The organism is Enterococcus plantarum, from assembly GCF_001730295.1.
GTDB lineage: Bacteria > Bacillota > Bacilli > Lactobacillales > Enterococcaceae > Enterococcus_L > Enterococcus_L plantarum.
In genome coordinates this window covers 1-113,548 of the sequence record NZ_MIKA01000003.1, presented here as the reverse complement: position 1 = coordinate 113,548, position 113,548 = coordinate 1, and the positions used below count along the sequence as shown (strand labels likewise).

105 protein-coding genes, 1 tRNA gene, 1 rRNA gene, 1 pseudogene and 1 riboswitch are annotated in these 113,548 nt (G+C 36.2%); of the genes and pseudogenes, 11 read left to right on the top strand and 97 right to left on the bottom strand.

Translation table 11 applies throughout. The annotated features are described in order from the left end of the window. A partial coding sequence (locus BCR22_RS02390; RefSeq protein ID WP_069653400.1) for a TIGR04197 family type VII secretion effector occupies positions 1 to 269 on the bottom strand: 269 nt, incomplete at its 3' end. A gap of 1,291 nt (positions 270 to 1,560) precedes the next feature. On the opposite strand from BCR22_RS02390, the gene BCR22_RS02385 reads away from it, so the two are divergent. Then, positions 1,561 to 1,854 (top strand): hypothetical protein, encoded by a 294-nt coding sequence (locus BCR22_RS02385; protein WP_069653399.1) that lies wholly within the window; start codon positions 1,561 to 1,563, stop codon positions 1,852 to 1,854. A 193-nt stretch (positions 1,855 to 2,047) separates the two neighbouring features. Here the strand turns inward: BCR22_RS02385 and BCR22_RS02380 are convergent, their stop codons facing one another. Next, positions 2,048 to 3,247: a chloride channel protein gene (locus tag BCR22_RS02380; protein ID WP_141706524.1), complete on the bottom strand. Its 1,200-nt coding sequence runs from the start codon at positions 3,245 to 3,247 to the stop codon at positions 2,048 to 2,050. A 217-nt stretch (positions 3,248 to 3,464) separates the two neighbouring features. Here BCR22_RS02380 and BCR22_RS02375 point away from each other — a divergent pair, with 217 nt between their 5' ends. Together BCR22_RS02375 and BCR22_RS02370 are read left to right on the top strand one after the other, a co-directional pair. Next, positions 3,465 to 4,223, top strand: coding sequence for an exodeoxyribonuclease III (locus tag BCR22_RS02375; RefSeq protein WP_069653398.1), 759 nt, complete (start codon positions 3,465 to 3,467; stop codon positions 4,221 to 4,223). Between the two features lie 326 nt (positions 4,224 to 4,549). Then, a complete protein-coding gene (locus BCR22_RS02370; RefSeq protein WP_069653397.1) occupies positions 4,550 to 5,083 on the top strand; it encodes a 3'-5' exonuclease in 534 nt (177 codons plus the stop codon). A gap of 47 nt (positions 5,084 to 5,130) precedes the next feature. On the opposite strand, the gene BCR22_RS02365 is transcribed toward BCR22_RS02370, so the two are convergent. The 18 genes from BCR22_RS02365 to BCR22_RS02280 form a co-directional block, all read right to left on the bottom strand. Further along, complete coding sequence (locus BCR22_RS02365; protein ID WP_069653396.1) at positions 5,131 to 6,819, bottom strand: FAD-dependent oxidoreductase; 1,689 nt, start codon at positions 6,817 to 6,819, stop codon at positions 5,131 to 5,133. 95 nt (positions 6,820 to 6,914) lie between these two features. Further along, the gene (gene ahpC / locus BCR22_RS02360) at positions 6,915 to 7,478 is read right to left on the bottom strand and encodes an alkyl hydroperoxide reductase subunit C (RefSeq protein WP_069653395.1); all 564 of its coding nucleotides are present in this window, start codon (positions 7,476 to 7,478) and stop codon (positions 6,915 to 6,917) included. 273 nt (positions 7,479 to 7,751) lie between these two features. Then, a complete protein-coding gene (locus BCR22_RS02355) occupies positions 7,752 to 8,597 on the bottom strand; it encodes an alpha/beta hydrolase (RefSeq protein WP_069653394.1) in 846 nt (281 codons plus the stop codon). A gap of 83 nt (positions 8,598 to 8,680) precedes the next feature. Next, on the bottom strand, positions 8,681 to 9,307 hold the full coding sequence (locus BCR22_RS02350) for an endonuclease III domain-containing protein (protein WP_069653393.1): 627 nt from the start codon (positions 9,305 to 9,307) through the stop codon (positions 8,681 to 8,683). Positions 9,308 to 9,383: 76 nt separating this feature from the next. Continuing rightward, positions 9,384 to 10,064, bottom strand: a complete 681-nt coding sequence (locus BCR22_RS02345) for an O-methyltransferase (protein ID WP_069653392.1) — start codon at positions 10,062 to 10,064, stop codon at positions 9,384 to 9,386. A gap of 210 nt (positions 10,065 to 10,274) precedes the next feature. Then, positions 10,275 to 11,153 carry a phytoene/squalene synthase family protein gene (locus BCR22_RS02340; protein ID WP_069653391.1) on the bottom strand — a complete coding sequence of 293 codons (879 nt, stop codon included), beginning with the start codon at positions 11,151 to 11,153 and terminating at the stop codon, positions 10,275 to 10,277. Next, the gene (locus tag BCR22_RS02335) at positions 11,134 to 12,630 is read right to left on the bottom strand and encodes a phytoene desaturase family protein (RefSeq protein WP_069653390.1); all 1,497 of its coding nucleotides are present in this window, start codon (positions 12,628 to 12,630) and stop codon (positions 11,134 to 11,136) included. Before BCR22_RS02335 ends, BCR22_RS02340 begins: the two co-directional genes overlap by 20 nt. Before the next feature lie 215 nt (positions 12,631 to 12,845). Further along, complete coding sequence (locus BCR22_RS02330) at positions 12,846 to 13,850, bottom strand: lipoate--protein ligase (protein WP_069653389.1); 1,005 nt, start codon at positions 13,848 to 13,850, stop codon at positions 12,846 to 12,848. Positions 13,851 to 13,863: 13 nt separating this feature from the next. Next, positions 13,864 to 14,604, bottom strand: coding sequence for an MBL fold metallo-hydrolase (locus BCR22_RS02325; protein ID WP_069653402.1), 741 nt, complete (start codon positions 14,602 to 14,604; stop codon positions 13,864 to 13,866). Between the two features lie 272 nt (positions 14,605 to 14,876). Continuing rightward, a complete protein-coding gene (locus tag BCR22_RS02320; protein ID WP_069653388.1) occupies positions 14,877 to 15,674 on the bottom strand; it encodes a DUF975 family protein in 798 nt (265 codons plus the stop codon). 16 nt (positions 15,675 to 15,690) lie between these two features. Further along, on the bottom strand, positions 15,691 to 16,773 hold the full coding sequence (locus BCR22_RS02315; protein ID WP_069653387.1) for a M42 family metallopeptidase: 1,083 nt from the start codon (positions 16,771 to 16,773) through the stop codon (positions 15,691 to 15,693). Positions 16,774 to 16,944: 171 nt separating this feature from the next. After that, positions 16,945 to 18,216, bottom strand: a complete 1,272-nt coding sequence (gene dltD, locus BCR22_RS02310) for a D-alanyl-lipoteichoic acid biosynthesis protein DltD (protein ID WP_205634345.1) — start codon at positions 18,214 to 18,216, stop codon at positions 16,945 to 16,947. Continuing rightward, positions 18,216 to 18,452 (bottom strand): D-alanine--poly(phosphoribitol) ligase subunit DltC, encoded by a 237-nt coding sequence (dltC, locus tag BCR22_RS02305; protein ID WP_069640965.1) that lies wholly within the window; start codon positions 18,450 to 18,452, stop codon positions 18,216 to 18,218. Before dltC ends, dltD begins: the two co-directional genes overlap by 1 nt. 48 nt (positions 18,453 to 18,500) lie before the next feature. Continuing rightward, a complete protein-coding gene (gene dltB / locus BCR22_RS02300; protein WP_069653386.1) occupies positions 18,501 to 19,706 on the bottom strand; it encodes a D-alanyl-lipoteichoic acid biosynthesis protein DltB in 1,206 nt (401 codons plus the stop codon). After that, a complete protein-coding gene (gene dltA / locus BCR22_RS02295) occupies positions 19,703 to 21,220 on the bottom strand; it encodes a D-alanine--poly(phosphoribitol) ligase subunit DltA (protein WP_069653385.1) in 1,518 nt (505 codons plus the stop codon). Before dltA ends, dltB begins: the two co-directional genes overlap by 4 nt. Before the next feature lie 13 nt (positions 21,221 to 21,233). Continuing rightward, entirely contained in the window at positions 21,234 to 21,383 is a 150-nt protein-coding gene (locus BCR22_RS02290) for a teichoic acid D-Ala incorporation-associated protein DltX (RefSeq protein ID WP_069645430.1), read from the bottom strand. 249 nt (positions 21,384 to 21,632) lie between these two features. Continuing rightward, positions 21,633 to 23,717, bottom strand: coding sequence for an ABC transporter permease (locus tag BCR22_RS02285; RefSeq protein WP_069653384.1), 2,085 nt, complete (start codon positions 23,715 to 23,717; stop codon positions 21,633 to 21,635). Next, positions 23,707 to 24,474, bottom strand: a complete 768-nt coding sequence (locus BCR22_RS02280) for an ABC transporter ATP-binding protein (protein WP_069653383.1) — start codon at positions 24,472 to 24,474, stop codon at positions 23,707 to 23,709. The genes BCR22_RS02285 and BCR22_RS02280 overlap by 11 nt, the downstream gene beginning before the upstream one ends. A 306-nt stretch (positions 24,475 to 24,780) precedes the next feature. Here BCR22_RS02280 and nrdD point away from each other — a divergent pair, with 306 nt between their 5' ends. The 3 genes from nrdD to BCR22_RS02265 all read left to right on the top strand — a co-directional run bounded on the left by nrdD (position 24,781) and on the right by BCR22_RS02265 (position 28,801). Continuing rightward, a complete protein-coding gene (gene nrdD / locus BCR22_RS02275; protein WP_069653382.1) occupies positions 24,781 to 26,973 on the top strand; it encodes an anaerobic ribonucleoside-triphosphate reductase in 2,193 nt (730 codons plus the stop codon). A gap of 202 nt (positions 26,974 to 27,175) precedes the next feature. Further along, positions 27,176 to 27,778, top strand: coding sequence for an anaerobic ribonucleoside-triphosphate reductase activating protein (nrdG, locus tag BCR22_RS02270; protein WP_069653381.1), 603 nt, complete (start codon positions 27,176 to 27,178; stop codon positions 27,776 to 27,778). A 234-nt stretch (positions 27,779 to 28,012) separates the two neighbouring features. Then, positions 28,013 to 28,801, top strand: coding sequence for an SDR family oxidoreductase (locus tag BCR22_RS02265; RefSeq protein WP_069653380.1), 789 nt, complete (start codon positions 28,013 to 28,015; stop codon positions 28,799 to 28,801). A gap of 126 nt (positions 28,802 to 28,927) precedes the next feature. Here the strand turns inward: BCR22_RS02265 and BCR22_RS02260 are convergent, their stop codons facing one another. The 11 genes from BCR22_RS02260 to recR form a co-directional block, all read right to left on the bottom strand. Continuing rightward, positions 28,928 to 30,346: a cryptochrome/photolyase family protein gene (locus tag BCR22_RS02260; protein WP_069653379.1), complete on the bottom strand. Its 1,419-nt coding sequence runs from the start codon at positions 30,344 to 30,346 to the stop codon at positions 28,928 to 28,930. 119 nt (positions 30,347 to 30,465) lie between these two features. After that, a complete protein-coding gene (dinB, locus tag BCR22_RS02255; RefSeq protein WP_069653378.1) occupies positions 30,466 to 31,605 on the bottom strand; it encodes a DNA polymerase IV in 1,140 nt (379 codons plus the stop codon). Between the two features lie 853 nt (positions 31,606 to 32,458). Further along, on the bottom strand, positions 32,459 to 32,800 hold the full coding sequence (locus BCR22_RS02250; RefSeq protein ID WP_069653377.1) for a P-II family nitrogen regulator: 342 nt from the start codon (positions 32,798 to 32,800) through the stop codon (positions 32,459 to 32,461). An 11-nt stretch (positions 32,801 to 32,811) separates the two neighbouring features. Then, complete coding sequence (locus BCR22_RS02245; RefSeq protein WP_069653376.1) at positions 32,812 to 34,029, bottom strand: ammonium transporter; 1,218 nt, start codon at positions 34,027 to 34,029, stop codon at positions 32,812 to 32,814. A gap of 247 nt (positions 34,030 to 34,276) precedes the next feature. After that, a complete protein-coding gene (rsmI, locus tag BCR22_RS02240) occupies positions 34,277 to 35,143 on the bottom strand; it encodes a 16S rRNA (cytidine(1402)-2'-O)-methyltransferase (RefSeq protein ID WP_069653375.1) in 867 nt (288 codons plus the stop codon). A gap of 221 nt (positions 35,144 to 35,364) precedes the next feature. Then, positions 35,365 to 35,712 carry a DNA replication initiation control protein YabA gene (locus BCR22_RS02235; RefSeq protein WP_010773302.1) on the bottom strand — a complete coding sequence of 116 codons (348 nt, stop codon included), beginning with the start codon at positions 35,710 to 35,712 and terminating at the stop codon, positions 35,365 to 35,367. Then, entirely contained in the window at positions 35,705 to 36,544 is an 840-nt protein-coding gene (locus BCR22_RS02230; protein WP_069653374.1) for a PSP1 domain-containing protein, read from the bottom strand. The genes BCR22_RS02235 and BCR22_RS02230 overlap by 8 nt, the downstream gene beginning before the upstream one ends. 14 nt (positions 36,545 to 36,558) lie before the next feature. After that, positions 36,559 to 37,509: a DNA polymerase III subunit delta' gene (gene holB, locus BCR22_RS02225; protein ID WP_069653373.1), complete on the bottom strand. Its 951-nt coding sequence runs from the start codon at positions 37,507 to 37,509 to the stop codon at positions 36,559 to 36,561. 1 nt (position 37,510) lies between these two features. Next, on the bottom strand, positions 37,511 to 37,840 hold the full coding sequence (locus tag BCR22_RS02220; RefSeq protein ID WP_069653372.1) for a cyclic-di-AMP receptor: 330 nt from the start codon (positions 37,838 to 37,840) through the stop codon (positions 37,511 to 37,513). Between the two features lie 14 nt (positions 37,841 to 37,854). Beyond that, positions 37,855 to 38,499, bottom strand: a complete 645-nt coding sequence (gene tmk, locus BCR22_RS02215) for a dTMP kinase (RefSeq protein ID WP_069653371.1) — start codon at positions 38,497 to 38,499, stop codon at positions 37,855 to 37,857. A 365-nt stretch (positions 38,500 to 38,864) separates the two neighbouring features. Continuing rightward, positions 38,865 to 39,461 carry a recombination mediator RecR gene (gene recR, locus BCR22_RS02210; RefSeq protein WP_069653370.1) on the bottom strand — a complete coding sequence of 199 codons (597 nt, stop codon included), beginning with the start codon at positions 39,459 to 39,461 and terminating at the stop codon, positions 38,865 to 38,867. Positions 39,462 to 39,812: 351 nt separating this feature from the next. Here recR and BCR22_RS15340 point away from each other — a divergent pair, with 351 nt between their 5' ends. Next, the gene (locus tag BCR22_RS15340; RefSeq protein ID WP_069653369.1) at positions 39,813 to 40,916 is read left to right on the top strand and encodes an LPXTG cell wall anchor domain-containing protein; all 1,104 of its coding nucleotides are present in this window, start codon (positions 39,813 to 39,815) and stop codon (positions 40,914 to 40,916) included. Between the two features lie 209 nt (positions 40,917 to 41,125). Here the strand turns inward: BCR22_RS15340 and BCR22_RS02195 are convergent, their stop codons facing one another. The 4 genes from BCR22_RS02195 to BCR22_RS02180 all read right to left on the bottom strand — a co-directional run bounded on the left by BCR22_RS02195 (position 41,126) and on the right by BCR22_RS02180 (position 45,261). Further along, positions 41,126 to 41,440 carry a YbaB/EbfC family nucleoid-associated protein gene (locus BCR22_RS02195; RefSeq protein ID WP_069653367.1) on the bottom strand — a complete coding sequence of 105 codons (315 nt, stop codon included), beginning with the start codon at positions 41,438 to 41,440 and terminating at the stop codon, positions 41,126 to 41,128. Between the two features lie 15 nt (positions 41,441 to 41,455). Beyond that, the gene (dnaX, locus tag BCR22_RS02190; RefSeq protein ID WP_069653366.1) at positions 41,456 to 43,216 is read right to left on the bottom strand and encodes a DNA polymerase III subunit gamma/tau; all 1,761 of its coding nucleotides are present in this window, start codon (positions 43,214 to 43,216) and stop codon (positions 41,456 to 41,458) included. 151 nt (positions 43,217 to 43,367) lie between these two features. Next, entirely contained in the window at positions 43,368 to 43,646 is a 279-nt protein-coding gene (locus tag BCR22_RS02185; protein ID WP_069653365.1) for a YiaA/YiaB family inner membrane protein, read from the bottom strand. Positions 43,647 to 43,767: 121 nt separating this feature from the next. Continuing rightward, positions 43,768 to 45,261 (bottom strand): AcpB/EbpR/MafR family transcriptional regulator, encoded by a 1,494-nt coding sequence (locus BCR22_RS02180; RefSeq protein WP_069653364.1) that lies wholly within the window; start codon positions 45,259 to 45,261, stop codon positions 43,768 to 43,770. Positions 45,262 to 45,502: 241 nt separating this feature from the next. Here BCR22_RS02180 and BCR22_RS02175 point away from each other — a divergent pair, with 241 nt between their 5' ends. Then, positions 45,503 to 46,516, top strand: coding sequence for an immunoglobulin-like domain-containing protein (locus BCR22_RS02175; RefSeq protein WP_069653363.1), 1,014 nt, complete (start codon positions 45,503 to 45,505; stop codon positions 46,514 to 46,516). Positions 46,517 to 46,727: 211 nt separating this feature from the next. Here the strand turns inward: BCR22_RS02175 and BCR22_RS02170 are convergent, their stop codons facing one another. Together BCR22_RS02170 and galE are read right to left on the bottom strand one after the other, a co-directional pair. After that, a complete protein-coding gene (locus BCR22_RS02170) occupies positions 46,728 to 48,194 on the bottom strand; it encodes a UDP-glucose--hexose-1-phosphate uridylyltransferase (RefSeq protein ID WP_069653362.1) in 1,467 nt (488 codons plus the stop codon). 47 nt (positions 48,195 to 48,241) lie between these two features. Then, positions 48,242 to 49,228, bottom strand: coding sequence for a UDP-glucose 4-epimerase GalE (gene galE, locus BCR22_RS02165; protein ID WP_069653361.1), 987 nt, complete (start codon positions 49,226 to 49,228; stop codon positions 48,242 to 48,244). A gap of 430 nt (positions 49,229 to 49,658) precedes the next feature. Between galE and BCR22_RS02160 the strand changes: the two genes are divergently transcribed. Continuing rightward, on the top strand, positions 49,659 to 49,826 hold the full coding sequence (locus BCR22_RS02160) for a DUF3042 family protein (RefSeq protein ID WP_010760505.1): 168 nt from the start codon (positions 49,659 to 49,661) through the stop codon (positions 49,824 to 49,826). Positions 49,827 to 50,003: 177 nt separating this feature from the next. On the opposite strand, the gene BCR22_RS02155 is transcribed toward BCR22_RS02160, so the two are convergent. The 15 genes from BCR22_RS02155 to BCR22_RS02085 form a co-directional block, all read right to left on the bottom strand. After that, on the bottom strand, positions 50,004 to 51,875 hold the full coding sequence (locus tag BCR22_RS02155) for an FAD/NAD(P)-binding protein (RefSeq protein WP_069653360.1): 1,872 nt from the start codon (positions 51,873 to 51,875) through the stop codon (positions 50,004 to 50,006). 18 nt (positions 51,876 to 51,893) lie between these two features. After that, the gene (locus BCR22_RS02150) at positions 51,894 to 52,268 is read right to left on the bottom strand and encodes a DUF488 domain-containing protein (protein ID WP_069653359.1); all 375 of its coding nucleotides are present in this window, start codon (positions 52,266 to 52,268) and stop codon (positions 51,894 to 51,896) included. Positions 52,269 to 52,401: 133 nt separating this feature from the next. Beyond that, the gene (locus BCR22_RS02145; RefSeq protein WP_069653358.1) at positions 52,402 to 52,800 is read right to left on the bottom strand and encodes a rhodanese-like domain-containing protein; all 399 of its coding nucleotides are present in this window, start codon (positions 52,798 to 52,800) and stop codon (positions 52,402 to 52,404) included. A 15-nt stretch (positions 52,801 to 52,815) separates the two neighbouring features. After that, positions 52,816 to 53,787 (bottom strand): ROK family glucokinase, encoded by a 972-nt coding sequence (locus BCR22_RS02140; RefSeq protein ID WP_069653357.1) that lies wholly within the window; start codon positions 53,785 to 53,787, stop codon positions 52,816 to 52,818. Continuing rightward, positions 53,788 to 54,006: a YqgQ family protein gene (locus tag BCR22_RS02135; protein ID WP_010760500.1), complete on the bottom strand. Its 219-nt coding sequence runs from the start codon at positions 54,004 to 54,006 to the stop codon at positions 53,788 to 53,790. A 16-nt stretch (positions 54,007 to 54,022) separates the two neighbouring features. Beyond that, positions 54,023 to 54,733, bottom strand: coding sequence for a rhomboid family intramembrane serine protease (locus BCR22_RS02130; protein ID WP_069653356.1), 711 nt, complete (start codon positions 54,731 to 54,733; stop codon positions 54,023 to 54,025). 9 nt (positions 54,734 to 54,742) lie between these two features. Then, positions 54,743 to 55,288: a 5-formyltetrahydrofolate cyclo-ligase gene (locus BCR22_RS02125; RefSeq protein WP_240485840.1), complete on the bottom strand. Its 546-nt coding sequence runs from the start codon at positions 55,286 to 55,288 to the stop codon at positions 54,743 to 54,745. 97 nt (positions 55,289 to 55,385) lie between these two features. Next, complete coding sequence (locus tag BCR22_RS02120) at positions 55,386 to 56,318, bottom strand: alpha/beta fold hydrolase (RefSeq protein ID WP_069653354.1); 933 nt, start codon at positions 56,316 to 56,318, stop codon at positions 55,386 to 55,388. 189 nt (positions 56,319 to 56,507) lie between these two features. After that, on the bottom strand, positions 56,508 to 58,235 hold the full coding sequence (locus BCR22_RS02115) for a Na/Pi cotransporter family protein (RefSeq protein ID WP_069653353.1): 1,728 nt from the start codon (positions 58,233 to 58,235) through the stop codon (positions 56,508 to 56,510). Positions 58,236 to 58,549: 314 nt separating this feature from the next. Further along, the gene (locus BCR22_RS02110) at positions 58,550 to 59,269 is read right to left on the bottom strand and encodes an MIP/aquaporin family protein (RefSeq protein ID WP_069653352.1); all 720 of its coding nucleotides are present in this window, start codon (positions 59,267 to 59,269) and stop codon (positions 58,550 to 58,552) included. A 1-nt stretch (position 59,270) separates the two neighbouring features. After that, on the bottom strand, positions 59,271 to 61,106 hold the full coding sequence (gene glpO, locus BCR22_RS02105; RefSeq protein ID WP_069653351.1) for a type 1 glycerol-3-phosphate oxidase: 1,836 nt from the start codon (positions 61,104 to 61,106) through the stop codon (positions 59,271 to 59,273). A 17-nt stretch (positions 61,107 to 61,123) separates the two neighbouring features. Then, the gene (glpK, locus tag BCR22_RS02100) at positions 61,124 to 62,632 is read right to left on the bottom strand and encodes a glycerol kinase GlpK (RefSeq protein ID WP_069653350.1); all 1,509 of its coding nucleotides are present in this window, start codon (positions 62,630 to 62,632) and stop codon (positions 61,124 to 61,126) included. A 242-nt stretch (positions 62,633 to 62,874) separates the two neighbouring features. Beyond that, entirely contained in the window at positions 62,875 to 64,347 is a 1,473-nt protein-coding gene (locus tag BCR22_RS02095; protein WP_069653349.1) for an AcpB/EbpR/MafR family transcriptional regulator, read from the bottom strand. Further along, the gene (locus BCR22_RS02090) at positions 64,337 to 65,671 is read right to left on the bottom strand and encodes an FAD-dependent oxidoreductase (RefSeq protein ID WP_069653348.1); all 1,335 of its coding nucleotides are present in this window, start codon (positions 65,669 to 65,671) and stop codon (positions 64,337 to 64,339) included. The genes BCR22_RS02095 and BCR22_RS02090 overlap by 11 nt, the downstream gene beginning before the upstream one ends. 148 nt (positions 65,672 to 65,819) lie before the next feature. Then, positions 65,820 to 66,737, bottom strand: a complete 918-nt coding sequence (locus BCR22_RS02085; protein ID WP_069653347.1) for an LCP family protein — start codon at positions 66,735 to 66,737, stop codon at positions 65,820 to 65,822. 131 nt (positions 66,738 to 66,868) lie between these two features. Beyond that, positions 66,869 to 67,037: riboswitch (M-box (ykoK) riboswitch) on the bottom strand. Between the two features lie 266 nt (positions 67,038 to 67,303). Here BCR22_RS02085 and BCR22_RS02080 point away from each other — a divergent pair. Then, positions 67,304 to 67,801 (top strand): DUF4303 domain-containing protein, encoded by a 498-nt coding sequence (locus BCR22_RS02080; protein WP_069653346.1) that lies wholly within the window; start codon positions 67,304 to 67,306, stop codon positions 67,799 to 67,801. An 88-nt stretch (positions 67,802 to 67,889) separates the two neighbouring features. Here BCR22_RS02080 and BCR22_RS02075 read toward each other — a convergent pair whose 3' ends face one another. From BCR22_RS02075 to BCR22_RS02015, 13 genes and pseudogenes are all read right to left on the bottom strand, one after another. Further along, positions 67,890 to 68,291, bottom strand: coding sequence for a DUF4809 family protein (locus BCR22_RS02075; protein ID WP_069653345.1), 402 nt, complete (start codon positions 68,289 to 68,291; stop codon positions 67,890 to 67,892). A gap of 196 nt (positions 68,292 to 68,487) precedes the next feature. Continuing rightward, positions 68,488 to 69,528, bottom strand: a complete 1,041-nt coding sequence (locus tag BCR22_RS02070; protein ID WP_069653344.1) for a WxLIP family cell surface protein — start codon at positions 69,526 to 69,528, stop codon at positions 68,488 to 68,490. A gap of 85 nt (positions 69,529 to 69,613) precedes the next feature. Further along, entirely contained in the window at positions 69,614 to 70,195 is a 582-nt protein-coding gene (locus BCR22_RS02065) for a WxL domain-containing protein (protein ID WP_069653343.1), read from the bottom strand. Positions 70,196 to 70,229: 34 nt separating this feature from the next. Continuing rightward, on the bottom strand, positions 70,230 to 72,428 hold the full coding sequence (locus BCR22_RS02060; protein WP_069653342.1) for an adhesive domain-containing protein: 2,199 nt from the start codon (positions 72,426 to 72,428) through the stop codon (positions 70,230 to 70,232). A gap of 837 nt (positions 72,429 to 73,265) precedes the next feature. Further along, positions 73,266 to 74,024 carry an alpha/beta fold hydrolase gene (locus tag BCR22_RS02055; protein WP_069653341.1) on the bottom strand — a complete coding sequence of 253 codons (759 nt, stop codon included), beginning with the start codon at positions 74,022 to 74,024 and terminating at the stop codon, positions 73,266 to 73,268. Between the two features lie 108 nt (positions 74,025 to 74,132). Further along, positions 74,133 to 75,068 (bottom strand): hypothetical protein, encoded by a 936-nt coding sequence (locus BCR22_RS02050; protein ID WP_069653340.1) that lies wholly within the window; start codon positions 75,066 to 75,068, stop codon positions 74,133 to 74,135. A gap of 235 nt (positions 75,069 to 75,303) precedes the next feature. After that, positions 75,304 to 75,453, bottom strand: coding sequence for a 50S ribosomal protein L33 (gene rpmG, locus BCR22_RS02045; RefSeq protein ID WP_002296119.1), 150 nt, complete (start codon positions 75,451 to 75,453; stop codon positions 75,304 to 75,306). Positions 75,454 to 75,580: 127 nt separating this feature from the next. Continuing rightward, on the bottom strand, positions 75,581 to 77,698 hold the full coding sequence (locus tag BCR22_RS02040) for a penicillin-binding transpeptidase domain-containing protein (protein WP_069653339.1): 2,118 nt from the start codon (positions 77,696 to 77,698) through the stop codon (positions 75,581 to 75,583). A gap of 148 nt (positions 77,699 to 77,846) precedes the next feature. Continuing rightward, a pseudogene (locus BCR22_RS15905) lies at positions 77,847 to 78,032 on the bottom strand (hypothetical protein). Between the two features lie 13 nt (positions 78,033 to 78,045). Then, positions 78,046 to 79,986 carry a threonine--tRNA ligase gene (gene thrS / locus BCR22_RS02035; RefSeq protein WP_069653338.1) on the bottom strand — a complete coding sequence of 647 codons (1,941 nt, stop codon included), beginning with the start codon at positions 79,984 to 79,986 and terminating at the stop codon, positions 78,046 to 78,048. 373 nt (positions 79,987 to 80,359) lie between these two features. Beyond that, positions 80,360 to 80,539 (bottom strand): 2-hydroxymuconate tautomerase, encoded by a 180-nt coding sequence (locus BCR22_RS02030; protein WP_069653337.1) that lies wholly within the window; start codon positions 80,537 to 80,539, stop codon positions 80,360 to 80,362. 501 nt (positions 80,540 to 81,040) lie between these two features. Then, positions 81,041 to 82,513 (bottom strand): L,D-transpeptidase family protein, encoded by a 1,473-nt coding sequence (locus BCR22_RS02020; RefSeq protein ID WP_069653335.1) that lies wholly within the window; start codon positions 82,511 to 82,513, stop codon positions 81,041 to 81,043. A gap of 409 nt (positions 82,514 to 82,922) precedes the next feature. Beyond that, positions 82,923 to 83,774 (bottom strand): aminoglycoside 6-adenylyltransferase, encoded by an 852-nt coding sequence (locus BCR22_RS02015; protein WP_069653334.1) that lies wholly within the window; start codon positions 83,772 to 83,774, stop codon positions 82,923 to 82,925. 157 nt (positions 83,775 to 83,931) lie between these two features. Between BCR22_RS02015 and BCR22_RS02010 the strand changes: the two genes are divergently transcribed. After that, positions 83,932 to 84,513 (top strand): YdcF family protein, encoded by a 582-nt coding sequence (locus tag BCR22_RS02010; protein WP_069653333.1) that lies wholly within the window; start codon positions 83,932 to 83,934, stop codon positions 84,511 to 84,513. Positions 84,514 to 85,392: 879 nt separating this feature from the next. On the opposite strand, the gene BCR22_RS02005 is transcribed toward BCR22_RS02010, so the two are convergent. The 32 genes from BCR22_RS02005 to rrf form a co-directional block, all read right to left on the bottom strand. After that, on the bottom strand, positions 85,393 to 86,868 hold the full coding sequence (locus BCR22_RS02005) for a glycoside hydrolase family 32 protein (RefSeq protein ID WP_069653332.1): 1,476 nt from the start codon (positions 86,866 to 86,868) through the stop codon (positions 85,393 to 85,395). 10 nt (positions 86,869 to 86,878) lie between these two features. Further along, a complete protein-coding gene (locus BCR22_RS02000) occupies positions 86,879 to 87,727 on the bottom strand; it encodes a carbohydrate ABC transporter permease (RefSeq protein WP_069653331.1) in 849 nt (282 codons plus the stop codon). Then, complete coding sequence (locus BCR22_RS01995; protein ID WP_069653330.1) at positions 87,724 to 88,608, bottom strand: carbohydrate ABC transporter permease; 885 nt, start codon at positions 88,606 to 88,608, stop codon at positions 87,724 to 87,726. The genes BCR22_RS02000 and BCR22_RS01995 overlap by 4 nt, the downstream gene beginning before the upstream one ends. A 13-nt stretch (positions 88,609 to 88,621) precedes the next feature. Further along, positions 88,622 to 89,944: an ABC transporter substrate-binding protein gene (locus tag BCR22_RS01990; RefSeq protein WP_069653329.1), complete on the bottom strand. Its 1,323-nt coding sequence runs from the start codon at positions 89,942 to 89,944 to the stop codon at positions 88,622 to 88,624. A gap of 214 nt (positions 89,945 to 90,158) precedes the next feature. Continuing rightward, positions 90,159 to 91,136 carry a LacI family DNA-binding transcriptional regulator gene (locus BCR22_RS01985; protein ID WP_069653328.1) on the bottom strand — a complete coding sequence of 326 codons (978 nt, stop codon included), beginning with the start codon at positions 91,134 to 91,136 and terminating at the stop codon, positions 90,159 to 90,161. Between the two features lie 179 nt (positions 91,137 to 91,315). Further along, positions 91,316 to 92,032, bottom strand: coding sequence for a YebC/PmpR family DNA-binding transcriptional regulator (locus tag BCR22_RS01980; RefSeq protein WP_069653327.1), 717 nt, complete (start codon positions 92,030 to 92,032; stop codon positions 91,316 to 91,318). Between the two features lie 94 nt (positions 92,033 to 92,126). Next, on the bottom strand, positions 92,127 to 93,296 hold the full coding sequence (locus BCR22_RS01975; protein WP_069653326.1) for a nucleotidyltransferase: 1,170 nt from the start codon (positions 93,294 to 93,296) through the stop codon (positions 92,127 to 92,129). Positions 93,297 to 93,421: 125 nt separating this feature from the next. Next, entirely contained in the window at positions 93,422 to 94,159 is a 738-nt protein-coding gene (locus tag BCR22_RS01970) for a class I SAM-dependent DNA methyltransferase (protein WP_069653325.1), read from the bottom strand. 1 nt (position 94,160) lies between these two features. Continuing rightward, the gene (rsfS, locus tag BCR22_RS01965; protein WP_034682970.1) at positions 94,161 to 94,499 is read right to left on the bottom strand and encodes a ribosome silencing factor; all 339 of its coding nucleotides are present in this window, start codon (positions 94,497 to 94,499) and stop codon (positions 94,161 to 94,163) included. Positions 94,500 to 94,607: 108 nt separating this feature from the next. Beyond that, positions 94,608 to 95,210 carry a bis(5'-nucleosyl)-tetraphosphatase (symmetrical) YqeK gene (yqeK, locus tag BCR22_RS01960; protein WP_069653324.1) on the bottom strand — a complete coding sequence of 201 codons (603 nt, stop codon included), beginning with the start codon at positions 95,208 to 95,210 and terminating at the stop codon, positions 94,608 to 94,610. Beyond that, on the bottom strand, positions 95,200 to 95,844 hold the full coding sequence (locus BCR22_RS01955) for a nicotinate-nucleotide adenylyltransferase (protein ID WP_069653323.1): 645 nt from the start codon (positions 95,842 to 95,844) through the stop codon (positions 95,200 to 95,202). The genes yqeK and BCR22_RS01955 overlap by 11 nt, the downstream gene beginning before the upstream one ends. Positions 95,845 to 95,863: 19 nt before the next feature. Beyond that, complete coding sequence (yhbY, locus tag BCR22_RS01950) at positions 95,864 to 96,175, bottom strand: ribosome assembly RNA-binding protein YhbY (protein WP_010773359.1); 312 nt, start codon at positions 96,173 to 96,175, stop codon at positions 95,864 to 95,866. A 31-nt stretch (positions 96,176 to 96,206) separates the two neighbouring features. Then, positions 96,207 to 97,322: a ribosome biogenesis GTPase YqeH gene (gene yqeH / locus BCR22_RS01945; RefSeq protein ID WP_069653322.1), complete on the bottom strand. Its 1,116-nt coding sequence runs from the start codon at positions 97,320 to 97,322 to the stop codon at positions 96,207 to 96,209. Continuing rightward, entirely contained in the window at positions 97,319 to 97,846 is a 528-nt protein-coding gene (locus tag BCR22_RS01940; protein WP_069653321.1) for a YqeG family HAD IIIA-type phosphatase, read from the bottom strand. The genes yqeH and BCR22_RS01940 overlap by 4 nt, the downstream gene beginning before the upstream one ends. A gap of 745 nt (positions 97,847 to 98,591) precedes the next feature. Next, positions 98,592 to 99,377 carry an acetyl-CoA carboxylase carboxyl transferase subunit alpha gene (locus tag BCR22_RS01935; protein ID WP_069653320.1) on the bottom strand — a complete coding sequence of 262 codons (786 nt, stop codon included), beginning with the start codon at positions 99,375 to 99,377 and terminating at the stop codon, positions 98,592 to 98,594. Positions 99,378 to 99,379: 2 nt separating this feature from the next. Next, positions 99,380 to 100,246: an acetyl-CoA carboxylase, carboxyltransferase subunit beta gene (gene accD, locus BCR22_RS01930; RefSeq protein WP_069653319.1), complete on the bottom strand. Its 867-nt coding sequence runs from the start codon at positions 100,244 to 100,246 to the stop codon at positions 99,380 to 99,382. 14 nt (positions 100,247 to 100,260) lie between these two features. Beyond that, positions 100,261 to 101,631: an acetyl-CoA carboxylase biotin carboxylase subunit gene (locus BCR22_RS01925; RefSeq protein ID WP_069653318.1), complete on the bottom strand. Its 1,371-nt coding sequence runs from the start codon at positions 101,629 to 101,631 to the stop codon at positions 100,261 to 100,263. Between the two features lie 7 nt (positions 101,632 to 101,638). Continuing rightward, the gene (fabZ, locus tag BCR22_RS01920; RefSeq protein WP_069653317.1) at positions 101,639 to 102,058 is read right to left on the bottom strand and encodes a 3-hydroxyacyl-ACP dehydratase FabZ; all 420 of its coding nucleotides are present in this window, start codon (positions 102,056 to 102,058) and stop codon (positions 101,639 to 101,641) included. A gap of 49 nt (positions 102,059 to 102,107) precedes the next feature. After that, positions 102,108 to 102,602: an acetyl-CoA carboxylase biotin carboxyl carrier protein gene (gene accB, locus BCR22_RS01915; protein ID WP_069653316.1), complete on the bottom strand. Its 495-nt coding sequence runs from the start codon at positions 102,600 to 102,602 to the stop codon at positions 102,108 to 102,110. A gap of 1 nt (position 102,603) precedes the next feature. After that, positions 102,604 to 103,839 (bottom strand): beta-ketoacyl-ACP synthase II, encoded by a 1,236-nt coding sequence (fabF, locus tag BCR22_RS01910; RefSeq protein WP_069653315.1) that lies wholly within the window; start codon positions 103,837 to 103,839, stop codon positions 102,604 to 102,606. 26 nt (positions 103,840 to 103,865) lie between these two features. After that, a complete protein-coding gene (fabG, locus tag BCR22_RS01905; protein WP_069653314.1) occupies positions 103,866 to 104,603 on the bottom strand; it encodes a 3-oxoacyl-[acyl-carrier-protein] reductase in 738 nt (245 codons plus the stop codon). A 3-nt stretch (positions 104,604 to 104,606) separates the two neighbouring features. Further along, positions 104,607 to 105,536 (bottom strand): ACP S-malonyltransferase, encoded by a 930-nt coding sequence (gene fabD, locus BCR22_RS01900; RefSeq protein WP_069653313.1) that lies wholly within the window; start codon positions 105,534 to 105,536, stop codon positions 104,607 to 104,609. Positions 105,537 to 106,239: 703 nt separating this feature from the next. Next, complete coding sequence (gene fabK / locus BCR22_RS01895) at positions 106,240 to 107,196, bottom strand: enoyl-[acyl-carrier-protein] reductase FabK (protein WP_069653312.1); 957 nt, start codon at positions 107,194 to 107,196, stop codon at positions 106,240 to 106,242. A 187-nt stretch (positions 107,197 to 107,383) separates the two neighbouring features. Further along, a complete protein-coding gene (locus BCR22_RS01890; protein WP_010760445.1) occupies positions 107,384 to 107,608 on the bottom strand; it encodes an acyl carrier protein in 225 nt (74 codons plus the stop codon). A gap of 49 nt (positions 107,609 to 107,657) precedes the next feature. Then, the gene (locus tag BCR22_RS01885; protein WP_069653311.1) at positions 107,658 to 108,617 is read right to left on the bottom strand and encodes a beta-ketoacyl-ACP synthase III; all 960 of its coding nucleotides are present in this window, start codon (positions 108,615 to 108,617) and stop codon (positions 107,658 to 107,660) included. Positions 108,618 to 108,631: 14 nt separating this feature from the next. After that, entirely contained in the window at positions 108,632 to 109,072 is a 441-nt protein-coding gene (fabT, locus tag BCR22_RS01880) for a fatty acid biosynthesis transcriptional regulator FabT (RefSeq protein ID WP_069653310.1), read from the bottom strand. A gap of 385 nt (positions 109,073 to 109,457) precedes the next feature. Next, on the bottom strand, positions 109,458 to 109,688 hold the full coding sequence (locus BCR22_RS01875; protein WP_010760442.1) for a YkuJ family protein: 231 nt from the start codon (positions 109,686 to 109,688) through the stop codon (positions 109,458 to 109,460). A gap of 99 nt (positions 109,689 to 109,787) precedes the next feature. Beyond that, positions 109,788 to 110,678, bottom strand: coding sequence for an NAD(P)-dependent oxidoreductase (locus BCR22_RS01870; RefSeq protein WP_069653309.1), 891 nt, complete (start codon positions 110,676 to 110,678; stop codon positions 109,788 to 109,790). Positions 110,679 to 110,796: 118 nt separating this feature from the next. Then, positions 110,797 to 112,020, bottom strand: a complete 1,224-nt coding sequence (locus BCR22_RS01865; protein WP_069653308.1) for a glycosyltransferase family 4 protein — start codon at positions 112,018 to 112,020, stop codon at positions 110,797 to 110,799. A 14-nt stretch (positions 112,021 to 112,034) separates the two neighbouring features. Beyond that, entirely contained in the window at positions 112,035 to 113,087 is a 1,053-nt protein-coding gene (locus BCR22_RS01860) for an LTA glycolipid anchor biosynthesis glycosyltransferase, IagA/BgsA family (RefSeq protein WP_069653307.1), read from the bottom strand. A 286-nt stretch (positions 113,088 to 113,373) separates the two neighbouring features. Then, positions 113,374 to 113,447, bottom strand: a tRNA-Asn gene (locus BCR22_RS01855). A gap of 7 nt (positions 113,448 to 113,454) precedes the next feature. Continuing rightward, positions 113,455 to 113,548: ribosomal RNA gene (gene rrf / locus BCR22_RS01850) — 5S ribosomal RNA — on the bottom strand; the annotation flags it as partial.

Genomic DNA, 113,548 nt, shown 5'->3' with positions numbered 1-113,548 from the left:
GCTTGAAATTGATGTGATGCTTTTAAGTCGATTTCGGAAAAATCCTTTGCAACAGAGTGTATATTTTTCCCAGTAGCTACAATACTAGCTGAGAGTTGTTTGATATCGTTTCCAAAATTTGTCGCTGTTTCTTTCGCCTTCGCATTGCCCATCACGTTCGTTCTCGTCGCGATATTGGTTGGTCCTTTTATGTTGTTTAAGGCATTGGCTGATTGGCTAAAAGAAGCGGATACATTTCCTGCTATAGATAGACTGCTTTTTATCCCCATATTTTCACTCCTTGTTAAATTTATAAAAGATAAGTATAACAAACCAAACACATAGACACAATTGTATTTTTAGATACTTTCTACATGAATTTCACGATAAAACGTAAATATATAAACTGATAGCTTACCATTCTCTAGCACTTACATAATAAAAATATTTTTTTGTTATTTATCTTATATATAAGGAAACGATTTTTCGTGTTATTTAATGGTGTTTAAGAGGAAAATTAGGTTGCGTGTTCGCCTTCTTTTCGTATATACTTAGGAGGTAGAATAGAACAAAGAAAACAGCCCATTTGTAAACGAGCTGTTAAAATCAGAATATAAAATAAATTGGCACTTCAATATTTGGCGACAACCAAATAATTGAAGCCTTGTAAAGACAGAGCAAACTGCCCAAACAAGTTGCCAATAGTGCTAGCAACATGTACTAGCTTCTTTCTTGTACCTAAAGTTTACCTATTTTGCCATAGGTTTGTTAACTTTTGGGCTATTTTAGAAGAAGTGGTAGATGATTTTTAGAGACTATTGTTGACGATATTGGGAAATTTCCTGATATCGTTTTTTCTATTCTACAAATTCAAGTAAAGGAGGTTCACTTCAAATTAAAACAAATGATCAATTATAGATATAAGACAAGGAGACAACGTTCACTTCGTTCACCTTGTACTTTGCATCATCCACTCTGCCCTTTGGTCAGTCGTGGTCCTTCAATTCTTAGAGCTTTAGCTCTTAGAAATTGATGAGATCGAAGTGGAATGTAGTGGTGCAAAGCAAAAAGGCACTTCATCATTTGGCGACAACCAACTGATGAAGCCTTGCATAGACAGAGCAAACTATCTATACAAGTTGCCAATTGCTAGCACAAAGTCCTAGCATTCTTTATTGTACCTAATTTTACTGGAATTTTCTAGTCTGTCTGGAAACTTTTTGTTAAAATCATGTACTTAATAAAGTCTGCATACTCTTTCTAGATAATTGATGGCGGTATTGGTAGTTTTAGGATGATAAAAAGTCGTTAAGTTTTGAACAACTGGACTAAAAAGGAATCAATGCACTTTTCGGATTGAGGTATTTTTAGAACGTTGTTGAAAAAATAGCTTTTTCTCACTGACTGCTCCAATAGCGTTTTTTGTTTTATCCCAAAAAAGGCGATAGAAATTCTACCAGACTGACAATGATCATCCACAAGTCATTTCTACCGCTAATATAATAAGTTGCCTAAGTCAATGCGTACATTAAGAAGCGCTGAAGTACGAAATTCAGTGCTTCAAAAAAGGAGAGAACCATTATGAAAAACGAGCTACATACCCTAAAAGAAATCCCCTATCAAGATATTACTGATTTACAAGATTTACTAGATCATTTTGACCCATGGCAAGAACCTCTTGCCGTATTGGATCATTTCTTTCAATTCCGAACGGGTCCAATCAACAAGAAAAAAGTTATCAAAGAATATTATGCTTGTGGTCATTTGTTCCACGCTTTTTTCACAGAATTTATCCGTTTGGTGGAAGCTGAACAAATCAAAATTAAGAAGTTAGATCGTGAAAGAAAAGTAACTACTCATTTTGTTAAGAAGTAAAAATGAGGAGGTGTCCTTTTAGTGGCATCTCCCTTAATAATAAGTAAGGTATGCTTGGATAAGGGTACACAAGTAAATATGCTTTTTGTGCGATATTTATAAAATCGATAACGCCTATTTACATAAAAATATTCCTAGTCCGATACATGATATTTTATTCTATTTTTTGATTCACTGTTTTCTTTTGGATGAATTAACTTGACCCTTTTTTGGCGAAAAATAAAATAGTTGCTACCGCTAAAATGATTGGGCTTAGATTTAGTGGGAAAAACAGCATCATAAACACACCTACTGGAAACGGCGAATTTATGATTGCAATTGCAATACTGGTACTCACGATTGCAACAATCAACAAACGATCTGTTTGAGGAAATAATTGCGATACAGCAAAGCCTTGAATGATTGCCGCAAATACGATAGGAAAAATATCGCCACCGATCCAGCCTGTATTAAGGCATAGTTGCAAGAATACTAATTTGATCAACGCAATCATCGTTAACACTAAAAATGAAGCTTGACTTCCAACAAATGGTGCCAATGAAAGCGATAGTTGCCCTGAAAAAAGTAAATTAGGTAGAAAAACACCTATTAGAAAAATTGCGATAGATCCAATCAATGCTTTGCGAATCGGAAACTCTTGCCAAAAATCTAATCGTTTCTTTAGAAAGGTTTTAAACAGAAGATAACATTTTCCAACTATTACCCCAAAAAGCATCAACGGCAAGCCTATCCACAGCTCTTTTCCTATCCAATTTGATTCGCCCATTTTAGAAACAAAAGAAGGTTGTCCTGTCAGTTTCATTAAAAGGAAAAAAGTGATCAAGCCATTAATAATAAATAGTAGATAAAAAAACTTTTTCTTCGACTTCTGGCCTGCAGCAGCAGCTCTTTTTTCATCATACGTCAACAAATAGTTTTTAGGATGAATCAGACGTGCAGTCTGCTCTTTTAGAGACAACTCTTTCAATTTGTTAAAGTGAAAGTAGTAATAGCGCAGTTTATCCGCCTGCCATACAGATAAATAAATAACCGCACTTAGTAACCCCGCTTCTGGTCCTACGCCTGCACCAAAAATCAATACGACAAGAGCTATCAACAAACTACGGAAAACACTACTATGATCGAGTGTTTTTGTTTGCTTTAATTCTGTTACAGAATCATGAACTGTATGAGGTAAATTCCCCCATCTTGCTCGTAAAAACCCTAGTAAAACGCCACCTGTTAACGTAAGCCCTAAAATATAGAACACACGTAAAGGAGTATCCGGCGAAACTAAATTCCAAAGCAGTTCAGAACCTATTCCTTCCACTCTTAAAAAGATAAACGATATAACCCCAATCATACTGCTTAGTACCACGCCATAAACCAGCAACCCAATTTCTTTTGTATTCAATTTGATAGTTCCTTTCAGTTCAAAATATTTATAGTTTCCATGACTTCCCTTTCACTTTATCATAAATCTAAATACCTGAATACAAAAATGATACTTGTTGATTTCAATCAGAAAGTCGACACAGAATACCAAAATCTGGATTATGTATGTTAAACTAATCTAAAGTCTTACTTACAAAAATCAATAAATCGCGTCAATTTTGAAGGAGGTCCTCAAGATGAAATGTATTTCGTGGAATGTTAACGGCTTACGTGCTGTTGTTAAAAAGAACTTTATGGAAGTTTTCAACGAATTAGATGCAGATTTTTTCTGTCTGCAAGAAACTAAATTACAAGAAGGTCAAATTGACTTAGAGTTGCCAGGTTACCATCAATACTGGAATTATGCTGAGAAAAAAGGGTATTCAGGGACTGCCATTTTTGCCAAAGAAGAAGCACTCAGCGTACGATACGGCATGGGAATTGAAGAACATGATCAAGAAGGTCGTTTGATCACATTGGAATATCCAAACTTCTTTATGATTACTTGTTATACACCTAATTCGCAAAATGAGCTGAAACGATTGGATTATCGTATGACATGGGAAGATGCTTTTCGTGCCTACTTAAATGAGTTGAGCAAAGAAAAACCAGTGATTTTATGTGGTGATTTGAATGTTGCTCATCAAAATATCGATTTGAAAAACTGGAAAACCAATCAAAAAAATGCTGGCTTTACACCAGAAGAACGTGGAAAATTTACAGAATTATTGGATAGTGGCTTTATTGATACTTATCGCTATTTCTATCCTGACCAAGAAGGCGTTTATTCTTGGTGGAGTTATCGTTTTAATGCACGGAAAAATAATGCTGGGTGGAGAATCGATTACTTTGTTGTTTCTGATGGATTGAAAGAAGCTTTAACAAGTGCGAAAATTCATACGGAAATTACTGGCAGTGATCATTGTCCAGTAGAGGTTGATTTAACGATTGCTTAGTGAGTGGGACATAACTCTTCGAGTCATATCCCGCTCACGTGGAATCCGGATAAACGGTGGGAGCAGAAGCAACCCCTTCGGAAATAAGCTGAAATTGCTGTAAAACACAACAAAGAACGAGTTGATGTTGCACAGTACCTACTTGGTCACAAAAATTTGAAGAACAATTTTCGTGAATTCCTTCTTATTTCTCGGGGTTTAACACTTCTTTCCCATCCTCTTTTTATTTAATTTCTGTTAATATTACTGAATTGGACTTACCATGTATCTATTATTTTGTTATACTGCATGTATGAATTAATTTTGAACCGAAAGGGATAATGACTATGAATTTTTATTCCATAGACTTTGAAACAGCCAGTTACGCTAAACATAGCGCTTGTTCTGTTGCTTTAATAAAAGTAGAGAATAGCCGCATCGTTGATGAATATTACTCACTAATTAAACCAGAAACCGACTTTTTCTGGAAAAATATCCAAATTCATGGGATCAAACCAGAAGATGTGGCGGATGCCCCTAAATTTCCTGATGTTTGGAAGCAGATCCAAGCCTGTTTTAAACCCAATAGTTTAGTGGTTGCTCATAATGCTCCTTTTGACTGTGGTGTTTTAGCTGGGTCCTTGGATTATTATGGGATCGAACAACCGAATTATCTTTCATTATGTACAGTCAAAACGAGTCGCAAGTTATTTCCAGAGTTGCCGAATCATAAATTAAACACGATTTGTGATAATCTAGATATCCAGCTGAACAATCATCATGATGCACTAGAAGATAGCCGAGCTTGCGCTGAAATTTTACTGTATCAGGAAAAACATTTTGGTGTTGAACCGTTGAAAAAACTTGTTACAATCAAATAAAAAAAGCCGAATCAAGAACAGTTCGTTCTTTTGATTCGGCTTTTTCTTTATTTTTCTAAAATCTCAATGATCTCATCCATATTTTTAGAACCAAAAACAATGTCTTTATCATCAATGATCATCGCAGGAACACTCATGATTTTCTTCTCTGTTTTCAATTCTGGGAAAACACCAATATCGATCATTTCTGCTTCAACATTATGATTAATAGAAGCAATTCGTTGACACGCTGCCACGACATCTGGACAGTAATGACAGGTTAATGAAACGAAAATCTGAACTTTCTTTTTCGGTAATTCTTTTATTTTATTCACTACTGGCTCTTCAATTGGCTGTCCAGCACTTCCTACATTATAGACAGCTAAAACGATTGAATTGACTTCATGCCCACTTGGAATACCGCTAAATTTGATTCCTGTGTACTCGCCTTGATCATTTAAGACAACAACACTTGGTAATTTATCAATGCCATATTTCGCTTCTACATCAGAGTCCGCACCTTTTTGAACAGTTTCCAACAAAATTTTATCACTTAATGAGGCAAATTCCGTTAGGAAAGAATTCAATTCTAGCGATTTTTCTTCGCTGCTATCCATCACTTGTAATAAGGTTACATTTTTCGTTAATTTACCAAAAATACCACCCAATTGTTCTCTCATTGCATCTGGGAACCATGTGTTATTTCCACTTGTTGCTTTAGCAGGTTTCTTTTCTGCTTTTGGTTGCGTTTCTTTCGTTTCGGCATGTTGCTTCGCTAAACGTTTTTCCATCCGTTCATTGACGATTGATAGGCCTGCTTTTGTTTTTTCTTCAGTGATGTATTTTTGCGCATTCGTTGCAGCGATTGCACCATCTGCAACTGCTGTAACGATTTGACGTAATTCTTTGATACGTAGGTCTCCGGCAGCATAAACACCAGGAACATTGGTTTCCATGTTTTCATTGGTTGGGACATAACCACGATCTAATTCGACTTTTCCTTCAAAAATTTCTGTGCTTGGTTTATTTCCAGCAAACACAAACATCCCAAATGTGCTGTCAGTTGGTGCTTCGTAAGTCGTTTCTTCGCCTGTTTCATTATTGACAAAGACCGCTTTACGAACAAAGTCATCACCTGTAATTTCTTTGACTTCTGTATTGTAGACGATTTTGATATCTGGATGTTTTTTGGCTGCTTCTGCTGTTAATTTGGCACAAGTAAAATCTGGTTCACGAATAATCATTGTGACTGATTTACCGTAACGAGTTAAATAAACCGCTTCTTCTGCCGCCGCATAGCCACCACCAAGTACAAAAATATCTAAACCTTGGAAGAATTCACCGTCACAAGTTGAACAGTATGCAATGCCACGTCCTGTAAATTCAACTTCCCCTGGAAAGCCGATTTTACGTGCTGATGCACCTGTTGCGATGATCACCGCATACGCTTGATAGGTTTTAGTCGCGGATTTGACTGTTTTGACCGTTTGGCTTAAATCGACATCAATGATTTCATCAGTTGTAAATTCAACCCCAAAATCTAGCGCTTGTAAACGCATATCTTCCATTAATTCAGGACCGGTAGTTGCTCGAATCGCTGGGTAATTCACGATTTCAGAAGTTGTGGTTACTTGTCCGCCGATCTTGTCTTTTTCAATGATCAATGTATCTAACATCGCACGACCTGCATAAATCCCTGCTGATAAAGCAGCTGATCCGCCGCCGATTACGATCAAATCATAAATTTCTTGACTCATGTGTGTTCTCCTTTTTGTCTATCTCATTATTTTGATCTACAAATTTTAAGAAAGACTTCCCAGAAAGGAAGTCTTAAGGTTGTCTATTCAAACGTTTAGATTTTACCAACTAAGTCTAAACTTGGTGCAATTGTTTCTTCGCCTGGTTTCCAGTTTGCTGGACAAACTTTATCGCCATGTTTTGCTACGAATTGAGATGCTTCTAATTTACGAACTAGCTCATCTGCATTACGGCCGATTCCCATATCATTGATTTCGTATGATTTGATTTCGCCTTCTGGGCTAATGATAAATGTTCCACGGTATGCTTGACCTAATTCTTCATTTAAAACGCCGAAGAAACGAGCAATTTTTCCATTTGGATCAGCTAACATTGGGTATTTGATTTTACCGATTGTTTCTGTCGCATCTGCCCAAGCTTTATGAACAAAATGGCTATCTTCTGATACTGAGTATACTTCACAGTTCAACTCTTTTAGGTGATCATAATGATCTTGCATGTCGCCAAGTTCTGTTGGACAAACAAATGAAAAGTCAGCTGGATAGAAGAAGAAAATACTCCATTTACCTAATACATCTGCTGTTGATACTTTGATAAAATCTCCATCTTGATAGGCGTCACATTCGAAATCTAATAGTTTTGTGTTAATTAAGTTCATCTACATATTCCTCCTAATTTTTAAAAGCTAGCCTGTGTAGCTAGACATTTTTCTACACTCTTAGCGTATCAATTTAAAATTATTATGTCAATAGAATTATTATAGTTTAGTTATTTTATTTTTGCTATTTTCGGCTTTTCTTTGAGAAAATAGCTCTTTCATTCTCATTAAGCAAAAAAACAATCGTTTTTTACTTGTCTGATTATACTTACATCATAAAATGAAAACAGAACAAAGACAAGAGTCTTTATCCTATTTCATTTTCATTCTATTCTACCAAAAAAAATCTTTCAATAATTGAACGACTTTCTGATTTTCAACTAACTCGCTGTGACTTGTATTTTCTCCTTCGATCAACACTTCCTGATACTCCGCTACTTGATCCTGATAAATGTACCTTCCAGAAAAGACGCTTTGCACAGGAACGGTATTATCAGATGCCGTATCATCAACCTCTCCAGCAATATTCAACATCTCAATTGTATCAGGGATATTTTCTAGATTCGTTAAATAGCCTTTAAGCAGGTCGCTAGTTTCTTTTAGTTGGGTAAATGAAGTCACCGCTTCATTATATTTTTTTGACGTATCATTATAAGGCGTTCCTAGTGTGATTAGTTTGGCTAATTCAGGGTCACCAGTTTGTTGAAATTCTTCCAGATAAGAGGTAATGACTAATCCGCCATTGGAGTGCCCTAAGTAATTGTATGTTTCAAATGAGTATTTTTCTTGGATATAATGTAATGCTAATTGATACCATTTTCCTTGAACGGGTAGTGTCTCATCACTACTGTCTTCAAACGCGATCACGATGATAGGATGTTCTGCGGTACTTGTTAATTTTCCTTTAGAGGAAACCGTTCCGTCTGTTGCTACGGTCACTTTTAACACGTCAGCTTTTGAATCTAAGGCTTTGATCAAGCCATTGAATCGATTCACTGTCCCATTTGTGCCTGGAACAAAAATCGTTGGCGTTTGAATTGCCACGGGGGCACTTGTTGATGTAAATTTTTCGGCGAATGCCGTTAGGCTTTTTTGAAATAAAAGAAAGAGCATTAGAATAACACCTACAATCAAAAATATTTTAGAAATCCTTCTTTTTATGTTTTTAGTAGTATTCATGACGTTTCCCTCCTCTGATAGAGAAAGTGTACGCCTTGAAACTTAAACGAACATTAAACACAATCGAAAGAAGGAAACTAAGCTTAGGAGATTAAAAATGATTCATCCATATTCTTGTCTTTGCCAAAATGCTTACCATGAACATCAATTGCTGCATGCCATTCTTTACATAAATCATGAGGAATTCCATCCGTCAAATGATTGAAGTCTTTCCGCATTTCTTCGTACGTCTTATAGGGACCAAACCCCAAACGATTAAACAAACGAATGGCATATTGATCCGCGATAAAAACATTTCGTTCAAAAATATAAAGGAGCATCGCATCTGCTGTTTCTGATCCAACACCTTTGATCGTTAACAGCTCTTTTCTTAACGCTTCAGTAGAGTAAGCACGAAATTTATCAAAATCACTATCATGGGAAATAAACCAACTGATCAATGCTTTGATATAGTTACTTTTTTGAGTGAAAAATCCTGCTGGACGGATCAGTTCTTGAAGTGTTTCTAATTCCATTTCATGAAGATTTTCTACTGTTAGATAAGGTTCCAAATTAGCCAATGCTTTATGCGCATTTTTTTCAGTCGTCTGCTGGATCAAGATCATCGAAACCCAATCAGAAATCCGATTTTCATCTTCCCACCAATATTGAAAACCGTAATGTGCGACCAAATTATTTAACACTTGAAGCTTTTCTTTATCTGATTTCAACTTTATCTACTCCTTTATCGTCACATAAAAAAACTCAGATCAAAATAATTAAATCCTGACCCAAGTTGTCTATTCGTTATTCAGTTAGTTCTCTTTCTTTTGTGATCATGATCACGCCATCACCTAACGGCAATAATGTTGAGGTCAAATCTGGATGGGTCATAACTGTCTCTAAAAATTGATTCAATTTTCTATGAATCGTTCTTTGGCTACGTGGAATTTCTTCGATTGGGTCTAAAATCGTGCCTGCTTGGAAAACATCATCCACCATCAACACACCGCCAACGCGTAATAAGCGTAAGCATTCTGGTAAAAATTCGATATATTTAGATTTTGCACTGTCCATAAAAATAAAGTCATAAGGACCACTTAGTGTCGGCAAAATTTCCGCCGCTTGTCCTTCTAATAAAGTTACTTTGTCCGTTAGACCTAAACGTTCATAGGTTACTTTCGCTTTTCTGATCATTACATCAAATCGATCGATCGTCGTAACATGTCCGTCTTCCCCGACACATTGCGCCATAAGGCTAGAAGAAAAGCCGATTGCTGTCCCTATTTCTAAAATGTTCTTAGGTTTGATTTGACCTAAGAAAAATTGTAAGAACACTACTGTTTCATGGGGAATGATCGGTACTCCCGCTTCGTGTGCTTCTTCTTCGATTACGCCAAGTTCACCTTGGATTTTTTTTTGTTTATTTCGCATAAATTCAACAAGTTCTGGTTTCACAACTGGTCGATGCATCATTTCGTTGCGCACGTTATTCATCCTTCCAAAAGTCAATCATTTCTAGTTTTCACTACTAGTAATATAGCAGAAATCATTTTCGGTTAATAGCCTTTTTTAGCTGTTTTGAGAAAATAGTTTCGTTCATGTCTTTTAACAACAATGCATTCTTTTTAATCTACTACGATTTTACTAGACTTAAACTAAAAACAATCATGAAACATTTAAAGAGTATCCATTATCCTATAATGTTTTCAAATAGTTTTTTGCTTTTTGGTACAATTCAAGTTGCTGACTTTTCTTCACGAAGTTTCTCTTGTTAAAACATTGATAGTTGCTTTGCCTAACTGAATTTAAAATTCCTTTGTAAAAATAGATAGATAGTAACAGCGCTTCTTGACAATCTTTGTGGATAGAAGCTAGCATTGTTTGGGCTTTTGAGTATAGTTGCTCAGCTCTTGTTGCCTCGTATTCCCATAATTCTATAAAAGAATCATTGATGATGCCTTTTTCCAACGAATCAAGTGAAACATCAAATCTTTCCATGATTTCCTTTGGAAGATAGATTCGCTGATTATTGTAGTCTTCTCCGATATCTCTTAAAATATTCGTGATTTGCATGGCTTCACCTAATTGGATTGCTTGGCTTCTTATTTCATCAGGACGATCAGAAAGAATTGGCAACAACATCAATCCGACTGATCCTGCAACATAGTAAGAATATTCTTCTAATTCAGTCTGTGTTTCAGGTTGTTGAAACGTCCAATCCATCTCTTGCCCCAATAACATATCATAAAAAGACTGTTGATTCATTTCATAGGTTTCGAATACTGGCACTAAGGCTCTCCAAAAATAACGATCTGGAATTTTCCCTGCTAAAAAGTCATCTAATTCACGTTTTAATTTGTTTAAACGATCCACATCACGGTATACATCAATGCTATCATCTGCTTCACGACAAAAAGAATAAATAGCAAAAATACTTAGTGCTTTTTGCTTTGGAAGTTTAGAAAAGGCTTTATAAAAACTTTTTGAATGTTTGCGAATCGTTTCCTCACACAAAGCGAAATCTGATTCATACATTGAAAATAGTTTCGTTACGTCATCTTTTCTTTTTATCATCTTTCAACAACTCCTCCGCAGCTAACTTAGCGCTTGTTAAAACAATCGGAACTCCCGCCCCTGGATGTGTACTACTACCGCAAAAATAAAGGTTATCTGCATAATCGAATTTATTATGAGGACGATAATAGTTACTTTGTTTTAAGGTCGGTTTCAGTCCGAATGTTGCACCATTATAAGCATTAAAATTTTGCTTGAACTCTTTAGGTGTATAGAGAGATTCATAAACGATATGTTCTTCTATATCAGAGAAAATAGTTTCTTTTTTGACTAAATCGAGAACGTTTTGTCGAAATGCCTGCGTTGTTGATTCGTTCCAATCAACTCCTTGTGAGAGTTCAGGAACAGGCACCAAAATATAAACTCCTTCATGTCCTTCTGGCGCTAAACTTTCATCGATTGAAGACGGAACATAAATATAAAATGAAGGGTCATCTGGTAATTTTCCATCTTCAAAAATATCATTAATATTTTTTTCAAAATCTTCAGCAAATCGAATCGTATGAAGTGAATCCACTGGATATTTTTTATCCAGACCAAGATAAAGAATGAAACATGAACAGGAATAATCCAACTTATCAATTTTTTTATCGGTATATTTTCCTCTAGTCTTTTCATCTGGTAACAATGACTTCATTGCATAAGGAAAATCAGCATTACACACGACGTAATCACTCGGGATAATGCCCTCTTCTGTCCTGATTCCTGTTGCTTGTTTATTTTCTATGATGATTTCTTTCACAGGTGTATTAAGGTGAATCGTACCACCAAGCTCTTCAAAAGCTTTGGCCATTCCTGTAGCCAAGGTATACATCCCACCTTCAATAAACCAGATGCCATAAATTAGTTCAATCATAGGAATAATTGTATAAAGAGAAGGACCATTATAAGGAGAAACCCCTATGTAAAGAGTTTGGAAGGCTAATGCTTTCCGTAATCTTTCGTCTTTTACAAATTTTGAAATAGAACTATAGGCATCATTAAATGTGTGTAATCTAAACCCATCAATCAATGATCTCGGATTATAAAAATCCCAAAAAGAACGAAATGATTTCATGATGAAAGCCTTTTTCGCTATTTGATACCGTTTATAAATACTTGCTAAATATTCTAGATATCCTTGCATATCCTCTTCTGAAATACCTTCTAAAAGTGACGTTAAAGACACTAGATCCGAAGACATGTTCAACGTTTCTTCATTTGGAAAGTTCAAGGATAACATGGGATCAACTTTTTTCATCGGTATATATTGATCTGGGTCTTTCCCACATTGTTCAAAAACTTCACGATAAATTTCAGGCATCATTACGATGGTCGGACCTACGTCAAAGGTAAATCCTTGTTCTTTTATTTGGTACATTTTACCACCGACTTGTTCATTTTTCTCGTACAAATGAACATTATACCCTTCGTGTTGCAGACGAATAGCTGCTGCTAATCCTGCAGCTCCTGCACCAATTACTATAACTTTTTTCACTATTATACACCACCAACTCGTTTTTTTAAGTATATCCTTATCAATTGATAATGTAAATTATTTAGATTTTTTAGGAAAAAATAGAAATAAACAAAATAAAACAAAACGTCTTCTCCTAGCTACTTAAAATCCGAGTAAATGAGATAAAAACAAAAGTGTACATTACTTGTTTTTATCTAAAAACAAGCAACACACACTTTTCATTATTCTTTCGTTTAATACAATAAACCGACTAAATCTTCTTTTTCAATGTTCCCAAAATAGTTTTTGATATCAATCTGATCAACTGCTGCTTCGATTGCTGATTTTTCATATTTTGTACCAGTTAAAATATCTTCTACATCTTTGATTTCACCGAGTCCAAAGAAATCGCCAAAGATTTTGATTTCTTTGATTTCTCCCTCTTCTACGTTCATTTGTGCATCAATAGAACCAATTGGAAAACGCTGATGACGCTCTAGATTGAAGGCTGGTGATTTGCCATAATTCCAATCCCAATTCCGATAATACTCGTCTGAAATTTTGTTAATTTTTTCCCAGTCTTCATCCGTTAATTCATACGTTTTTACTTGATCTACAGAGTCAACTCCGAAAATTTTCAATAAAATATCTTCACGAAATTCTTCTGTCGTCATATCTTGTTTGTCTGCTGACAAGAATGGCTTGATATTGGTTACTCGTGAACGCACTGATTTAATGCCTTTTGACTCGATTTTATCTTTGCGAACTTTTAATGTATTCACAACTTCATCAATATTGCTGTCAAACATCAATGTCCCATGAGCAAACATTCTTCCTGCTGTAGCGTACATCGCATTTCCGGAAAACTTCATACCATCAATCACTAAATCATTCCGGCCTTTTAATTCTGCACCAGAAACCCCTAATTCATGTAAAGCTTGAATGATTGGTTGTGTTACTTTAGCAAAATCACGGAAAGAGTTCCCATCATCTGGCATGATAAAACTAAAATTCAAATTTCCATGATCATGATACACTGCACCACCGCCACTTAGACGACGAACGACATGAATTCCATGTTCATCTACATATTCTTTATTGATTTCTTCAATCGTATTTTGGTTACGTCCAATAATAATTGATGGATCATTGATATAAAATAATAGAATCGGTTCATCTAAAGGTTTTTCTTTTAATAAATAGGTCTCAATCGCTAAGTTGACTCTTGGATCGTTATTTTCGTTTGGTACAAAAATCACAGTTCACCACTCCTTAAATTTTGATAACTAAATTTTTTTCTGCTAAACGAACAGTTACTTGACTGCCCGCAGCTTTTTCAGCTTGCTGTCTTAGCTCTTCTAGTGAGCCATGTTGCGGTAAATGGGTCAAAATCAGCTGTTTAACCTGAGCTGCTTTTGCGATTTCACCTGATTCTTTAGAAGTAAAATGAGCATGATGATGTTCGTTGCCTTCAAATAGATACGTATCTGCTAAAAAGACATCCGCATCTTTCGCAAAATCCACAAAACTTTCCAAGTAACCCGAATCACCAGTGAAAACAAATACTTTGCCTGTTTTTTCTTCGACAAAACGCATCGCGTAACAAGGGACAGGGTGGATTGTTTTCATAAATGTCACAAGAAATGGGCCTACTTTTAATTCTTCTGCTTCAAAATATGGGACCGCTTTTGATACACCTGACATATTTAACGCGTCAAAGTGAACAGGATCATCTGTATGTCCATAAATCGGCAAAACAGGTATCGGCTCCATCACTGGGTACAATTGGCGATAATACTGCAACACACCAAGATCAGCAATATGATCATAATGATAATGTGATAATATGACTGCATCTAACATTAATGGATCAAGATGTTCTTCTAAATTGACTAAAGTGGTGCTACCAGCATCTAGCAATAGCTTAAACCCATCTGATTCTAACAAATAGGAACTGGTCCCCTCTCCTTTGTAAGGATAAGCGCCTAAACAGCCTAATACGGTTATTTTCAACTTCATCGACCTCCTTGATTCGTCTTCACTTAATCGTAACATAAAAAAGGAAAATGAAGACAATTATTTATACTTGAATACTAACTTTTGCTACTTTTTCTCTAAAGTTCCCCTAATAAATCATTCAATGTTTTACAAAAAAAACGGGTGTGAGACAAAATTAAAATCACTTTTGTTTCACACCCCAGATGCGAATAAACGGTGGGAGCAGAAGCAATCCCTTCTTATTTCTCAGGATTAAACGCTTCTGTCCCAGCCTCGCTTTGTTTCTGTTATTCAACTATTGTTGGCGCACCTTTTTCTTCACGAGCTGTGTCATAGAAACTTGCAATTGCAACATCGTGATACGGAATCACCCATAATAAACCGATTACGAAGACTAACGCTCCGATGATAAACCAGCCAATAAAAGATAATTGTAGAAGTAAATATTGTCCAAAGCGGCCTTGCATCAAGAACAATGCATATTTAAGGGCATCTACTACTGATAATTCTGGATCATCAAGTTTTACCCAAACAGCAAATTGAAAGACGCCACTGACAAAAACACCGACTAAAATCATTAAAAATCCAAAAATAAGTAATAATAGAACAAAAAAGAGATCGCCACTCATTTCAGATTGAAGTCGTTCAACTGAAATACTATTGAACATCAATCCAAAGTACATGGTTACGCCAGAAGACAAGAGAACTGGCAGCAACACAATTAGATTCAATACTAATTCAATGAGGTACTGGATAAAATTGATCAACAACATAGGAAAATAAAACTTACCTTGAAAAATTGTCGTTAGCATTCCTGATTCAACTCTTTTACCACGTAATACCCGCAAAGCGCAATAATACGTACCATAAGAAATAGCAAAAAAGAGAAAGTTATTTAGTAAAAATGAGATAAAATTACTTCCTGCACTATCTTCTGGTAAATTAGCAATACCGCCTATTACCGAGCCAATAATAAGACGAATAAATCCAGCTAGAAACGTGATCCAAGCCATCGTTCCCCAATGGTCTTTTAATGCTGTTCGAGCTTGTTCTCGGTGCATGCCATTTGTTATTTGATTTTTCATTTAAAGTATCTCCTTTTTAATAACTACGAAGTTTAGCGACTGTTTCTTTGTCTAAACGCTTCACTACTTCTGTAACCAGCTTCACAGTATTTAAATAATCATCTTCATGGATCATAGAGGTATGCGAATGTAAATAACGAACTGGAACTGTGATTGCCAGTGACGGCACTCCGTTTCGAGTTAAATGCATTCTACCTGCATCAGTCCCTCCACCCGTGATCACTGTATACTGAAAAGGAATATTATTTTCCTCTGCAACTTGGATCACAAAATCACGTAATTTTTTATGTGGAATCATTGACGCATCGAAAATTAAGATTTGCGGGCCTTTTCCGAGTTCAGAATCTGCTTCTTTTGGTGTCATACCAGGAGTATCTCCTGCTGTTCCCGTATCCAGAGCAAAAGCAATATCTGGATCAACTAGATGGGTACTGGTTTGAGCACCACGCAAGCCAACTTCTTCTTGTACATCGCTACCAGCAAATAGAATATTAGGATGTCCCTCTGTCGCTAAGTTTTCTAACACTCTTAAAGATACCGCTGTGCCAATGCGATTATCCCAAGCTTTTGCTAACATAAACTTAGTATCGTTCATTCGGCGATATTCAATGTACGGTGTGATCATATCCCCTGGTTTAATCCCCCACTCCGCTACTTGTTTATCACTCGAAGCACCAATATCAATAAACATATCTGCAACGTCATATGGTTGTTTTCTCGCCTCAACAGTTAATACATGAGGTGGTTTCGAACCAATTACACCATGAAACAACTCACCTTTACCTGTTTTGATCTGCACTTGTTGAGCTAACATGACTTGTCCCCACCAGCCACCAAGTGTTTGGAATTTGATAAACCCTTTTTCAGTAATTTGTGTCACCATGAAACCAACTTCGTCTAAATGTCCTGAGAAGAAAATTTTTGGTCCTTCTTTATCACCGACACGTTTAGCAATAATACTCCCTAAACCATCATACATGATTTTATCCGCAAAAGGTTCTGCGTATTTTTTGAATAAGTCTCTAACTTCCCCTTCATTGCCGGGTACTCCTTTGGCACTTGTTAACGCTATTAACATTTTTTCTTCTTTGTGATCCACATTAAAAACTCCCTTCTAGTCATAAAAATTTCTATTTTATTATACCATTCATCTGTCATTAACATATAAAAGTTATCTAAATAAGATTCAGAAAATAAAATAGAGCTGGTCAAATAATAAAAAAAGCAAGAAGGGAACACTCGTATGTCCATTCTTGCCAAAACTAACTAACTAATTTTTTATATCATCTGGTTCTTTTTGCTGCCATTCTTTTGAGTAAAAAGTCTCATCAAGTCTATAGTTCAGCGTATTTGGTGATTTCTTTTCAAGAAATGGTTGAATGCGTTGATCCGCATCCAACCAACCTCGCCACCCTAAGTGAATCGTGTCGGCCATAAAATATTGCGTGTTACACTCTTTCGTCAAGTCCGCAATATTTGTAAATCCTTGTGAGGTTAATTGATATTTAACCTTTTTTGCAAATTCTTGCAACATATCTTGAGAAAGTCCTGTAAAGTCCGACCAATGCTTATTCACTGGCGGGATAATGAATAATACTTCAGCATTATCCTGTGCTAATTGACTTAACACTAGTTGCAAATCGGAAAATTCTGGTGAAAAACGATAATCCAAATCTGTTTGCGAATTTTCTAAATGGTTCAAATTCTTTTTTAAGCGTTTTGTATAAAAAGAATTTGAGATTTCAAACGAATTATTGCTAGTTGCCTTCTGACCTATTTCAGCAGCTAGCTGATCTAACTCATTCGCATTATACGTTTCTGGCAAAGCTTTTTCAGCTTTTTTGATTTCTTTATTTTTGCTTATCATACCAATTTTGCCAAATAATTCATCCTCACGAGAAAACAGATTGATCATTAACTCGATATACTGCTTGTCAGATGAATTGGGTAATTTTCCAGAAATAATAGCGTTCAAAGCACTAGCTAAGCGTTTGTCTTCTTTTACTTTCGGAAAATCCATTAGGCGCTTTGCTAGATACACATCATCCGGTGTAACTTTTTTTAAATCACTGACCCATTGATACGTTTGTAACTCAGAATAATAAGCATTAAAATAATCATTGCTTACCCCATTTTTCACAAACCACTGTGGTGAAATAATGAAAACAACCTTTTTATGAGAAAGATCTTCCCCCATCGATTGCATCATCAATGCTTGTGTTAAAGATTGTGTTCCCGGTGCACCTAATAAAAACGGACGATAACTTCGATTATATTTATCCGCCAAAACAGAAGGGTGAAATGCGCTAATTCGACTCAGTTCTGAAGAGCCAAAAAATGGAACATATTCTTTTGAACCAATTGCTTTATTTTTAATTGCATTTCCTCTAAGCACATTTGTCGCCATAGAAGTGGAGGCATCTGCAAGAACATGTTTGCTCTCCAAATCTATTTTGAAAGGTGCAAAGAAGAAGACAACTAATAGTACCGCAGAGATCAGGATTGGCCCAAAGATTCCAAAGAGTTTTTTCTTCATGCTCATTATTGTAATGCTTTCACTTGTTCGATAACTTTATTTGGTGTGTTCCATAAATCGCGGTCAAATTCTGAAACTGGTACTTGTACACCTAATTGTCCATCGATTTCAACTAATAGCTGAACCGTTGCAAGTGAATCCATCAAGCCTTCTTCAAATAAATCAACTTCTCTATTTTCTTTCACTTCGTCTGTTCCGGCAATTTCTTCTAAAATATCTAAGACTGTTTCTTCTATGTTCATGTGTATTTCTCCTCTGTCGTACAGTTTTTAGCTGTATGTTATTTGTTTTTATTTAAAGAATAATGTATCTAAAAATCCTGAGAAAATCAAGAAACTGAAGCATACTGCATTAAAAGTTAAGAAAATCGCAAATACATGGGTGAATTTATTCGATGGAATATGTTCTTTGTGTTTTTTCTTAAAACGTAGCCAAGCATCCGTCAAACAAATCAACGCAGCGTGATAAAGACCATAGGCTAGATAATACCAGGTTAGTCCATGCCAAACACCCATCAATAAGAATAAAGCAAAGTACCCTACATTTGAAGCGACGATTCTACTTTTAAAGACTTTTTTCTTGATCAACGTAAACATCAAACGCATATAAACGTAATCGCGGAACCAAAATGATAACGTCATATGCCAACGATTCCAAAATTCTTTGATATTCCAACTCAAGAACGGCTTATTGAAGTTAATCGGCGTATCATAGCCCATCAAGTAGCTCGTTCCAACGGCAAACAAACTGTAACCGGCAAAATCAAAGAATAAGTACATACTATAAATATACATATACGCAACTAATTCCCAAGAAAAACCACCCGTTTTTAAGGCTATTTTCGCCACAACGGGCATCAACACTTGACCAAAATAATACCCAATAATAAATTTATACAAGAATCCTAAGAAAAAATTATGAATTCCTTTGCCTAAAAAGTCGACATATTTTTCAGGTGTTGGTGGATTTTCAACATCTTTTTCAAAACGACGATAACGGTCGATCGGTCCAGATGAAATCGTTGGAAAGAATAACAGAAATTCAATGTAGCGGAAGATGTTGTATTCTTTGATCGAACCATCACGCATTTCCATAATGATCTGAACAGACTTAAAGGTTAAATAGGAAATCCCTAGGAATCCTACCAATGATGCATGTCCAGAAACAAAAGGCATTACCTTTACTAATACCAATGGCAAAATCGCTAAAAATACAGCTAAGTAAAAAATCTTACTTGCATTTTTCTTTTGGCGATAATGAAAATAAAACCAGACCAAGATCGTCTGCCAAATGACATAACCGATCAACGCAACACCTTGTTTCCAATCTTCACCGCCAAAACTCATATACAAGAACAATAATGTTACTAAAACCTGATACCATGCCCACCGTTTGCCTTTGATCAATAATGTCAGAATCATCGGTAATAGTGCAATCAGTAAGTAAATAAAATAAATCGGATTCGCATAAGGAATCATGTGAGGAAAGTCGATCATGTTGCATTCACCTCATTCATCAGCCCTTTACGGTCGATCTTTCCATTGGCTGTCAGTGGTAGTTGCTCCACATAGATAAATTTCTGTGGAATCATATACTCCATTACTGACAAGCCTAATTCTGCTTTGATAGCTTTTGATAATTTAAATTCTTTTTCAAACGAATGAGGATTAGCGACGACAAAAGCGACGAGCTGTTGAACCTTATGATTTTGGTATTTAGGTACAACGGCTGCTTGTTTCACATAGGAAACTTCCGCCAGATGGTGATCGATATCTTCAAGCTCAATTCGATAACCATGAAGTTTTACCTGAAAATCGATACGTCCATCATAAATCAACATACCCTCTTTTAATTTTCCAGCATCGCCTGTGCGATATGCTGGTTGACCTTTGTATTCAAAGAAAGCAGCATCTGTTTTTTCTTGATTGTTCAGATAGCCTTTCGAAACGCTTGGTCCTGCAATCACGATTTCGCCTACTTCTTCAGCTGAAACCTCAGACTCATCATTCATGATGTAAACATTTGTATCATTTTTTACATAGCCGATCGGTACACGACTGTATTCCTCTAGAAGTTCATGTGTGATTTCTACACCAGAAATAGCAACTGTTGCTTCTGTTGGTCCATACGTATTAAAGACATGTGCTTTCGGAAAACGTTCCAATAACTTTTGTGCTGTGGCTTTAGGCAACTCTTCTCCACAAAAAAGAAATACTTTTAAACGATCCACATGCTCTCCATCAAACGTTGGTTCCATTAAACAGATATCCATAAATGAAGGAGTTGAAACCCAAACTTCAATTTCTAACGTTGGCAACACTGTAAATAATTGCTTGAAGTCATTGATAATTTCTTTTCGCATTGGCGTTAAGGAACCACCAGAAGTTAGTGCAGGATACAAATCCATCACGGATAAATCAAATGAATAAGGTGCTTGTGCCAAAAAACGCATCCCTTCAGTAATACCAAAATCCGAAAGTTCCCAATTAACAAAACTTAAAAGATTTGCATGACTGATTTGAACTCCTTTCGGGACACCTGTCGTTCCAGAGGTAAAAATAATATAGTAGGTTTCTGAATCAACAACTGGTTCAAACGGAACGTTTAAAGTCCACGATTGAGTACAAATCTCCTGAATTTTTTCAAGTGGAACAATTTCAGCCGCAGTTTCTAGATCTGGCCATTCCTTGACAGAAAAAATCACAGCTGGATCGGCTACTTCTAAAATCATTTCAACTCTGTCTTTTGGTGTATGTGCTTCGATTGGTATATACGCATGCCCAGCTTTTGAGGCGCCTAAAAAACACGCCAACATTTCAAATTCTAATTCACCATACACTACTACTGGACGACTATGTCCTATGTTTTTCTGCAAATATGCAGCCACTGCATCAGAGTCTCTTTTCAACTCTCCATAAGTATACGTTCGATTGGTTTCAATATAAACGGGGCGGTTTGGCTCCTTCATCCCCCAACGATCGATTGCGTCAATAATATTTAAAATCGTCATGAAGTCTTCCTCCCTAAAACTCATTATAAATAAATGAGCCACCATCAATATTTTTGTAATGATATAAATAAATCAACATTAGCAGTATGCCAAAATAAAAAAGGGTTTTTCCAATGAATTTACCCCAATATTGAACATTGGGTTTATCAAAAAATTGTTTCATTTTATGCCTCCAAAAATTACACATATTCACGTTTTGTACTGCTATTGTAATCAAAACAATCAAGAAAAGAAACTTAATTCGCAGATGAACGTTTTTTTTACACTAACAGTTTTGTCACTTCTGCATAAAAAGAAGGCGGGACAAAAATAAAACGTATTGTTCCACCCTCTTATAATAAGGAAAATACAAGAAAATTCTTTTTTTTATATGAATTTCCAGATATAAAATACTTAAAAAAAATTTAAATTATTATCGATCTTTCCCATGAATAATTCTTGAATAGATTGCTGATGTTAAGAAATAATAGGCTAAATAAATCAAAATCAACATCCCGCAAGAAAGATAGGCCAACCAATAACCAGAACTTGTGATATAGCGACTAAACACATAAATCGCAAAAGTTGCATGCAAGACACCAATGATCATTGGTGGAAAGAAAATAATACTATTTTGCTGGTAGACTAGCTTAGTAATTTCTTTTTGGGGAATCCCCATTTTTTTTAACAAAATATAGCTTTCTTTTTCTCGCTCCGCCTCAGAAAATTGCTGCAACATCAATATACTACCCGTAATGATAAAGGCCAAGACACCTAAAAACATTGCCACATAAATAAACAATCCCATTACTCTTCTCTCATACCTTAATTCTGTAAAACGATTCGTATAATTTAGTTGAGAGTATTCTTGCTCATTTTCTTCTGAAAAATTTTGTTGACTCTTATTTTTAGGTTCTAAACTGGTTTTTGATGTATAACCTTCCAACTGACCATCTAGCAAATCATACTTATAATAAACAGGTGATACCCAATTGGGTCTAACAACCTCTGACAACTTATTGGCTAAAGCTTCTTCATCTTTTGCTTGGACATTAAACGCTCTGAGCGCATAGGTAATACCAGAGTTTATCTCCTTAAACTGTTCATCTGATACTACAATGGTAGGAAGCGTGTACCTTAATAGATACTGCCCTAAGTAATCAGGACGAACGTCCGAAACATGAAGTTCTATTCCTTCAGATAAATGAATAGTCGAATCATAACGAATATACCCACTTAGAATATTTTGTAAACTATCTAAAATAACAATATCGTCTTTGTTTTTTAAATGAATATTCTTTAAATAAGGATTTATTTTTTGAAATTCACGATAATTTGAAAGTGCTAATAGGTTCACCGGACTAATTCTATTTTCTTTCTCATCCTGTCCAATTTTAAGATGAAATTGGCTACCCGTCAACTTATAATTCAATTTTACTAATGTATCAATGGTTGTATCCGGTTCCTTTTCAATTATTTGCTCGATTTTTTTAAAACTATCCTCTGCAACAATAAAATCAGTAGGTGCTGTTATATTGACCGAATTCATACCAATAGTATAAATAGAGGCCGCACCGCCGATCATTCCTAATGCTATTGCAATAAAAATAGTCACTATAGATAAGGTGTTTCCACTTCTTTTAATATGAAGTTTTGAATTTCCCAAAGCGAGCATATTCAAATTTCGATAATAATTGACTTTATTCTTTCCAAACAAAAATGCTATCAAATACATCGTATATTTAAAAAATAGATACGTTCCCACCATGCAGAGAATCATAATGAGTAAAGGCGCAATGAAAAAACCAGCGAAGCCGAGAGATGTATGCGTTAAAACTGTACCAAACCGAATCACATAATACGAAAAAAAATACCCTGTAATAATAAGGACTAGCCCAAGAATCCCTAAACATCCTTTTAGCAAGGACAGCTTATTTGGATTCGTTGTATTTTTTTCAATTGGCTTAAGTAAATTTGTAACTTGATAACGATAAATCAGCCACGTACTTCGGAGTGAGACAGCCAACAACATAAAACCAAATACGATACTCGTTTGAATCATCGAAGGAATTGACACGAAAAACAGACTTTCTACTTGTAAAAACATAGCCTTTGCCAAAATCATGGAAAATAGCTTAGACAAGACAATACCTAATAGAATCCCCGTAACTAAAGAAATGGCTCCTAAAATCAAAGTCTCTACAAAAAACAAATATGAGATCCGTCCTTTTCGCATCCCGATCAAATGATACAAGCCGATTTCTTTTCCTCTTTTCAATAAAAAGAAGTGGTTCGCTGCAAACATAAACCCTAAAATCATGATCACAACGAGAACACCACCAAGATTCATCGCCCCACTGATATGAACCTCTTGTCCAACTCTATTTGCCAACGTTCTATTATAAGTGATTGCACTAAAACAATAGTAAACAACTACTGCAAATGTCATGCTGACAAAGTAAACTAAATAATTGAGAAATTGGCCTTTAAAATTTTTCCAAGACAAATTAAAAATCATTCGCTCGACCACCTCCGCCAATCGTTGCTTGCATGTCGATCACCCGATTAAAAAATTCTTTTCTAGAGCCTTGCCGAACAACTTCTGAAAAAATCACACCATCTTTGATGAACAAAATGCGATTACAGTAACTTGCAGTATAAGGATCATGTGTGACCATCATAATCGTTGTATCATCTTGTATGTTCATATTTGTCATGTATTGTAGCAATTCAGCTGCTGATTTAGAGTCTAAAGATCCTGTTGGTTCATCAGCAAAAATTATTTTAGGTTTGGTAATCAACGCACGTGCTGCAGCTACTCGTTGTTTTTGTCCGATCGAAATAGCATTTGGATAGGCGTTCATCAATTGTTCAATCCCCAAAACACTCGCAACATGTGCTAAGCGTTTTTCCATTTCAACCAAGGACATTCGATCAACCATCAAAGGGAGCAAAATATTATCTTTTACAGTCAAGGTATCCATTAAATTAAAATTTTGAAAGATAAAGCCTAGTTTTTTGCGGCGAAAATCACTGATTTGATTGTCTCTCATTTTTAAAATATCTTGACCATCGATTTGAACTGTTCCAATTGTCGGTAACGCAATTGTTGAGATCGTGCTCAATAAAGTGGATTTTCCTGCACCACTTGGCCCCATGATTCCGACAAATTCACCTTGATCAACAGAAAATGAAATATTATTCAATACCTGTACTTTATTATTTCGATAGCCGTATGATTTACTTAAATGATTCACTTCTAAAATTTTTTTCATGTTTTTCGCTCCAGTTTTATTCATTGTCCTTATAATATCAATATTTCGTGTTGATGAACATCGTTTCCTCTTACAATTCAGTAATAATAAATTTTTTTAACAATTATTTATTTTTCAGGTAAAATGTTGTGACGATTTCCACAAACCTTTTAGGCAGTCGTTTTCACTATTTTTTCATTTCTTATAAACACTACATGTAGTTGTAAATGTAGGTTCAATTTTTAATTTAACACTATATATAGTTGAAAGTTTTATTGAATTGTTTTATGATAGGTAGGAATAAAACTATGAGGAGATGGGTAGTACATGATGGAGATTAAACAAGCTAATAATGAAGTGATTTCAACTGATTCAGCCCTACACACGATAAAAATCGTTAAAAGAGATGGACGATTGGTTGATTTTGATGATCAAAAAATTTACGATGCCTTGATCAAAGCTGAACAAAAAATTCGAGGTTCTTTAGACCCACTTGCCCATGAACGAATTCAAGAAATTGTTGAACGAATCGATCAGGAAATTTCAGCACGTTTCTCTGAAGATGTAAAAATATATGAAATCCAAAATATTGTCGAACATATTTTACTAGCAAGAAATGAATATGAACTAGCAGAAGAATATATCAATTACCGTACTCGTCGTGATTTTGAGCGTAGTAAAGCAACAGATATCAACTTTACAATCAGCAAATTGATCAACAAGGATCAATCTGTGGTGAATGAAAACGCCAATAAAGATAGTGATGTCTTCAACACACAACGAGATTTAACTGCGGGAATCGTCGGTAAATCGATTGGCCTGAAACTCCTACCTCCTCATGTTGCAAATGCGCATCAAAAAGGAGATATACATTACCATGACTTAGATTATCATCCATATACCCCAATGACAAACTGCTGCTTGATTGATTTTAAAGGCATGCTAAATAATGGATTTAAGATCGGTAATGCCGAAGTCGAAGCACCAAAATCGATCCAAACAGCTACTGCCCAAATTTCACAAATCATCGCAAATGTGGCATCTAGCCAATATGGTGGTTGCTCGGCAGACCGTGTGGATGAATTGCTAGCACCTTTTGCTGAATTAAATTATCAAAAACATTTAGTTGACGCAAAAGAATGGATCGAAGGAACTGACCGACAAGAAGCCTATGCTAAAAGTAAAACAAAAAAAGATATTTATGATGCCATGCAAAGTTTAGAATATGAAATCAATACATTATTCACTTCCAATGGTCAAACGCCTTTTACTTCTTTAGGATTTGGTCTAGGACTAAGTTGGTTTGAACGTGAAATCCAACGAGCAATTTTACAAATTCGGATCAACGGTCTAGGTAGTGAACACAGAACTGCAATTTTCCCTAAATTAATTTTCACACTAAAACGTGGTGTAAATTTAAATGAAACAGATCCAAACTATGATGTAAAACAATTGGCGTTAGAATGTGCCACAAAGCGTATGTATCCTGATATCCTAAGTTATGACAAGTTAGTTGAGTTAACTGGTAGCTTTAAAGTACCGATGGGATGTCGCTCATTCTTACAAGGTTGGAAAGACGAACATGGAGAAGAGATAAATGTGGGCCGTATGAATTTAGGTGTTGTGACCCTGAACCTTCCTAGAATCGCAATGGAAGCTCATGGTGATAAGGATAAGTTCTGGACCCTTTTAGATGAGCGCCTTGAAACAATGAAAGATGCTTTAGTCTACCGTGTTGAACGTTGTAAAGAAGCGACACCTGCAAATGCTCCAATTCTTTATATGTATGGTGCTTTCGGAAAACGTTTATCACGAAAAGAATCTGTGAATGAATTATTCAAAGATAAACGTGCTACGGTTTCGTTAGGTTATATTGGTTTGTACGAAGTTGCATCATCATTCTATGGTGGCAACTGGGAATCCAATCCTGAAGCGAAAGACTTTACCCTTGATATTTTAAAGGATCTAAAAGCTCATGCTGATGAATGGGGTAATGACTATGGCTATCACTTTAGTGTCTATTCAACGCCTAGTGAAAGCTTGACCGACCGCTTCTGTCGTTTGGATACTGAAAAATTTGGTGTGGTAGAATATATCACAGATAAAGAATATTACACAAATAGTTTCCACTATGATGTTCGTAAAAATCCAACACCTTTTGAAAAGTTGGACTTCGAAAAAGATTATCCACACTATTGCTCTGGTGGTTTTATTCATTATTGTGAATATCCTGTATTACAGCAAAACCCTAAAGCTTTAGAATCTGTTTGGGATTATGCATACGACCGCGTTGGCTACCTAGGAACAAATACACCAATCGATCACTGTTACGAATGCGATTTTGAAGGTGATTTCACCCCAACGGAACGCGGCTTTGAATGTCCGCAATGTGGCAACCACGATCCAAAATCTTGCGATGTAGTAAAACGAACTTGTGGCTATTTAGGTAACCCACAAGCTAGACCAATGGTTCATGGAAGACATAAAGAAATCTCATCACGAGTGAAACATATGAAATAAAAAGCAAAACAAGCCCGCTTTGATCTCGAACAAATTAGGAAAAGGATGAAAAGATGGTCTTTATCTTTACAGCTTTTTATCTATTTGTTGAGAGATCTGGTTTGTGTCGCTAGATTCAATAAAAAGCAAACCAATCGTAAAAAAGACGATGTTTCTTGCAGTGTTTTGCATACATCGTTTTTATTTGAAAGGAGGACTAAACATGAGAAATCCTAAACCACAAGAATGGCTAGCAGAAGAGCTTAGTCAAAACTATATTGCTGATTATAAAGCATTTAATTTTGTAGATGGTGAAGGTGTGCGAAATAGCCTATATGTCAGTGGTTGTCTATTTGCTTGTGAAGGTTGCTTCAATCAAGCAGTCCAGAATTTCCGCTATGGTAAACCATTTACCAAAGAATTAGAAGATAAGATCATTGAGGATTTATCCCATGATTATGTGCAGGGACTAACTTTACTAGGTGGAGAACCCTTTCTAAATACAGAGGTTTGTTTGACCGTTGTAGATCGTGTTCATCAAGAATTTGACCTAAAAAAAGATATTTGGTCATGGTCTGGTTATACCTTTGAGGAACTGTTATTAGAGTCTGACGATAAACTAGAATTATTAGGTAAAATAGATATTTTAGTAGACGGACGTTTTGAGCTATCGAAACGAAATTTGAATTTACAATTCAGAGGCAGTAGCAATCAACGAATCATCGATGTTAAAAAATCGTTAGATAGTGGACGAGCTGTCATTTGGGACAAATGTCATGATGCCGAACAAGCTTATGAACCAATTAAAAAAGGGAAATTTATTTAAAATGCTTGTCTCATAGAGCAACGTACTATTATTTGATACGATCGAAGCAAAGCGTAGTCGTTACCGTTTATCTGAATTTCTTAAGGATGGGGAGTGACTTTTTGTCCAGTGTCCCACCCATCGTTTTTTGTATTTCAGTCTAATCAACCTATCGACTTATTGGCTCATATTTTATAAGTATATTACAATAAAAATGAACTAATTCATTATCAAAAAATAGGAGGATTAAACACTATGACAACAACTCAACTTTCATCTACTAAAAAAGCGATCATCACCGGAGCTGCTTCAGGAATTGGCTATGCTACAGCACAACTATTTATTGAACAAGGATTTACAGTTGGTTTGATTGATGCGGATCAATCTCGTTTAGAAACAATTTCTAAAGATTTCAAACGCAATGGTCATGACTGCTATTATCGAAGCGTGGATGTGTCGGATGAAACTAGTTTAAAAAAAGCGATTGACGCATTAGCCGATAGTCTAGAAGGGCTAGATATCCTTTTCAGTAATGCAGGCATCAATGGAACTTGGGCTCCCATTGAAACATTGACAATCGACGAATGGGACCGTACGTTAAACACGAATCTACGGAGTACGTTTTTATGTACAAAATTTGCAATTCCCCATATGAAAGAAAAAGGTGGCTCGATTATTATAACAAGTTCCATTAATGGTACTAGAATTTTCAACAATTTTGGTGCCTCTGCTTATAGCGCATCAAAAGCTGGCCAAGTTGCATTTACAAAGATGGCTGCATTAGAACTTGCTCGTTACAACATTCGTGTAAATGCAATCTGTCCTGGGGCTATCGATACGGCAATCAATGAAAAGACAACTTACTCTGATGAATTAAAAGAAGTTGAAATCAAAGTAGAATTTCCAGAGGGAGATCGACCTTTAAAAAATGAAACGGGGACAAGTGAGCAAGTCGCTCAATCTGTTTTATTTTTAGCAACGGATGCCTCCGCAAATATCTCTGGAACAGAACTTTATGTAGACGGGGCAGAATCTTTACTTTAACATTTAAGTAAATTAGAAAAAAAAATGATTTAGACTTACGTAATAAAACTAATCCCCACCTAATGCAACAGACGCATTAGGTGGGGATTAAAAAAACGCTAAAACCAAAAACTCGTATACTAAATTCTAAGAAGATGATTCTTTAAAAAATGTCAAAATCTCAGCACGTATTTTACTATGATCAACAATTTGAGTGGGGTATTCTTTCCCAATCGAAACATCAATGGATTGTTGAATATCTGCTGGCATTTTGCTAGGTTCATGGATATATTTATTTGGGACATCTTTCAATTCTGGAACAAACTGACGAATAAACTCCCCTTGCGGATCAAACTTTTCACCTTGTGTCGTGGGATTGAATATTCGAAAATAAGGAACCGCATCTGTTCCCGTAGACGCTGCCCATTGCCAGCCACCAATATTGCTTGCAGCATCATAATCAATCAGTTTTTCTTGAAAATATCTTTCCCCCATCTGCCAATCGATCATCAAATCTTTCGTCAAAAATGACGCTACAATCATTCGTAATCGGTTATGCATCCAACCCGTCTGGTTCAGCTGTCTCATCCCAGCATCTACGATAGGAAACCCCGTCTGACCATTCTTCCATCGCTCAAAAAACTCTTGATTATAGCTCCAGCTTAGTTGTCTATATTGCTCTTTGATTTCTTGTGTCTTCTGTTTTGGATTCTCATAATAAATCATATTATAAAAATCTCGCCAACATAGTTCCGAAATAAATGTTTGACGACCATCAGAATCTGGCTCAGCATTCAGAGCATGCCAAACTTTTCGAATCGACAATTCACCTGTCCTTAAAAATTTTGAAAGCTTACTTGTTTGATCTGAGGAAGGAAAATCTCGCATTTTTTGATACTCATGTAAATGATTTTTTATGAATTCTTTTAAACATTCCTCCGCTGCCGCCTCGCCACTTTCATAATCAAAAGGTAGTTTTATATTTTCTATTATCTGCCTGAACTGTTTTTCTCCTTCTTTAAACAAGGGGTGTGTAAGTTTGGCAAAAGAGCGATTCTTATTCTTTGTTCTTTCATAAGGTCGCTTAGGCATTGTCAGCCACTTTCTAAAATAAGGGGTAAATACTTTATAACTTTCACCATTTGGTTTTTTTATTTCCTGTACGCCATGTAAATGACTATCTTGAAACGAATGAACTTGAATTTGATGATTCTCAAAAAACGTAATCATTTTTTGATCACGTTCTCGCCCGAATCCACGCTCATCTTTATTAAAATATATCTTATTCCAATCTGGATAAGTCTTTTTTAATGCTGTAAAATTTTCTTCTACATCTCCATACACAAAATGAAGCCCTATATTATTTGTTTTAGCATGTTCATAAAAAGTACCTAAACTTTGAAAAAAAGCATCGTGATTGTAACTGTTCTCTATAAATTGGAGTGGATTTAGTTGAAAAAGACAGATAAGTTCGTCTGTCGCTTCACTGTCCTCTATCATTTTACTAAGTGCTGTATTATCATCTAAACGAAGGTCTTTGCGGAACCACATAATTGTTTTGCTCATCGACTATTTCCTTTCGTATTTATGAATAGTAAGTTGATAGTACCATAGATTGTCATTTATCTCTAAAATTTTACCACTTCTGCTTGATTCAATTGAAAACCAATTGCTTAAATGATCGTTTACTCTTCGTTTCTTTCTGCTTTTTTCTTTTCCCATAAGGGTAAAACCATGTTCTCATAAGACATAGGATCAAGATTCGTCAGCGTTATTCCTAATAATCGAATCCCTTGCTCCAAGCCAAGAATCTCTTCCCAAATCAAATTTGCTTGATAATACAATTCTTCTTTTTTAGAAATATATTCTGGAAGTGTCTGACGTTTCGTCACTGTTGTATAGTCTGAATAACGCACTTTTAAAACAACGGTTTTCCCATGCTTTTGGACACGTTTCAATGATTCTTCTACTCGTTCAGCTAACTGTCGTAACTGAGCCGTCACCTGCGCTTCAGTTGTAAGTGGTGTCCCATATGTATGTTCTTTACCCACTGATTTACGATCTCTTGTTATATTAACTGGAGAATCATGGATTCCGCGAACCTTACGGTAAAGAGAATAACCCATTTTACCAAAATTACGAATCAGCTCCATCTCATCTTGCTTGTATAAATCCTCTCCTGTAAATATGCCTAAATCATGCATTTTAGGAACTGTTTTTTTTCCAACTCCATGAAACGCTTCAATCGGTAACGCCTTCAGAAATGTTTCAGCTTCATCAGGCATTACAACGGTCAAGCCTTTGGGTTTTTGAAAATCAGAAGCTAATTTTGCTAAAAATTTATTATAACTAACACCTGCTGAACAGGTTAAATGTAGTTCGTTCCATATATCATACTGAATCAATTTTGCAATCTTGATCGCTGACGTACTATTTATTTTATTCGTCGTCACATCTAAATATGCTTCGTCTATTGAAACAGGCTCTATAATATCTGTATAGCGATGAAAAATTTCTCGAATTTGCTTAGAAATGTCAGAATATTTTTCATAATTACCTGGTTTAAAAATTGCATCCGGACATAATTCATAGGCTTTTTGAGCGCTCATTGCAGAATGGATACCAAATTTACGTGCTTCGTAATTTGCTGTGGTCACAACACCTTTCCCACCTGTATCACTAGGATGACGTGCAATTACTAACGGATGTCCGATTAGTTCTGGATGATCCCGCTCTTCTACGGAGGCAAAAAAGGCATCCATATCGATATGAATAATCTTGCGAGAAGTATCTTTTTTTAGGGGAAAACGCAGTTCATTGATCATAGTCGCTCTTCTCCTTTCAATCAGGTCCAGTCTGCCTGTATTCTTTCATCAAGTTTCATAAAAGTGCCTTTTTCACTATCTGCCAGTACTATTTCAATCCTTATTTGAGCCATTTTTGAGACAGTTTAGACAGAAATAATTTCATTAGCTACTCTTACCAAAGGGGCAATGAACCTTGTGTTCTTTTTTTATGGCTATCATAACTATCCTTGTCGGAACAACTACTATATTTCTATGGGTGGTTTAGTTTAGCTAACAATTGTATGATATCAGTTGGGCCGGTCGATTTCAGCTTCTTGAGAAATACTGAATCTGTCATCGTCAAATTGCTCAAAGTAATGTCTTACTTTTCCAGTCTTAGCTGGATAGCCTTTGATATCCATTCATCGCTACAACTATTTTGAGGATCATAAAAAAATCAATCACAACATAGTAATGGCGCTTCTCACTCCAAAAATCTCCATTGTTCATCATCTCATAAAATCTATTGGTACTCAGTTCCACACCGCTTTAATGCAGCTGGAATAGACTAATGTTCAAGTAATTGTACTTTGATTTACTCATGGTAATTACCTGATTGATTAGCTAAAGTCAAAAGAAAATGCAGTATGTGACACATCATGTAGCAAACCTGCAATTTGTTCTTCTATAGTTCCGCCAAGTCTTTTGATCAATAACATCACACCGATTCATACGAACCACCTAGAAGATCCTCAACAATCATTTTTTCTCCCTTCAAAAACAACTATATATTATACACATTATATACGAACGTTTGTTCATTTACAACTTATTTTGTCTGAATAAAAAAGGAATAGTGCTCTTTCAGCTCTACTCCTTAATTAAAAATAATTTATATCGCTTGCGGGCCACTTTCACCCGTTCTAATCCGAATCGCCTCTTCTACATTGTAAACGAAGATCTTACCGTCTCCTACTTCTCCTGTCTGACAAATAGCCAAAATCAAAGAAATAATCTCTTCTACTTCCTCGTCTAAAACGACAAAACTGACTTTCACTTTAGGCAACAGTGTTGTGATAATTTCTTGACCACGGACATATTCTTTTAACCCTTTCTGGTTCCCAAATCCTAATACTTGGCTTACGGTCATTCCTAACGCTTCAAAACTATCAGCCATTTTGACTTTTAGCTCTTCTAATTTTTCCTGCTGGATGATTGCTTCTACTTTTTTCATCTGTTTTCCCCCTAAGAATCTAGTCCCATAAATGTCGGATAAGCTGTTTCATCGTGTTCGATTCGATCTAGTCCTAACGCTTCTTCTTTCGCTGAAACTCGGATCGGCATAACTAACTGAATCCCTTTAATAATGAGAAAACTTGCAACTCCAGCAAATATGATCGTAAAAGCTATACTAGTGATTTGGGCTACAAACAGATCCGTTCCACCATAGATTAATCCTGTTTTTCCTCCTATAGTAGGATCTGCAAATATTCCTGTCATGATTCCACCAAAAATCCCACCGACGCCATGACAACCGAACGCATCTAGTGCATCATCGTACCCAAATTTATGTTTAACAAATGAAATAAAATAATAACAAAACGGACTTACTAAGGCTCCTAAGACAAATGAACTCCAAAGAGAAACAAAACCAGCACCTGGCGTAATGGCAACTAAGCCCACAACAGCACCTGTACAAGCTCCGACAACTGTAGGTTTTCCGATTGCTAATTTTTCAATCAGCATCCACGACAGCATCCCACTCGCTGCAGCCGTATTCGTTGTCAACATCGCGTGGATCGCCACCCCGTCAGCAGCTAATGCAGAGCCAGCATTAAAGCCAAACCAACCAAACCAAAGTAGTCCCGCCCCTAAAACGACGAATGGAATATTATGTGGACGATATTCTGTTTGTCGATATTCTCGACGTTGTCCTAAAACCATTGCCAATACAAGCCCTGAAATCCCTGAGCTAATATGAACAACATTTCCACCTGCAAAATCAATCGATCCGATCTCTTCTAAAAAACCACCGCCCCAAACCATATGCGCCATCGGATAATACACGATGATCGACCAAATCCCAATAAATAAAAAGATTGCAGAAAATCGCATTCGCCCAACAACAGCACCTGTAATAATTGCTGTCGTAATCAAAGCAAACATCATTTGAAAGCTCGCGAACAATCCTTCTGGAATTGTCTCTCCTTTTGTCATTGAAACATGATTAAAAAAAATCTTGTCAACATTTCCAACGAATGATCCTTCTCCACTAAAAGACATTGAATACCCTAAGATAACCCATAAAACTGAAGCTAATCCCATCACACAAATCACCATCATCATTGTGTTAAGAATATTTTTTCTTCGTTCCAGTCCGCCGTAAAAAAATGCTAAGGCAGGTGTCATTAAAAAAACCATCGCAGAACAAATCATAATAAATGCAATATTCCCTGTTTCCATAACAAACTCCTCCAATTCAAAAAAATAAGCCAACCTTCATTTTAGCTTTGTCGGTTATTTTAGCATCGTTTTTTGAATTATCCTAGCAAAACTCTCTTAAACAAGGAAAATAATTTCATTTTTCTGACAATTCACGTGATAAAAAATAACATCTATACCAATAGAACGGTTTTATTTTTGTGATATGTTCAGCTAGGTATACCAATTAAAAAAGAAACTGATTTCTTAAATCAGCCTCTTTCATTCTTTAATCTACATGGAACGCTTTATAAGCCTCTTGTTTTTTTAATCCGCGAAGCTTTGCAACCTCTTTGATTGCTTCTTTAGACGAACTACCCTTTGTTATAAATACCTCGATATGTTCTTTGATTGAAAGCTCTAGATCAGGATTTTCTACTACTTCTGGTCCATCTGCCCCTTCAACTAAAAGACAACATTCACCTTTTAACGTATTTTCAGCTAAATAATCTCTTAATTCAGCTAAAGTCCCACGAAGATATTCTTCATGAAGTTTCGTCAATTCACGACAAATCACAGCGTTGCGCTCTTCTCCAAATACTTCTGAAAAATGTTTGATCGTTGTGGCGATTCGATGGGGTGATTCGTAAAAAATTTGCGTTGGTAATGCTGTTTTCAATTGCTCTAAAATTTCTTTTTGTTCTTTTTTCTTCCTAGGTAAAAAGCCATAAAATGTAAATGGCTGAGGCGGTAATCCTGAAGCGATCAAAGCTGTGATTCCAGCTGTCGGACCAGGTAAAGCGATAACATTGATTCCCTTTTTTATACACGCTTCAACTAATTCATGACCTGGATCACTAATGGAAGGCATTCCAGCATCACTAACTTGAGCAATCTGTTCCCCAGCCTCTAAACGTTCGATAAATTGTGGAATCCGTTCTTTATAATTATGCTCATGGAAACTGATTTGCGATGTTGTTATCTCAAAATGATTCAATAATTTTTGCGTATTTCTAGTATCTTCACTAGCTATGATCGTTGCTTCTTTTAAGATATTGATACAGCGAAAGCTCATGTCTTCTAAGTTTCCGATTGGTGTTGGCACCAAATATAACTGCCCAATACTAGATGAATCGAAACTTTTTTGTTTTTGCATCGTTTCTCCTTTTCAACAGATAAGTTAATGTAAAAAGGGTGTGGGACAAAAGTAAAAATCACTTTTGTTTCACACCCTAAATGCGAATAAACGGTAAAAGCAGAAGCAATCACTACGCTTCGCTTCGATCACATCAAATTCTAAGTGCTAAAGCACTAAGATTTGAAGGCTGCGGAAATGAGCTTCTGTCTCAGCCTCTCTAAATGTGAATCGTTCGACATTTATTTATATCTTTCTCCATAAATAACATCTAAGCAAAACGCACATTCTTCGTCATTTTCGCGACGTGAACCATACAAAATGTTGCAGACATGGAAGCCTTCTTCATAAAGTTTTTCCAAATTCATTCGCGATTTAGATAACTCTTGCTTTGCTGGATCATTTGGATCGCTAGCTAGTTTAGTCAATTCTTGTAAATGTTCACGTAAGCGTTGATTTTCGATTTCAAGTGTTGTATTTTTTTCAACTAACTCGTGAAGTGCTTCTTTAATCTCTGATAATTGACCCAAAGTTCCTTGTAGATCCGTCTCTAAAGAACTCAGACCATCATATAAAGAACGTTTATCCATTTTGATCACCTTTTTCGGCTTGAGCTTTTTGCGTTGCTTCTTTGATTTCTTCGTAATCATATTCTACAGCTGTTTCACGTCCAACTAAACGGACTTTGATGATGCGGCTTAATAAATTCAAACCGACTACTCGGCCCTTTCCGTCTGGCGTGATCACATCTTTACCATAATCAGGTAAGTCTTTTTTTGCTGCTTCGTATTCATCATTTTCATATTTTAAACAGCACATTAAGCGCCCACACAAACCAGAAATTTTCACTGGATTTAACGATAAGCCTTGGTCTTTTGCCATTTTGATCGACACTGGCATAAAGTCACCTAAAAAAGTCGAACAGCATAGTTGTCTACCGCATGGCCCGATCCCACCTAAAATTTTTGCTTCATCTCTGACACCGATTTGGCGTAATTCGATTCTCGTACGGAAAATCGCTGCTAAATCTTTGACTAGTTCACGAAAATCGATTCGACCGTCTGCTGTAAAATAAAAAACCATCTTGCTGCGGTCAAATGTATATTCAACACGAATCAATTTCATTTCTAATTCATGTGCTCGAATTTTCTCTTTGGCCACACTTAATGCAGCTTTTGCATCATCTACGTTCTTTTGTTCTTTCTCTAAATCGGTTTCTGATGCTCTATTTAAAATGGGTTTTAAATCCTCAGGTAAATCTTCCGGATCAATAGTTTTTTTCGGTATCGCAACTGTGGCTAGCTGTTTAGATTGCTGTGATTCCACAAGCACTTTATCATTATAAAAATACTCTGATTTTCCAGGAGCAAAATAATAGATATGACCAGCTTCACGGAAGCGAACTCCTACTACTTCTACCATTTTCATCCTCCTATTTATGTTTTAGGGTGAATCATTCGTATCACTAATTGCTCACAAACACTTTGAAAGCTAACATTCGCTTCCCACTTTTGACGTGCTTTTAAAATAAGTTCAACTCGTTGTGCTTGTTGTTCTATCACACGTTTTAGTTGATCAGCTACTACACTTTCAGTGAGTTGTTTGCGGTAATAAGCAAGTAATAAATCAAAACTCAACGCTTGCTGATCTTTTTCTTTAAATGCTTTGATCATCTTTTTTTGAACATAGACAAAAGCTTGTAAATCATCTTTTATCATATAATCAAACCACTGCTGAGTTATTTCCCTAGCTTCATTAAACCATTCATCTTGAGAGATTTCAACTGCTTTGTCAAAACTATTTGTCAGTTCTGCCAAAAGACTTGCTGTATTTTTATTGATTCCAGATGCTGCCAAAGCATGAACTAGTTTTTCCTTGACTAAAGGTTGAAAATGAAGAACCTGGCACCTTGATTGAATCGTCGGTAAGATTTTTGCTAAAGACATTGTTTCTAATATAGCTAAAACTTTTCCTTCTGGCTCTTCTAAAAATTTTAATAAACTGTTTGCTGCACCAATACTCATCTTATCAGCTTGCTCAATCAAGAAGACTTTTTGAGCAGTCTCTACCCCGCTTTTGCTAAATTCTGCTTTCAATGCTCTGATTTGATCAACTTTGATTGTTTGACCATCTGGTGCGATCTGCAAAACATCTGGGTGTTTATTTTCATTGATTCGCAGACAATTATTGCACTGATTGCAAGGGTTATTCTCAGTCAGATTTGTACAGAAAATATGTTTTGCCATCCATAAACCAAATTCTTTTTTACCAGTTCCTGTATCGCCTTCAAAAAGATAAGCATGGGCAAGACGACCATGCTCAAAACTTTTTTGAAGTTGCTGGTAAAGCAACGGTTGTTGCTCCTTTAATACTTGTGCTTCTTTCATCTTAATATTGATGGAATCCTTCTACTGGAAGAACAAAGACAGTTGCGCCTCCCACCTCAACCTCAACGGGATAAGGAACTTGTCCATCCATCGTAATATCTAGTGTTACAGGAGTTGACACATATTGTTTACGAGATTGGCATGTTTTTTTGATCAATTCCAATGCTTCTTCTACGCGGTCATCATCGATCCCGACAATAAACGTACTGTTTCCAGCCTTTAAAAAGCCGCCTGTTGATGAAAGTTTTGTCGCACGAATATTGGCATCAATAAGTTCATTGGCTAAACGGTTACTATCTTTATCTTGGACAATTGCTAAAATAATTTTCATATTCGGTCACCTTCCTAGTTTCTAAAATATTCTGGATAACGGTTCACAATCGCTTGAAAGGTTGCTTCCACAACATCTTCCAAACTCATTCTGGCATCAATTTTCGTGATTCTTTCTGGATTTTCCTCCACTAATTTTAAATATTCGTGACGAACTCGTTGATGAAATTCAAGACCTTCTGAATCCAATCGATCGATTTGTTGTTGACGATGATGTTTGATACGGTTAAGCCCAGTATCTGAATCTACGTCTAAATAAATTGTAAAGTCAGGTATCGTCCCTTCAATTGCAAATTCATTGATTGCAGCTATAGCTTCCACACCAATACGTCTACCTGCTCCTTGATAAGCTAATGAACTGTCTACAAAACGATCACATAAAACGATTTTGCCTTCTTCTAATGCAGGTAAAACTTTTTCCATCAAGTGCTGACGTCTGGCCGCTGCATAAAGCAACGCTTCGGTCCGCTCATCCATCTCCTGATTTTTTGGATCTAAGATGATTTGACGAATTTTCTCAGCAATGGGAATACCGCCAGGTTCTCTTGTCTTAATAATACTTCTTTCCGCCGCCAGATCTAGCCTTGGATATAACTCATTCAATACACTTGTCTTTCCTGCGCCATCTGGTCCTTCGATCGTTATAAAAATACCTTGCACTTTACTAATCCCCTTACTTACTTTGATTCCTTTTACCCATTATACTTTATCTGCTACAATCAGTCTAATTGAATTCCTTATTATTAAAATTTTCTTGATGAATAAATAAAACTGGGATGAAAAGCCTAACAGACTTTGCCCCAGTTTCACTGTTTTAATTCTCTAAAATGACTGAACCTTTTTTACTTCTACTAAAAATACTTAGTATTTTCTCAAGTTTTGGATAGTATTTTATCTTTAAGTTGCTTTGAGTTATTCTTCTACTCGGCTTTTTACTGCTACTCTCTTTAGATCATATGCTATTTATTTTAACATAATAGAAACAAACCAGCTGCCATTCAAACTGACTACTGATTTTTTATATTTTAAAGTTCCCGCCGACCCTCTACAGCCTTTAACAAAGTCACTTCATCTGCATATTCAATATCACTACCAACAGATAAGCCATGGGCTAATCTCGTCACTGAGATTCCCGCCGGTTTGATCAAACGAGAAAGATACATTGCTGTTGCTTCACCTTCTGTTGTAGCATTTGTGGCAATAATAACCTCTTTGACCTCATCATCATGAAGGCGTTGAATCAATGAAGCAATATTGATATCTTCTGGACCTGTTCCTTCCATTGGAGATAACACGCCATGCAACACATGATACATCCCATGGTATTCACGCATCTTCTCCATAGCCATCACATCTTTTGGTTCCTCTACGACTAAAATGATACTGCGGTCTCTCGTCGTATCCTGACAAATTTCGCAAGGATCTTCTTCGGTAATATTGCCGCAAATACTACAAAAATGCAGATCACGTTTCACACTGATCAATGCTTTGGCAAACGCATTAACATCTTCTTCTTTCATATCTAGTGTATGAAAAGCGAGACGAACAGCGGTTTTTTGACCGATACCAGGTAATTTCATATAGCTTTCAACTAATTTAGCGATTGGTTCTGGGTAATGCATTTCAACAAATCCTTTCAAACACAAACGATGGACGATTGGTTGTAAATTATGTATTCATTGTAGAGCTAACATATATTATACCATTTTTTATACATGTTTTTACAGAATAAAAGCTTTACGTCGATTCTTCTTTCCCTTTGTTATATTAAAAATTAGAAAAAATGCTTCAATTGATGAATAAAAAGATACGTATTTTGTCAAAAACGTCTAATTCAAAAGGGTTATTGAATCTATAATTTACTCTAACATTTTATTTTTTTTACTAAATAAATCTTGACATTTATTACAAGTGTTATATATTAAATAACGGGTGAGAAAATAAAAAGATGGAAATACAAAAGGGGAGTTTTTATGAAAAAGGGTTTAAAAATATTAACAGTATCATTACTGTTCAGTTCTGCTATCTTTTCAACACCAGCAGTCAATGCTGTTGTTCATGCTGAAGAAATAGGGGAAACAACAGTTGATGATAGCGAAGAGATTAGTTTACTACGTGCTCAATTACAAGATTTAATTATTTTCGCAAATTCAACTATATCAACACCTGATACAACATACTCTGAAGCTGAGGTTGCAAGCATAAAACTTACAATAGCCGATGCTCAAAATGCTTTGGACAATAATCTTAAAAATGATTTTGCTTCTCTTATTGAAACATTGAAAGCTAAATTAGGAACATTGATTAATCCTCCAACTGAACCTAGTTCTTCTGTACCAGAGCCTAGCACGACTGATTCTAGTTCTACGGCACCTAGTTCAACGGATTCTAGTTCCACAATACCTAGCTCGACCGATTCTAGTTCTACGGCACCTAGTTCAACGGATTCTAGTTCCACTATACCGAGCTCGACTGACTCTAGTTCGACCATTCCTAGTTCAACGGATTCTGATGTTACTGTGCCAACCTCTACTGACCTTAGTTCAACGGATGAAGCTAAACCAACGATTGAAATTACCGACCAAACAATGTACGTAGGTCAAACATTAACAGAAGAAATGATTTTAAGTTGGGCAACGTTTCACAATGCAGATGGCTATGAAGTAGGGTTTGAAATCCTTGAATCGCCTATTAAAGTTACAGCTATCGGCAACACGCTACTTGAAGTTGGAACATACAAAATTAGATATTATATCAGTCAATTAATACGTATGGCTACAAATGTTGTTGCTGAAAAAACAATTACTTTATCGATTCTTTCAGAAAGTGAAAACCCATTAAATCAGGTTACATCACTTGAAAAAGACAAAAATCCTAAAGAACCAGCTAACAATATTTTTTCACCAGTAGCGAATCCTGTATCTACTAAAAATCAAAAATCGATTACCTCAACTCAAACAAAAGCAAAACAATTACCTGTAACAGGTGAAGTAAACAATAGTATGACGATTGTTTCAGCTGGCGTAATCTTGATTGCAGGAGCTTACATCTTTAGAAAAAAACAATTAGATAAATAACCAGCTAACTTTTTTTGATTTATTTGCCTGATAACTGTGTTGATATTCCATTAACTCTTGCCCTATCGCATAATTGTCACTGGTAAAATAATCATTAAATCTACAGAGGATTTCCCTCTGTTTGCTGAATATAGAACGAAGAAAAGAGCCAAAGAATAAATGTTTATTCATTTAATCCTTTGGCTCTTTTTCTTTAAGGTTGCTCTTGATTAAAATCCAGGCATTCCTTTGGCATATTTGCCCATAGTTGCTTCTGTTTCTTTTTCCACTTTAGTTAAGGCATCATTGACCGCCATAATCACCAAGTCTTGAAGCATTTCTACATCATCTGGATCCACAACATCTTCTTTGATTGAAATATCTTTCATTTTACGATCACCAGTAAATGTAGCTGTAACTAGATCATTGCTTGAAGCACCTACAAACTCTCTTAAGTTTAATTCTGCTTGTGCTTTTTCCATGTCTTTTTGCATTTTTTGGACTTGTTTCATCATCCCTTGCATATTTCCCATGCCTCGCATCATAACTATCGTCTCCTCTTAATCGTTTATTACTTCAACTAGCGACTCGCCAAACATAGCAATCGCTTCGTCTACTACTTGATTGTTCACTTCTTTTACAGGTTCTTCCTCTGTTAATAAATGATTTTCTTCATTGTTAACAGATCGATCTTCATTTGTTGGATCTCCCGTACCTGATGTTTCTTTATTTTGGCTGATAAATGACTGACGTAGCTTTGGCCAGCTTTCTTTGGTGATACACACCATATCAGGAGCATAATTATTGACCAAACGGCTCAAGTTATTATGAACCGCTAACTGCATTTCCTCATCTTCCATAGCTCGACCGCATACAATTTCATACTCAAATGCAATCACTAAACCATTGGGACTAGCTGCAACTGGCTCGCTGGCTTTAAGCATCGCTCTTTGTGTCACAGACATCATCTGTAATAAATCATCCCAGACATTTTTGACGTTCAATAAATGATCTTTAGTTGCTTGATTCAACACTTTATACACTAGTTCTGTTGGGATCCGTAGCGTATTTTTGCTGCTTGTCGCTCGTGTTACTTTAACAGGTTCAGCTTCTTTAGCTGTCACACCATTTTTCTTCAACTCAGTTAATTCTTTTCGTAGATGTTCGATTTGTTGCTGCAGCGTTGCAATCTCTTCTGGTGGAGTCGATTGGGTTTCATTCGAAACTTCTACTGGTTTTTTAACAGATTTTGCTAATTTAACGGTCGCTACTTCAAGATAAATATTAGCATTATTGGTGAAACGAATGTCATTTTGAGTATCGCTTAGAATTTGAATCATTTGATAAATCTTTTCAGCAGCAGTATGTTTTGCTAACTCTTTGAAATTTTCTGTTAGATTTCCGACTTTTTCAGCTAACAAATTAGGCGCTTGCTGGAACATAAGTACGTCTCGACAATATAATAACAAATCTTCTAAAAATCTTCTTGCTTCTTTTCCAGAACTGAGAATACTTTCCAACACTTCTAATGCTTGTTCAACATCACCTGACACACAGTTGGAAATATATTGGTCCATCATTTCATAAGTCAAGCTACCCGTAACCTGCATCGCATCAGTCAGTGTGACTTTTTCATCACTAAATGAAATCGTTTGATCCAAAATACTCAAAGCATCCCGCATGCCACCTTCTGCTGCTCGACCAATAACATACAATGCTTGTTCGTCAAACTCGACATTGATTTGCTTTAAAATATAGCCTAAATGATCTACGATGTCTTGCGTACTGATTCTTTTAAAATCAAAACGTTGTGTTCTTGAAATAATCGTTAACGGAATCTTATGAGGTTCGGTTGTCGCTAAAATAAAAATGACATTTTGCGGTGGTTCTTCTAACGTTTTTAGTAAGGCATTAAACGCACCTGTAGACAACATATGCACTTCATCGATGATGTATACTTTATAATCTGCTTGTGTTGGGGCATATTTTGCTTTATCTCGGATATCACGAATCTCTTCTACCCCATTATTACTAGCCGCATCGATCTCTATGACGTCATTCAAACGCCCTTCTGTGATCGCAACACAAGTTTCACATTCGTTACACGGTTCTCCGTCTACGCTATGTTTACAGTTGATTGCTTTAGCAAAAATTTTCGCCGCACTTGTCTTCCCTGTTCCTCTAGGGCCGGTAAACAAATAGGCATGCGAGGTTTTCTTTTGTATGATCGCATTTTTTAAGGTCTGCGTAATTGCTTTTTGACCAACAACATCATCAAAACGCTGCGAACGCCAGACACGATACAAAGCTTGATAAGCCATAATTTACCCCTCCCTCGGAATTTCACTATGTTCTATTATACGTGATTTTTATGGATAAGGCATTAAAAAAAGCGAACACATTAATAATTTTTTCAAAAAAAGAGGCTGTAACATCACTCTATGAGTCACATCCCAGCCTTATTATCCTTTATTAAATGTGTGTATCTGTTTCTTCTTTTTTCGCTAATACGTCATTTGCTCGGAACATTTGATTATAACGTTCTTCATCTTCTTGATTGTCTCTGATCACTTTTGAAAGTGTAAATGAGGAAGAAATCAATCCTACTGATCCCATCAAATAGTATCCTTTAACCATTAATGGTTCTTTTAGTGTGTACAAACCAATCAACATCAGTGCCACAAAAAAGGCAAATGATCCCCAACTTAGAAAGACAAATGCAGGTGTGTTTCTGTAAGCTTTCTTTTTCATAATTCTCTCCTTTAATAAATAATAGTACTCTTTCAGTATATCATTATTATTTATTAAAGAACACTTAAATTTTTAATTTTCTAACCATTTATTGACCTTACCGATCATTTAATATAACTATCTAAGCATTTAAATACGCAATATCCTTCGGTAACACTAAGCGTCTTCTATCAATGTATTTTCGTAAATCAGTGAGATTTTTAAATGATGGAATATCTTCTACGATCATATTGATTTCCTCATCTACCGTTTCAACAGCATAGTTTGAAACGTATAAATCGTAATTTCGATCAGAGCTACTTATTGTTTGGTCATAATAATGACTTTCTTGAACAAAGAGATCGACTTTGTTTCGGAAATTTTCTTTTAATACAGAACGAAGTAGTTGTGCATGTTCCTTGCCTAAGTCACTCAAAACTAAAACAGATAGCTGGTGCCTCATTTCGTCGGTAAGTGTACTTAGATTTTCCCAACGAATCGCCATTTCATGAAGGATCTCATCTAAATACATTGTTTTCCACGGAAACTTCATTTTCGCTTCCAACACACTCAACGCTTTATTAACAACCGCTGTAAACACTATGAAATTTTGTTTGATGGCTCGGCTAGAATACAAGTAACGATCATAGACCATAAATTTCTTATAAGGAAACATTTTGTGCTTCGCATATATATATTCAATCAGGCGAATAATGCTGGCCTTACTCTGTTCTGAAATAGAAATAGAAAGGGCATTTTTGATCGTATTGACTAAATTTTCCGCCTGATTGATAACATTCACTTTTTCTTGTTCGTTGTCCCAACCAAAATCCCACCAAAAGATGGAATAACAAAAATCCTCATACCAATTATCAGGAAGAATAACATTTAATGGTTCCGCAATCTCCTCCACATCGGATTGATATTTTCTAATGTCGATTGTAGTTTTGACAAAACAATTGATTGGATCTTTTCGGTTCTGAATCAAAAAACCTTGTCGTTCTCTAATAATAGTTACCGCGATTGAATAGGCTAAATGAACGATTTGGCTATCATTCAATTCCAAATTAAATTTCTTATTGATCTTATTTGACAAGCGAAAAATCTTTTCTCGATCTAAATGAAACGGCCATGCTCGAATCCCATAGACTTCCATAAAGTAGCAAATAAAAAAATAGCGAACTTGTCGTTCATCTTTTCCATGCACAAAATATGGCGAACGACTCATTTGAATATTTCGATCTTTTAATGCCGAACTGATCAAATTAGACAACCGGTATAAACTAGAGTTACTTAAAAATAATTTTTTCTCCCAAAAAACTGCTGGTTGCATCGGTTCAAAGAAAATCGATTCTAATAAAGAAAAGGCATTTGATTCTTGAATGATCTCATTATAAATATCGTGGATCGATCGGTGGGGGGAGGCAATTAGCCGAATCCCATTTTTTCTGGATGTCTCTATCGTCAGATAGTCTGACCAGCGATCTTCTATGTACTGACAATCCAGCATGATTGTTTTCTTTGAACACTCAATACTTTCAGCGAGATACTCAGAGGTAACCCAGCTATTTGGCCCATTTAGTAAGTTCAACAACAACACTCTTCGATGCATAGATGGCGATAACAATCTCTCCATTTTCTCTCCTCATTTCACCTTTAATAAATTTTTCTTCAAAATTTTCCAATAGTTGAGCTTTTTTTGAAGAAATCCCTATTTAACAATAATTATAGCATCTTCTACCCCTTTTTTGAATTAATCTAAAGCGCAACTCAATTGGTTTATTTAAAAACAGGTACTATTATGAAAATATAAAAACGCGGATTTAAAATTTATCGATAAATGGAAAATCTCACCACATTTTTTGGAGGGATTCTACATGAAAAAAAACACAATTAAACACACTATCATCGTTGGTTTCATCAGTATTTTGGGTATTTCCCTAATTATTGGCGGGTATATTTTTAGCGATACTGCTAGTAAAGCAAATAGTTTGGCTAGTGAACCAAAAAAAGCAAAGTCAACCTTAATAAAAAATGTTCCAACAGGCAATGAGCTGGCTAAAATGGCGACAGCTCCTAAGAAAAAACAGAGCAAAGAAAAAATGATCACCTTAAATACGACCAAAGATACTACAGCTCCTACAATCAATACACCCGAAGAAACAATTGAACAAAATACTCAAATCAATATTTATGATGGAGTCACTGCGACTGATAATAAAGACGGAGATGTTTCGGCAAGTGTAGCAACTGATTCAACACTAGACACATCCGTTGTTGGCACACAAATTATTCATTTTACTGTAACAGATACGAACGGAAATACTGGCACTTCCGATAGAATTTTCCATATTGTTCCAAAAAGCGAACCAGTAATAACGCCTCCTACGGAAACATCTACCGTAGAACAGGCATCTACTGAACCTGCTCTAGCTCCACCTGCCAGTGCACCAGAAGCACAAGCTGAGCCTTTATCTAGCGCAATGACGATCACCATGAATGGACAATCGATTCCTTATCAAAATGGCGGACAAGGTAGTGGCCAAAGTATTATCGATTCAAACCCTGGCGGTGTTGCTTCTACTTGGGGAGGAGCTGCAGTTCAATCAGGAGATGACGGCCAAAACACTCATTTTATTGGGCATAACCCTGGCGTATTCTCTGCTGTATTCTCTTTAGGGTCAGGTAGTCAAATCGTTGTAACAGATGGAAATGGCACCCCAACTACTTATACAGTTCGTACAATCCTTCAATTGGATGACTATGGAACAGAAGTTGGTACAGGAACTGATTATTGGGATCTTACCATTGGTGCAGGTGGCGGAGAACGCATTACTCTACAAAGTTGTATTAATGATGATATCAATTTATTTGCCATTGCATATAAATAGTGAAAAGGCTAAGGCAGAAGCGTTCAATTCCGAAAGGATTGCTTCTGCTCCCACCGTTTATTCCCATTTAGGGTGTGAAACAAAAGTAATTTTTACTTTTGTCTCACACCCTTTTTATGGCTTTCGCTGCGATTATCATTTTCCTCATTACAAGTACTGAATTCTAAGTATTTGTAATTGCTCATTTTGTAATTGTTTGGCTGCGCCAATTTTACAAACTATCAATAAATCGTTTAAAGGCCGCTTGCCCTTCTGGTATTCGCTTATAAACACTGGCATCAGTTAAAGCATGTACTACGTTTTCTCCAACTGCTTTTTGGATTATTTCTTTAATATTTTTTTCATCAAAAGAATACATTTCTTTCAACTGATCTGCCCATGACTTATGACAATCTGTCATTTGGTTTTCTTGTTCTAAGACATATTTTTCCACTTCTTGTAGCTCATCATTTAAATATGAGGGTAATGAAACTAAGCCCATCACTTCTGCTAAACTTAGATTTTGTTGAATTTCTTTGTATAGAGGGAAAAAGTCCTCTTGATAGTCGTCAGAAACTTTGTTATCACGTAAAACTAAATCCAATTCAAATAACTGCCCTTTACGACGAGCAATCGCCGCGATACTATGCTGAGACGCTTCCTCTTTTGAAAAAGCCTGAATCGAACCCGTCTTATCAAAATAATTACGCCATTTTTCAAAAATCAATGTAGCCGCCTCAACTAAATCTTCTGAATTTGGACTTTGCAATCGAATCACAGACATTGGCCATTTAACGGTGCCGGCATTCATTAGAGGAAAATCACTTAACTCAAAATATTGTTCTATCTCAGCTTTCTCCAATGGGAACGCATGCCGTCCAGCTTGATAATGATCATGAGTTAAGGTAGTCTCCCCGACAATTGGTACATCCTCATTAAATCCAACAAAATAATGTGGCAATACTTCAACAATCTTCATCAACCGACGAAAAGTCTCTTTAGAAATAACCATCGGGCGATGTTCCTCAGAGAAAATAATCGACTGTTCATTATAATCAGGATTTGAGGAATACTGAAATCCCCAGCTTTCTCCATTTAAGTTCATTCGAATAATACGATGATTGGTTTTAGCAGGATAATTCGTTCGACCTTTGTAGCCTTCATTCTCCATACAAAAAACACATTTAGGATAACCTACATGGGAATCTTGATCAGCAGCAAGTTGGTGGGGAGATTCATCGGATCTTGATAAATTGATCGTAATCTCAAGCTGCCCGTATTCCGTTTCTACTGGGAAAATACTTTTTTTTGCACTAGTTCTTGTTTTAATCGAATCATTCTCTTGATTCAATTTATGGAAATAATCCGTCGCATCCGCTGGGTCTTTCTCATAATGTTGCGCAAAAAGAGCATTCACAACTGAAGGCGGTGGCGTCAGAAAATCCATTATTTGCGCCTTGAAAATGGCTAACTCTTCTGGTTCTGCTTTGACTTTACCATTTTTTATCGCTTGAACCACTAATTCATCTAACAATTCCAAGGATGTTTTTGTCACTATAGTTGGAGAAATAGATTCTAACGATTCTTCACCAATCATTGCAAGTACACGATTTTGCAAGTAGAGACGATCCAGCTCCATCCAACCACCTGCTTGAATCGCTACTGTTACAAAGTCAGTAATAGTTTGACTAATTGACACAATGTTTCCCCCTAAATTTAAAAAGCTAACCGCACTGTTCTGTAGAATTATTTGTACCCTTTTGGATGGCTGACATGCCAATCCCACGCTGTTTTGATGATCTGCTTGATATCTGTAACTTGAGGTTGCCAGTCCAAAATCATTTTTGCTTTTTCGCTTGAGGCAACCAGTTTGCTTGGATCACCTAAACGGCGTGGCAATACTTTAGCCGGAATTTCTTTACCAGTTACTTGTCGAGCTGCTTCTACCATTTCTTTGACTGAATAACCAGTATTACTACCTAAATTAAAAACGGTACTCTCATTCCCTTTTTGTAAATAGTCCAACGCTGCAATATGAGCTGCAATCAAGTCTTCAATATAAACATAATCACGGATACAAGTACCATCTGGTGTATCATAGTCATCTCCATAAATTCCTAGATAGTCTCGTTGCCCTAAAGCGGTTTGCAAGATGATTGGAATCAAATGCGTTTCTGGATCATGGTCTTCCCCGATGGACGCATCTGCTTTTGCTCCAGCAACATTAAAATACCGCAGTGCAACATAACGTAGGTCATAAGCGTTGTCGCACCATTTCATCATTTTTTCCATCATCAGTTTACTTTCACCGTAAGGATTTTCTGGATTAGTCGGCGTAGTTTCTACAATTGGCATCTCCTTAGGCTCTCCGTATGTAGCTGCTGTAGAAGAAAATACGATTTGTTTAACCCCAAATTCCTCCATTACTTCCAAAACGATTTGTGTCCCATGAACATTATTATTAAAGTAAACTAATGGCTTTTCAACGGATTCACCGACTAATGAACTTGCAGCAAAATGAATCACACCATCAATCGTTTCTTGTTTGAAGACATTTTGCATAAAGCCTTTATCTCTAATATCTCCTTGATAAAATACGGCATTTTTATGAATCGACTGTTTATGTCCCGTTTGAAGGTTATCAACTACTACGACTTCATACCCTTTATCAATCAGTTGATCAACCGCATGGGAACCGATGTAGCCTGCCCCTCCTAAAACTAAAATTGACATGTAACTGCCTCCTTATTTGAATAAAACATTTATTAATATCATGATATATATTCTTTATTCTACAGCTTTCTTACTCTATCATCAACATTTGCACTAGATAAATCTGCTAGGTATTCATTTTTCGTCTATTTGCTTGATAGAATAATCTAGTTTAGCTTCTTGTCTCACTAAGATTATGTATAAAAATGTGATTAGATCAGAAGCAGTTTTTTTTGCATAGTGTGTTTTACTCACTTAATCATTATTCCTATAATCCTAACCTATTTATTAAATTGTGCAACACATTTTTGAAACAAATTCATATTGCGATTACATCCTTTTTAAACAATAAGAATTAGATAACTATATAAGCATTTGTTACACTCTATTGGATTTTTTTCTTATTTTGGTTCATAATAGAAATGTATAAACAATTGAGAGGAGAATGTATATGAAAAAATTTATTTCAGGAATGCTTGTCGGAACAGCTGTAACTTGTGCTGCCGTTGTCGGTTTTGCGGCGACCATCAAAAAAACAGTTCTTGATCCAATCGAAGAAAAAGAAGATATGATTGAGGAAAACCGTAAAAAAGCAATGCGTAAACGTATTTCTAGATAATACAAATAGCGGTATTATACCGTTTGACTTTAGCAGTAAATAGAAAATCCTGTTTGTGATGCTTTTTATCATAAACAGGATTTTTTTGAATAACAAAGGAGACTAAAAGATTGGAGCAGAAGCCCCACACAAAGAGAACCAAGTTGATGTTACATACTACCTACTTGGTTCTCGAGGTTAAACACTTCTGTTCCATCCTCCTTTCATATTTTGTTTTCCTTCAAAGATCGTTCCAGCTATCAAATCTGCTTCCCTAAGATTCCATGGATCTGTTCCAGGTCTGGCTGTTGCAGCTGTCAACCAATGAATTCCTTCTGTTGGAATCCCGTAACAAAACAACCCACTCAGCACTTTTCCTGATTTCGACCGTATTTGATTGGTTTCTCGCTCTACTAAAAGTGCACCTGTTTGATAAACTTCTCCTGATGCTAATTCCAATTGATGTAAGTCTGCCATTTCATCTCTTAAAAGCTGTTGTACCAACGGGTTTAAACTAATCTGATTCGCTGTTTTGGGCAATCTCGCTTCAATTAAAAAGTGGCTTTTATATTTTTGATTCGATTCTTTTTTAGAAGAGCCAATAAACCAACCTGCCTCTGTCATTATCTCCATTTCTGGACTCAGAAGTGTTACGATTTCTGCTTTCATCAACGCGTTCAGTTCAGCAATTCTTTCTAAAGGGGGTCCGATTGATAAAAAGGAATTCAACGGAGTAAACCAATCCCACAACCATTTTTTGTAGTCATCATTTGTAAATAATTCATGATCAAGCATAAAACGAACTTCATCCCGCAAATCTTTCAAACTATCTAATGCTGCTGCAAAAGGCCCTGAAATCGTCCCTTTTCTTGCCTGCTTGAGATCCCAATGTAAATATGTCTTAGCAAATTCTTGAAAAGAATCGGCTGGTCCTACCACTTGGTCTGGATGTTCAATAGCTGACCAATCCCAACGATCTTTTTGATGGATGCAATATTTTTCCAAAATCGAGTCAGCACCCTTTGTACGGATAAACTCTTCATTAAATCGGTTCTGATTTATTTGAGGATAATTTTTCTTCACCAACGCCGAATAATAGACAAATTCTACTTCTTTTTTTAACAGCTCAAAAAATTGTTCCGCAGAAAATTTGCCCTTTCTTTTAAACTTATTTAGACTCTTTTCTTTTAAAAAGCGTGGTTGATACTCTTCACCATAGCCTTTTTGATTAGCCCCTCTGGCATGATACGGAATCCCTCGACCAGAGCCTGCAATAATCTTAGGTTCTTTTCCAGAAGGAAGGTAAACGAGTTCTTCATTTTGCTGTTTAAATACTCCGCCTCGCTCGCTTGTCAGTAACGTAAGATAATCGAAAAAGACCAACCCAAGTCCTCTGATCAAAACTGGCGTGTTTTCTGTGATTGCTTCAAGATAAGCATCTGCAGCATTTTTTGGTGAGGAATAAAATAAACGATGCTCGCTCGCATATTCAGCTAACGCTTTTTCGTTTCCAACAAGTTCATTTTCTTGATGTCCTAAGGCCAAAATAACTGTATCCACTGTTGTCTCAACTGCTTTAGTATAGACTAAAAACGTATCATCTTGGGTTTTGACAGCCCTAACCGTATCTTTAAAGAATTTTACTGAAGTCTGTTCTGTCATTCGTGTTTGGACATATTCATAAAACCATCTTTGATATAATCCATAGAAAACACGTGAACAGTGATCATTTGGCCCTAAATTTTGACACTCTGCCAGTAATACCGTTCGATTTTCAACATTGTTTTTCTTGATAAATTCAGCAGCTTCTCCTTGCGCCCACTCATATAGGTTTGGACCTTTCGCAACAGGTCCTTTAGTACTTAATGTTTCGTCAGTAAATAACGTCACGTGGGAGGCAACTGAATTCATCAGCAAAGACAATGACTGATTTTCTCGCCAGACTTTGCCTCCTGGTCCATAAGGATCGAACATTGTAATTTGAATCACCTGTTCATCTCTTGACCACTCAACAATTCTCTCTAAAACAGAAAGCCCGCGAGGACCACCGCCAACAATCGCGATTTTCATGAAATTCCCCCTTTCAACTTATTTTCTACGATTTATTTGACTCATTTTTTCTACCATTTCTTTTAGTACTGCAGCATTATTATACACTTCATCCTTTGCCCCATAAATCAGCGTGATAGCAGGATACTCTCTTGTAATGTCTAAAAGTTTTTGACAAGCAATGTGTGCTTCACCTGATTGTAATTCAATTAAGTATTTTTCTTTGAATAGAGGAAATTTATCTGGTTCATGATTAAACCATTTTCGAAGGTCATTTGAAGGAGCAATTTCTTTCAACCACAAATCTAACTGCTCTTTTTCCTTTGACATCCCTCTAGGCCATAGGCGATCGACTAATATTCGATAACCATCATCAGGTCTTGCTTTTTCGTAAGCTCTTTTGATTTGAATCATTTTAGTCACCTCTTCTTTATTTTAGCCTAATTAAGAAAAAAAGAAACGATTTATCATTTGAATCATAAGAAAAAGCACAGAGAAGTAAACGTTGTCCAGATTCGAACCGTCGTTTCTCTCTGTGCTTAATTAGTTAAGCATTTTTCTTTTTCGTTTTACCAGTCCAGCCTTCATAGCCGCCTTTTAAAATATAAAGATCTTTGTAACCATTTTTACGTAATCGATTTGCTGTACGAATACTTAATGATTTTTTTTGATCATAAATATAGACAGGTTGATCTTTACGAATGGAATTCAACGTTGTTTTGATCGTTGTATACGGCATACTGCGCGCACCAAGTATATGGCCTGCATCGAATGAGTCTTTTTCACGAACATCAATGATTTGCGCTTTTCTCATACCTTCTTTAAATTCTTCTTCTGTGATTGTTTTGGCAGAGCGTTTTGCCATAATTCTAAGGTATAACTCATTGATCCCCATTGCTAATAAAATTGTTACTAAAATTCCATTGATAATCCATAAAACGTTCATTCTAAAATCCCTTTCTTACTCTTTCTCCGAGAATTGTAATGCAAGTGAGGCAGCACCGATAACTCCGGCTTCATTGCCTAACACAGCAAGTTTGACTTGCGTGCTAGTTCGAACTTCTGGGAAAGTAAATTCTTCAAAATAAGTTTGAACACGGCTGCGTAAAAATTCACCCGCTGCAGAAACGCCACCGCCAATTACGACACTAGACGGATTTAAGGTATTTCCTACGTTTCCGATGGCAAGACCTAAGAAATAACATACTCGATCCACTACCATCAACGCAAACGGATCATCTGCTTGGGCATAATCAAATACATCTTTACTTGACACATCTTGCCCATCATCGATTGCTTGTTTCAACTGAGAATCACCTGCATATTCTTCTGACATATGACGAGCAACTCGAACAACACCCGTTGCACTAGAAACAGTTTCTAAACAACCACGTTTGCCACATGTACATTCAAAACCACCAGGGTCAACCGTTACATGCCCAATTTCACCAGCACAGCCGTTTACACCATGCAGTAAGTTACCTTCTGCAATGATCCCGCCGCCAACGCCCGTTCCAAGTGTAATGAAAACAACATCAGGATTGTTCTCCCCAGCACCTTTCCAGCGTTCACCTAAAGCCGCCACATTGGCATCATTATCTAAAACAAAAGGAATACCCGTTGCTTCTTCAATTTGTGCTTTTACATTTTGTTTTTTTGTCCAATTAAGATTGTATGCTCCGATTACTGTTCCTTTTTTTATGTCTACACTACCTGGAGTGCCCATGCCGATTCCGATAAAATCTTTCTGTTTCATTTCATAAAGAGAGATTCGGTGATTGATTGATTCGATGATATCCGGCACGATATGACGTCCTTCATCCAGAATATTGGTTTCAATACTCCACTTTTGCTGAACATCTCCATCCGTTGTTAAAATCGCAAACTTAATCGTTGTTCCGCCTAAATCAATCCCAATCAATTTCTTGTCCATTTACTCGGTTCCTTTCTCAGTTGCTCTGCTTTCTTCAATTCGATGTTCTCGTTGCAAAACACTCCTCGCATGAAGATACGTGTCTCTATCAATTAAGTGACCTTCGTAAATATTTTTCAATTCAATCATCATCAACTCAATATCATAAATTCTTGCACCTACATAAATGTAAATACCGAATTGTTTAAATAACTGCTGTACATCATATAGCGTTTCCATTAAATGCACTTCCTTATTATACAAGTAAACCGAATTTTTTAAAACCCAAGACTAGACAAACGCCCAACAAAAATACAAAAATGATGCCAGATATGATCCGTTCATGAATATTGAACTCTTCTGAACGATCGGGTACCGCTAAAGCAGATGCTACCAAAAGCCCACCAATCAAGCCACCGATATGACCCATGATATCAACCGAACTGCTAAATAAGTTAAAAACCAAGTTGATTCCAATAAATGTTGCATAACGCTGAACCATAAATGAGACTGCTGGATTATTTTTAAAATGACGTCCTAAGATAACAAACGCTCCAAATAGTCCAAACAAAGCAGTACTAGCGCCTGCTGATATACTGTTTGGCGAACCAAACGTAAAACTAATAATATTTCCAGACACACCACTTAATAGATAAATGAGCAGATAACGCCAGTGACCGTAAATACTCTCAACTTGTGAACCTACATAATAGAGTGTCACCATATTTACCACAAAATGCAACCAACCGATATGCAAAAACATCGGTGTGAATAAACGCCAATATTGATCTAAATAAAGAATCTCTACCCTAGACATCGCACCCCAACGAATCAGAACCTGACTGTTCTCTGAGCCACCTGACAGTTCCATTCCTAAAAATACGATTGTAGTGATGCCAAGTAACAGATACGTCACGAGTGGTTGTTTTAATAGTCTTTTTAATTTCATTTGTGTTTGATAATCCATGAGTTCCTCCTAGCTGATAAATAATCGTTTTACAGGTAAATCAAACGTTTCTACCTGCCAATGTTCTTGCATCTGCTCACTAAAGACCAAACTACATGATTCCCCTTTATACTGTTGCAGGAAACGATCGTAAAACCCACCGCCAAAACCAATTCGAAACCCCTCATGTGTAAATACAATTCCAGGTACAACGACTAAATCGATTTTTTCAGCAGATACAACAGGTGCCGAAATAGGTTCAGCCACACCAAATGCTGACTTTTTGAATTTCGTATCAGTCGTTACAGAATGAAACGTCAACTGTCGCTTACTACCAGCAATCGGCATTAACATATTTTTCCCTTCCAACCAGCCTTTTTCAAGTAAAAGATGTGTATTAAATTCAAAGTCTAGTGGTTTAGTAATCGCGATGGTTTCTGCATTCTGCCAATAAGGATCATTGAATAATGCTTGACTGATCTCTTGTTCTTTTTGCTCTTTTAGTATTGGGTGCTCGTGAAGCCATTTTAAGTTTGCTAAACCTAGTTTCCTCAATCGTTCTTTTTCCACGTTCATCCCTCCACACAGTAAATCGCTTTGATTTATAACGCCTATATCTTTTTAACCTTCCCTTGTAGTTTATAGAAAAACCCACTAAATAGCAAACAGATTTCTAGTCTTTTATATCTGCATCAAGTCTTTTTTGCAGCCAAGCGCCGATTGCTTTATAGACCTCAGTTTTTTCATTTTCTAGTAAAATTTCATGACGCAATTCTGCAAATAACACGAGCGAAACATCTTTGATTCCTGCTTCGTCTAATTCTTTTGCCACTTTTCTAGGTCCTTTGCCAAAATCTCCTACTGGATCTTGCTCACCACTAATCACTAAAATGGGTAAATCCTGATCGATATTCTGTGCCCAACCTTCACGATTCGCTCCATCAACTAAACGGAATAAGGTATAAAAACCATTATTTGTGAACGTAAAACCAGTTAATGGATCATTTTCATATTCTTTTACATTTTCTTGATTTCGGCTTAACCAATTGAAACGACTCTCTTCTGGAAATTGCTTACTAAAAGAACCAAAAGCCATATGATCCAGCCATTTATTTTGTTTTTCTGGCGCCGTTAGATTTAACCCTTTTGTTAAAGACAAAGCTACAGACAACATGGCAGCATTTTTACCTGTTCCCATAAAAATAGCTCCGCTGATTTCAGATCTATACAATTGTAAATAATTACGTAACGCAAATGAACCCATACTGTGGCCTAACATAAAATGTGGTAAATTCGGAAAGTTTTCTCCAATCCATTCTTCGACCTGATGAATATCATCTAAAACAAACGTTACAGGCTCTCCTTTTCCGAAGTAGCCATGTTTTGGCTGATCATGTAGAACAGACTCCCCGTGGCCTAAATGATCATGACCGACTACAACAAAACCCACATCATTTAAATACTTCGCAAAATCATGATAACGTTCGATATATTCTGCCATTCCATGAATGATTTGTACAGTTCCGATTGCCTCGCATGTAGGCTCCCAACAGACAAAATGACTCATTGTTTTTTGATCGGATGACAAAAAAGTGTTGTGTTTCATACTCTTACCTCTTCTCAATTGATACTATTTATTATAAAGTATTCTGATTAAATGAAGTAGTCAAATGTGCATTTTCTTTTTTTATTATGTTATAGATGTTGAAAGGTGCAACTGATGAACATTCAATCGATTAAAACTGAAAAAAACCTTTATGATCATCAAAATAGGATCATAAAGGCTTTTTTATTCTTATGTTTGAAGTGTAATCACTGGATTAATCGACTGATCGACAACAATTTCCTCTGTTCCATACCGTTCGCCTAAAACATATTTAGCCATATGAATCGTTCGATCGCTCATTCTCTCTAGATTAGATGCGATATCAATAAACAAAACACCATCAGCCGCACGACCTTTTCCACTATTCATAATAGAAATATATTTTTTGCGCAGCATTTTGACCATCTGATCAATTTGTTTTTCTCGACTTAACATGTGAGCTGCCATTTCTTTATCATCGTTTTCAAAGACGATTAAAGAATCTCGAATATTTTTAAGAACTTTTTCAAATAAATCTACCACATCTTCATCATATAAAATCAGTGTCTCACGCTCGGAAACTTTACCTGCTTTTTTCTCTTTGGCTTTTTGCCTCTTTTCAAGATGAATCGCTTCATTGAGATTTTGAATAATATTACGACAATGATCGCCAATTCGTTCTAAATCCTTTGTTAACTCTAACATCATTGTTTGTTCATGACTCTCAGAAATCGTTAGCTCCGTTGCCGACAGTTGCACCAAGTATTCTGTTAAGCGATTGTCCGTATCATTGATCGCAGTCTCATACTGGCTCGCATTTTCCTTATCGATACTGTCTTGTTTTGCATAATAAGATTTTGTTGCTTCAAAGGCCCCTAAAACATACTCGCCCATTTGAAGTAGTTCGATTTTCGCTTGATTCAATGCTAATGTAGCTGAATTTTGAATAATCGATTCATTCAGATTAGATGGTTTAAAATCAATACTTTTATCCTTGCCAGGAATCATTTTCCGCACAAGCCACTCGATTTTATCAATAAACCAAAATTGGATCAATAAATTAGAAATATTAAATAACCCGTGGGCAAAAGCAATTTGCATTGCAGGTTTTAACTCGAGCCAACTGGATAGACGCACAACCACCGCTGTAAATGGTGTCAGCAATGTTGTAAAAATAACGGCACCCACTAAATTAAATATCACATGTGATGCTGCTGTACGCTTAGCAGCAAGACTGACACCTAATGCTGCAATGACGGCAGTGATAGTTGTACCGATATTATCTCCAAACAAAATTGGTAAAACTGCTTCAATTGCTAGACTCCCTTGACTGTATAATTGTTGTAAAATTCCGATCGTTGCACTTGAACTTTGCAAGACCATCGTAAGTATAGTTCCGATCCCTACGCCTAAAATAGGATGATGTGAAACATCCACCATTAAATCCGCAAACTGAGGTAACGTACTCAATGGCGCCATTCCTTCACCCATTAGCTTTAGTCCATAAAATAGACAACCAAAACCAAACAAAATTTGCCCCACATTATTGATTCGTTCTCTTTTTGAGAAAAACAGTAAAATAGAACCTACACCAATGATCGGCAACGAATACGAACTCAAATTGAACCCAATGATAAAAGCCGTCACTGTCGTTCCCACATTTGCTCCCATGATCACCCCGATAGCTTGGCGCAACGACATGAACCCTACACTGACCAATCCCACTGTTAAAACTGTAGTCCCCGAACTACTTTGAATAATTGCTGTAACAATCATGCCTGCCAATACAGACCTGAGCGGTGTCGATGTAAAAGTGTTCAAAATTTCCCGTAACGAATCACCTGCAGACTTCTGCAGACCATCCCCCATATACTTCATACCAAATAGAAAAATCCCTAATCCTCCGAGAAAAGGAAATAACATTTCTTGATAGGACACACCTGTTCCTCCTTTATTTTAGAAGCTGATTACGCTCGTTCAATCTTGACTAAAAAATAGAAAAATCGATTGTAATACTCTTTGTCACCTCAATCCTATTTAAGGGTACAAAAAAACAGCCCTCTTGTAAATAAAATATTTGTTTTTTCACACTAAAATTAATGTTGTCCTAATCAACCCAACAAAAAAAGAGGGTAGGAGATACCTCTACAAGCCATCTTCACCCTCAAGGAATTTGAATAAACGGTGGGAGCAGAAGCAATCTCTTCGGAAATAAGCTTCTGTCCCAACCTCTCGTAAACTTACAATAAAAATCAAACCATCAACATATAAACACCAGAAGCCACTACCGCACCGACTAAAGGTCCAAGGATTGGAACCCATGAATAACGCCAATCCGATTCTCCTTTAGTTGAAATCGGCAAAATTTGATGTGCCAAACGAGGACCAAAATCACGCGCAGGATTGATCGCATATCCTGTAGGTCCACCTAGAGATAAACCAATCGACAAAATCAACGCTCCTACAACTAATGGATTTAACCCGTCTGTAAAATTGTGTTGTGAAAATGACAGTAAACCTAACACTAAAACAAATGTTCCAATCACTTCCGTTACCATATTCGCTGGATAATTACGAATCGCAGGACTTGTAGCGAACGTCCCTAAAATCGCTCCTTGATCTTTTGTTACTTGCCAGTGTGGTAAGTAGGCTAACCAAACTAAAACAGCTCCTAGAACTGCTCCTAGTACTTGCGCTAAAATAAACGGTACAACTAAGCTCCATTCAAAACTTCCCGCCATTGCCATCGCAACCGTCACTGCTGGATTCAAGTGAGCAGGTCCCATATAGCCTGCAACGTATACTGCAATTGTTACTGCCATTGCCCAACCAAACGCAATCACGATCCATCCAGATCCTGCGGCTTTACTTTTCTTTAAATTAACTCCGGCACAAACACCGTCTCCTAAAAGAATCAATATCATCGTCCCTAAAAACTCACTGAAAATCTGTGTCATATTTGAAGTATCCATTTTACTTCTTCCCTTCTTTCAATGCACTCAAATCAGATTCGGCAATCAATTGATTTAATTCAGTTGTGTAGTCTTCTAGTTGTTTTTCGGTCCAATTATAATAATGACTCATTTCAGAAATAACCCCTCGTTTGACTTCATCCAGTGTATCTCTCATGAATAATAAGTGGTTCGTTCTACGGACAAGATAATCTGCTGGTGTCAGTATCATCTCATTATCCAACGCATAATGGAGCGCCAATGTTTCAGCTAAACTTAACCCTGTTACTGGTTCAGTCGTAGCAATTTTTTCAAATAGTTCGGTTACATTTGAACCGTATAAGTGAGCTAGATACTCAGATTCTTCTTGATCCACCCCTTTTTCTACACCGATTTTCGCAAGATTAGTTAGTTCTTCTTCAACATTTGCCACATTAAGATTTCCGCCAGAAACAGGGTATGTTTTAGAATCAATCAACTGAACGTCACGATTAAATTCTTCTTTCAAAATTCGTTGAATCTCTTTCAATGCCCCTTCCGCCATTTTACGATAATCTGTGATTTTCCCTCCTGACAATGTCAGTAAACCATCCTCTGAGCGTTCCAACAAACTGCCACGAGAAACTGCTGAAGGGTTTTCTTTGCTTTCAGCTAGTGATTCTTCTAAGTGATTCAATACATTTTCAACATCAAAACGCGTTGCTTGTTGATGTTTATACCTATCAACAATCTCAATTACTTGATCGAAGCTTTCATCAGAAACTTTGCCATTATTACCACCGTTGTAATCCGATCCACCATTTTCTGAAATCAGTGGTCTAAGGCCTGCCCAGCTTGCTTCAATATCGTCTATAGTCACATTGGCTTTAGGATAATGGCTATTGACGATTTCCAACAAGTAATCGACATCTTCTTGTGTAACAGTAGGATGTTCATAATCCCCAGTATAATCTGTATCCGTCGTGCCAAAATACGTTTTCTTTTCTCTAGGAACAACGAAGACCATCCGACCATCATGTTTACCTGTATCAAAATAAGTTGGTTGTGGTACGTGTAATTTGCTATTGTCTACAACAAGATGGACCCCTTTTGTCGGACGCATTTGCGGCACTACATTTTCTTTTGTATCTAAACCTCGCACTTTATCAGACCAAGGTCCCGTCGTATTGATAACAATTTTTGCTTTGATGTCAAACTGTTCACCCGTCAGCAAGTCTTCTGCTTTTACGCCAACGATTTTACCATGCTCATTTTGAATAAAGCCTACCGCTTTGACTTTGCTGACCATCAAACCATCATCAGAAGCCGCCCGTTTGATATTTTCGATAACAAGACGAGCATCGTTATTTCTAAAATCGAGGTAAACACCGCCACCTTGTAGCCCCTCACTTTTTAATTGCGGTTCCCGTTTTAACACTTCCTCTTTTGTTAACGTATAATTTTCATATTTTGTACCGATCACATTCGCCAAGCGGTCATATAAATCCATTGCAACTTTGACAGAAAACATATTAAACGTTGCTTTGGGCTCATCATAAATCGGTAAAAGCATTGGGTCTGGCTTTGGAATGTGAGGCGCTATCGCTTGAACGACAGCACGTTCTTGTACCGTGTCCGCCACAACTTCTACATCAAAATTTTTCAAATAACGAATCCCGCCATGGACTAATTTCGTTGAGCGAGAAGACGTTCCTTCGGCAAAATCTTGCATTTCGATCAACCCTGTTTTCATACCAGAAGCGCTTGCTTGTAGGGCGACGCCCGCACCTGTAATACCACCGCCAATGATCAATAAATCTAATTCTTCAGACTTCATCTTTTCAATAGATGTTTGTCTTGTTTTGATTGAAAATGACATACCACTCACTTCTTCCCTTATTTTGATTTATGTTTAAACATTTGTGTAGCAGCGACAGCTTGTTGCCAGCCTTCGTATAAATCATCCCGTTCTTCATCGGACATTTTCGCTTCAAACACTTGTCCATCTTCATAAAATTCTTTTAATTCATCTAAATCTTTCCAAAAGCCAACCGCTAAACCAGCTAAAAACGCAGCACCTAAAGCAGTTGTTTCTAAATTTTGTGCTTTTTGAACAGAAGTGTTTAAGATATCTGCTTGAAATTGCATCAATAAATCATTATTCGCGGCTCCTCCATCTACTTTTAAGATTGGAATCGCAATACCAGTATCTTTTTGCATGGTATCGATGATATCTCTCACTTGATAAGCCACCGATTGCAATGTAGCTTTTACAAAATCCTCTCTTGTTGTGCCTCTTGTCAACCCAAATACAGCGCCTCTTGCATCCGAGTCCCAATACGGTGCTCCTAGACCTGTAAAAGCAGGAACGACGTAAACTTCATTTTTATTATGAGATTCATTTGCTACAGCTTCTGACTCAGCAGCTGTTTGAATCATCTTCAAACCATCACGCAACCATTGAACGGCTGAACCTGCTACGAAAATACTTCCTTCTAAGGCATAATAGACTTTGCCATTGATCCCATAACCAATCGTTGTTAATAGATTATTATCAGAAAGCTGTGGCTTTTCACCTGTGTTCATGACAATAAATGAACCTGTACCATACGTATTTTTTACCATTCCCGGTTCAAAAGCCATTTGTCCAAACAACGCAGCTTGTTGGTCACCTGCCATACCTGAGATCGGAATTTCACTACCGTAGAAATGATAGTTTTTCGTCAACCCATATACTTCAGAATTCGATGTAGCTTTCGGTAACATCACACGTGGAATGTTCAAAATATCTAAAATATCTTGATCCCAATCTAAATCATGAATATTGAATAACATGGTACGACTTGCGTTGGAATAATCCGTTACATGCGTTTCCCCACCTGTCAATTTCCAAACTAGCCATGAATCAATCGTTCCAAACAACAGATTTCCTTTTTCAGCTCGTTCTTGAGCTCCTTCAACATGATCTAAAATCCAACGAATTTTCGTTGCGGAAAAATAAGCATCTACGATCAATCCAGTTTTTTCATGAATTAACTCACCATGACCCTCTTCTTTTAACCGATTGGCGATAGATGAAGATTGACGAGATTGCCACACGATTGCATTATAGATTGGTAATCCTGTTTGTTTATCCCAAACGACCGTTGTTTCCCGCTGATTGGTAATACCGATGCCTGCGATATCAGAAGGCTTAACTCCTGATTCAATCAAGGCACCTGCAATGACTGATTGAACCGAGTTCCAAATTTCATTAGCATTGTGTTCGACCCATCCTGCTTTAGGAAAAATTTGAGTAAATTCCTTTTGAGAACTCCCGATATTGTTGCCTTTTTTATCAAAAATAATCGCTCTTGAACTAGTCGTCCCTTGGTCGATTGCCATGATATACTTTTGCTCTGTCATAATGATTTCCTCCCTATTTTAAAAGCGTAGTGGGCTTGTTTAGCTTCGGCTGATAAATAAACCCCGTAATGAAAACGTTTTATTTTATATATTAATAATAATCGCAAATCGTTTCCTAAAAATGTCATATTTTTTTTTATTTCAAAAATAATTGAAGGTTTTTGCTTCTTTCTTTGTCCTATCGACGAAAAGCCCAAACCAAAACAACGCACTCTTTTGGTTTTTGGGCTTTTTCACTCAATTCATCTTTTATTGTGTAATGCTCTGATTTTCTTCCTAATTTGATTGATATCGTAAGTTGAGCCTAACTCGGATAACACGTATACTTCCTTTACTGAACGATATACATTCGGCTTCATAACATTTGTGATCATCAAATCATAGCTTTTTTGGGCATTGTAAGTTTCAATCGTTAAGCCATTTAAATTCTTCAAACTCAAAACCAATACTTGCGTCATAACTTCTTTATATAAGTGGTCCATCTTTAAATCGATTCCAATTCGAGTTTCACCAACAATGTCAAAATCAATAATTGCCAGCACACTAAGATATTTCACTAACGACCATTCATGTAAGCTATTGCCTTTTTCATAATGACGATCAAAACATTCCAAACTTTTATCTAAAAGCACACGGGAGAAGTCTGCCAACTGATGACTGGAAAGACTTTGTTCTTTCTGCCAAATATTCTCGCGATCAAATAACTCCAACTCTCCTTTAAAAAAATAGAGCCGACTATGAATTTGAGAAAAATAATAGAAGATTTTTTTCTCCAGATCCGGGAAAAATTTTTTTGGCCGATAATATAAAATCACATGCTCCAACACGAATGTATCCGCTAATGAAGTCGGTGTACGTCTACCTCGAATCAAACTATACTCAGCGAAATCCGATTCAGCCAAAACGGACATACTCATTAAAAAAATATAATGCAATAGGCTTTCTTCTTCATCGATTTCAAGTGGATAGCGGCTAAAGAAACGCAAAACAAAAGAGCGCAATGTTTTAAAAAAAGGATCCTGTTCGTATCCCTGACTCTTACTAGATAATCCTTTGTACTCTTTCGGCTGTACCGCAATTCTTTTTTTACTGATCGTCAGCCACAAACTAATCTTCAATTTGCCTTGTTCTTCAAAAGAAAGCGATAAAGCTTTTTCGAGTGCTTCAATGATTCTTGCATTTTGAATGGTCAATGTTTTTTCTTGATGTACATCATAAGGCGTCAAAAACCAATAAATTTGAAAATAAAAATAGCGGATTTGCAACTCTTCCCCTTTTAGCTGACCATTACGAATTTTAAGATCAAATTCTTTTACTATTAAATTTAACTCTTTTATCTTTCGAAATAACGAAGATTCACTAATCATAAATTTTGTAGTGAGCTGAACGATCGTAAATTCTCGATAATGAAATAAATAATCAATCAATTGAAATTTGACTGATGCGCGGACATAATCATCCAAAACCTTACTAACCGAAAAATGATCAGACAAGTGAATAGCCACCCATTGTCCATCATAAAAAAGGGAACAGTCCTTTTCGTAAGGTTTCAAGTAATAACTTAATTCCTTCAAATCACTTTCTAAAGAAGCCTTTGAAACCCCTAAATAATCTAGCAACTCATGATCTGCAATTCGACCGCCAGCCAAAATTACTTTCTTTAAAATCCCGATTTCTCTTGCTTCTTTCTTATCTAATAATTCTTCAATTTTCATCCGTATCACTCCACAATCCTTCAAATCCTAACTGATTCGTGATGTCAATCACGTTGGAATAATATGGATGATACAAGAAATCTTTTTGATAAAGCGCTTCAAGTTTTTGACCCATTTGAATACCAAGTGCTAGTGTGTTGATTTTCTCTAAAATATTCGCTTTGGAAATTAATTGTGCTCCCAAAATTTTGTGGCTCTCTTTTTCAAAAATAATTTTTCCACAAATTTTTTCACATCCTGAAAATTGAGCACTTTTTTGCTGAACATGGGCAACAGCAATTGACTGCCCGTGAAAGAGCCCCTCTGCTTCCGTCAACCCAGTACTTGCGATATAATAATCAACAAGTTTTGTTCCAATCGTTCGAAGCGAGCCGACAAATGGTGTTGTTGGTTCAACAAGATTTTGAGCTACAACTAAGCCAGCTCTAACCGCATTATTCACTAAAGGAATGTAAAAAGAGTCCTTTGACACGCCATACTGGACCTGAATACAGTCACCGATTGCAAAAATATCTGCTTGAGAGGTCTGCAAGTACTCATTTACAAAAACAGTCTGGTCTGTATGTGTTTGAATAGATTCATCCAAATAGCCTAGATCCGGACGGACATTCATCGCAAAAATCGCACTATCACATAACAGTTTAGATTTCTTTGTTTCAATCAGTAGACCTTCATCTGTGTCGATCGCTTTTTCAACCGTTTCATTAAAATGAAATACAACACCTCGAGACTCCATTTCGGCTTGTACTGGTCGTATCATCTCCTCATCGAAATACTTGAATAATAAATAATCCATCCGCTCAAAAAGATGCACTTCTTTTCCTTTTTTCAACAGCATATCTGCTGCTTCCCCACCGATTTGTCCACCACCGATCAAGGCTACTTTATCACTCCTTTCCAATCGTTCAATAGCTTGTAAAACGCCAGGTAAAAATTTATATTTTAATACCTTTTCTGAATCACTACCCAGAATTTTCTGCGACCATTGACTAGAACCTGTCGCTAAAATCAATTTATCGAAAGACATAAAAAACGTTGCTGCTTGTTTTTCATACTTAACGATATACTGTTTCGAATCCATACTGACCACTTTGGCATTTAACAACAAAGAAATACCCTTTTCTATTAATTGTTGTTCTGAAATAAACTCTGCAGTTTGAATAGATTCGCTTGTTTTATTAAAATACCGGTTGATTCCTCCCGGCAAATAACCAATCGTTTCCTGTTTCTCGATTAAATGAATTTCTGCAACGGGGTGTTTTTTTCTAATAGCCAAAGCAGCCGACACGCCAGCAAAAGATGCACCAATGATCACAACTTTCATAGTAAACCCTTCCTTCTAAATAAAAAAAACGCTTTCTTAAAGAATAGCATACGCTTGGTCTAATCGCATAGAATTAAACTGATTTACTTTCCGTTTTTATAAAAAAATCCGTTTACCCACATCAAGGAGAGCAAACGGATCCATTATGTTATTCCTTGTCTTTCATAAAATTCTGAATCGCTTCAGCATTCGTTTGTTCATCTAATTCAATCACGCTTCCAGATTCAGTATAATCATTGAAGTTCCATGACCCTTCTACGGGAACAGATAGTGATTTTAATGGTTTCACTTTTCCAGTTAGAAAATCTTTTGCTAAATCGATTAGAAGACTTGTGGGTACATTTGTATCGATTTTTCCGACCATTTTCCCTGCTACTTGTGGTAATTCCCAAATTGGAATCAAATCTTTAGATTGCTCTACTAAAGCATCCATCACCTGTTGTTGACGTCTGATCCGACCGAAATCGCCTTCTTCATCCATTCTAAAACGAGCATACTGCAGTAAACTATTACCATGTAATGTTTGTTTCCCTTTAAAGATATCCACACCGTCTAAATTAATATCTTTTTCAGCGTCAATCGTTACCCCTTTTGGATAAAGCTCGTCAATAATATCACTAAATTCTTTAAAATCCATGACTACATAATAATTGATTGGTAAATCAAAATTCGTTTTCAGCACGTCTTTTGTCATTTGTGCACCACCATATGCATATGCGGCGTTTATTTTATCTTGTCCGCCATCTGGAAAAGTTACATAGCTGTCTCTCATAATCGAAATCAATTTAGGCTGCTTCGTTTTCCCATCATAGTGCGCTACCATAAGCGTATCTGAACGCCCTTGGTCTTCATCGTCATCTCTTGAATCATTTCCGACGATCATCACAGTCAACTCTTTATCACTTGCTTGTTCATCACCAGTGAAATTCTGGTTCTTATTGGACAATGTTGATTCACTTTCTTCCTTGGCTGTTTGGAATGAAATGGCTGCATAACATCCTACACTGACAACGACAAGAAGAATAGATAATACCGTGATAATCACTATTTTTACAGATTTCTTCATTGGTTATTCCTTTCTATAGCTCCGCTAATTCATTGGATAAAAACAAAAAACTTCACCAAGAGCACTCAGCGAAGGGATTAGATTATAGGCGTTTAAAATGATGACATATGCCATTTATTTAGAACGTACCTTACTCTTCTCTTCGTTGAGTTTTAGCACTATATAACGTAAAAAGCATCGCTTTTAGCTACTTTGAAAAACGCCTTAATTCGACGAATTTTGTCCTACCCATACCTGTCTTTCGACATTTCTGAGCAGTAGCCTGTGTTTATATAGGAGCCTCACCTAACAAGTATTTAATTCATTTTAAACTATAATCGTATCGAATCACAAAGTCAAATTAAATTTGATAGACGTTATCCAACTTGTGTAGTTATGTTCCTAAACTAAACCGACTCTGTGCTTGTTCCCACGGTAAAATCCACGCTGGCTAATAAATCGTTTCACTAAAAAATCTTTATATTTTCTTAAAAAATGACTATCCAACTAAAAAAAACAACTTTAGATAGACATTCTTTCTTTTATCTGTTTCAATGTTTAAAAGACCCAACTTTTGGAGGCTATAAATGGACCATTTTTTAGAAAAACAGCAAGAGTATTTTTTTAACTTTTTAACAGACAGCATTGACAATTTTTTACTAGATCATTCCGATGAACGATTTTATGCATTTGCTTTGGACTGCAATATTTATGAGGAAGGTGAAATCAACTTATGCTTTAATACAGTGAACCTTTGGCAAGAAACAACAAGTTATTATACAAATAAAGGCTACACTAAAACACAAATAGAAGAAATGAAATATAATTCAAGCGATTGGGATGAAAATCAGCGATTTGCCTCTCTTCATTTATTTGATGATTGGGTAGAAGATGAACAAGATATTGAGACAGTTCTTGAATGGCTTTGCCAGCAACTCATTCTTTTGACCGATAACGAAACATTTAAACGAATCCCAAAAACAGAAGACTTCAAACTGCTCGTTTATGATCATGATGAAACGCCAGCCGACTCACAAGAACGATTTGAAAAAATAGGCATGTCAGATTTTTTTCAAATAGAATAGCGAAAAAATGCCTGTAGCTCAAAATTGCAACAGGCATTTTTATATACTTGATATTTTAATAAATTGCTAAATTGCTAAATTGATACATTTAGGTCATTTTAAAACAAAATTCTAATTCTTCTACTTTAAAAATGGTTCCTAAAATATCATTTACTTTCTTCACTAATTTTGTTTCAACGATGATTTGATCTTTTGTTTCAATTTTTACAGAATCAGTTGAATACGTCAAAAAATCATATTCTTCTTTAAGCGTAACTTGATACTCTTCTTTTTTATATAACGTATAATCATCGATTACATCCATCTGATATTCCCGTTTAAATCCATTTTTTAGTGCAATCGCTGATACTAAAGAATTGACCGTCAATGCTTCTAAAGAAATTGCTTGCTCATCTATCGTCAGAGTATAATTTTCATCTTCAATAATTCCGCAAGCATTACAACCTCCATCTAATAAATTCACTGTTTTACTAATTATCGCTTTTTTCATTTTTTATAGATCCTTTCTTGCACCTCTATCTTTTTTTACTTATTATAGCAAAAACAAAGGAACAATAAAGTAACTAATTGATTTTAAGCGTTATAGTAACTCATTCTATCGAGGATAGATGGAAATCAATATAGAAGTTCAAATAAAAATCCTTACTCATTATCCTTGCAGAAAATAGGGATTCTATCTAGTTCACTCATTTTTTCCTTCGCCACAAACTATACGTCTGAATCACTACCAATAAAACCAACAGAATAATCACTAAAATCAACCAAATCGGAACCTTGCTCACAATTTTCGTTTCTTCATTTTCTTCTTTGATTCTCTTCGCTTGTCCTCTTGTAATCTGAAATTCATTCTCAAATGCCCATTTTTTCCCATCTTGATTGATTTGTGTTTGACTGATATATGTCCCAGGCCGCAACTGTCTTTTGATAGGTACTGGAAAATCCATCATGGAATTCGGCGCCATTTCTAGCGCCTCTTTTTCATACTTGATTAGCGCTGTCTCATCCCCTTTTTTTCGAATAATAAATTTTAGAGCCATTTTCTTTGAAATCGCTGCATTTACATTACGAATCGAATGGATCACGGCTATTTTCTTCCCTTGTTTGGATTTGGCAACTTCTACTGTATCTATTTCATAATCAGGCAAAACCGAAGTATCTGTCTCTTTTAAGACTACACCCAATACATAATGGAATCGCTGTTGAACTGCCACCTCTTTACTTTTAGTTTCACTTTCAACTGAATTTTTGGTAAAACGCAGTCCTCCTGCAATCACACCATCATATCTTTCTTTTGGCATCTTCAAATGAAAATGAGCAATCTTTGTTTCATAAGGTTGTAAGGACATCGTCGTTTCTAAAACCTTGATCAGAGATTCAAAAGGATATGCCAATGTTTCATCCTGGATCCCTTTTACTGTATAATCGATCATTCCTTCTTCCGTTGTCGTTGCATTTATGGCATTGATAGAAATAGAAATAGGTGAATCTTCTGGATTCACTAATTTAACGTGTAATTCTTGCTCTTCTTCCGGCAGCATTTTCAAATCAAAATAAGATTTATTGATATCGACTTGATTTTGCGGAATGACCGCTTGCACATAAAAGCTATTTGTCTCTCTGCTATCAGTTTGTGCTAAAACTGTTTTTACATTCAAAACACTAAATAAAAAAATAAATCCAATAGAAAATAAGATAGTACTCCCTTTTAACCCAAAAAAATCACACATTTAAGCCACTCCTTCCATGTTCATCAGAAAAAAAGAGTGGAATAAACGGATGCTCATCCCACTCTCTCAAAATCATCCTTTGATTCTATGGCGCATCGGCCAATGTCCAATCGATCGTAGATGTATGTTTCCCAAGCGTTGCCATTGCGGCAGGCACATCAAGTGTCACACCTTTACTTTCAGCATCTGGCCATGTAAAGGTCCAAGTTCCAGCACCTGCTCCTGTTGCGGCTGTTGCGAATGGTGTTGCCGTAGTAGCTCCACTCGCTAACTTGACTGTATTAACAGGTGTTGGTGCGTCCGCCTCACTATTGGTTCCTACTTGTGTATTTTTAAAATTCAAACTGGCATTCGGTAAAGAAGCTGCAGCGGAGCTGTCTTTAAATCCATTTAATTTCCCGCTTAGTTTCCATCCGGCATTTGTTCCTCTAGCATCTGAAACAACAACAGTGATTGCTTCAGGATTTGTGGGAATATATGAAGCATCATCGACTGAAATCGTTTGTGACGCATAGCTGATTGTAGAAACAGCCTCCAATGTTAAAGCGCCTGGTGTGAACGTAACATCCACATCAGTAGCCTTATTAATATCAGCAGCTGAAGCAGATTGACCTAAAAATAATGTACCAAAAACGACTGATAACAATAAAACGGTTGAACTCTTCATTTTGTACACCCTCTCTTTATTAGTAAACTTATAGTTATTTGGCACCGACAGAAACAATGATTCTACCACTTGATGCTGTCTCAGTCCCAAGTGTTGCTACCGTGCTAAAGGTGATTGCTGTACCGACTGTTAACTGGCGACCAGAAATATCTAGTGAAAATAGACCGTCATCATTAACTAGTACTTCTTCATAACTATTTCCTGGGAACCTCACTCTAACTCTAAATTGAGTTCCTTCAGGAGGATTCATGATCTTAACGCTTCCTTTGATTATTACATCACCAACGAAAATAGGCGCTACAACTGGTGTCGGAACAACATAACCTTCTAAAGATGGACTCTTCCCTACTGCAAAAACAATGCTGTCACTTTCTTTCCCTTTTAACGATTGAGCATGTTCTGCAATGGTTACTACTCTTATCGGATCGCCTTCTTTCAGTTTTTTATCAGCTACTGGGATTGAAAAAGTTCCATCATTTTCAAGAGCTACCCTTTTTATAGAACCATCAGCGAATTGAGCTTGCATAAATAGTTCAGTCCCAATTGGAACATTCGTTAATGTGACGGAACCTTTAAGCTCCTTACTTCCTTCATTTACACTTTTGACCTGTGGTTTTGGAACTTGATAGTTCTTCAAAGGATCAATGATTACTTGTAGGATTTCTGGTTCACTAACATTTATGCGTTTCCCATCACTCATTTCAACCACTACGTTCAGTAGATCATTCCCTTGAGCCTGATACTTGTCAAACGGGATTGTAAAGTTCCCCTCCTCATTGATTGAACTACTCACGGTAGTCCCATCAGGTAATGTCACTCTAGCTTTAAAAGTCACCCCATTTGGTACAGGTGAAGCCAGATCGACCCTACCACTAAGGCTAGTTACACCTTCTAGCACATCATCAAGTACTGGTTTTGGAACTACATAATGTATAAACGAATCTTCTATCACTTGTTTGATCTCTTGTTCACTGACTTTGGTCTGTTTTTCATTACTTGCTTCAATCACCACTTTTATTTGATCATTACGTTGTGGTTGATAGGAGCCAAATGGAATCGTGAAAGTACCTTTTTCATCAATAGGACCCATCAACCTTGAGCCATTGGGCAATTCAACGTTTACCTTAAATGTCACACCCTCCGGTACAGGTTGCGCTATTGCTACGCTTCCTTTAAGACTGTCTACACCTTCTAAAATATCCTCGACATTAGGTTTTGCAACGGAATAATTTGTTAAAGAATCTTCCTCTACTTTATCGAAATATAAATTGATCTCATCTCCATTTGCATGGATCGTATTCAATAACGCTACATCAATCACTGGTTTATTAACTGCCATAGCAGTCACCTTTGCTTTTTCAGCAACTACATCAGAAACTTTCGTAGAAAAATTAAACGTAACATCACCAAGTACATTAGCCTGCAATGCTTGAGTCAACACATCCGATGTTCCATTAGCAATTTGCCCTACAAGATCAAGCAAACCATTAACGGCAGGTTTTAGTAACTCCAGAACTGGATTCAATATAGCCAAAAGACCAGTAAATTTTAATCCAGCAACTGCTTCTTTCAGCGGCTCAAATAACTTTGCATACGTTGTACGAACATATTGGCCTAATCCATCAGTGAAATCGACCATCACATAATTACCATCTGGTGACAATTTCCCTTCAACTGTCGCTTCGTAGCTACCCAAATCTTGAAGAGAGTTAAGCCCTTCAAACGCCTTTTCTAATGAATCAAGTTGTAAGCCTAAAGGTTTCGCCAACCCAAGCAGTCTCGTTACAAGTCCACCTACTTTTAAAACTAAATCTTTGACTACTGGAACATCTCCAGGCACGATTGGAAGCAACTTGGCATTAGTATTAATCAAAATCGGTCCATCCATTTTCCCATGTAACTCCTCTGGAATCGCAAAAACAATAACCTTCGGTGATACTAAACCGACATCCGCAATTGCGGTTCCTTGAAACGAAAGATCTAAGTCATATGTAGAATCTGCATTTTTCTCCAACTTAACACCATTGTTGATAACGGTTCCATTATTGGAAGATAATTGTGTTCCTTTTAAGATACTGACATCCACAAAATCTGTCGCATTTACTGACTCAGCAGCTTTCACTTCATACTGACCATTATCCCCAAAAATTGTCAGTGAACTTGGGATAACTGCAGCTAAAAATAAAACTGTAGTACCCACTAACGTAATAACAAAACTATAACGCTTTTTCATAATTGCCTCCTTTTTCTAGATTAACTCTTATGGACAAATAAGTAATACATGATTAAATTGAATAATACTATCTATATAATAATATTTCAAATATTTTAATTTAATTTTTGTCTAAAAATATATTTAAATCGTTAAAATTACACAACGTTATTATTTTCTTGAAATATCGTGTAAAGTGCTTGTTTTTTATTAGTAAGAATCAAAAACTATTCAGCTGATTTCCTTTGAATATCCTCGATTTTTTTAAATAGATAAACCAGAAGCATCAAATACAGCCTTATTTATAGACTACAAACTGATTTTTTAAGTAAATAAAATAACATTCATTTTCCTGGGAAATTTCTTTCATTATTTTAAATTTCTCACAAAAAGCACCGTCTTGTTAGCTTATTTTTTCTATATTAAAATTGAATTAAGATACCTTACTACATTGTGGAGTATGAGAAAATACTTACATTCTGAGTTAAGGAATGTAAACCTAAATATTGTGGTTCGTTTTGAACGTTATCCTCATCGTACAAAGATTCTAGGTAAACACTCGACAACTGTGCTTTTTTTAAAGATCAAGGACCTTCATTTTAAGAACAGCTCTGACTCTTCAATTATTCACAAAATAGTAAATAAACGGTTGGAATAGGAGCCATTCCTATCTCAACCGTTCTCTTTTAATATAGTTTAGTAAAAATTAGTTTATTGAAATTTATTTGAATCAGCTCCATAAAAAATTAGAAATTATTTTATGGAGCTGATTCAGCAACCTATTAACCATGCCTAAATGAAACAATCATCATTCCTAAACACAAGCGATTGACTTGCTGCTAAGGTTTATACCTTTCATCAAGTTAGTTCCTTTTCGAAAAAATCAGCAACAACATCCATCATTTCACCTTTAACTAAATGTCCCTCACCTTCACCTGTCATAAACTTGCTCTCTTTAGCATAAGGTTTATCTTCGATCATTTGATAAAAATCAGCCACGTCTTCATATGGGATTTTAGGATCTTTCGTGCCATGCCAAAATAAAACTGGACGCTCTGCCAATGTTTCAGGAGCCATTGAAAGATCATAATTTGCTACCCAACTAAGTAACAAAGGCAAATCTTTAGGAACGAAAAATTCCATTTCAGACGCTCGTTCCATTACACGTTCAATATACTTTTGTGGGGCTGGCGTCCCCATCATGCAAGCTGCTGTTTTAATTTCTGGATGCTGGGTCAATAAAGCACATGTCGTTATACCGCCCATTGAAACACCACCAACACCAATCTTTCCATCTTCAATCAACTCTTGTTTCTCAAAATGACGTACCAATTGCGCAAACTCAATGACATTGTATTGAATACTTGACCAAAAAGTCACTGAGGGAATCGGTGATATCGGTCCCGTTTTTCGTTCACCGTGGTTCATCGCATCAGGCAAAATCACACGAATCCCTTTTTTCGCTAATTTCCTAGCCTGAGTCAATGATAGCTCTTTGGCTGACTGCCAACCATGATAATAAATAACTAACGGTAACATACTATTTTTGTTTTCTTCTGAAACAACTTCCAAGACTGGAATTTTTTTGATATACCGATGTCTAATAATGATCTTCATCTTATTCTCTCCCTAAAAAAGGTTATTCTTTTTTAAGTATACACCTTAAACTAAAATCCACTACAATTTTAGTCTTACTGATAGCAATGTTCACTGCCATACTGTTGATTACTCTCTATTTTTTCTCAACCGTCTTCTTCTCTTTCGTCTCTTTCTCCTCTTTAAAAGAACCCTTAAACGCAGTAATGTAAGGAGGACAATGATAGCACTTAACACTCGAGCCAAAATCCTAGCAACTAAATCTAGAAGAGTGTTTTTATTTTTGATTACCTTATAACTGTCTTCAATTGTCTTCAACTCATTTGGTTGAACATGATAACGTGAACTTCCTTCTTTTAGAATATCACTTGCATCCGCATAATTCCCTAATCCATCACTCGCTCTAAGGTACATTTCACCTTCGATACCTTCTCGATTTAAATCAATACTAAATTGGCCTTTTTTATCCACCGAAGTTTCTTGATAATGGTACTCATTATTATCTGTGTAAAACAGTTCGATTTGATACGTATTTTTAGAAGCTGGCATCTTAAGTTCACCAGAAATCTTTTTATTTTCTTTATCGAAATTAATCTCCGAAAAAAAGGCTGTCGGCTTATCACTACTCACTAAATAGGGCACATTTTTGTAATGATAAATAACACCTTCTTCAGAAGTAAAACACAAATCCGTTGAATACATACCGATTTTATCTGTTTTAACTGGATCATTTTCATAATACATATCTCTGATCTTGATCTTGTCACGATAAAATATTGTTTCAATAAATCCAGCATATCCATTCGTTGGACCATATAAGACAAACTCTGAAAAGCTTACGTATGGACTATTTTTAAAAGGAAACTCCAAATAAATCTCTTCTTTTTTCTTTTTAATCTTTGTTGTTTTGCCATTTAACGTTTGCTTACGAGCATATTGATGCGACAATTCGTGTGAAGCATCAAAACTTGACTCATTCGTAGAAGATTCCCCAGTATCTTCTCCGTAACAAATAGAAGGTAAACATATCAACAATAAACCAACTATCACCATCATTTTTTTCATGAAAAAACTCCTTTAACAACCAAGTAATACATTAGTGTTGTAAATGACATTAAACCAATATTGTTTAGATTTTTTTGACCAGCTATTAAATAACTAAAATCATCTTTTCTAAAGTATAATGAAAGTTTACTCGAAAGGAAAGATTAATTTCTTCCTTTATGTCATTTTTATTATAAAAGTAACAAAAAACTCCAAATCCATGTACGACAAGGACTCAGAGTTTCGAGTTATAACCTTATTTTGTTTCACGGTGTAAAGTAACTTTTCTTTCACGTGGGCAATATTTTTGTTTTTCCAAACGATCAGGATTGTTACGTTTATTTTTGCTTGTTAGGTAGTTACGTTCTTTACAAGAAGTACATTCTAAAGTAATGTTTACGCGCATGTGTTTTCCCTCCTATATCTAATGTCATATTTCTAAGATATTTCTTAGCCTAAAATATCATATCATGTTTGTTCAAGAATTTCTACCCTTTTAGTGAAATTTGTAAAGGAAAACTACTTTACAAATCTTATTGTGCTTTGTATTCAGCATAGGCATTAACAATCGCCGTAACCATTGATTGATTAGGTCTTGTACTTTCACTGGTTAAGTGTGGTAAAACAACACTAATCGCGATTTCTGGGTCATCATAGGGTGCATAAGCTACTACGTTACTATTCACGGTAATGTGTTCTCCAACATTTGTTTCGGCTGTACCTGTTTTAGCCGCAATATCAAGTGCTGCTCCTTGCATATACTTCCCAGTGGTGAATACACCATTCCCGTGCACAACATCATAAAAACCATTTTGAATGAGTTGCATTTGTTCAGAACTGATGTCGACTTTATTTAATTCTTTTGGTTTTGTTTGCTCTTTCAATTCACCTAGAGAGCCATCAGACTTGTTATCATAAATTCCTTCAACTACATGTGGCGCATAACGAGTACCACCATTTGCTACTGTTGAGGCATATTGTGCTAATTGCATTGCTGTGTACGTGTCATACTGACCGAAAGATAAATCGAGTAAATGCCCTGGCATTGGCGCTGCATCAGAATCAAAATCCTTATTTGATATCCCTGTTGATTCTCCTGGTAAATCGATTCCTGTCGAAACACCCATACCATATTCACCAAATGTTTTACGTAAAACATTAAATAAAGTCGGATCTCCCGTTTGATAAGGTAGCTTCATATTGTATTGATAATCTGTATTCATCATTTTTAATACTAGCTTCATCATGTAAGCATTCGATGAGTACTCTAACGCTTGTTCTGCGGTGAGCGGAATTTGATTTCCTGGAACTTTATTAAAGACAGACGATTTTTGCTCGCTTCCATAAATTTGTAAAGGCTCATCAATCAACACATCATTACCAGTGATCACGCCTTGTTCATAACCTGCTGATATCGTGGCTCCTTTTACTACTGAACCAGGTTCAAATGCTTTATTGATTGTAGCTAATGGATTAGAGGTCAATTCATTTGTTGCTGGATCACGATCCAGTGCAACCATCGCCATCACAGCCCCCGTCTTAGGATTCATCACAACGACATAGGCACCATCTGAATAGGCCGCATTTCCAGTGGCTAATAATTGTTGATATTGTTCTCTTACAACTTGCTCAACTTTCGCTTGAAAAGCCGTATCAATCGTTAGTTTTAAATTTTCACCTTTTTTACCTTCTGACACAGGTTTTTGTGTCACGATCTTGCCGTTGCTGTCTAACGTTACTTCTGAAATTGCTTTTTGACCTTGAAGAATATCTTCATATTGTTTTTCTAAATAGCTAGTACCTACTCGGTCATTTAATTCATACCCTTTTGCGATATACTCATCTGCTTCTTCAGCAGGTAATCCAGCCTTTTGTGACGATACTTTTCCTAAAAGACTTCTAAGATCTGTATCACTTGGATAATCTCTATCCCAATCCATTCCGGTTGAAACGCCAGCGATTTCTGAAGTATGTTCACCAATTATTGCAATCTCGTCTTGCGTAACTCCTTCATTTTTAATAAAGGCCGTATTCAACTCACCTACAGAATTCATTCGTTTAAAAATGGTGGCAGCCTGTAATGTATGCTCATCAAAGTTGATTTCTTCTGGCGTTACTTTTTCCACCGTTTTAACATATAATGTTCCTTCGTCAGTGATTTTATTGCCTTTTTCATCTACTTTGTCAGCATCAGTCAAGCGTTTTTGTGCGGCTTTTAGATTTTCAGGATTTGCCAACCAAAAATCTTTTTTGTCTCGTTCTGTCAATTCATCTGCTGGTACATTAATCAAATCATTGACTTTGTTTGCAATTGGTACTAGGTCTTTTGTCTGAACCTTTTTACCACGCGTATACGTAATAGCCAAATTAGCCTTATTCCCAGCTAATAAATTGCCTTTTGCATCATAAATCTGTCCTCTTGGCGCATTGCTTTTGATTTTTAAAGTCGAATTTTCTTCAGCTTTTTGTGCATACTCCTGCCCTTCTGCAATCTGCAGGTATCCCAAGCGAACAATCAATGCAACAAACAAACCGAAAATCACGAAAAATAGTAAGTTCAATCGGAACGGAATATGTGATTTTTTACTTTTTTGTGTCATAGGTTCTTCATTTTCTTTTTTTAATTTATCTAAAAAGCTCATTTTTTTCATTTATCCTTAATCCTCCATATGAGAAAAGTCTCGCTTCTCTATTGTAACGAAAAAACGTGAAAAAAAATAGAGGGAATCCTCTTACTAAGAAAATATTTAACTTTTACTGAATAAAAAGAGCCTGGTACATAACTAAAAAGGTTATGTTTCAGGCTCTTAGTAACCGAATAAACGGTGGGCGCAGAAGCAACTCCTTCGGAAATAAGCCGAAATTGCTGTAAAACACAACAAGGAACAAGTTGATGTTGCACAGTACCTACTTGGTCACAAAAATTTGAAGAGCAATTTTCGTAAATTCCTTCTTATTTCTCGGAGTTAAACACTTCTGCCCCAACCTCTTTTTCTAATTATTTTCTACTATAATTTGCTACATCAGCGACCATACTATCAACAAAGATATTTAAATCGATAACCTCTGTTTCTTTGCTTCCGTAACGACGGATATTGACTGTTGCATCATCCATTTCTTTATCTCCAACTACGATTTGATAAGGAATTTTTTGCGTTTGAGATGCTCGAATCTTATAACCCATTTTTTCATTACGGTCATCTACTTCGATACGTAATCCTTGTTCTTGTAAACGTTTTTTCACTTCATACGCATAATCAGAATGTGCTTCAACAGATACTGGAATAATAGTTGCTTGAATCGGTGCTAACCAAGTTGGGAAAGCGCCTTTGTATACTTCAGTTAGGTATGCTACGAAACGTTCCATCGTCGAAACAATCCCTCTGTGGATAACTAACGGACGATGTGTATTTTCGCCATCTTCTCCTACATAAGTCAAATCAAAACGTTCTGGTAATAATGCATCGATTTGAATTGTAGACAGTGTTTCTTCCATCCCTAAAGCCGTTTTTACTTGAACATCCAGTTTAGGACCGTAAAATGCTGCTTCACCTTCTGCTTCAAAATAATCGATCCCTGCTTCATCTGCCGCTTCTTTGATCATTGTTTGAGATCTTTCCCACATTGCATCATCATCAAAGTATTTTTCTTTGTTATTCGGGTCTCTTAAACTTAAACGGAAACGATAATCTGTCACATCAAAATCAGCGTAAACTTCTACCATTAACTTCAAAGTGCGTAAGAACTCTTCTTTGATCTGATCTGGACGAACAAATGTATGCCCATCATTCAACGTCATTTCACGTACACGTTGTAACCCAGATAACGCCCCAGACTTTTCATAACGGTGCATCATACCAAGTTCTGCAATTCTAATCGGCAGTTCACGGTAGCTGTGGATATCATTTTTATAAACCATCATGTGATGTGGACAGTTCATTGGACGAAGAACTAACATTTCGCCATCTCCCATATCCATCGGTGGAAACATATCTTCATGATAGTGATCCCAGTGACCAGATCGCTTATAAAACTCAACATTCGCCATGATAGGTGTATACACATGTTGATAACCTAAGCTAATTTCTTTATCTGTAATATAACGTTCAATAGTGCGGCGGATGGTTGCGCCTTTTGGCAACCAGAATGGCAAACCCGAACCAACATCTGGATTAAGCATGAATAAATCAAGCTCTTTTCCTAATTTACGATGATCACGTTCTTTGGCTTCTTCACGCATCTTGATAAATTCTTTTAAATCTTTTTTATCGAAGAAGGCTGTTCCGTAAATACGTTGCATCATTTGGTTATTGGAATTTCCTCTCCAATACGCACCAGCAACTGATAATAATTGGAATACTTGAATACGTCCAGTTGAAGGCACATGGACACCACGACATAAATCAACAAAGTCGCCTTGATCATAAACAGTGATGACTTCCTCTTCTGGAAGCTCTGAAATCAATTCAACTTTATATGGATCATCCGCAAACAATTCTAACGCTTCGCTTTTAGAAACAACTTTGCGGACAATTGGATTATTCTCTTTGACGATTTTCATCATTTCAGCTTCAATTGCTGGCAAATCTTCTGCTGTAATAGGATTTTCACCATTATCTGTATCATAATAGAAACCAGAATCAATCGCTGGACCGACACCAAATTTGATTTTCGGGAATAAACGACGTAGTGCATTGGCCATTAAGTGGGCTGAAGAATGACGTAAAATTCCAAGGGCATCCTCGTGATCTGGCGTTACAATTTCGATTGACCCGTCTTCTTCAATCGGGCGAACTAAATCTATTAATGTACCATTGAATTTACCTGCTAATGCTTTTTTAGCTAAACTGTTACTGATGCTTTTAGCAATGTCCAATGTTGATGAACCAGTCTCAAATTCTTTGACTGCGCCATCTGGAAAAGTAATGTTGATTGACATTTTTGTTTCCTCCAATTTTTTTATCATTGATTATGAGAATCTTAGACTTTCCAACAATATCAATTCACTTGAGCAAAAAAATAAGTCCTAGTAGCTGATAAAATTATCAGCTACTAGGACGAAAAATTCGTGGTTCCACCTATTTTTAAACACAGCAAACAGCCATGTTCCTCAAGCGTGTTAACGGTACGACCGCCTTTGTTTCGACAAAGGTTGGAAAAAGTGGTCATTCCTTGTGCGGGTCTGGAAAATTTTCAGCCGAGATTTTCCTCTCTAAAAGACTGCTTGCAAGTTCAGTTGTCTTTCTCATCAATCATTTATGTGTTAATTTAACCACTTCTTTAACTAAAAAGCAAGCATTTATTAAAAATGATTACTTTTTCCATTTTCCGCCTTGTGCGTAGCGATCTTTTTTCATCTCATTGACAATAACATGGATATTCTCTTGAGGAGCACCTGTATTTTTTGATACAACTTCTGTGATTTCTTTGACCATATTTGTCAGTTGTTCTTCACTGCGACCTTCAACCAGTTCGACATGAATAAATGGCATAACGTTTCCTCCGTTCAGTTTTTCTAGATACTACAATAATAACATGTTCTACTATAAATTTATGATTATTTTTCAGCATTCAAACAAAACCTCGAGGCAGATTGTTTCATAACAGTTCTCACCATGATAAAGCATCCCTCTAGAAACTAACGTAAAACTTATCTCTTCCAGCTGTTCTTTTAACACAGTTTGTGAAAATCTGTTATGGACTTTCTCATGACTAATTTTTTCATTTTTATCAAAATCACTAATCGAAAAGTGTCCTTTTGGTGGATAAACAAATATGTTCTTTTTAATCTATCTGCGATTTCTAAACCAATTAATCCACTACTACAACCATAATTTAGTGCGATTTTATCTGTGGTCGCTCCTGATGCTACTTTGACTTCTCTTGTGATAATCTTGGCTAGCTCTAATTGTTTCAGTGAATCATACGCCCGTTCTCTTTTCTTTTTTTTTGCTAGTAAAAAGAAGCCCAAATTGGACTTCTTTTAATAGTTCTTAAACGGGTTCACCATAATCGACTGGTTTATCAAATTCACCTGGTGCATCGTCATATATATGTCCATAAACGATTACCGGCATTCCAGCATACGCACCGTTGAAGATTTGCGCCACTGCGTCTCCAGGTGTATTGATACAACCATTACTCCCGAAGTTTGTTTTGTAGGCTTCTTTGTTTCCGAAATATTCTGCTTTGTAATCTGCATCATGAATTCCGATTTGAGTCACCACACCACCGAAACTCTTCAATGGCATCCAATATTTTACTGGTACACTGTATTTTGATCCATCCAGCATTTCGCCTTCTAATTTTGTATCCGTATCTTTGTATAAAATCGTGTGGAATCCAGGAACAGTCGCAGTTCCTTTATTATAACGACCAGTGATTACGTCTGTTTCGACAACTTTTACGCCGCCTTTGAAGAAATACATTTTTTGATCATTTAAATCAATCTCAACATAATCTTTATCAACTGTTGACGACTGATTGACATCGCCATCAATTGGTACAGTGATTGTCTCAGTATCTTTGTCACTATTGATTGCTTGCACAATCAAATCTCTTGTTTGCGGCATATTGATATCCCAGCCGTAACTGCCATTGTTTTTATATTTGGTGGTAACACCATGAACATTTTTAAAAATAATTGGTTGGAAAATCGAGCCATATTTTTGGTTTGTTTGCTCTACCCAAGCATAAACCTTATTTTGATCAACCTCACCTTTTGTATCCATAAATGACTGTAACTCTTCTTTTGTGAGAGCCAACTTTTCGCCATTAATATCAAGCGTGATCGCTTTGTTTTCTTTTTTCGACAATACAGCTAATCTCTCCTGTAGACCTTTGTCCTCTTTTGTCAATGTTGGTTTTTGATAAAACTCTTTCACATCATAAACGTAACTACCCTTGTTCGCATCAACATCTGTTAACACTTGGTTCATCAATGCTTCTTTATCCACAACCGTTCCAACTTGTTCTGGTATGATTTGATAGTTGCCATCCACTTTTTCGATCCGAGCATCTTGACTTGGAGTTCCTTCTTCGAAGGTAAGTTCGTTTAATTTATTTTTTAGTTCTGATTTGTAATTTTCATTGATTGGTAATTTAATTGAACGATCCCCAATATTTTGTTTTAAATACTCTTCTGTAATTTCATATTTTTCAGGTAGTGTAATTTTTTCTTCTTTATCATTTACTTTGATGACAACAGATTCAGCTTTATTCAGTTCTTCTAGCTTCTTTTTCGCATCTTTTGTGTTTAGCAAGCTGATATCAACACCATTTGCCTTCGCACTGATAAAGAAATGTGATTGAAAGTAGACTAACCCGCCAGTGAATATCAATGCCAAAAAAATCAGCAAACCGACTACTGGGACTAACCATTTCTTCGTTTTATTATGTGAGTGATTATTGTTTTGAGGTGCCCTTGTATTTTTTTCTGAGCGGCTAACTGTTTCTTCGTTTTCCATTGAGCTATCTTCCTTTTTTATGATTTATATGCTTCCTTTGATTTTATGCTTTTCCCTGTTTTTGAAATAAAATAAAAGGAAGTAACTCTTCCTTAAATTGTCTAAAATTTTTATTAGTGCTTTTATTTTAAAGTTAGTTTAGTTAAATTCCTCTCATTCTTCAATTAATTTGCTTACATATGAGAAAAAATTCATATTTTTATGTATAAACGTTTAAATTTCAACTATTTCTACTAAACAGGAAACCACAACCATCAAAGTTCGATGCAGTGCACTTATCATTCTACCACACATTAGGTAGAGGAAAAAAGACTATTTGGCATTATCTTTAGGGAAATTCTAATTTAATTACAATAAACTTTAAAAACGAACTCAAACCTTGTCTATTTTGTCGAAAAATCCCTTTAATTTAAGAACTTACATTAAAATTTGCTGTATACTCCAAGACTTTCTCTGCTGTTCTTTGATCATATTCCAAGCCATATTTTTGTGAAAATAGCTGGGCGTTATAATCAAATTGTTTTTGTAATGAAACCAAAGCGGACCAAGCCGCATGAATACTAGAAACATCCATTGTTTTTTGAACAGCATCGTATTGTTCCTCCGTCAAATAATCAGGCAAATATTTATCATTTTTCCCAACACTAAACTGATACCCTTGTTCTGCCCCAACTTGCCAAGAAAGCAACCGTAAAAGTTCTTTTCGACAGTTTTCATTTAAATGGTCCGCCGCATAAAACAATTCATTCCGACACAACCCTTTGACCACATAAGTACTGACCCACCAGAACTCATTACAACAATCAAAAAATTCTGCCTGACTTGGAGGTTTGACCCAGTACTCTTGATCCGTCGCTTCTGATAAATTTGGCAACAATTGATGTTTATCCAACAAAATTTCAGCTAAACAATCTCCTTCGTTCCAAGTTTCTGCTTGCTCTTTTGGACACAAAGTAAGGTCGATTCGATTCCCATCTTCAAATAGCATCAAATAAGTATATCTTCCATTTTTAGTTGGCGAAAACAACACCATATCTTCTGGTGTCTGCATAATTAAACGTGTACCAAATCGATCGATCCACGACTGGTCTTTAAGAAAGCTATCTACTGATTCTACAATATAAACAATATCATAATCTTGAAATAGATCTTTTGGCACATTTTTATTGGTTCGAGAACCGTTCATTCCAACAGCTAGCACTCTAGAATCATCTTTTGCAGTATCTAAAATCAAGGTAAACATTTCTTCTTCAGTTCGCATAGTTGCCTCCATTATTATGGTTTACAAAGAGTATAAGCTATTTTTACTCACTCTGTTATACTTTCTCTTGAAATCGTTAAAAAAACTTTAAATCAATGTTCGAATTCACTATTTTCACTGATTATCTAATACACTGGACAAGAAAGGGTGTGGTGTTATGAAATGGGTGAAACGAATGATGTTGATTATTATAGGTTTAGGAATTACATATACTGCTCTTGTTCTTTTCCTTATTTTAAGTGGAACAAAAGAGCAACCAACAGCAACGCCAGATACTGTGCTTATTTTAGGTGCACAAGTAAGAGGTACATCAAAAGATCATGCTTATCCAAGTACGGTTTTAAAAGAACGATTAGACGCAGCAATCCCTTATCTAAAAGAGCATCCAGCGGCAACTGCTATTGTTTGCGGAGGTAAGGGATCTGACGAGCCTGACAGCGAGGCCAACGTAATGGCGGAATATTTAAGAGCGAACGGAATTTCACAAAAACAAATTTTAACTGAAGATACCTCTACACGTACTAAAGAAAACATCCAAAATGCTCAAAAGAAACGAGCGCTAGGGAATACCGTTATTGTTACAAGCGACTTTCATATGTATCGCTCAAAACTATTAGCAAAGCGTTTGGGTATTTCTGAAATCAGCGGACTACCAGCAGTTTCTAAATCTTCTGCTCGATTTAAAACATATGTTAGAGAAATCGTTGCTTTAGGATATGGTTTACTTTTTGATCATTAAGTTTCAAGACATTTTTTTGCTCTCGTTGTCTTTTTGTACCCGTCATATATTTAAAAAAATTCAAATTGCTCTCTTCTTCTGAGATGGCTGAAAAAATTTGACTTATAAGTTCCTAGATCAATCTTCATCATTCTGGTTGATTTAGGAGTTTTTTCATTCCTCTGATTTCCCCTGTCCGTACTTCATTTTTTGATTAAAATAATAAATAATCCCTGAGATTATTGCTAGAATTATTACTCTAATTACAACAATGAATCTCCATAAAAATTGATTTTTAGGATCATTATCTAAATTGATGGCAGTCGCATTGTATTTTTTTTGCTTCTTTTTCCTTTATTTCAAATTTTTTCCTAAATCCAATTTTTATATCCGTTTTTCGTTGCACAGTGACAACTCTTTCTAACTAGTGACTATTTAGTCGTTTCAAAAATAATTATATGAGAATATACTAGTTTAAAAATAATATAAGATAAAACCAGTAATCACTTGAACACTTTTTTTACCTAAAATATATTATTCATAACAATATTCTCAATTTTTTATGTGTAATTCGAAATATTTGAGAATTTAAAACAAAAATGGTATTATACATTTGTTCTTAGTTTTTTCATATTGTGTTTCCCTTCATATAGTGTGTGTATGAAGGGTTTATTTTTAGTTTAACTGAACGCGTATATTATACATTCATAGGTTCAAACAACTCGTTAAATATTGTTGGTTTGAACCTAAGTTCTATTCATAAAACCATCAAAGCAACCTGATCTTTTCATTATACTTCTTTGACGCTTGCTAAAAGAGTGCAAGAAGTACGAAGTAGCTGTAAAAAGAAGCCCTTATCGATGTTTTCTTCGCTCAACAACGGTAAGGGCTTCTTTTACATTATATTTTGATTGTTCCATAATTTAGTCTCAATTGTTCAACTTTCCCCATCACTGATACTATCGGAGGTTCACTTTGTTCTGTTTCATAAAAGTTCATAGACATTACGGCTATTTCATTTGCAAATACTTCTATTGAAGATGTATCTCTAAATATTTCTAACACAAGTCTATCATTTAGTAAAGGAACACTTGCCGTACGCTTTGTTAATTGCTCTGTTTCATTTCCTGTGATTGTTAAACCAAAGCTATCACGACTAATAGATAAATAGTCAGTATTAGGATCGTAAATCAGTTCAACAGAAGACTCCTTCGTTCTAAGAACCTTTATTGTTAATGTTTTAGTTTGTCTCAAAATCCCACTAAACTCAATATAGAATTGCTTCGCGTCATTATCATCTAGTTCAACGGATGAATCCTCTAGTTTTTCTTTTATAATAGTTTTTTTATCCATAATCAATTCATATATTGTATTAATTGGTTGTTGAATCAATTTTTTATTGACCACATGAAGTTCACGTGGCAACGTCATAGCCCCTGCCCAGAAATGTCCTAAATCATTTGTCGGCATGTTACGTCCCCACATCTGCATCCAAGCAACCATGATCCGCCGGCCTTGGTCATCTACACAAGTTTGAGGGGCGTAAAAATCTAGGCCAAAATCAATCTCATGGTGATTTTCTACAATAAAACGGCCCGTTAACCAATCTACTTCACCTATAAAAGCTACTGTCGAGTTGATATTTTCATATAAATTATCTTTTTTCTTCATTTCAATCGGCGAAATCAACAAGACATCTTTTCCGTCCAAATGAAATAAGTCTGGACATTCCCACATGATCCCTTGATCTCGTTTTCCTGTTAGCAATACAGAAGTAAATTTCCAAAGGAATAGATCTTCCGATTGAAATAATAAAATTTGTCCTCGTTGATCCGTTGTTTTCGAAGCAATGACACTGTAATAGATTCCATTGCGTTTCTCTATTTTAGGATCACGAAAATCTTCAATTGGCGCGATCCCCTTAATATGTTGATCCGAAATCACAGGATTTCCAGAAAATTTTTCAAAATGGATACCGTCATCTGATACTGCAATACACTGAACTTCTCGTTTGATTCCTTCACGTTCGTAATGGCCAGTGTACATTAAAAAGAGTTTTCCATCTTTTTCAATGGCACTTCCTGAAAAACACCCATCTAAATCATATTCTTCACTAGGCGCTAGCGCTACGGGTAGCTCTTGCCAATGTATCAAGTCTTTTGATTTAGCATGTCCCCAGTGCATTGGCCCCCAAACACTATCGTATGGATAATATTGATAAAACAAATGATACTCACCTTTGTAATAGACAAATCCATTTGGATCATTCATCCAACCGACAGGGGCCATCAAATGATAACCTTGGCGATAAATATCATTGATTGTCCCTTTATTTTCTTCAATAAATTGATTTGCTTGTTCGAGTTTTTCTTTCATTCTATCTCTCCTATTTAATTCCTGTACCAGAACCGCCCAACCCTTGTAGGATATATTTTTGGGCGACAACATAGATGATGATTAGAGGAATCGTCGAAATTGTTAAAACTGCCATAACTTGATTAATATACACAGGTTGTGTCGTGTTAATCGTCGTAATAGCCACTTGCATAGAAAATTTACTCTTATCTGTTAATACCATTAATGGCCAAATATAGTCATTCCAACTTCCAATAAAGGATAAAACCCCAACGGTAGCTACCGCTGGTTTTGACATTGGCAACATAATTGAGAAAAAGATTTTAACGATACTTGCACCATCGATTTTAGCAGATTCAATGATTTCTTCCGGTATTGCAATAAAGAAATTTCTAAATAAATAGATATTAAATGCACTAGCCATAGCTGGTAAAATCACCGCAATACGACTATTAACTAACCCTAATGTATTTACAATTGTAAACTGAGGAATCAGTACTGTTTCCATTGGGATAATCAAAAGTGCTAACAAGAATCCGAAAATCACTTTTTTTCCTGTAAAATTGATTTTTGCAAAAGCAAAACCTGCTAATGAATTGACAATAATCGATCCTCCGGCAAAAGTGATGCCATAAAAAATACTATTTAGTAAGTATGTCCAAATGCTGAATCGTTCAATAACTTCTTGATAGGTTTTAAACCAGTTTACAGGATTTAGACTAGGTAAAAAAGCTTTAAAAGAAGAAAGATTTGTGTAGACTTCTGCATTTGATTTCATAGCAGAAACAATCATCCAAAGCATTGGAAAAATAAAAAGTGCCGCTAAAATAAACAATAAAATATATTCAAAAATCATCAGTGGCCCAACCTTTTTTTTCATTCGTCTTTGTCCTCCTTAATTAATTTTCTTTGACCAATCGTAATCAAACCAATCATGGTTGTAAAAATCAACGCTATTGAACTAGAGTAACCTACCATTCGATCGGTGAAGCCTGTCTGGTAAATATAATAAACCATGGTCATTGTAGAATTCATTGGTCCACCTTGGGTCATAACCATTGGCTGAACAATCAACTTAAACGCTGAGATAAGCGTTGTTAATAAGACAAAGATGGCTGTTGGCTTTAATAAAGGCAGTGTTATATAACGAAATTGTTGAAATTTTGTGAAACCATCCATTTCAGCGGCTTCATAGACATCTTGCGGGATATTCTGCATACCGCCTAAAAACAGAAGCATTTGATAACCTGCCCCTTGCCAAGCAGAAACAAAAACAATCGTGTACATTGCCTGTTTAGGACTCGTTAAAAATGGTTGAGCTGAAATACCTACTTTCATTAATAATGAATTGATAAGCCCTTCATTTGGATTTAATAAATACAGCCACAAAATAGAAATAACAACCAAAGACATAACTACTGGCGCGAAAAATGCTACTTTAAATAATAAATTTCCTTTTCTTTTTTTGTTGATAATCAGAGCCATCCCTAATGCTGCTCCCAATTGAACTGGGATGATCCAAATAACAAACTTAGCTGTATTAACCATACTCTTGATAAAAATTGGATCGTTAAATAATTGTTTAAAGTTGTCTAACCCAATGAATTGACGATTGCCTGGTGTCAACAGATAATAGTCTGTAAAAGCGTAGTAGGCAACCATTCCCACTGGAATCAAAAGAAAAATCGTCAATAAAATAAGTGCTGGTGCTAAAAAACTATATCCTACTAAATTTTCCTTGAGTGTCGGTTTACGATTCATTCCGTTTCCTCCTTTATCGCTTCAACATTCTATCAATAACTTGCTGCATTTCTTCTGCGTGAACATCCACTATTTTTTGCACATCTGGATTTTCTTTATAATAACTAGCATCTTGAATTGATTGCTGAAATGCACGGGAAACTTGTGGATACGCTACTACAACAGGACGCGCATGACCTGATTTTTGGTTTTGTTCCATTAGAAAGCGCATTTCCTTGGACACATCATTTTTGATCAATTCGATTGTTGATTTTCTAATAGGTAAAACACTATTCCCCAAACTCATGATTTTACTTGATTCTGTATTGGTGACATACTTTATAAATGTAGCCGATGCTTCTTTTTCTTCTGTTTTAGAAGACATTGCAACTTGCCAACTACCTGTTGGAGAAACTAATTTTTTCGTTTTATCAGATACAGGATACGGTAAAATACCATATTCAAGGCCTTTGTAATTTTCATTTAAATCAGCTATCGTCCATGATCCACTTAGAAGCATTGGATATTTTCCAGTTTCAAACCCCTTTTCAATTGGGGTATTGGTTGTATATCCTTTTTTCACTAAATCCTGAATAAATTGAATTGCCTCTGCACTTTTGGGATCATTAAAATACCCTAATGCTTCCGTACCCGCTTGATTTACAACTTCTCCTCCGTTTGACCAAATAAATGGCGTGTATGCATAGGTAAGCATTTCATCTTTGGATGCTAATTGAATATTTATTGCTGGTGACTCATATTTATTCACTAATTTTTGGCAAACCTCCTGAAATTCATTCCAAGTCCAAGGTTTATCTAAAGTTGGCAGGGACTCCTCTTTGATGCCAGCCTTTCTAAATAATTTCTTGTTGTAATAAATACCAACACTAGACTCAGAAAAACCAAATGCATAAAATTTCTTATTATAAGTTCCTTGTTGAATGATACTATCAAGTACATCATCCATATTTGCATCATCTAGATAATCATCTAAAGGTTCAATTACACCAGCGTTAGCATATGCTGCCGTATTTGGGCCATCCAGAGTGAGGACATCTGGCAAACTACTCGTTGTGATTGCAGCATTCACCTTGTCTTCATAGCCACCACCACTACCGCTTCTTGGAATATATTCAGTAATGGCATTATATTTACCCTGGTATTCTTGATTAAAATTATCCACAATTTTCTGCCAAGCTTTCCCTTCAGGCGTTTCATCCGAAAACTGAACCCAAATTTTTATGTCCCCTTCATTTTTCATTTGATTCTCAGATTCTTTTGAAACGTTTCCACATCCAGAAAAAATAAATAAAACGGCAACGACTACTGCTATGAGCTGGTAAAAATACTTCTTCATTTATCTAATCCCCCGAATCTGAAACGTTTCCATTTTATCCTAAAATCAACAATGGAAACGTTTCATTAATTGATAAAAAAAGGATACCATTGAAAACGTTTTCTGTCAACTGCATTTTAACTAGTATCCACTTCTAAATTTCAGATAAAAACAATAGTGTCTAGAATGAAGTAAGAAGTACCATCCTAAACACAAAAAACTGATTATCGCTACTCTATTCCTTTTGAATCGTTGTACCATTCGAAACAAACGTCACAGGCAAAATAATTCTCTTAGGAACTTCTACTCCTTTTATTTTATTCAAGATAGCATCAACTGCTGTAGTTGCCATCAATGGAACAGATTGAGCAATTGTTGACAGTGTATATTTTCTTTCTTGAGCCATTCTTACACCATCAAATCCTATTAACTGAAAATCCTTAGGTGGTGTTTTACCAATTGTTTCTAATGTTTCCAAAACGGTTAATCCCATGAAATCATTGACTGTAAAAATACCGTCAATCGTATCGTTTTCCTTGATAAATCGTAAAATTTGGTCTTGTAAATCTGTGATTGGTTCTGGCATATCCAGTATTTTGAACGGTATCTTTTTGTCTCTGCAATATGCTAAGAACCCTTCTCGCCGATTCACCGTTTCATTTGGAAATGGTGAGAAACCGCCTATATATGCTACGCTTTTACATCCTCGCATGACTAATTCTTTAGCAGCTAACATGCCCCCAGCAAAATTGTCTGAGGTCACATACGTCACGTCTTCTGAAAAATGTCGATCTATACTAACAAACGGTAAATTAGACGATACATATTTATCTACATCAGAATAAGTAATCCCGATGATTCCATCAACTTTATTTTGCTTGACCATTTGAATATATTCATACTCTTTTTCTGGATCACCATCAGCATTGCACAAATAAAGCTTATAGCCTTTTTTACTTAATTCTTCTTCAATGTAATAGGCAAGTTCTGAGAAAAAAGGATGCCAGATTGTTGGAAGAATTAATGCTAACGTATTACTTCGATTTGTTTTTAAAGCTCGAGCATATTCATCAGGTTCGTAAGATAATTCATTGATAGCAGCTTCAACTTTTTTTCTAGTAATTTCTTTTACTTTTACACCATTAATGACTCTAGAAACAGTTCCAACTCCCACTCCAGCTAATGCGGCAACATCTTTCATCGTTGCTTTCATCCTATCCCTGCTTTCTTAATACTGATTAAAATTGTAACATATTATGTCAAAAATAGGGAAACGATTCCAAAAAAATAGAAGCAAAAATCCTATAATTATTTTCTTATGCAAAATAAGCTATAACTTTATAGTAATCTCAAAATTAGATTTCTACAAAGTTATAACTCAAGATTCTAGAACTAATCTAGATCAACGTTATGATACACTTTTTGAACATCATCTAGCTCTTCTAAAACATCGATCATTCGTTCAAATTGCTCTAAATCTTCTCCCGTTAATTCCACGTCATTTTGTGCAATCATCTCTAATTCTGCTACGGAGAATTCTTCGATCCCTTTTTCTTTTAGCACTTCTTGCACTGCATGTAAATCTTCCGGCTCTGTATAAACGATGATCTGACCTTCTTCTTCGGTTACATCACGAACATCGATCTCTTTTTCCATCAAATATTCAAGGATTTCATCTGCATCATCGCCTGCAAATCCAATCACACCTGTATGATCGAACATATAGGCTACAGCACCGCTGACACCCATATTACCGCCGTTTTTACCAAATGCAGCACGGACATCTGAAGCAGTACGATTTACATTATTTGTCAAAGCATCTACGATGACCATTGAACCGTTTGGCCCAAATCCTTCATAACGCAACTCAGAATATTGCTCATCACCAGAACCTTTGGCTTTTTCGATTGCTCGATCAATGATATGTTTTGGAACATTATATGTTTTTGCGCGCTCGATAACAAACCGTAATTTCTGATTTGCTTGAGGGTCAGGATCACCCGATTTCGCTGCTACGTAAATTTCAATACCGAATTTTGCATAAACTCGACTGTTATTTGCGTCTTTGGCAGCTTTTTTCTCTTTAATATTTGCCCACTTACGACCCATATTCTCACTTCGCTTTCATTCATTAGTATTTTTTGATTGTATTGCCTTTCTTATTATACTTGGCAAACGAACTTTTGTTAAGTGTTTTTTGCTTTTAAGAGATACGAATTGGAAAACGACCAAAACTTTGTTCTAAAATGCGATGATCGCCTAACTGATAAACCTGGTTGCTGCGAATATCTACCGCTAATTCAGAATTTAAATTCTTGGACACTTTTGTAATTAGTGGTAAAGCAAGATCCTTCTTTTTTTCTCGCAAATAACTCTGACCTTTTTCAGTGAAACCAAGGACTTGTATAAAACTATGGTTCCAAGAATTTTCTATTTCCTGCTGTGTTACATTATTTAAACTGTACGTCGCTAATCGTTGTAATCGTGTCCAAGTATAGCGCTTTGTTTTTGCTTTTTCCATAAAAGCTTGAAAAGAATCAGAAGTTTTAGCAGCTTCTTGTAGCCGATACTCGATGCCCTCTTTCATTTGATAAATCGCTTTTAATTCTATAATCGAACTACTAATCAACTTGTATTTTAATAGCGGCCAATACGTTTCCCAAGAGACAGTCGCTGAATTCACTAAATCTATTGCCACTTGTGTTGGTAGCACTTGCCGGATTTGATCTAATTCATCAGAGAAAACCGCCTTTCGGATTGCAGTAGCGCTAGCAAAATTCTGATATATAGTAGTATCATGATACCCTGCTTGTTCTCTTTTTAACGGATACAACATCATCGGCTTTTCATACGTTGCATTTTCTTTGGCATAACTTAAGCCTAAAATGTGATTAGGAGAAGAAAAATCTAACCCATTTTTTGGATACAGCTTACGAAAAACTTCTGTCATTTGTTGTGGATAACTCAATCCATTGTTTTTAATTTGTTGATAAGCTTCGTCGATTTTTGTCTGATTCTTGTTCACAAACTCCCCAAACAACTTATAATCCATCTCTGCGTGATTGTCTGTACCAAAACATAGTGCATCACACTGTAAAGCTTGAAGTAGCTTGACTCCGCCTGCAGCAAAATAATCTGCTGATTGTACAGCATATGCAAAGGGCAATTCAATAACTAAATCAACACCATGATTTAATGCTTCTTCGGCCCGTGTCCATTTGTCGATAATAGCAGGTTCACCTCGTTGTAAAAAGTTCCCACTCATCACAGCAATCACAACCTCTGCTCCACTCATTTCTCGCGCCATTTTCGCATGGTAGTGATGTCCGTTATGAAAAGGATTGTATTCCACAATAATACCGCAACTTTTCATTTTGATTCTCCTTCATTCAGATCATTTCTATTAGAACTCCATCATACCATGTTTAATTTATTACTGAAACCAAAGAAAAATAAGCAAGCAACACTTTTAAAAGTTCTGCTTACTTATCTTTTAACCTATTTTTTACAAACGAAAAACCAACGCTTACTTTCTTCTGTAGGTGCAGTGTCTGCGAAATCAGCGTAGACTTCAACATTCATGAACCCTGCACTCTCTAGCATCATTAAATAGTTTTCCATTGTATATGTCCGTTCTTGATGTAGTTCATCTTGACGGATAAATACTTCATCATTTTCTTGTTCTTTTACAAAGAACGTTAGAAAATGTTCAATACTATGTTCTTTCTCACCAGGATAACTATCCCATAAAAAGGCAAATTCTTCTGTTTGGTAATGATAACTGTATTCTGGAAATACTTTGTCTACTTGGTAAACCGAATGGACATCAAAAATAAAGACCCCATCTTCTTCTAGCGCTTGATAGACATCGTCAAATACTTGTTGAACTTCTTGACGGTTTGACATGTAGCATAGCGAATCTGAAAAACAAGTAATCGCATGATATTGACCCATTTCTGATAAATCCATCATGTTACCTTGAACAAACTGAACATAAACTTCCTCTTCAGCAGCTCGTTTGCTGGCCATCATCAACATTTCTTCAGATAAATCCAATGCGGTTACGGTAAACCCTGCTTTGGCGAAATTCACAGCTAACGCACCAGTCCCACAAGCCATTTCTAAAACATCCATTTTTCCTTCTGGCAAATGACGTTTTGAAAATGCTAGCCATTGATCATAGAGACTATCATCCATTACTTCGTCGTAAACAAAAGCAAATGTTTCATATGTCATATTACTCGACCCAAGCGTGTAGATCGACCATTGGAGCATCTGACCAAAGTTTTTCTAAATTGTAAAATCCACGTTCCGCTGATTGGAAGACATGAACAATGATATCACCTAAGTCGATCAATACCCACTTACCGCCATCTTTTCCTTCAATTCGTTTTACTTCTACATCTGCTTCTTCTTCTTTTTCAATAATTTCTTCCACGATGGCATTGATTTGACGTTCACTTGTTGCTTGGCAAATCATAAAGTAATCTGCTAAAAGTGATATTTCATGCACATCTAAAGCCACAATTTCCTCTGCTCGTTTTGAATCAGCTGCTTTTACAGCGATTTCTAAAATCTGTTGACTATCTATGATGGTTTCCTCCTATTATTAAATTTAATTTTTGTTTTTGATGCTGAAAGAGTTCTAACAGTGATGAACGAGCTCAATCAGCTTTTCTTTGAGCTAGTTTCTCAAAGTAGCTTTTCTAGCTACCCAGTAATTATATGTCTCAATTGTTTTGGGATAAATTTTTTGTTCTTTTTCAATAAGATGTAACAATGTATGTTTTGTTTCATATGCAACGGTTTCATCTAAATCGACTAAAGCCAATTCACGTGCTTCATTTACACCAGGAAAATTACGACCTGGTTCGATGTAATCTGCAACATAAATGATTTTATCCAGCAAGCTCATTTTAGCTGCACCTGTCGTATGCAGACGAATCGCTTCTAAAATCTCTTCGTCCTCTATGCCTAGTTCTCGTTGAACCATGCTTGCACCAACAAGTCCGTGCCAAATTGCATTCCCATAATTCAGCAAATCCTGATCATAGCCATCACGTAGGATAATCATTTCAAACTCTTCATCCGGACGTTCTTTTGCATAATCGTGAGTCAATGCCGCAATACTAGCCTTCTCCTCAGACGCACCGTATTTAGCTGCCAGAGCAATGGCCGTTTCTTCTACGCCTAAAACATGTTGAAACCGGCGCTCACTCATATGCATCTGAACTTCTTGCATCAATTCTTCGCGTTTAAACGATGTATACTTTCCGCTAAAATCCATCTACATACAGCTCCTTCTCTTCTATATAGTGTATCACACTATCAGGCAATAAGTAGCGCGTAGAACAACCATTTTTAATTTTTTCCCGAATCACTGTTGAGCTGATATCCATTTGGGGAACGTCTACCCAAATAATTGGATAAGGTGTGACCGTTCCATAATGAGGACGCCGAATCCCCACAAAATTAATTAACGTCATCAATTCATCGATTTTATACCACTTTGGTAAATATTCTACCATGTCTCCGCCAATGATAAAATAGTAATCCGTATCTGGATTGTTTTGTGTTAAAGCTTTCATCGTATCATAGGTATAGCTTTTCCCCTTGCGAAACAACTCGATGGGCTCAATCGCTAAATTATGATTATCAGAAATGGCTAATTCCAACATTGCTACTCGATGTTTGCTATCGATCGTCTTTTTTTCATCTATATGAGGCGGTAAATAAGTAGGCATCAAATAGACTTTGTCCAACCCAAGTTGCTGTTGCACTTGGTCGGCCATTACTAAATGAGCCACATGAACTGGATTAAAATTTCCACCTAATATTCCTACCTGTTTACGCTTTTGAAAAAGCTCTGCTTCTTCCACAATTACTTCTGCTTTTAATGCTGCATTCGTATTTGTCCCCATTTTTCTTACCTCCAAGTTTTTAAATTGCTTTAACTTCTTTAGAGATCTTTTGGTATTTTTCGTTAGATGATGGTTTAAATAACACTAATACGCGGCCGATAATTTGAACGATATCGCAATGAATATCTGCTTTTAATGCTTCTGCTACATCTTCAGCTATCTCGTCGGTATTTTGTAATAATGTGACTTTGATCAATTCGCGTTTTTCCAATGCTTCATTGATTTGTACCACCATCGCAGAATTTAAGCCGCCTTTACCAATTTGAAAAATTGGTTGTAAATGGTGCGCTTGACTGCGTAAAAAACGCTTTTGTTTTCCTCTTAAATCCACTAATTTTCCTTCTCTCTGTTCTCACTTATGGTTAAATCAACGCTTTTCTTCTTAAAACATCTACGCCTTTTGGTGCCCAGCCAGCAACGACACCGGGTTCGGTTACCGTGATCCAGCCCAGTCCCGCGAATACGATATCTGTTTTTTCTTTGATCGAAAATTCAAAACGGACTAACTCTGGAAATTCTGCTACTTCATCTGGACGCGGCGGTTGTAATAACCCACCAACATGTTTCTCATAGAAGCCGTCTGCTGTAACCAATTTCGTACGGTGGATCGATAAGTCATTTGACACATAGGCAATAAACGAACTACGTTCCCCTTGAATAAAGTCAAATCGAGCTAAACCACCTAAAAATAGTGTTTGCTCTGGATTCAGCTGATACACTTTTGGTTTGATCTCTTTTTGTGGTGCAATGATTTTTAAATCCTTTTTCCCAAGATAATGTGCCATTTGATGACGATGAATGATTCCTGGTGTGTCAATCAAGAAATGTCCGTCCTCTAAAGGAATTTCGATTTTATCCAATGTTGTACCTGGAAATTGTGATGTTGTGATAACATCTTGAACACCAGCTGTTTGTTTAATGATTTGATTGATTAATGTTGATTTACCAACATTTGTTACACCGACCACATAAACATCTTTACCATCACGATATTTTTCAATCGTTTCAAGTAAATTTTCCATTTCTTGTGGTTTCTTGGCACTAGTTAACAAAACATCGACTGGACGTAACCCTTCTTCATGAGCACGCTCTCTCATCCATTGGACCATTTTTGGTTTCTTCAATGATTTTGGTAGAATATCAACTTTGTTTCCCACCATCAATACTGGATTATCTCCGATAAAACGATGTAAACCAGGAATCAATGAACCGTTAAAATCAAAAATATCAACCACATTTACGATCAGGGCATCTTCTTTGCCCAATTCATTTAACAGACGTAAAAAATCATCATCTGTCAATTGAACATCTTGAATGTCATTATAGTGTCTTAAACGAAAACAGCGTTGGCAATACACTTCCCCTGTCTCCATCCCTTTTTCAAAAGCAGCCTTTGGCGTGTAGCCTAGTTCATCGGGCTGATCTGTTTGAATGATTGCACCGCAACCGATACAATGAATTGCTTCTTGCTCACTCATTCTAGTCCGCCTTTCCATACCATATCTGGATGTTTCTTCGCTAAATGCTTCATGATTTTTCGCTCAAAGAATCGATTGATTCTTGTATTCCAACCATCCGTATCAACAATTGGACGCACTAAAATATTTCTGATTCCTGCAGCATTTGCCCCCCGAATATCCGTCATGATCTGATCACCGACCATTACTAATTCTTCTGGCTTCATATTCAGTTTTTTTTCAGCTTCTCTAAATCCTCTTGTCGAAGGTTTCAACGCTCTAGAAACATACTCAAGATCAAATTTCTCTACTGCACGTTTTATGCGGCTAGATTTATTATTTGAAACGACCACAACAGGAATCCCGGCATTTTTCATTTCCAGAATCCATGTCAGCAATTCTTCGGTTCCATCTGGGTTATCCCACGCAATCAATGTATTGTCCAAATCGGTCAATACAGCTTTGATCCCTAATTTTTTTAATTGGTTTGGCGTGATTTTATAAATCGCATCAACCATCCAAGTTGGTTTAAATTTTGAAAACATAGTAACTCCTCTCATCTCCACGATGAACTTTTTCATAGTGAAAGGAGTACTAAGCTAGCACTCCTCCAATTTGTATTATACTGCATTTCCTTAAAAATTTCTATAAATGCTTATCATAAGTTTTCATAAGACTCAATAATGATTAAATAATCGAGATTACATGGTTTTGTCTTTCCACTGTTTTTCATGGTAAACTTTTCCATACAAATAAAAGAGAAAATTGAATGCCTGTCAAAATAGAACAATCATTCGTCAATCTTTTTGTTCTCGAAAAAAAACAACGATACCGCTTTATAAAAAATCTTTGATACAACGTGAATAGAATTAACACACAGACCAAATAAAATCCGCATGTTTTAGTATTTGAAAAGGTCTATTTGCATTAACCAATGAAAAAACCTGAAAATGGTGGAAAATCACCTTTAATTTAGGGGTGACATCATAGTATATAAAGTTTATTCACAATAAAAAAGATAGGAACATAGCTCTTAGAGTCATGTCCCTATCTTATATAAAGTGAAAAGAGAAGCGACAGCTTTGTTACACTTCGATCACATCGCATTCTAAGTACTAAAAATTTGATGGCTTCAAAAACAAACTGAAATTGACTGGAATCCCTCAAAAGCAAAGAAACAATCCCACCATTTTCCTGAATTCCCTCTTATTACATTAGAAGTCCACGGGGTACGAGTTGTTATTATACAGTACCTACCGTACTTCATTCCACTCTCTTTTTTATCCTTGATTAATATTTACGGAAACGTTGGTAACGATTTTCTAACAGCACATTTGTTTCTAATTTAGATAGCTCAGAGAACTTACTAATAAGTGCTTTTTGGATCATCCGATTGATTTTCGATTGTTCTAAGACTTCGCCATTCATTTCTTCTGGAATCACTCGATCAATAATCGTTAATTCTTTTAATTCTGTCGCTGTAATTTTCATTAGTTCTGCTGCTTCTTTAGCGCGACTGCCGTCTTTCCATAAAATCGATGCAAATCCTTCAGGTGAAAGGACAGCATAAATCGTGTGCTCTAGCATCCAAACTTCGTCACCTACTGCAAGTGCTAATGCACCGCCGCTTCCGCCTTCACCAATAATAATTGCAATAATTGGAACGCTCAAATCAGACATCTCGATTAAATTTCTTGCAATTGCCTCACCTTCACCACGTTCTTCTGCCTCAATACCACAATACGCTCCTGCTGTATTGATAAATGTTACCACTGGACGTCCAAATTTTTCTGCTTGTTTCATTAACCTTAAAGCTTTACGATACCCTTCTGGATGAGGAGCACCAAAATTTCGTTCGATATTCTCTGGTAAATTACGCCCTTTTTGAATGCCAACAACCGTTACTGGTTTTTCTTCCAATGTTGCAATGCCACCAACAATTGCCAGGTCATCACCAAAGTATCGATCACCATGAAATTCCATAAAATCATCAAAAATTGCTGCAATATATTCTAAAGTAGTATACCGATCCTGTGCTCGAGCTAAGGTGACAATATCATTGGCTGTTTTTTCCATCGCTATTTCCACCCTTTCATCGTGTGAATCTTTATTAATTTACTAAGTGTTTCTTGCAACTGATTTCTAGGAACAATTTTATCAACAAAACCATGATCTAATAAGAACTCTGCTTTTTGAAAATCGTCTGGCAGCTCTTGACGGATCGTTTGCTCGATCACGCGACGCCCAGCAAAACCAATCAAACTTTGCGGTTCGGCTATTATAACATCGCCATCCATAGCAAAACTAGCAGTAACACCACCCGTTGTTGGATCAGTCAACACAGTAACATAAAGTAATCCAGCGTTGCTGTGACGTTTCAACGCACCAGAAATTTTCGCCATTTGCATTAAAGAAAAAATACCTTCTTGCATTCTAGCTCCACCTGAGGCGGTAAAAATAATCACTGGTAATTGTTGTTCTGTTGCTCGTTCAAACAATCGAGTAATTTTTTCACCTACAACAGTGCCCATACTCCCCATAATAAAATTAGCATCCATCACACCAATACCGATTTCTTGCCCGTCGACTTTGGCTTTTCCAGTTAAAACAGCTTCATGTAATTCTGTTTTTTCCTGCATCTTAGTAATTTTATCTAAATAATCAGGAAAGTCTAACGGATCTTTCGTGATCAAATCTGTATCCCATTCTTCAAAACTTTTCTCATCTACCGTCAATGCTAGACGCTCCCAAGCACCAATTCTAAAGCTATAACCGCAATAAGGACAGACTTTTTCTGCCCCCATGTCTTTTGTGTATAAGGTACGTTTACAACAAGGACACTTCGCCCACATATTATCTGGAACTGCAGGTTTTTTTACAGAAGGTTGGTCGCCCGCGCGATTCGGATTGATTCGAATGTAGTTTTTCTTTTTAAATAAAGCCATACACTTGCTCCTTTTTAATTATCGCTTTCTGGTTCCCAATTTGGTAAAAACGTTTCTTGTAAAAAGCTCGTATCATAATCGCCAGCCAATACACTTTTATGTGTAATTAAATCTAGTTGAAATTCCGAATTTGTGATGATACCATCCGTTACGATTTCATTAAGCGCCCGCTGCATTTTCATCAATGCATCCATTCGATCATTTCCATGAACGATTACTTTAGCGATCATCGAATCATAAAAGGGTGGAATCGTATAACCAGAATACATAGCACTATCCACTCTTAATCCCATTCCGCCGCTTGGAAGCAACAAATTGTTGATTTTTCCAGGAGAAGGAGCAAAATTAAACGCAGGATTTTCAGCATTGATTCGACATTCAATTGCATGCCCTGTGATTTTAATATCTTCTTGTGTATAAGGTAATTCTTCACCAGATGCAACTTTTAACTGTGCTTTAACAAGATCGATCCCCGTAACCATTTCTGTAACAGGATGTTCCACCTGAATTCGAGTATTCATTTCCATAAAGTAAAATTCACCCGATTGATCCATTAAAAATTCAATGGTTCCTGCGTTCTCATAGTGGACTGCTTTCGCTGCACGTACTGCTGTTTCACCAAGTAACTGACGTTTTTCAGGTGAGATTGCAATCGAAGGTGACTCCTCTAAAACTTTTTGATTATTCCGTTGTAACGAACAATCACGTTCTCCTAAATGAATCACATGACCATATTGGTCACCTAAAATTTGCACTTCGATATGACGTGCTGGATAGATAATCTTTTCTAAATACATATCATCATTACCAAATGCCGCTTTTGCTTCTTGCTGTGCTGAATTGAAATGTTGAGGTAATTCTTCTTTACTCATCACTTTGCGAATTCCTTTACCACCGCCACCAGCAGCAGCCTTTAACATAACTGGATATCCAATATTATCAGCAATCGTCAACGCTTCTTCAACAGAACTAATCACACCAGTACTTCCAGGGATAACCGGAACATTCGCTTCTTGCATCAATTCACGTGCGTTGATTTTATTCCCCATTGCATCAATTGTTGCTGCCTTTGGACCAATAAAAGTAATATTACACTCTTCACACATTGCTGCAAACTGGCTATTTTCTGATAAGAAACCAAAACCGGGATGGATTGCTTCAGCATTAGTAACGATTGCTGCACTTAGCACACTCTGTACATTTAAATATGAATCAGCCGCTTTCGCTGGTCCGATACAAATCGCTTCATCTGCAAGCTGTGTGTGTAACGCTTCTTTATCTGCTTCTGAGTATACCGCAACAGTTTGTACCCCTAATTCACGACATGCTCGAATGATTCGAACTGCTATTTCTCCTCTATTTGCAATTAAAACTTTTGAAAACATAGCTCACCTATCCAATCATAAAGGTCAATTCTGCTTCCGCTACTTTTTTCCCATTCACAGTCGCAGTTCCTTTGCCGATGCCGGCTATTGATTTTACTTTCATAATTTCTACTTCTAACAGCAACGTATCACCTGGAACAACTTTTTGTCTAAACTTGGCTTTATCGATCCCACCAAAATAGGCTGTCTTGCCTTTAAAATCAGGCATCGACAATAACGCCACAGCGCCCGCTTGCGCCAATGCTTCAAGAATCAGAACACCTGGCATAACAGGCTCACCTGGAAAATGTCCTTGAAAAAATGGTTCATTGATCGTAACATTTTTCTTTGCAATAACTTTTTCCCCAACTACGATTTCTTCCACAGTATCCAATAATAAGAAAGGATAACGATGAGGAATAATGGCTTTGATCTCTTCAATATTCATAGCGACACTCCTTATTTGTTTTGGTTGTCTTTCTACATCAAATTTGAATTTAAGAAATAGCGACACGGAATAATGGTTGATTAAATTCCACAACATCTTCATTTTTTATCAAAACTTCCGTGATGACACCGTCTACCGTTGCAGTGATTTCATTCATCAGTTTCATCGCTTCTACAATACAAACGACGTCCCCTTTTTTCACAGAATCACCAACTTGTTTGAAGTTTTCTTTATCCGGAGCTGGTTTTAAATACACAACGCCCACGATTGGAGAAATGATTTCTTCTGAATTTTCTGGTTTTACTTCTACCTTTACTGTTTCATTAACCGTTTCTTTTACTTCAATTGTTTGGCTCGCAACTTCTGTGGTCTCTTGATTCGTTGCATTATTGTTAGTTGCTTGTTTTGTTTCATCAGAAGATGATTTTTGCGTCACTTTATTTTTATTCATATAAAGACCAAAGGAACCTTCTTTAAGATCAAATTCCGTTAGTGTTGATTGATCAAACTGCGTTAATAATTCTTTCACTTCATTGATATTCATTTTAATCCTCCCAACGTTTTAAACAAAGTACTGCATTGTGACCACCAAAGCCGAAAGAATTTGTTAAAGCATAATCAAATTCATGTTTTTGACTTTCATTTGTAACAATATTTATTTCAATTGCTTCATCAAGTTGATCAACATTGATTGTTGGTGGAATAAATTGATGTTGTAATGCATTTAATGTTGCAATTGCTTCAATACCCCCAGTTGCGCCCAAAGCGTGCCCCGTCATACTCTTTGTACTACTGACACGGACCTTTTGAGCAGTTTCGCCTAGAGCAGTTTGAATGGCTTTCGTTTCTGCAACATCATTGGATGGTGTACTTGTGCCATGGGCATTAATATAACCAATTTTATCAGTGTCAATAGCGGCTTCTTCAATCGCTAATTTCATTGCTTTAGCAGCGCCACTCCCATCAGGTCTTGGCGACGTCATATGATAAGCGTCACAGTTCGAACCATATCCAACGATTTCTCCTAAAATTTTAGCCCCTCTTTTTTGAGCGTGTTCTAAAGATTCCAGCACTAAAATTCCAGCACCTTCCCCCATCACAAAACCACTACGGTCTTTGTCAAAAGGAATCGACCCTCTCTTCGGGTCTTCCTCAGAAGTAACTGCTGTTAATGAAGCAAAACCTGCAATCCCGATTTCAGTGATAGAAGCTTCGGTTCCACCTGCTAATAGTACATCTGAATAACCATGTTTAATATTTCTAAACGCTTCACCGATCGAATTATTCGCCGTAGCACAAGCTGTGACCGTTGCCGTACAGGTACCTCTTGCTCCCACACGTAGAGCGATATTACCAGCCGCCATATTTCCAATTGCCATCGGGATAAATAAAGGCGCTACTCGCTTAGGTCCTTTTTCACGCATTCGAGTTACTTGATCTTGAATCGTTTGAAGTCCACCAATACCTGAACCTACCATGACACCAAAACGGTCTACATCAATTTGATCCGTATCTAATTTACTCATTTCCATCGCTTCTAATGCTGCATAAATACCAAATAGAGAAAACATGTCCATTCGTTTAGCATCTTTTTTTGCAAAATACTTATCAAAAGGAAAATCTTTTACCTCTGCCGCTAATGTAATGCCTGTTTCACCCGCATCAAATTTAGTAATCGGACCAATTCCGTTTTTTCCTACTTGTAAACTTTCTAAAAAGGTTTCTGCGTCATTCCCTATTGGGGATGCTACACCATAACCTGTAATCACTACGCGATTCATTCAACCGCTCCTTTCAAGACTATTCATTAGCCATTCATGACTAAACCACCATCTACATTTAAAACCTGCCCTGTAATATATGGACTTCTTGCTAAAAAGATAGCCGTTTTAGCCACATCCTCCACTTGACCAAACGATTGAAGTGGAATTTGCTGGCTCATTTGTTCTTTTACTTTATCAGATAAAATTTCTGTCATTTCAGTTTCAATAAAACCAGGTGCAATCGCATTACATGTAATTCCTCGTGCAGCAACTTCTCTCGCTACAGATTTTGTTAATCCGATGACTCCAGCTTTACTTGCCGCATAATTCGCTTGACCAATATTTCCCATCAAACCAACAACACTAGACATGTTAATGATACTGCCACTACGTTGTTTCATCATTTTTTTAATTGCATGTTGTGTCATGTTGAATGTTCCAGTTAAATTGATTTGGATACAACGTGTAAAATCTTCTTCTGACATTCTCAACAATAATTTATCGTTCGTAATCCCGGCATTATTAACTAAAATATCGATTGAACCTAAGCCTTCGATTGTATCTTGGATCATTTTACTCGCAGATTCGAAACTTGCGATATCTCCAGAAATACCGATACATTTAACACCAAACGATTCTATTTCAGTAATTAGTTCAGCGCTGATTTCTCCACGCCCATTCAGTACAATATTGGCCCCTTCTTTAGCAAATGCTAAAGCTACAGCTTTCCCTATTCCTCGAGTACTTCCTGTAACAAACACATTTTTTCCTTTGAGTTCCATTCGCTACCTCCCATTTAAAAGAGCTTCAGTTTCAGATAATGTTTTTTCATCTTCGACACGAGCCGTTTTTATTTCTTTGTCAATCTTCTTAATAAAACCAGTCAGTGTTTTACCTGGTCCAACTTCTATAATTGCATCAACATTCATTTTTTTTATCGTTTCGATACTATCAGCAAAACGAACAGCAGACATTACTTGCTTTTCTAATAATACTTTTATTTCTGCTTGCGCCATTACTTGTGCTGTAGTGTTGCTAATCACAGGAATCGTCATTTCTGCAAAATTTATATTTTCTAGTTCAATCGCTAATTTTTCAGCTGCCGGCTTTAAGAGGGCTGTATGAAAAGGACCACTAACTTTTAGCGGAATCATCCGTTTAACACCAGCTTCTGTTAACAAGTCTACCGCCTTATCAACTGCAGGTGTCTCACCGCCAATTACAATTTGTTGAGGTGTATTATAATTTGCGGGCGAAACGATTCCAATGTCACTTGCCTTTTGACAACACGCTTCGATTAAGGATCGTTCAGCGTTCATCACCGCAACCATTTTCCCAGTACCAGAAGGGGCAGCCTCCGTCATAAGCTTTCCTCTTTTTTCAACAAGTTGAACAGCTTCTTTAAAGGTAATCGCTCCACTTGCAACTAGCGCACTGTATTCACCTAAGCTAAGACCTGCCACAACATCAGGCTGATACCCTTTAGCTTGCAACAAACGATAAAAGGCAATACTAACTGTTAAAATCGCTGGTTGTGTGTACATCGTCTCGTTTAATCGATCATTTTCAGTAAAGCAAAGCTCTGCCATATCGTAACCTAGAGCATCACTAGCTTCTTGAAATGTTTCTTGAATAATATTTTCTTGATCAAATAATTCTTTGCCCATCCCAATATACTGAGCGCCTTGTCCACTAAATACAAAAGCTGTTTTCATTACGTTACTCCCTTACTTTAAAAGCTGAACGAGCCGTTTAGTTCTGACTGGAAAATAGGAAAATTTGACTGTGATGTTCTTTATCATATTCGATTTTTATCTTTTTCCCTAAGAACTAGCTCGTGAAGCTAGATAGATTAAAAGCTGAACGAGCTCGTTTAGCTCTGACTGAAAAATAGGAAAAATTGACTGTGATGTTCTTTATCACATTCGATTTTTATCTTCTTCCCTAAGAACTAGCTCGTGAAGCTAGATAGATTAAAAGCTGAACGAGCCGTTTAGTCTCGACTGAAAAATAGGGAAATGTGTTTGTGACGTTCTTTGTCACATGCATATTTCATCTTTTTTCCGAGAGACTGGCTCATAAAGCTAGATGAATTAAAAGCTGAGTGAGCCGTTCAATCTCGACTGAAAAATAGGGAAATATGTTTGTGACGTTTTTTGTCACATGCATATTTCATCTTTTTTCCGAGAGACTGGCTCATAAAACTAGATAAATTAAAAGCTGAGTGGGTTCACTTAGCATCAATGAAAAATAGGAAAACTTAAATGTGATGCACTTTATCACACTTAAGTTTTGTCTTTTTCTGAAAGATCTTCAATTCTTAAAGCTTTAGCTCTTAGTAATTGATAAGATCGATGTAGAAACGTTGTGTTCCACAAACTTAGATATATTTATCGTTTATTGACAAAAGATTCTGTGTTACAACCATCGACTACATTCAGCAGCCATGACTTCTTTTGTCTCACTAATATAGGATTCAATAATTTCTTTTGCTGTTTCTTCTTTTGTTACAAGACCTGCGATTTGTCCTGCCATGATCGAGCCATGATCTACATCGCCCTCTACAACTGCTTTTCGCAAAGCCCCTTGCCCTAATTCATCAAATTGCACAAGATCTGGATTAGCCTTTTTTAATTCGATTTTCTCTAATCGATCATATTCATTGGTCAACTTATTTTTGATTGCCCTTACTGGATGTCCAAAATGTTGACAAGTAACTGTCGTATCAATGTCTCTCGCTTTAATAATTCTGGCTTTATAATTTTCATGTACAGTACATTCTTTTGCAACTAAAAATCGTGTGCCAACTTGGACCGCATCTGCTCCTAACATCAATACAGCTGCCATACCACGACCATCACCGATGCCACCCGCAGCAATCACAGGAATTGTTAATGCATCTACAACTTGCGGTACAATACTCATTGTTGTCAATTTACCGATATGTCCTCCAGCTTCCATGCCTTCAACAATGACCGCATCTGCTCCTATTTTTTCCATTCTAGCACCTAGTGCAACAGAAGGAACCACTGGAATTACTTTAATGTTATGTTCTTTAAAACGAGCCATATATTTGCTAGGATTTCCCGCTCCTGTCGTCACGACCGGAACATTCTCTTCACAAACTAAATCTACGATATCCTGTGCAAATGGTGAAAGCAGCATAATGTTGACACCAAAAGGTTTATCTGTGATTTCTTTGATTTTTTTGATTTCAGTTTGAACGACTTCTTTAGGTGCATTACCACCTGCGATAATCCCCAGTCCACCAGCTTCAGAAACTGCTCCAGCTAATGAAGCATCTGCAATCCAAGCCATGCCACCTTGAAAAATGGGGTATTCAATTCCGATCAGTTCACCTATCTTTGATTGCATATATTACATCCTTCAAACTATAGAATAATTAGTCAAAAAAGGACTGGAACAAAACTCTGTAAGTTTAGTACCAGCCTTTCTAATTCCAACGAGCGGCATGAAAAAAACCAGGCTCTTCAGCAATTGTTGAGAATCGCACAGAGCCAGGCTCTTCCAACTTTTTTATTTTACCTAATCGCTTTGATTATTATGCTTTTTGTTTTTCTACATAAGTTACTAAATCTTGAACAGTCGTGATGCCGTCTTCAGATTCGATTTTTATGTCGAAAGCATCTTCGATTTCATTGATGATTTGGAATAAATCTAAGCTATCCGCATCTAATTCTTCTTGAATGTTAGTTGTTAATTTTACTTCCTCAGGCTCTTTACCTAATTCTTCTACAATAATTGCTTGAATTTTTTCGAATACCATGTGTATATTCCTCCAATAATTTTCTTTTTTAGTTTATATAGTTACAGTTTTACAGCGTTAAGAGAATCGATCCCCACGTTAAACCGCCGCCGTAGCCTGTTAACACAATTTTTTGATTGGAGCCTAATTCAAGTACTCCTTTTTCTACTGATTCATCCAATAATAGCGGAATGCTCGCAGCAGAGGTGTTACCATTATGTTCCATATTTGTGAGAAATTTATCTCTTGGTACTTTAAGTTTTTTTGATATCTTTTCGATGATTCGTTTGTTTGCTTGGTGTAGCAACAAATAATCTACATCTTCAGCTACGATTTCCCGAATATTGTTTGTCACATCATTCAATGAAAAATCATAAATATCTCTTCCAGTCATTTGTAGATAACTAGAGCTTTCAGATGTGCCCGAATAAAACGGACTCTTGTTTTCCATATAGCCAGAAGTCAATGACGTTGCTCTTTGTCCATCAGCTTGGAGTTTTTCATTTAAAAAATGTTCTTCATCACTTGCTTCCAATAGTACGCCAGCTGCTCCATCACCAAACAATACAGCCGTACTTCGGTCATCCCAATCTAGAACCTTAGATAATGTTTCCCCACCGATGACCATACCAAGTTTTTTTCCAGTACGAATCAATTTTTCACCCATGCTCAAAGCATAGACAAAACCACTACAAGCAGCGCTGATATCAAAAGCAAAAGCTTGATTAGCTGAAATACTTCCTTGAACTAGACAAGCAACTGAAGGTGTACCATAATCTGGTGTCATCGTTGCCACAAGGATAAAATCCAACTCTTCAGCATTCTTTCCAGATTTTGTTAATAACTTTTCAGCTACTTTGATACATAAGTCCGAAGTATTTTCATTCGTAACAATGTTTCTTGAACGTATGCCTGTTCGACTGGAAATCCAATCGTCTGAAGTATCCATCATTGTAGCAAGGCGATCGTTGGATACTGCATTTTCAGGAACATAACGGCTCGTACAAGTTATTTTTGCATGTTGATTCATCTTGGTCCTCACTTTTATTTATATTCCTTTAAGAAATCATGAAGATTCTTCAACGCTTTTAATAAAGCTTGTTCTTCGGCTTTACCCATTCCGTTTAGAATTCTCTTGACCATTTCTCTATGGAAGTGCTGATGAACACGGAAAAGTAGTTTTCCTTTTTTTGTCAAACCTAACTTTACTACTCGACGATCATCTTCACTTCGTATGCGTTCAACATATCCTTTTTTTACAAGATTATTGATTGCTACGGTCAACGTCCCAACGGTAATCGACAATTCTTTAGCAACTTCCGAAGAAGTTTTTTTTCTATACATTCCAATTGCTTCAATTGTGTGCATTTCAGTAATGGATAAATCATTGAATTGTGATTTTTTTAATTCAGATTCTTCAATCGTCAAAATATCGTTAAAGACACTGACAAGATAATCATTGACTGTTTCTAAATTAGGTTCCATGTGTGCGCACCATCCATATACTTTGATTATCAAATCATTTGATGTTCAAACTATATCGCAAAAGAAAAAAGATTGCAAGTAAAAAAATCAATATTTTATTTTTCTTAATCAAGAAAGGAACAAAATACGCTATTTTACCTTGATAAATAAGGAGAATTCGAATTATTATTTTTTTTAGTTAAAAAAATTGGGTTGTTGATCCTTATCGTATACTCATCAAATTAGTTGGATTATCAAATTTTTTCTATTTTAATAGTAGTACAAACAAATGATTAACGAAAAATTTTACAATTATAAAAAAATCCTGTGGCGTACACTATATGTACGCCACAGGATTTTTGATAATTGTTATTAATTTTGTTGAATACTTACTGAAATTCACTAATTATTGAATTAAATCATAAATTTCCATCGCAACAATATCAATATTATCAAATTGATAGCTTTGTTGAGAATCAGTTTCTGTTAATTCAAATGTTTCAGTTGATTTATCGTAAGTTACGATGCATTTTTCTGCACCTTCGCGTTCAAAACGGCGAACTTGAATTTCGTTGTCTGTTGCTTCAGTCATCGCTTCAAGTCGCTTGATAATCGCCACAAGTTGTGAATGTTTCATAATGGGCCTCCCTTTAAAAACTAGTTCTGTACCATTGTATCAAAACATTGTCTTTCTTGCATGATTTTTCGTCATTTTTTTTAATTTTTTTGCTGTTCTTTAATCTTTAGTCATCGGTTGCTTTCCATCTGTCCACCATAACTTGATAAGTGCTTGTGTTCCATCGTTTTCAAATCCTTTATTAGCAAGCTTTTCGTACAAATCTGTAGCTAATTTAGTTGCTGGTAAGTCAAGATTCATTTTCTCAGCTTCATCTAAGGCAATCTTTAAATCTTTTATAAAATGTTTGACAAAAAATCCTGGAGAATAGTTCTCTTTTAATATTCTCGGACTATAGTTACTTAATGACCAATTTGCCGCACTTCCACCAGATAGGGTCTCAATGACCTTATCCAAGTCTAATCCTGCTTTATTTGCATAAACCATCATTTCAGTCATCCCAGTCATTGTTCCAGCAATCATGATTTGGTTTGCCATTTTAGTATGTTGACCTTTTCCTGACTCACCTTGTAATGTAAAAGTTTTCCCGAAGGTTTTAAAAATCGGTAACACTTTCTCATATGCGGCCTGATCCCCACCTACCATGATTGTCAGTGTCCCATTTTTAGCTCCTAAATCGCCCCCAGATACAGGAGCATCTAATGCTATTCCGCCTAATTCATTTGCCTTTACCGCTATCTTTTCAGCCAATGTCGGTGTACTTGTAGTTAAATCAACAATTATCTTATCTGTAATATCTTTTGAAAAAATACCATTTTCATTAAAATAGATTGTCTCGACGTCTTTTGGAAATCCGACCATAGTGAATATAATATCACTAGCCTCTGTAATAGCGGCAGGCGTTTCCTGCCAAACAGCACCTTCTTTTATTAATTCATCTGTTTTACTTTTGGTCCGATTATAGACATTTACATTCAATCCTTGTTTTATCATGTTTCTAACGATCGAAGCTCCCATAACCCCTGTTCCAATGAATCCAATTTGTGACATAGTCTTAATCCCCCTAATAATTTTAATAAAAAAACAGGTGTAAGACAAAAGTAAAAATTACTTTTGTTTCACACCCGAGATGCGAATAAACGCTTCAGTTCCAGCCTCTTTTTAACATTTATTTTCTCAAAGATGTAAACTTGACTTTGATTCGTTCAATAGAAGCTGCAGCTTCTTTTTCTATAGTAAGTTGATCATAGTATTTAATCATATCTTCATAAAATTCAAGCATTACATTTCCAAATCGAGTTGCTGATATTTCATAAAGTTTTTCCTTTAAAATAGCTTTATCTGGTGTAATACCTGATTCTACATATTCAATAAATGTCGGGGCAAAATCGACATCAGCTTTAAACGTCCGTCCCAGAGATTCATGATCAAATAAATTATTCAAATAAGCATTGCCCTCAACCACACAAGGAACTCCAGAAGCCATCGCTTCAGTGTATGTCAGCCCTTGTGTTTCTGAAGTTGAAGCACTGACAAAATAATCAGCAGCTTTATAGTAAATAGCTACCTGATCATTCGGCACTTCTCCGACGAATTGGATTTTATCACTTATTCCTAATTCTTCCCCCAAACAACGTAACTTATCAACGTAAGGGCCATCTCCCACAATAACGAAACGAGCACTTGGGAAATGTTCAAAAACAGTTGGTAAACCATTAACGATTGCTTGAATATTTTTTTCATAGGAAATACGACTCAAAGAGAGTAACATGATATTGTCATCATTTAATCCTAATTCATCTCGAAGAGCTTTTTGCATTTCAAGGGTAATATCAGGTCTTTCAAATTTTTGAATGTCGATTCCTGTTGGAATGATTCTCATTGGTGATGTTACGCCATATTCTTTTAATTTGTCAATGACTCTCTCACTTGGACACACTACACCTGTTGTGTGATTCGCAAAGAAACGAGAAAAATATTTCACATGTGTTGGACGTACAACTTTTCCTTTGGCAATATAATGCAAATAATCCTCATACATAGTATGATACGTGTGAATAACAGGAACTTTAAGTTTTTTGCCCACCATTTTACCTAATAATCCCGCACCGAATTCTGTATGCGTGTGAATCAAATCTAAATCTAACTCTTTTGCAATTAGATAAGCATACCACATACCGCGTACTACAATTCTGCGATCCTTGAATGAGACAAAAGGCACACTTGGCATCCGAATAACATCTTCTTCAAATTCTTTTGCATTCGGGTCAGTAGTTGTAAAAATATAAACTTGATGTCCTTTTTGTTCCAATTCATCTTTAAGCGTCTTAATAGATGTTGCAACCCCACTAACTTGGGGGAAATATGTGTCTGTAAAGAAACCAAATTTCACTTTGTTCCCCTCCATTAATTTTGATTTTCATGCTGTACACATTCTTTATTTTTTACCGGATCATTGCTTATCACTTTTTCATAAACTTTTTTTAGCTCATATCCGATTCGTTCAATACTTTTCTCCTTAGCAACTTCAAAACCTGCTTGACATGTATTTTGTATCTTATCTGTAATAAGTCCGTCGATTAAATAAGTGAAGTCTTCGTTGCTCTTTCCCATGTAACAATTCACTTCATTCTCAAGCCAACCTTTATAGACAGGAATATCTCTTACCAAAACTTGTTGTTTGCTGGCTAAAGCCTCTAATATGACAATTCCCTCTGTTTCTTCATAAGAAGGGAAGAAAAAAAGATCAGCAGCTGAATATGCCCCTTCGATTATATCCCCTTTTATATAACCTGGAAACTCCACATTTGCCGGATGGTCTTCTTTTACAATTGTTCTAATTGCTCTAGGAATTGAATACATAGGTGTATGACCAAACCAGATAAAACGATATTCTGGAAATTTTCTAGCCAGTTCAACAAAGTCAGTAATTCCTTTTCTTTCAAAATACAATCCTACGCAAATAATCACTTTTTGATTTTCGTTGATTTTAAAATACTCTTTAAATTTTTCTTCTTTTTCTTTAGAACGTTCAAATCTATTTAAATCAATTCCATTTGAAATGGAAGATATTGGAACTGTTATACCATAACCTTTTAATAAAGCCTTAGAATAAGGCGTCGGTGTAATTAAATAATCAGCTTTAGAGTATAAGCTAACTAAGTATTTTTTAACTAGAGGTGAAATTTGATTAGATCCAATAAATGAATTTCTAAAATCTTCCTCTGTTGAGTGTGCATGGTAAATAACTTTTTTTCCCATCTTTTTTGCTTTATTTACCATACTATGGCTATTGATTCCATACGTATTAATGTGTAAGATGTCATAATCTGTGCAATTAGCATCTAATGTATATTCAATCCCAACTTCAGAGAGCGCTCGCTTCTGATGGTCTAACGCTCGTCCAATTCCAGACTTCGCTAATATTTTTTCACCTTCAAAATATAATAAAACCTTCACGTTGCCCCTCCTAGCTTCTTTAAAGCATTATAACATAGGTTAAAAAATCCTCACTCAACCTAAAGTCCTAGTTCCATTATCTTACAAATATTATATCAAAAAATAGCATAAGAAAGCCATTTTTCCGCTAAATAGATCCTTTACATGACAAAACTGTTAGATAGTGATAATCAATTTTACCCGTTTCTATCATTATTTCACCTTTTGCTTATTCTATCAAATAATAAAATTTATTTTACTATAAACTAAAAAAAGAACGAAAACTTATTAAGTCTTCGTTCTTTAACTCCGGCAGTAGGACTCGAACCTACGACATCATGATTAACAGTCATGCGCTACTACCAACTGAGCTATGCCGGAATAATTAGCGTGGCGACGTCCTACTCTCACAAAGGGAAACCCTTCACTACAATCGGCGCTAAGAAGCTTAACTTCTGTGTTCGGCATGGGAACAGGTGTAT

Bases quoted from the DNA above. Each gene is read 5' to 3' on its own strand.
- BCR22_RS02385 (WP_069653399.1), top strand. From the start codon at position 1,561: ATGAAAAACGAGCTACATACCCTAAAAGAAATCCCCTATCAAGATATT.
- BCR22_RS02375 (WP_069653398.1), top strand. From the start codon at position 3,465: ATGAAATGTATTTCGTGGAATGTTAACGGCTTACGTGCTGTTGTTAAA.
- BCR22_RS02370 (WP_069653397.1), top strand. From the start codon at position 4,550: ATGAATTTTTATTCCATAGACTTTGAAACAGCCAGTTACGCTAAACAT.
- BCR22_RS02365 (WP_069653396.1), bottom strand. From the start codon at position 6,819: ATGAGTCAAGAAATTTATGATTTGATCGTAATCGGCGGCGGATCAGCT.
- ahpC (WP_069653395.1), bottom strand. From the start codon at position 7,478: ATGAACTTAATTAACACAAAACTATTAGATTTCGAATGTGACGCCTAT.
- BCR22_RS02355 (WP_069653394.1), bottom strand. From the start codon at position 8,597: ATGAATACTACTAAAAACATAAAAAGAAGGATTTCTAAAATATTTTTG.
- BCR22_RS02340 (WP_069653391.1), bottom strand. From the start codon at position 11,153: ATGATAAAAAGAAAAGATGACGTAACGAAACTATTTTCAATGTATGAA.
- BCR22_RS02320 (WP_069653388.1), bottom strand. From the start codon at position 15,674: ATGAAAAATCAAATAACAAATGGCATGCACCGAGAACAAGCTCGAACA.
- dltD (WP_205634345.1), bottom strand. From the start codon at position 18,216: ATGAGCATGAAGAAAAAACTCTTTGGAATCTTTGGGCCAATCCTGATC.
- dltC (WP_069640965.1), bottom strand. From the start codon at position 18,452: ATGAACATAGAAGAAACAGTCTTAGATATTTTAGAAGAAATTGCCGGA.
- dltB (WP_069653386.1), bottom strand. From the start codon at position 19,706: ATGATCGACTTTCCTCACATGATTCCTTATGCGAATCCGATTTATTTT.
- dltA (WP_069653385.1), bottom strand. From the start codon at position 21,220: ATGACGATTTTAAATATTATTGACGCAATCGATCGTTGGGGGATGAAG.
- BCR22_RS02290 (WP_069645430.1), bottom strand. From the start codon at position 21,383: ATGAAACAATTTTTTGATAAACCCAATGTTCAATATTGGGGTAAATTC.
- BCR22_RS02285 (WP_069653384.1), bottom strand. From the start codon at position 23,717: ATGATTTTTAATTTGTCTTGGAAAAATTTTAAAGGCCAATTTCTCAAT.
- BCR22_RS02280 (WP_069653383.1), bottom strand. From the start codon at position 24,474: ATGAAAAAAATTTTAGAAGTGAATCATTTAAGTAAATCATACGGCTAT.
- nrdD (WP_069653382.1), top strand. From the start codon at position 24,781: ATGATGGAGATTAAACAAGCTAATAATGAAGTGATTTCAACTGATTCA.
- nrdG (WP_069653381.1), top strand. From the start codon at position 27,176: ATGAGAAATCCTAAACCACAAGAATGGCTAGCAGAAGAGCTTAGTCAA.
- BCR22_RS02265 (WP_069653380.1), top strand. From the start codon at position 28,013: ATGACAACAACTCAACTTTCATCTACTAAAAAAGCGATCATCACCGGA.
- BCR22_RS02260 (WP_069653379.1), bottom strand. From the start codon at position 30,346: ATGAGCAAAACAATTATGTGGTTCCGCAAAGACCTTCGTTTAGATGAT.
- dinB (WP_069653378.1), bottom strand. From the start codon at position 31,605: ATGATCAATGAACTGCGTTTTCCCCTAAAAAAAGATACTTCTCGCAAG.
- BCR22_RS02250 (WP_069653377.1), bottom strand. From the start codon at position 32,800: ATGAAAAAAGTAGAAGCAATCATCCAGCAGGAAAAATTAGAAGAGCTA.
- BCR22_RS02245 (WP_069653376.1), bottom strand. From the start codon at position 34,029: ATGGAAACAGGGAATATTGCATTTATTATGATTTGTTCTGCGATGGTT.
- rsmI (WP_069653375.1), bottom strand. From the start codon at position 35,143: ATGCAAAAACAAAAAAGTTTCGATTCATCTAGTATTGGGCAGTTATAT.
- BCR22_RS02235 (WP_010773302.1), bottom strand. From the start codon at position 35,712: ATGGATAAACGTTCTTTATATGATGGTCTGAGTTCTTTAGAGACGGAT.
- BCR22_RS02230 (WP_069653374.1), bottom strand. From the start codon at position 36,544: ATGGTAGAAGTAGTAGGAGTTCGCTTCCGTGAAGCTGGTCATATCTAT.
- holB (WP_069653373.1), bottom strand. From the start codon at position 37,509: ATGAAAGAAGCACAAGTATTAAAGGAGCAACAACCGTTGCTTTACCAG.
- BCR22_RS02220 (WP_069653372.1), bottom strand. From the start codon at position 37,840: ATGAAAATTATTTTAGCAATTGTCCAAGATAAAGATAGTAACCGTTTA.
- recR (WP_069653370.1), bottom strand. From the start codon at position 39,461: ATGCATTACCCAGAACCAATCGCTAAATTAGTTGAAAGCTATATGAAA.
- BCR22_RS15340 (WP_069653369.1), top strand. From the start codon at position 39,813: ATGAAAAAGGGTTTAAAAATATTAACAGTATCATTACTGTTCAGTTCT.
- BCR22_RS02195 (WP_069653367.1), bottom strand. From the start codon at position 41,440: ATGATGCGAGGCATGGGAAATATGCAAGGGATGATGAAACAAGTCCAA.
- dnaX (WP_069653366.1), bottom strand. From the start codon at position 43,216: ATGGCTTATCAAGCTTTGTATCGTGTCTGGCGTTCGCAGCGTTTTGAT.
- BCR22_RS02185 (WP_069653365.1), bottom strand. From the start codon at position 43,646: ATGAAAAAGAAAGCTTACAGAAACACACCTGCATTTGTCTTTCTAAGT.
- BCR22_RS02180 (WP_069653364.1), bottom strand. From the start codon at position 45,261: ATGGAGAGATTGTTATCGCCATCTATGCATCGAAGAGTGTTGTTGTTG.
- BCR22_RS02175 (WP_069653363.1), top strand. From the start codon at position 45,503: ATGAAAAAAAACACAATTAAACACACTATCATCGTTGGTTTCATCAGT.
- galE (WP_069653361.1), bottom strand. From the start codon at position 49,228: ATGTCAATTTTAGTTTTAGGAGGGGCAGGCTACATCGGTTCCCATGCG.
- BCR22_RS02160 (WP_010760505.1), top strand. From the start codon at position 49,659: ATGAAAAAATTTATTTCAGGAATGCTTGTCGGAACAGCTGTAACTTGT.
- BCR22_RS02155 (WP_069653360.1), bottom strand. From the start codon at position 51,875: ATGAAAATCGCGATTGTTGGCGGTGGTCCTCGCGGGCTTTCTGTTTTA.
- BCR22_RS02150 (WP_069653359.1), bottom strand. From the start codon at position 52,268: ATGATTCAAATCAAAAGAGCTTACGAAAAAGCAAGACCTGATGATGGT.
- BCR22_RS02145 (WP_069653358.1), bottom strand. From the start codon at position 52,800: ATGAACGTTTTATGGATTATCAATGGAATTTTAGTAACAATTTTATTA.
- BCR22_RS02140 (WP_069653357.1), bottom strand. From the start codon at position 53,787: ATGGACAAGAAATTGATTGGGATTGATTTAGGCGGAACAACGATTAAG.
- BCR22_RS02135 (WP_010760500.1), bottom strand. From the start codon at position 54,006: ATGGAAACGCTATATGATGTACAGCAGTTATTTAAACAATTCGGTATT.
- BCR22_RS02130 (WP_069653356.1), bottom strand. From the start codon at position 54,733: ATGGATTATCAAACACAAATGAAATTAAAAAGACTATTAAAACAACCA.
- BCR22_RS02125 (WP_240485840.1), bottom strand. From the start codon at position 55,288: ATGAACGTGGAAAAAGAACGATTGAGGAAACTAGGTTTAGCAAACTTA.
- BCR22_RS02120 (WP_069653354.1), bottom strand. From the start codon at position 56,318: ATGAAACACAACACTTTTTTGTCATCCGATCAAAAAACAATGAGTCAT.
- BCR22_RS02110 (WP_069653352.1), bottom strand. From the start codon at position 59,269: ATGGATACTTCAAATATGACACAGATTTTCAGTGAGTTTTTAGGGACG.
- glpO (WP_069653351.1), bottom strand. From the start codon at position 61,106: ATGTCATTTTCAATCAAAACAAGACAAACATCTATTGAAAAGATGAAG.
- glpK (WP_069653350.1), bottom strand. From the start codon at position 62,632: ATGACAGAGCAAAAGTATATCATGGCAATCGACCAAGGGACGACTAGT.
- BCR22_RS02095 (WP_069653349.1), bottom strand. From the start codon at position 64,347: ATGAAAATTGAAGAATTATTAGATAAGAAAGAAGCAAGAGAAATCGGG.
- BCR22_RS02090 (WP_069653348.1), bottom strand. From the start codon at position 65,671: ATGAAAGTTGTGATCATTGGTGCATCTTTTGCTGGCGTGTCGGCTGCT.
- BCR22_RS02085 (WP_069653347.1), bottom strand. From the start codon at position 66,737: ATGAAGAAATCTGTAAAAATAGTGATTATCACGGTATTATCTATTCTT.
- BCR22_RS02080 (WP_069653346.1), top strand. From the start codon at position 67,304: ATGGACCATTTTTTAGAAAAACAGCAAGAGTATTTTTTTAACTTTTTA.
- BCR22_RS02075 (WP_069653345.1), bottom strand. From the start codon at position 68,291: ATGAAAAAAGCGATAATTAGTAAAACAGTGAATTTATTAGATGGAGGT.
- BCR22_RS02070 (WP_069653344.1), bottom strand. From the start codon at position 69,528: ATGTGTGATTTTTTTGGGTTAAAAGGGAGTACTATCTTATTTTCTATT.
- BCR22_RS02065 (WP_069653343.1), bottom strand. From the start codon at position 70,195: ATGAAGAGTTCAACCGTTTTATTGTTATCAGTCGTTTTTGGTACATTA.
- BCR22_RS02060 (WP_069653342.1), bottom strand. From the start codon at position 72,428: ATGAAAAAGCGTTATAGTTTTGTTATTACGTTAGTGGGTACTACAGTT.
- BCR22_RS02055 (WP_069653341.1), bottom strand. From the start codon at position 74,024: ATGAAGATCATTATTAGACATCGGTATATCAAAAAAATTCCAGTCTTG.
- BCR22_RS02050 (WP_069653340.1), bottom strand. From the start codon at position 75,068: ATGAAAAAAATGATGGTGATAGTTGGTTTATTGTTGATATGTTTACCT.
- rpmG (WP_002296119.1), bottom strand. From the start codon at position 75,453: ATGCGCGTAAACATTACTTTAGAATGTACTTCTTGTAAAGAACGTAAC.
- BCR22_RS02040 (WP_069653339.1), bottom strand. From the start codon at position 77,698: ATGAAAAAAATGAGCTTTTTAGATAAATTAAAAAAAGAAAATGAAGAA.
- thrS (WP_069653338.1), bottom strand. From the start codon at position 79,986: ATGTCAATCAACATTACTTTTCCAGATGGCGCAGTCAAAGAATTTGAG.
- BCR22_RS02030 (WP_069653337.1), bottom strand. From the start codon at position 80,539: ATGCCATTTATTCATGTCGAACTGGTTGAAGGTCGCAGTGAAGAACAA.
- BCR22_RS02020 (WP_069653335.1), bottom strand. From the start codon at position 82,513: ATGGAAAACGAAGAAACAGTTAGCCGCTCAGAAAAAAATACAAGGGCA.
- BCR22_RS02015 (WP_069653334.1), bottom strand. From the start codon at position 83,774: ATGCGAACTGAAGAAGAAATGTTTACCTTGATTTTAGATACTGCAAAA.
- BCR22_RS02010 (WP_069653333.1), top strand. From the start codon at position 83,932: ATGAAATGGGTGAAACGAATGATGTTGATTATTATAGGTTTAGGAATT.
- BCR22_RS02005 (WP_069653332.1), bottom strand. From the start codon at position 86,868: ATGAAAGAAAAACTCGAACAAGCAAATCAATTTATTGAAGAAAATAAA.
- BCR22_RS02000 (WP_069653331.1), bottom strand. From the start codon at position 87,727: ATGAAAAAAAAGGTTGGGCCACTGATGATTTTTGAATATATTTTATTG.
- BCR22_RS01995 (WP_069653330.1), bottom strand. From the start codon at position 88,608: ATGAATCGTAAACCGACACTCAAGGAAAATTTAGTAGGATATAGTTTT.
- BCR22_RS01990 (WP_069653329.1), bottom strand. From the start codon at position 89,944: ATGAAGAAGTATTTTTACCAGCTCATAGCAGTAGTCGTTGCCGTTTTA.
- BCR22_RS01985 (WP_069653328.1), bottom strand. From the start codon at position 91,136: ATGAAAGCAACGATGAAAGATGTTGCCGCATTAGCTGGAGTGGGAGTT.
- BCR22_RS01980 (WP_069653327.1), bottom strand. From the start codon at position 92,032: ATGGGTCGTAAGTGGGCAAATATTAAAGAGAAAAAAGCTGCCAAAGAC.
- BCR22_RS01975 (WP_069653326.1), bottom strand. From the start codon at position 93,296: ATGAAAAGTTGCGGTATTATTGTGGAATACAATCCTTTTCATAACGGA.
- BCR22_RS01970 (WP_069653325.1), bottom strand. From the start codon at position 94,159: ATGACATATGAAACATTTGCTTTTGTTTACGACGAAGTAATGGATGAT.
- yqeK (WP_069653324.1), bottom strand. From the start codon at position 95,210: ATGGATTTTAGCGGAAAGTATACATCGTTTAAACGCGAAGAATTGATG.
- BCR22_RS01955 (WP_069653323.1), bottom strand. From the start codon at position 95,844: ATGGGGACAAATACGAATGCAGCATTAAAAGCAGAAGTAATTGTGGAA.
- yqeH (WP_069653322.1), bottom strand. From the start codon at position 97,322: ATGAGTGAGCAAGAAGCAATTCATTGTATCGGTTGCGGTGCAATCATT.
- BCR22_RS01940 (WP_069653321.1), bottom strand. From the start codon at position 97,846: ATGTTTTCAAAATTTAAACCAACTTGGATGGTTGATGCGATTTATAAA.
- BCR22_RS01935 (WP_069653320.1), bottom strand. From the start codon at position 99,377: ATGGAAAAAACAGCCAATGATATTGTCACCTTAGCTCGAGCACAGGAT.
- accD (WP_069653319.1), bottom strand. From the start codon at position 100,246: ATGGCTTTATTTAAAAAGAAAAACTACATTCGAATCAATCCGAATCGC.
- BCR22_RS01925 (WP_069653318.1), bottom strand. From the start codon at position 101,631: ATGTTTTCAAAAGTTTTAATTGCAAATAGAGGAGAAATAGCAGTTCGA.
- fabZ (WP_069653317.1), bottom strand. From the start codon at position 102,058: ATGAATATTGAAGAGATCAAAGCCATTATTCCTCATCGTTATCCTTTC.
- accB (WP_069653316.1), bottom strand. From the start codon at position 102,602: ATGAATATCAATGAAGTGAAAGAATTATTAACGCAGTTTGATCAATCA.
- fabF (WP_069653315.1), bottom strand. From the start codon at position 103,839: ATGAATCGCGTAGTGATTACAGGTTATGGTGTAGCATCCCCAATAGGG.
- fabG (WP_069653314.1), bottom strand. From the start codon at position 104,603: ATGGAACTCAAAGGAAAAAATGTGTTTGTTACAGGAAGTACTCGAGGA.
- fabD (WP_069653313.1), bottom strand. From the start codon at position 105,536: ATGAAAACAGCTTTTGTATTTAGTGGACAAGGCGCTCAGTATATTGGG.
- fabK (WP_069653312.1), bottom strand. From the start codon at position 107,196: ATGCAATCAAAGATAGGTGAACTGATCGGAATTGAATACCCCATTTTT.
- BCR22_RS01890 (WP_010760445.1), bottom strand. From the start codon at position 107,608: ATGGTATTCGAAAAAATTCAAGCAATTATTGTAGAAGAATTAGGTAAA.
- BCR22_RS01885 (WP_069653311.1), bottom strand. From the start codon at position 108,617: ATGAATCAACATGCAAAAATAACTTGTACGAGCCGTTATGTTCCTGAA.
- fabT (WP_069653310.1), bottom strand. From the start codon at position 109,072: ATGGAACCTAATTTAGAAACAGTCAATGATTATCTTGTCAGTGTCTTT.
- BCR22_RS01875 (WP_010760442.1), bottom strand. From the start codon at position 109,688: ATGAAACATTCACAACTTGTGGCGATTATCAAGCGACTTGAAGCGATG.
- BCR22_RS01870 (WP_069653309.1), bottom strand. From the start codon at position 110,678: ATGTCACAAATTGGATTCATTGGAACAGGGGTTATGGGAGCTTCGATC.